Source organism: Alteromonas sp. LOR, from assembly GCF_000753865.1.
In the GTDB taxonomy this organism is placed as follows: Bacteria; Pseudomonadota; Gammaproteobacteria; order Enterobacterales; family Alteromonadaceae; genus Alteromonas.
In genome coordinates, this window is the sequence record NZ_JQFW01000010.1 from 1 (window position 1) to 115343 (window position 115343).

The window sequence follows — 115343 nt, forward strand, 5'->3', positions numbered from 1 at the left end:
TCAACGCCTCAAATGGACCAATAAAACATAAATCACTGCACACCGCGAATTTACTGGGCTATGCTCAACGCCTCAAATAGACCAATAAAACGTAAATCCCTGCACACCACGAATTTACTGGGCTAACCTCAACGCCTCAAATGGACCAATAAAACGTAAATCACTGCACACCGCGAATTTACTGGGCTATCCTTAACGCCTCAAACAAAAACGTGAGCTACTTTTTTGCTCACCATTATTCAAAATAGGTTATATTGTTAGGAGTCGCACAGCTTTCAGTAATGCATCAACGGAGTGAATATGCACAAAGCTTTTATATTTTTTGGATTGTTAGTGCTGTGTATGCCAGCTCTTTCCCAACAACCCAAAAATGTCATTTTCATTCTCGCGGACGATCTTGGATGGAACGACACATCAATTTATCAACCAAATAAATTTTATGAAACACCTAATATTGATGCTCTAGCTCAGAAGGGCATGACCTTCACGCATGCCTTTAGTAATAGTCCGTTATGCTCACCCACTAGAGCGTCAATACTCACTGGACAAACACCAGCACGCCATAATATTTTAAATCCCAATATAAACAATACAGCCGTTAGACTAACCGCATTAGAACAGTCCGCGGGGCCAAGTGAGCAACCTGCCACCACCCCGTTAACCGCCACGCGGTTAGATACATCACTGCCAACCCTCGCGAAGGTTTTAAAAACAAAAAACTACCAAACTGCACATTTCGGCAAATGGCACCTTGGTGCTTCTCCATACAGCGCGTTAGAACACGGCTTTGATATTGATATTCCTCATTTTAGCGGTCCAAGCCCTACTGGAGGATACCTTGCACCTTGGTCATTTGCTCCCAACCTTGAGCCAGATATACCGCTAGAACATATCGATATGCGCCTGGCCAAAGAAGCAAAGCAGTGGATTGCTGAGACTCATGCAAACGGTCCGTTCTTCGTTAACTTCTGGCCATTTTCCGTTCACGCTCCATTTAGTGCCAAAGCTGATTACGTCACGTATTTTAGAGAGAAGCGCTCACCATTTAATAGTCAGCGCAGTGCGACCTACGCAGCGATGATCAAACATTTTGATGACGCTATTGGTATTTTATATAGCGCATTGGTAAATGCTGGTATAGAGAAAGACACCATAATCGTTTTCACCTCTGATAATGGTGGAAATATGTATGATGTATTAGGTGAAATACACCCAACGAGTAACTTTCCATTAAGGGGAGGTAAGGCAACGCAGTATTCAGGCGGAAATCGGGTTCCTACCTTTATAATTTGGCCGGGGTTGACGCAAAAAAATACAATAAGCGAAACGCCAATTCAGACAGTAGATTTTTATCCAACGCTACTTAGAGGACTGAATATTGACTTACCTAATGAGCACTTAATAGATGGTACTGATATAAGACCTATTTTGACCGGCGACACCATAGATATGCGGCCCATTATTACGTATTACCCGACAATGCCGCGTATACCTGATTGGCTCCCCCCGTCAGCAACAATAATGTATGACGGCTGGAAACTTATAAAGACTTTTTTTTATGGCGAAGGTGAGCCTCACCGACACGCCCTATACAACATGGTTGATGACATCGACGAAACGGTAAACTTGGCCAATGCAGCAACCGATAAACGCAACGAACTTGACAGTCTGTTGACAAGTTACCTTATGCTATCGGATGCAGCGCTTCCTTTACAAAATCCAGACTATCAACAAGGGGCTTTTGATTTCGATAGTATTGGTAACTCGGCAAGCAAATATAGATTGCCCGAGGACCGCGTGTCTTCAAAATTAACGCTTAATATCAACGCGTCGCGGCGTAAGGCTAGTGCTGGCGACAAAATCACCTTGTCATGGGAGCTATTAAACACCGAGGGAAAGAGCCAAGTAGACTATCAACAATTTATGGGCCCAGATATCAATGTTGATGCAACAAGAGATAGACTTTCATTCATAGCTCCAGTGGTTAGTACTTCTCAATTCATCAGTTTCGCATTTATTGCGCAGGACAGCGTTAAAACAATTCGCAAGCAAATCGCTGTGCAAATACTACCCGTAAATAGCCCTCCCACTATTCGCATACCTTACAAAAGTCTTTCAGCCACTGCTGGTAGCTCGGTGTTCATTGAATACAAACTCAGTGATACCAATAAAGATCTACTTTCCCTGCAAGTAGTAAGCGCCTCACTTTCTCTGAATGAGGCTGTGGATGTAACGCAGAGTACTTACGGAGTTAGCATACCTAAGTCATTTTCCGGGAAAGAAGCCTCACTAAAGCTAACTGTGTCTGATGGCGATACAACGGACAGCGAAACATTAACTATTTCAGTCTCACAGCCTAAGGCAGAAAATAATACTCCAGATAATAGCTCAATTCCTGACACTTCTAATGGAGGAAGCATATTTTGGTCAATACCAGTCCTTTGGATATTTTTACGTGCGAGAAGTTATTTTGGTAGCAAGGCTTAAAACAGTTTTATTACCAATATTTACTCGGTGCATTTTCATCTCGTCATAACACATCATAGAGTTCGGGAAGTCCTTCAAATTATATCGCTGCTCTCGAGATCAACAAAAAAATAACATAAAAGTTCTGTTAGTAACGTTACTTAAGTTTCCTATATCTTCTCTCAGTTAAATCCAACCGAACACCAAGTGACTATTTATGATTGTTAATGATATTTAAAAAACCTCAACCTTGTTGACATTACAATTATCAGAATTCTTTGTACCACTCTGAAATACTTAGATAAAATCATTTAATAATTTGCTCCTTGAAGATAAGTGAAGAAAACGCAGAAGCGATATCACTCAAAAATATTCAGTATTAGACTAATGAATAGTCTAAATTTCATTACAAATGATGATAAATGACTTGTTTTGACTGTTTCATGTGGTTAATATGGGTTCACAAAGATTTAACAATACATTTAAGAAACACACTTAAATCACACAACGAAGAGAATGGGTCGATGCAAAATACAAGATCAAATATAAATAGAAAGCTGTTGGGCAACACAGCAGCACTTTTATTAACCATTAGTTCTCCTACATTACTTGCGCAAGAAGTTAACACGGCAGTTAATAGCGCACAGCAGAACACTGATAAAAAACAGGACGAGAGCGTAGAAGTTATTGAAGTCTCCGGTGTAAGAGCCTCGCTTGAAGATGCGCTTAATACCAAACGTAACGCCGCATCTATCGTTGATGCTATATCAGCTACTGATATCGATGCTTTGCCTGCATTAGATTTTGGTGAGGCACTTCAAGCTATTCCTGGCGTTCAGTTGAACACTGATGAAGAAGGCAGACAAAGTACTATCAGTCTTCGTGGTTTAGGTAGTGGGTTCGTAAAAACAACGGCAATGGGCCAATCGTTTGCGACGCCCTCGGGCGCAAGCAACATTAATGCTGTGGGCGAACCAAATCCATTTGCAGCATTTGAAGCTAGTATTTTCGACGGTGTAACCGTTGTTAAAAGTCCGACAGCAGACCTTCAGGCTGGAGGTATTGCCGGTATCGTCGATCAGAAGCTTCAGCAAGCCTTGTCAAAGAAAGACGGTTCAGCATCAATAAGTGTAGGCGGACGCTATGAGGATCTAACGGGTAATGTAGACCCAAACTTTAGAATCTCTGGCGTTAAACACCTTATGGACAAGAAATTAGGTGTAGCTTTCAAGCTGGCGGGTTCAGGACAAACATTTAGACGAGATACTTTTGATATTGTCGACTATACATCTGTAGATACTGTGGACGGCGATGTTCGTGCCACCAATATTGCCGAGTATCGCGAGAAATGGGGCTTAGCTGAAGATGCACAACTCACAGCACCAGCACGCGCTCGAAACGTAAGTGAGTACAGTGATGGCGATAGAATCTCGTTCTCTGGTAATATCGAGTACCGCGTAAGTGAAAACTTTAAGCTTGGCGCGCATTTACTCTTCTCAGAACGTGACTTAGCTGACGGAACGAAAGAAGCTTCAACCATCAGCCCAGGCTTTAATACTCGTCGTCGTGACAGAGATAATTTCGATGCTCGCGTAACACTAGATATGGACACTGCACCGTTTGCTTACGATAGAACTGCTGACGAAGAAGGCGCTCCTTTGGTGTATGCAGTATCTAACTATGACTTCACAGATGGCTCTCTTCAAACAGAAAATCGTAAGACCACTTTTAGAGAAAAAACAGAAGGTATTATTCTTTACGCTGACTACTTCACAGATGATTGGGCTTTCGACGGCACGCTTACACACTCTAAAGCAAGCAATGAATTCCAAAATGTCGGCATAACTTTTTTATCTGACCAAGACTGGCGCGACTCCTTCAATTTTACAGACGCAGATGGTCGTCGAAATGACCTAGACAGCGTTGCTACTGGCTTTAACGGCTCTATAAACTCAGGCAATGGAAACTTAGATAACATTTTTGTTCAAGGCCAGTTCGATCAACCTTATGTTTACAATAACTTAGTATGGCAAGAGCCAAACCTAAGCTCGTCAAGTGTTAACTCAGTGTCTGACGCTAACCAAGGTCGACGCCTAGCATTCAGAATTACAGGCCGCGTTCGGGATTTATCTAGAGAAGTAAGTAGTGCTGAATTTAATGCAGAACGCTTTGTTGATTTTGGTTTGGGTAACTCACTTAACTTTGAAACTGTAAAATTTGGTGGACGATTCTCAAGAGAGTCTCTTGAAAGTATCGATCAGAGACAAGGTTTGGCCGGCGTCGATACAAGTAATATTTCTGATGCTTTCCTAACTGACAACATTTTGTCTTCCGAGCAAGGTGATTACTTCGGCGGTAATATCCCAGGCACATTTGACAACACATCAGGATGGTTGACCATCGACAATGATTTAGCATTGGATATGTTACAGCAAGGCATCGAGACCGATGTCAATAATATCCCCACTGCGACCTCTTTTAGTACTCCATTTGCAGGGTTAGAGCGAAACAGAACGGGATTTTGGGATCAGCAAGATAGGAATAGTGGTTTACCTATCAATCTTGGTTTCAATTTTGGCGCAGACCAAGATATCTTAGCGATGTATGTGATGACTGACTTTGGCGGAGAGCTAGGATCATTTCCTTATCGCGGCAACATTGGCGTTCGCCATATTCAAACCGACAACACCTTTGATGGATTTGAAACCCAAGTGGATGACCAAGGAAGAAACGGAGTAGCGTCAGCAGTTACTTTTGAGGACGATTATCAACACACGCTTCCCATGGCGAACATTACTTTCGAAGTTCATGATGATGTGTTGCTCAGAGGTGCTTATTATGAAGGTATCGTTCGTCCTAACCTGCTTGCACAGCGTCCAACTGCCGCTTTGCGTGGCGGCAACCAAACGGTTCGTTTAGACCTTCCGACAGCAACAGTACGTCCTTATGAAGCGAAGAATTACGACATTTCACTAGAGTGGTATAACCGCGAAGGTAGTGCAATCTCAGTAGGTTACTTTAAGAAAGAGATCACAAACTTATTTGATTCTGAACAAGGCTTTTGTCCTGAGCCAGGTACAAACCCCATTGTTGACCGCTTGCTGGGCGACATAGAGCGCACACCTGGAACTAATGGCCGAGAGTTTGGTTGTATCCAAACGACACCTATCATTGACGATGACGGTAACGAAAACTTGAGAGAAGTAAATATCACTGCTCCTATCAATATTTCAGATAAAATTACCGTTACAGGCTATGAGGTCGCAATCCAGCAGAAGCTTGATTTTCTTCCCTACCCTTGGAACGGCTTTGGTGGTGTATTTAACTATACAAGCTTAGATCAAGAAGGCAGTGAAATTGAGTTAACGCGTGTATCACCGGAATCGTTCAACGTAATTACCTATTGGGAAAATGACGGAATAAGCTTACGCTTGTCGTACAACTGGCGTGACGATCAAACGCTTAGAGGCGCTAATTCGTTCTTAGGTACTAATGCCCGTACAAGAAAGGCAATAGGCCGGTTGGATTTTGTAGGTCAATATGCGCTTAATGACAAAACTAAATTGTTCTTACGTGCTTTCAACTTAACTGATGAAGTTGGCGAGGAATTCTTAGGCACAGACGAACGTGCTGTAAGCCGTTTAACGTATACAGGACGTATCTATCAATTAGCTGTTAACTACAGATTCTAATTGTAACAAGTAAGGTTGGCTGGGGCGCAAGCCCTCGCCATCTTTGTAGTTTTCACAAGAACCTTCAAAATTTTACGCAAATTTTACGCGTTTTCACTTCCCTTCCTTGATACATTTAACACAGTATTTTCACAAAGAACAATTGAGTTAAATGTATGCGCGATATCGCAGTTACATGCTCCATTATGATATTTGCAGTTCTGGTAAGTTGGCTGCTAAGCAGTTCATTTTTACCGTTAGGTGGTACGCTACTCATCTTGCAGCTTGGTTCTGTTACCTCTGCAATTATATTTTCTCGCTTTAACGGTATTTTAGCGGCTCTGTTTGGCGCCGTGAGCTTCAACTTTTTCTTCACCGAACCTTTGTATTCAGTTCGAATGAGCAATGCCGACGATGTCGTTAATATGGCAACTTTCATTGTCGTCGCCATTCTGACAAGTGAATTAACTGCGTTTTATAAGAAACAACAAACAGCCCTTCGAAAGGCCCAATTACAGGCGAATGTACTTCGCTCAGTTTCACACGACTTACGTACACCACTCTCCTCAATTATAGGCTCTATGGAAACATTAGATTCTTACTATCACTCATTATCTGAAGAAGATAAGCGAGAATTAATAAAAGGCAGTATCTCTGAGAGCAAGCGTTTACACACCTATGTCGAGAATATTCTTCAAGCCACAAAAATTCAAAGTGACTTACTCATTGCAGGAAGAGAGAAAGTCACTATCCGCTCTATCATTGATAACCTCTTAGCTAGGTTTAGCACCAACCGGATTTCCGTTACCTATAAAAACAGCAATGAGCACGTTACTGCTAGCGGACCGCTTTTGGAGCAAGCGTTATTTAATATTATCGACAATGCACTTAAATTTAGCAGCCAAGCAGTGAAAGTGATTGTTAGCAATGACGCGAAAAACACATACTTTTCTATCGAGGATTCAGGCATTGGCCTTAAAAATGGCGATACTGAATCACCTTTCCTCCTGTTCTCTTCTTCACGCGATGGTGATGTTGGAAGGGGCGGTATTGGTCTTGGACTAAATGTGGCCAAAGGAATAGCGGAAGCTCATAAAGGAACGCTGATACTTCAAAATTTGGATCAAGGTTGTCGTGCAATTCTTTCTATCCCTAATTTAAGCGAGCAGTTTTCATGAATACCGTTCTCATTGTTGAAGATGAAACTCACATTCGCCGAATGATAAGTATCGCTTTGAAAGCTGAAGGGTTTAAAACCAAAGAATCAGGTAACGTGCAAGACGGACTAGTACTTGCCCTAAAAGAAAAGCCTGAATTAATAATATTGGATCTTGGACTTCCTGATGGGGATGGCAAAGAAATCTTAAGGCGAGTGAGACAGACTAGCAGTGTACCCATTTTGGTTTTATCAGCGCGACATTCAGAGGATGACAAAGTCGAGCTTTTAATGTCAGGAGCAAATGATTACGTGAGTAAACCGTTCAGTATAAAGGAACTGATTGCTCGCATAAGGGTTCTCCTACGCGATATTACGCCAGTTATTCCTGAAGCTGAACGCATAAGAAATTTTCATGACCTCAACCTCGACTTAAATAGTGGGTTGTTAACCTTTGGAAAGACGCATGTTTCGCTCACACCCAAAGAGCTTTTGTTAATGGATGTTTTAACGAGGGATGTTGGGATTTTCATCAACCAGACAGTGCTTATGCGCACAATTTGGGGGAACTACAATAGCGAAGATACCCATTACATTAGAATTTTGGTTAGCCACTTAAGAAAAAAACTTTCATCACTGAGCACAAATCAATTTTCAATAGAGACTTCCGCGGGCCACGGCTACCGGTTTGTATTTAATCATTCGGAGTAAACTTATGGCACATTTTACGGTAATAGGGTTAGGCCGATTTGGATTAACAGCTAGCACTGAACTTATACATATGGGGCATACTGTTACAGGGATCGATAAAGACGAGAAGCTCGCTGAACAATACGCAGGACAATTAACTCAAACGCTTATATGCGATGTCACTGATGAAAGGGCGCTAAAAGAATTAAACCTTTGTCAAAGTGAAGCGGTTCTTGTTGCAATAGGTGAAGATATGCAAGCCAGCTTGCTGTGTACACTGCATATTAAAAACTTAGGCGTTAAAGACATCTGGGTGAAAGCGAACACAGCAGCACACCATACAATACTCTCCAAATTAGGTGTGACGCGAATTGTACACCCCGAGGAAGAAATGGGTGCGCGTGTTGCACAGGCATTAAATTATCCCATGGTGAGTGATTATCTTAGCGTTGGCCATGGCAATTATATAGTCGACATACACCTTCCATTGTCTTTTCAGCCTACTAGCATAGACCAATTAATTAAAGGTTTTGAAAATTCGATACATTGTTTACTGTTAAAACGTGAGCAAGAAGTAACACAATCCCCGTCCACTTCTCATATTGTCCGCAAATGCGATACGCTAATTTTATACGGCCCTAAAGAGGCCTTAGTCAGAATTGCTCCAAGGTTGAAGTAATGACGCGCTGGAACTTGCAACAACGTCCAATATCCAGAAAAGCAAAAAGCGCTTACAAAATACAGGCAGCACCGCCTCTCATTTTATCGCTGAGCTTTTTAGCAGTAATAGCGATCGGTACCTTGCTACTACTGCTTCCCGGCATGACCACTCAACCTATTTCATTTTCACAGAGCCTATTCACTGCAACGTCGGCAGTAACTGTCACTGGATTGGTCGTTGTTGATACAGGAACGGTATTTACTCAAGTAGGGCTCACTATCATTGCTCTATTGATTCAAATTGGCGGCCTTGGATTGATGACCTTCGCAGTAGTAACCTTAATTGCACTAGGCAGTAAAATATCGTTTTTACAGCAATCTGCTATTAAAGAGGCATTTAATCAAACGGACCTATCTACCCTCGTTTCTACCGCTAAATCAGTGCTCTTGTTTGCGTTAATAATCGAATTGCTAGGCTTTATTATTTTATCGACTTTTTGGTTACAGACTAAGCCTATCGGAGAAGCGCTGTTTCACGCATTTTTCTATACGGTTTCTGCTTTCAACAACGCAGGTTTCGCCCTTAGCGCCAATAGCCTATCCTCGTATGTCGGAAATCCAGTGATCAATCTCACGATAACTGCCTTATTTATCATTGGTGGTTTAGGCTTCTCCGTATGGATAGATCTAAACAAAAAGCGAGCATGGCGGCCTCTTTCTGTTTATAGCAAGCTAATGATTAGTAGCACTTTTATCATCAACGGCATCGCGCTAGTTTTGATTTACTTTATCGAAAAAGATAATCCCAATACCCTTGGTGGTTTAGACTCATCGTCTAGATTTTGGGCAGCATGGTTTCAAGCCGTAACGCCTCGAACCGCTGGATTTAACACTATCGATATAAGTGCGCTAGAAAATGCTACAACGTGGCTAACGCTTCTGCTTATGTTTATAGGGGGAGGGTCTATGAGTACAGCGAGCGGAATTAAGCTTGTTACTTTTGTCGTGCTAATCATGTCAGCATATAGCTATTTGCGCCGTGACCCCTCGCCATCAATATTCGGAAGGTCGCTATCTACCGAGACCAGAGGAAAAGCACTAGCACTGACTCTTCTTTCAACTGCGGTATCGTGGCTGGCAATATTCATTCTATCAATAACCGAAAAAGCTGATTTCCTAGATGTAGTTTTTGAAGCTATTTCCGCTCTCGGCACGGTGGGGTTATCTAGGGGGTTAACGGGTGATTTGTCTGATGCTGGTGCAGTCGTAATTATCTTTTTGATGTTTATAGGCCGCTTGGGACCGTTAACTATTGCGTACTTCCTAGCTAGCCCTCGTCAGGTAACAATTAGATACCCAAACAGCACTATTCCTGTGGGATAAAAGATACATCGAAAGGCGTCAGATGACGCCTTTCTCTTATTAAATCAAAAGTTACGAGACTAAAGACTTAACATATGACGTTATTGATTCATCTTTGCCATTTTCAAAAAGGCATTTCTGAAAACGTTCTCCAGATAAAGCAACTTTCACAAGCTCTTGGTCAATTTTCTTCAACGTATCGACGTAATCATCGCTCGATAACGCCGCTTTTAGATCTGCTAAGATGGCGGCATTGCGAACCTGAGGCTCTTTTCTCTCAACAGGATATCCAGCGCCTCGCTCACCAGTTAATGCTTTCTCAAAGATATAACGTGCATTAAGCTCTGCACCCCAGCCAAAACCTTTCGCAAAAGGAAGTGCCAATGCATTACCGTTGTTAACTTGGTTAAACAAAAATGCATCTGAAGGGTCGATACAATAACCACAGAACACACCGGGTTGAGCATTCAACGACATCAGAGCACCTTGCCCAGTACCACAACCAGCAATAACGAAATCTACTGCACCAGAATTTATCAATGTCCCGGCCATGATCCCCAAATGCACGTAGGTAAGATGATGATCGGTTTCACTGTTCATCCCTACATTGTGGACACTATGACCTAGTGAATCGGCTACAGATTCTAGCTCTTTAAGAATTACAGGATTTTTTGACGCCTGGCTATTTTCCATCATTAATGCAATTTTCATGACTACTCCTGAATAAATTTGAAAGACATGGCTATCATAACATCTTTAACGATCATTAATAAGCACGCCAGATAAAATCATGCACTTAAGAGCGTTAATTTACAAAGAATTTCACAATGCCAGTGCCATTACTCGTTGATAAGGTTAATCAATTGTTAGCATCATCACTCTTACCATGATATTTTATGATTGGATATAATCGTTTTTGGCACCAAAAATTCATGCTTCGACAACTCTTATTACTTATTCTCACAGGTATTGTACTTAACGCGTTCGGTAGTGAGGCTGAACAGTGTGGTTCGTGTCATCAAGAGCAATTATCTGACTGGCTAAAATCGGATCATAGTAAAGCTATGGATGTAGCCACAGAAGCAACGGTAAAAGGTAATTTCGACAACCTTGTATTTGAGCACTTCAATCAAAAAGCGACATTTTTTAAGCGCGACGGCAAGTACTTTATAAAGTTTGAAGAAAATGAACACACTACAGACTATGAAGTGAGTTACGTATTTGGTCACTTTCCTCTTCAAGAATACCTTATCAAAACTGACAGCGGAAAAATGCAGGTGTTCCCTTTTGCATGGGATACAAGAGAAAAATCAATTGGCGGCCAAAGGTGGTATCCCATTTATCCTGACGAAGAAATTAGCCAGGAAGATAGATTACATTGGTTGCAACCGTTACAGAATTGGAATGGGATGTGTGCAGACTGTCACTCATCAGGTTTACAAAGAAACTACGACAGTGAAAGAGATTCCTTTAAAACAGTTTGGAACGAAGTGAACGTTTCTTGCCAATCATGTCACGGTAAGCTTTCTAACAGTCACTACAAAAAAAGCAAAACGTCCCATTCTGCTCTTACTAAAAACGAACAGAAAAATATTGGCAACTGGTTGCTAGGCGAAAATGACGATATCGCTTCTTGGACAGGTCCCGAAAGAGACAACCGTTTTATGGATACCTGTTTTGCTTGCCATTCGCTTCGTACGCCGCTCACTGATGGGATCGCCCCATCTGAACCGTTTTTATCGCAATTCAAGCCTGCCTTGTTGTCAACGCCTCAGTATCATGTAGACGGGCAAATTCGAGATGAGGTGTACGTATATGGGTCCTTTTTACAAAGTAAAATGTTCGAGGCTGGTGTGAATTGCAATGACTGTCACAATCCTCACACAGCCAAAGTAAAAGTAGAAGGAAACGGGCTTTGTTTACAATGTCATAAATCATCGACATTTGATGATGTGAAGCACCATCGTCACGAACCTGATACCGCAGGTTCACAGTGTGTGAACTGTCATATGCCGACGAATACATATATGGGTATCGATGAACGACGAGACCACAGCTTTCATATTCCGACACCAAGTTTAAGTGAAAAATTCGATACGCCAAACGCATGTAATGGTTGCCATGAAGATAAAAGCGCAAAGTGGGCTAAAGATAGCTTAATTGACTGGCATGGCGCTTCAACTTCTCCACATCCTACAGAAATGCAATATATGCGATTACTAAGTGGTGAACGTTTAACAGCAAATCGCCACATTGCGTTGGCAAAAAATAGCTCACTTCCAGACATTAAGCGAGCCACCGTCATATCTTTATTGCCTAACACTCTCCAAACCCTACCCTACAGTTACGCCAAGGTATTAGCATCTGACAGCAGCCCGTTGGTGCGACTTGCCTTTGCAGACATCTCATTTCTAGTTGATAGAAACAAAAGGTCCCAACTTTTAAAACCTCTGCTTCAAGACCAATTCAGAGCCATCAGAATTGCCTCGGCAGAGCAACTGATCGCTTCAGGTGAGGTGTCGCTCGTTTCATCTACTGTTTTGAGTGAAATGACAGAGTCATCACAACAGACACTATGGCGAGGTGAGGGCAATTTAAACGCTAGCTTGGTTCAAGCGAACTTAGGGAACTTTGTCCAAGCAGAAGAATTCTTAAAAGCAGGCATATCAAGAGACCCTTTCTTTGAGCCTAATCACATTAATTTGGCCAATCTGTATCGCTCATTGGGCAAGGATCACTTAGAAGGCTCAACACTTAAAGACGGTCTGGAAGCTAACCCTCAATCTTCGTTAATGCATTACGCTGAGGGTATGCGTTTGATAAGAGCCCAAGATATAGATACTGCTATTATCCACCTGACAAAGGCCAACAATATCGAGCCTAGCAATAGTAACTATTTGTACATTTTGATGTTGGCTTTAGACAAAGCGGGCGACACCAAAGGTGCGATAGAAATTTTGAAAGACAAGGTTTCTGCGGTGAATAATCAATTTGAATTGCTTCAACTTGGTCTAAATTTTTCTCAAAAATTAGGGCTTCGAATTGAATACATGCACTTTAAGAAAGAATTGGAAAAAGCGCAACGCCAATAATTTACGCAGCTAGTGATATAGATAAATTTAACATAATTGTAGGGAGAAACTGAATGTCTGAAAAGTTAGGTGTAGTCGAAGATATGGGAGGCGGCATTAAGCGCCAAATACTTGCTTATAACAATGATGCTATGGCCGTCAAAGTATGGTTTGAGAAGGGCGCAGAGGGCTACGCTCATAGCCACCGTCATACCCAAATAGTGTATTGCGAAGAGGGAGAGTTTAACTTCATCATCGGCGGTGAATTAAAGGTATTAAAGGCAGGTGATAGCTGTGCTATCGATCCACATGTTGAGCATGGTACAACAACAGAAACGGGCGGTATCCTTATAGATATGTTTAGCCCGATGCGAGAAGATTTTTTGTAAGACTCTAGCCAGGAGTAATACTGTCTTCGCCTCATAAAAAAAGCTGCAAATTTGCAGCTTTTTTGACTATCGTAAACCTCTATTTGTAAATGATCTGATTCACAATATTCTCTAAACCTTCTTGCTTTCCTGAAATAGGCTTAGGATCTAAGGATTTCAATTTAGTATGCTCGGCTAAGGATTCCAACGACATATTTCCATCAAGAATTTCTCGTCCGAACACCGAGTTCCATTCTGCATAGCGACTCTTTACATTACTGCCTAGCACGTCGTTTGAAATAAGCTCGTAAGCTTTCTTTAAGCCTAACGCACACGTGTCCATACCGCCTATATGACCTAAAAACAGATCTTCGGCGTCTAAGCTTTGGCGCCTTAGCTTCGTATCGAAGTTAAACCCACCTGATGTATAACCACCGTTCTTTAAAATTTCATAACAAATGAGCGTCATTTCTTCCACTGAATTAGGAAACTGATCGGTGTCCCAACCCAGCTGAGCATCCCCGCGATTCGCATCGATAGAACCAAAAATATCAAGTGCAAAGGCAGTCGCCACTTCGTGATGAAATGAATGCCCTGACAAAGTTGCATGGTTCCCTTCAATATTGACTGCGAACTCTTTCTCCAAACCGAACTCTTTTAAGAAACCATACACAGTGGCCGTATCATAGTCATACTGATGCTTAGTAGGCTCTTGCGGCTTCGGCTCAATAAGCAGTAAGCCATCAAAACCAATTTTGTGTTTATGCTCGACAACCATGTTCATAAATCGCCCTAATTGCTGACGCTCTCGTTTTAAATCTGTGTTCAAAAGAGTTTCATAGCCTTCACGACCACCCCATAACACATAGTTAGCGCCACCGAGAGCTTTAGTGGCATTCATGGCATGGTAGACTTGTGTCGCTGCGCGAGTAAAAATCTCAGGATTAGGGTTGGTAGCAGCGCCAGACATGTAACGAGGGTGGCTAAATACGTTTGCAGTTCCCCACAAAAGCTTCATCCCGGTTTCTTCTTGTTTGCGAGCTAAAACATCGGTCATCTCAGCGAAGTTTCGAATATAGTCTTGTATTGAATCGCCTTCAGGGGCAACGTCGATATCGTGAAAGCAGTAAAACGGCGTGCCCAGCTTTTCAAAAAAAGAAAACGCCACATCTGCTTTCTGCTTAGCTCCCTCCATTGGGTCGCCGGCAGCAAGCCACGGTCTATTAAATGTGCCACCACCAAAAACGTCAGCACCGTCCCAACAGAAATTGTGCCAGTAACACGTTGCAAAGCGAAGGTGCTCTTCCATTGTTTTTTCACCAATAACCTCTTTAGGATTATAGTGTTTAAACGCCAAAGGGTTAGTTGACTCCGGTCCTTCATATTTAATTGAAGGTATGCTTTCAAAATAGTTACTCATCATTTTTCCTTTTTTGTACGCGCTGAATGGCCACGTAGCTGTCGTTTCTAAATTTTTACTCTCAACTTGATTTCAAGAGAAGAATGGCTCAACGGCGTAGTACAGTTCTCTAAATTTTTGTCGTTTACTGAGGTAGTCAACATGGACCTCGCTGTTCGGCACATAAGTTTCCTCTAGCGTAGGCTTGAAGCACACATCTGAGATATCTAAACTTGGGTTAGCCGCTAATTGCGCTAAACGCGCCGCTCCTAAAGCCGGTCCAACATCCCCTCCTTCACGATATTCCAACTCGTAGCCACTAATATCACTAAGTAACTGACGCCAAAATGTGCTTCGCGCACCACCGCCAATAAGACTTATAGAGGTGGCAGCAATACCACTTTGATGCACTGCATCTATGCCATCGGCAAGAGCCATAGAGACCCCTTCTATAACCGCTCGCGCCATGTGTACACGCTCAGTTGATGCAGATATGCCAAAAAAAGCAGCTTTTGCCGAAGGGTTGTTGTGGGGAGTTCTTTCACCGGTCAGATAAGGAAGGAATACTGGGGTTTGTGTATCTAGATGGCTGGTGTGTGATTGCACGTCATCAATCATGTGACCGACATCGATATAACCGCTCTGCTTAGCGTACCAATCTAAGCAACTTGAGGCACTCAGCATCACTGACATCAGATGCCATCGATTGGGGATAGCATGGCAAAAGCTATGAACAGCTTGGGCGGTGTTTACAGTAAACCGATCGGTAACCGCAAAATAAACGCCTGATGTGCCGAGCGACAGCATGGCGTGACCAGATTCATAAATGCCGCATCCAATAGCACCGGCAGCATTATCCCCTGCTCCACCAGCGAGTACTACATTGTGCATTCCCCATCGACGCTGAAGAGACTCTTTCAAATTTCCTGTAACACTGCTGCCTTCGTAAAGTATCGGCATGTTATCGGCACTAAGGCCACAAGCTGACAATAGCTCTTCGTCCCAGCAACGAGATTCAGTATTCAACCATACAGTCCCTGCAGCATCAGACATATCGGTGCCAAACTCTCCCGATAGTTGATATCTCAAAAAATCTTTGGGAAGCAAAACCTTATTTATTTTAGAGAATATTTCAGGTTCATTCTTTTTAACCCACAGAATTTTGGGGGCTGTAAAGCCGGCCATTATGAGGTTACCGGTGCGAATAGACGAATCTGGAACTAGCTTACCTAAGTCTTCGCATTCCTCCGAACTGCGACCGTCATTCCACAATATTGCAGGTCTTAATACATTCCCTTCATTATCAAGCAGGGTAGCGCCATGCATTTGGCCGCTTAGGCCAATTGATTTAACTTCGGTCAAATCAACCTCTCGGCTCAGTTCATCTAAACTGTCGCAAGTAGCTTCCCACCAGTCGTTTGGATCCTGCTCTGACCAAAGCGGATAAGGCATAGATACGCTCAAGGGTCGAGTTACCGAGGTAACAACCTTACCACCTTCGTTTATTAACACCGTTTTCACACCGGAGGTGCCTAGATCTATTCCTATATACATCGGCTTGTCTCATACAAATAAGAACTTATGTACTGATGTTGGTTATTAAAAGCGTTTATATCAATTACGAAATTTTGTAATCGTTTTGTTAATTACCACATCCTGGTTTAGTATGCGGTTAACCAATAAACATAATAACTATTACGTAATTTGTTTATACGTAGGAACCTGACATGTTCGAGAAAGCGCATAGTATTACGCTGCTCCTTAATGCAAGTAAGATATTTGATAGGCAAATAATTGAAGGCATTGGGCGCTACCTTCAAACATCTAATGCTGACTGGGATTTATATTTAGAAGAAGATTTCTTAACTCGACTAGAGCATTTTGATGAATGGCACGGTGATGGTGTTATTGCAGATTTCGACAACCCCGCCATTGAGCAAACATTGTTGAACACTAAGGTTCCTGTAGTGGGCGTTGGAGGCTCCTATCAGAATAAAGAGAACTACCCAGGCATACCTTATGTTGCAACAGATAACTATGCGCTAGTTGAAGCAGCGTTCGAACATTTGCGGCAAAAAGGTATTGAGAGGTTCGCGTTTTATGGAAGCCCGATTAGCCAAGGGCAAAGGTGGGCTCAAGAGCGTGAACAAGCCATGCTTGCTATAACTAAGCGCCACGGATATGAATGTTACGTCTATCGTGGACACGCCGTTAGAGCCGAAACTTGGCAATATTCTCAAAAACGCCTTACAGATTGGCTCAAGAGTTTACCCACACCTACCGGAATAGTTGCAGTCACAGATTCACGAGCTAGGCATCTACTTCAGGCATGTGATCATTTAGGACTATTAATTCCGGAACGGTTTGCAGTAATTGGAATTGATGATGATGAACTTACACGCTTTTTAAGCCGCGTTAGCCTGTCATCTGTCAGGCAGGGTTGCCTCGAAATGGGCTTTCAAGCTGCAAAGCTGCTGCACCGGCAGTTACTCGGCAGCCCTCCAAAAGTCACGCAACTCTTAGTCCCACCTATATCGGTAGCAGAAAGGCAATCTACCGACTTCAAAGCCATCAAAGATCCTCTTGTGATGCAGGCATCTCATTTCATAAGAATGAATGCTTGCAAAGGGATAAAAGTCGATCAGGTACTAGACCAAATAGGTATTTCACGTTCGAATTTAGAAACTCGTTTTAAAGAAGAGCGTGGGCATAGTATTCATACTGAAATACACAATGAAAAGCTGGATCGTGCTTGCAGAATGTTAAGAGAAACCGAGGTACACAGCAGCGAAATTGCTAAACACTGTGGATATCCGTCTGTTCAGTATATGTATGCACTATTTCGAAAGCATTTCGACCAGACGCCGGTTGAATACCGCCAGGCATCAAAGCTCAATAAATTTGAGAGCGAATCAAAAAGTTTGATGACAACAACTCCTAGACAAGAACGTGACCAATAGAGAAAAATAATATGGATAAAGCGACAACAATTGACCTTTCAAACGAGTCCTCTAACAATGGATTCATTCTGTTTATTACTATTGTGGCCACAATAGGTGGTTTCCTCTTCGGATTCGACAGCGGTGTGATAAATGGTACGGTTGATGGTCTTCAAGCCGCGTTCAACTCACAAAGTGTAGGAACGGGATTCAACGTATCTAGTATGCTTTTAGGATGTGCTGTGGGTGCATTCTTTGCAGGACGACTCGCAGACAAGTATGGCCGGAAGTTTCTACTACTAATAGCAGCAACATTCTTTTTGATAAGTGCCTGTGGCTCAGGAATTGCGACAAGTGGTTTCGAGTTTGTGATTTATCGAATTATTGGGGGACTTGCCGTTGGCGCAGCTTCTGTTATGGCACCTGCTTATATTGCAGAAGTATCTCCTGCAAAATATAGAGGCATGCTCGCTTCGATTCAGCAAATAGCCATTATCGCTGGACTTTTCACCGCTTTCCTTAGCAATTATTTCCTTGCCGATTATGCCTCAGGCTCAACGCAAATGCTTTGGCTAGATTTTGAAGCGTGGCGTTGGATGTTCTGGATGGAGATTGCTCCTGCATCACTATTCTTCTTTATGCTGCTATTCATTCCAGAAAGCCCTCGATTCCTCGTGGTGAAACAGAAGACCGATGAAGCAAGCTTTGTACTAAATAAATTGTATGGTACTCAAGGTGCGAATAAACTTGCAGAAATAAAGGCTTCTTTGTCAAAAGACCATAAACCACAATTGAGAGACTTAGTTGATAAAACAACAGGTAAATTAAAATCCATAGTGTGGGTAGGCATTGGCTTAGCTGCACTTCAGCAGCTTGTTGGTATCAATGTAGTGTTCTACTACGGGGCTGTTTTATGGCAAGCCGTAGGTTTTTCTGAATCGGATGCACTGTTAATCAATGTTATCAGCGGTGCGATAAGCATTGCTGCTTGTCTAGTCGCTTTAGCAATAATTGATAAGGTTGGGCGTAAACCATTACTAAAGTGGGGCTCAATTGGAATGTCAGTCACACTTGTGATCCTCACAATTGCATTTTTAAATGCCGAGCAAAATAGCGATGGCAGACTTGCCCTTAACGAATGGGGTCCTGTTGCTTTGATTGCAGCTAATCTTTACGTATTTTGCTTTAATTTTTCCTGGGGCCCAGTGATGTGGGTAATGCTGGGGGAGATGTTTCCGAACCAACTTCGTGGTTCAGGTCTGGCAGTAAGTGGATTAGTTCAATGGTCAACGAATTTTCTTATAACATGGTCGTTCCCAATGTTGCTCGCAGGAATTGGTCTTGCCGGTGCTTATGGGCTTTACGCATTGTTTTCTCTGCTATCAATTATATTTGTCGTGCGCTTTGTCTATGAAACGAAAGGCTTAGAACTTGAAGATATGAAAGGCTAGTTATCGCACAACATAAAGTCCAGCTTAAATTGGAGGCTTCAGTAAAGGCTTGAGGCAACTTTTTTAAGCTGAACTGATATCAATCAATATACCGACCAAGCCTCGATAACTTCTCTTTTATGTGGTTCGATATTATGTGTTTGTCTGGGCTAGAGGAAGCTTCGAGAACTGGTGTAAAATACTTGCCTACATCTAAACACAACTGGGTAATTAGCTTTTTTGACGCGCTTTCAGCTAACCCAAGATTGGTCGCAAGAGTGAGGAAACATTCGAATGTATAGTGCCCCGCGATCTCATATGACGGACTAAAAACAGCATCTAGCTCGGTTTCAAGAACGCAAAGAGTTAAGTCTTCGTTATAATACTCCCTGTAAGGAGCTACAGACAATACATCATAAATCGGAGTAAAGTCTCGCATTCTTATCGTCATATCATCGGGATTTCGATACATGGAGAAGTTTTTACAGTGAAGATCATTATTCCCTATAAGATAAGAAAATAAGACTTGCCTAACTCCATTATAAATAACAGCCATGTTACGGCCACTGGCTTCATATAGGGCTCTTAGAATGCCTTCATACGAGAGATTATCGCTGCCCTTGTTAGAAGAATGCACGTTGCAAATACTTGCAGCATCTTCAACAAACAATCTTCGTCCATCCTTCATTAAATCGAACCTTCGAGTTACATAACAAAACTCGCCGTTTTCGAAGGGAACCAGTGCGTTATCAGCAACATTGAACTTACAAAAACGAGCCAGTTGCATCATTGCATGTTCATTTTCCGGTAAATGCGCGAGATTCTCTGGCGCTGGCTTTACGATAAATCGTCCGTGCCCTTTTACTGGCACAAGGTAGTCGCCCTCTAAGTCCATAAAAAGCTTTTTTTGAACGCCCGATATGGACTGCCCATCTAAATACTCGGGGGCAACTCGATTAAAGAATTCTTGATCACCTTTAACCAACAATCCAGTATCAGGTAGATGGCTTAATCCGAACATCTTCTTCAAGAATGAAGGAGAATAGGGTGTACTATTTGCTTTTAAAGAAATTTGCCTTAATTGAGGCCTCATAATACGATAAAGTCCTTTTCCATATTTGTGACAGATATTGCACCAATCAAGACTTTTCCATTATGTAATAACAAACCGAATTCATCTTTTTTATCTAACTGCGTTTTAGAGGTTTGATACATCTTTATCCACCCTTCGCTTAATAGATTTTCAAAAAACGTCGGAAAAGAATCAAATACAAATGCTTCTTTTTGCAACGGAAAGCAGAAGCCTATGGGAGCTCCGCTTTCCAGATAATTAGGCCGGTATTGAAATCTGTAAGATACTTTACCTTCGTTGTGAAACTCAGTGAGATAACCGGCCAAAGCCTCATTGGCATAAATCGCCCCTTGGCGATTAATTTTACTCACTCTTAGTTCCTTTTCTTGCGATAACAAGCTCCAGTCCCATTACATCAAGAACAGCACCAATCGTTTCCAACCTCGAACTCTCGACGGTTTTTTTAAGACGAGTCATCGTATTTTTAGAAACACCCGATAACATAGCTACAGTACCTAAATCTAACTGATGTTGTTTGGTGTACTCATCTAAAATCCTATTAAAGCTGGCAACGCCGCCTACTACATCGCCTGAATTGAGCGCCGCTTTCAAGTGCTTTTCTAGCGTGCTAGTAGCCTCAGTTAACCTAACCTGGTATGCAGCTAAAGCTTTGTGAATAACTTCAGTACCATCCTTTGTAGTCATAAAGACCCCTCAATGGTGAATGTTAAATATGAATACCATCATTATCCTTTCATAATAGACTCATATGAATATAATCACAATATAAGGTGATACCATCAATAAATAGAGTAAAAATCATTATATAGCCACTAAAAAAAGAAGGAAAAACCTTTAAGAGTGATAACTGTGATGGAATTACACCATAATCACCATTAAATGTGAATATTAATGAAAAAATAAGGGGGACTACTTAAGGAAGCATCGTATCGTCATGCTCCATAATGCTGCGAATCGTTATTATTAGAACGATGTGTAGATAATCTATATAAAAAGCAAAAACTCTGACTTGGATTATTATCACCTTAATTGGTCGCGTTACTACCTTCGCTGATGCCGATTACCATTAATAAAGTATAGTAAGGTTTAAATTTTCGCGGTCTAAACTTGAGCGTATTGAAAGAATTTTTGTTAATAATAAAAAATGCCCCCTACAATAAAGCAAGGGGCAAATTTAAATGAAGACTGTTAATAGGGTATTTAAAGGCTGGCAGTTATCCCTAAGACTATACGCCTATCGGTAAGACCCTGAGCGCATAACAATGCCCCTTCGTTTACACACCACTCCGTTCTATCCTCACGTAGCAGATTGATACCATCTAGACCCACTGTGAATGTGTCATTGATATCATAACTTACACTCATGTTCAGCTGGGCTCTGTCATCCACTATACGAGGCATATCAAAGCTTATCAACTCTCCCGTTCTGAAGGCTGAACGCCACGTATATCGAGCACGAACACTCAAGTCATACTTATCGTAAAACAAAGTAATGTTGTACGCATTTTGAGATAAATCCTCCAGTTCAATGCGTTCTTCTACAATATCATCGGCGAGCGTTGCAGTAGACTGATCGGTATCGGTTCTTCCCAAAAGCTTATTCAATGCGTTAGCGTCACCCGTTGCAGGACGGAAAGTTTCTATACCTGCTCCCGATTCTTGGTAGGTATAATTAGCTATTACCCCAAAACCTGATGCCCATCCTAGCTCTTTTTCATAAGCTGATAAATCGTGTTGAAACGCAAATTCAACACCTGTTTGAGTTTCTTCATTCGGCAAGTTAATTGTGGTTTGAAGCGGTACGCATATTCCCGTGCCAGGAACTGACGACCACACATTTCGGTCGGTAACCGTTGGATTATAAATACCGCCACCTTCACAGGGCGCCGTAATGTCCCGCTCAATTTGACCATTATCACCAATTGGCTCTTCCGGATTATCCCGAACCGCGGCAAAGATGTCTGTTCGCTCTTTATGGAATAGGCCAACGCTAACAAAGCTAGACTCTGAAAAGTAATATTCTGCAGATAAATCATAGGATATTACTTCTTCTGGGGTTAAAGCAGGGTTACCGACTCTAACAGCTGCACCGGCTCCACCTGGGAAGTTAACCGACGTAGAAAGGTTATCAAAGTTCGGTCTACGTATATCTTTCGCAACACCTGCACGTATGACGACATCATCAATAACTTCAGACACTATATTGAATCGTGGAAGGAAATACTCGTATGAAGAAGTTTCCTCACGCAGACCGGTGACTTCTCCATTTTCTATGTTGTTGCCCACAGAGGTCACTTCTGTATCGACGTATCTTAAGCCCACATTTCCACGAAAGGTAATATCGTTAATGTAAAAGAAATAGTCGCCTTGTAAATACAATGCACTTGTTTCTTCTTCAATATCAAAAAAGGAGTCTAGCTGCAGCTCAGGCTGAGACAGCAGCGGATAGCCCTCCGTTATATTACCATTGGCAATTTGAAGCGCGTTATTCTCCTCGATTGATTGATTGAGAGCGTTGATAACCGCATCTGGATCTGAAAAAGACAAATCGCTGTTAATGGTCAAATAATTCTCAATGTACAACCTTCTACCGTCAGCATCGTTAAAGTTAGAAGGACCTGCGCTGACAATGCTAGAGAATAAATCAGCAGTTGGTCGGTAGAACGACGTGTTTGGATTTGAAAAATTTGATGCGGTATTGATGTCACTGCTTAACGCTGTGTTCTTATTCCAGCGATAACCCGCTTTTATTCCTGAAAAATAGGGATTAAGGTCGGAAATATCATAGTCCGCATCAATTCTAAATGCAGTTTCAGCGTTTTCTTGTGTATTTCTACCAACACCAACTCCTCTTAGCGCATAGTTCGCTGGATTGAGAAGATCTTGGTCTGAAGGCCCGAATTCTGCTCCTTGGGCAATACCGAATTGTAACGTGCGATCAGATGCATCAAACTCAACCGGTACACCGTTGTCTATGCTAAGCCCTTCACTAGGTTGCGGTCCATTGGGATTAATGAAGTCCAATGTTGTGTTTAAACGGGGGAAAAATGAATCTGAACTCGAGTACGATACTTCAGAGGAAAGCTTTAACCTATCCCGGAGCCATGTGAACCCAGTAGCGAAGACGTCGCTATCGGTGAAACGTGAACCAGTATTAACACTCGTTCTCAGGTTTGGGTCAATATTGTTATTATTGCCATCTACGCCCACACCTAATGTTCCTGTAAGCACCGCCTGTACTTCACCTAAATTTAAAGGTCCATTAGGTCCGTCAATTGTCCCTAAGTTGACTGTTTCAAATGAAGTATTGTTTGTGTTATCGACAACAGCTGCTCCGCCGGTGCCAGAGATAAATGCGCGAGAGCTTTTTTGGGCGCGTTCTTGTCTATTTAGCGTAGCATCGAAATAGAACTTAAGATCGTCTACAGGCTCAAATTCTATAGAGCCAGTAAAATTCTTTGTTTCATATTCATACCGAGATATAACTTGGTCTAAAAACTGTGCTCGTAAAAACGGGAATGCTTCTGCACTACCACTTCCAGAGTCCGGTAAGACCTCTCTATCCCTATCAAAACGGGGATCAAAAGAGGCCACTTGCTGCTCAGCGTAGCTTCCAGTTAGTACAATTCCAACTCGACCATAATCAGTATCATAGCTATCACCAAACGTAGCCGAGACTCTTGGCGATGTCGCATCTGCTAAATCGCTGTTTTCTGCCTGCGCTCGCACAGATATTAACTGCTCTTTGAGACTTAAACCACGAAGTGTTCTCAAGTTTATTGTTCCACCTACAGAGCCTTCTATAGTTTCCGCGGAGGGAACTTTTATGACTTCTAACGACGAAATAAGTGCTGCGGGCAAGTCATCAAAACTAATACCTGAACGGCCGTTGCCGCTTCCAACAGTCGAAACGCCATTTATTTCTACTCGGTTTGCACTTGTACCGCGAATTTGAACACCAGTGCCAACACCAGCAGTACGATCAATCTGAACACCCGTAATATTTTCTAATACTTCTGCCAAGTTTTGATCAGGAAGCTTACCTATATCCTCAGCTTGAATAACTTCCTTAATACTATCTGCAGAACGCTTTTCCGCAAGTGCACTGGCCAACGCACTCCTTATACCTCTTACTTCGATAACCTCAGTTTCTTTCCGATTATCGGCGGCTGAATCAATGTCTTGTGCGTAAGCATTACTCGATAAGCATCCAATAGCAGATGACACTGCAACGGCTACTTGCAATTTTTTAGCAGTAAATTTCAACATCCATACTCTCCCTTAAACAATCATTGCCAATCAAAACGCAATCACAATAGATCACAAGTTAATCACTATCAACCAAATTGTTAATGACAGGTTAATATTAGGAAATATGAATTAATCGACAACTATTGCGCTAATAACCTATTTTCAGTTACTTACATTGAAATCAGTATTTTAAGGGGTTTTTTCTGCAACCTATAATGTTGCATTAATGGTCACTTTGGTGCAATATCCACCACAAACAATCAAGGCGCTAATTTATTGGCTTTTAAGGTTAATCTAGCGCTTCATTAGAGACTCGGTTTGTCATACTACTTAGACCGAGTTCTTCAGGAGATGTTAATGTTTAATCATAAGCAAACGTGTGTTGCACTTTCAATGCTGATGGGGCTAGCGACAATTGGCTGCTCATCTGAGACTTCAGTGGCTAAGGTTAATGAAAGTAATGTCGAACAAACGAAGGTAAAGTCATACGCAAAGTTTGTCCCACAAAGGCGTGATGACTTTGCATGGGAAAATGATAAAGTCGCATTCAGAGTGTACGGACCAGCAGCCCCACTAGCCGGGCATGCAAGCGGCGTCGACGCTTGGCTCAAAAAAGTCGATTATTCGATTATAGACAAGTGGTACGCCATGCATTTTGCAGGTAAGTCTTATCATGAAGACCGTGGTGAAGGCTACGACCCATACCACACGGGCATAAGTCGGGGCGTTGGCGGTTCTGCGGTTTGGATTAATGAAACGCCTTACTATGCCCACAGCTTTACGCGATATGAAATACTTGAAAATAACGCGGAAGAGGTACGGTTCATCCTCTATTACGAGTTTGAAACACCCATTGGACTGGTAAACGAAAAGAAGAGCGTTTCGCTAACGCTTGGCTCTAGGATGTATCAAGTCGACTCTACGTTTTCACTTAACGATAAGCCTGCCTCAATTCCTATTGCAATAGGAGTAGCAACGCACGATGAAAACGCAACAGTTTATCAAAGTGAGAAAGATGGCTGGGTTGCTGCGTGGGAAATAATAGACGGTCAAGGTTTAGGCACTGGCGCACTTATAGATCCCGCTAAAGTAAGAAAAATCATTCATACCCCATCTAAAATAAAAGACAACAGTCATATTTGGCTAGTAACGCAATCGTCGTCTGATGGGTCATTAAATTATCACGCAGGTTATGGCTGGGAAGGTGCAGGTGAAATAACAACCACAGCGCAATGGCAGACTTACCTTAGCAATTTTGGTAGATAAAATATGGAAAAGATTGCATTCGTAATGACGCTGAAACCTGGCTTCCAAAAAGAATATGAAAAACGCCACGATGAGATATGGCCAGAGCTCGCTGTGCAGCTGAAAGAAGCCGGAGTCTCAGACTACAGCATTTTTTATGAGGAGCGCTCAAACAAGCTTTTTGCGGTTTTGAAACGGGACGACAATCATTCAATGGATGATTTACCCGTTAAGCCTATTGTAAAAAAATGGTGGAACTATATGGCAGATATAATGGATACCCATGAGGACAATTCTCCTGTGACGACGGATCTCAAACGCGTATTTCACTTAGACTAAAACCCCTTTAGTAAAGAAAGTAGCTTCGGTGTCAATCCAACAATAATATCGACACCGGCAGCATACTCTTGTTCGACGCTCCAGTAGGGTTTCATTTAAACGCATCAGTAAACGACAGAAAAGTATACTGAATGAGATTTCTCATTCTCCTCAATGTTTTAGGAAAGGAGATATAGTTGAAAATCCTAATTTTAAACGAAGCTCAGCAATCGTCATCGCACGAGCACATTGAACGGCGATGCGCCGCTACCCCTGCTACCGTTTTGAAACTCGTTCGAAAAGGTATTGCCGTCTACCTAGAAAGTAACGCTGGCTTACTATCGCATTATACAGACAGCGATTTTGAGGAAGCAGGTGCCAATGTCGTTGCCACATCCAACGACATTGCTGGCGAAGTTGACGTATTAGCATGTGTAAATAGCCCTAGTGAACAGGTAGTTTCGACACTAAAAGCCAACACACTCGTTATCGGCCATATAGACCCGTTTTTTCAACAACCGCTTGTTAGCAAACTGGCGGCGTCCAATTTGACGACTCTTTCGGTAGAAATGATCCCCCGCAGCTCTCGAGCACAGAAAATGGATGCGCTTAGTTCACAAGCAAGTCTCGCAGGTTACGTTATGGTGATGAAGGCAGCGAACTACCTTCCTTCAATATTACCAATGATGATGACTCCATCAGGCACTATTAAGCCTGCAAAGGTTTTTGTAATCGGTGCCGGCGTTGCTGGGTTGCAAGCAATTGCAACCGCAAAAAGATTAGGAGCGAACGTGCTCGCTTACGACACTCGTCCCGTGGTTGCAGAGCAAGTGGAATCATTGGGCGGTAAATTCTTAAAAGTCGATATTGGAGAGACCGGACAAACAAAAGACGGCTATGCAAAAGAACTGACTGATGACCAAAAACGTGTTTTAGCAGACGCTCAAAAAGACGCTATAACCACGTCGGATATTGTCATAACAACAGCCCAATTGTTTGGACGCAAGCCTCCGGTGCTGATTAATAAAGAAACACTTTCATTGATGAAGCCGGGAAGCGTTGTGGTCGATATGGCTGCACTCTCAGGGGGCAATGTCGAAGGTTCAGAGCCAGGTAAAATTTCAGTTATCAATCAAGTCACAGTTATTGGTTCTGGAAACTGGAGTGAAGAAGTATCACGAGCTGCAACCGACATGTATGCCAATAATGTGTTTAATCTTCTAGACGAATTCACAAAAAATGACCCTTTACGCTTTGATGTGTCATTTGATGATGAAATTCTCGCCTCATCTGTCATAACCCATGACGGAAAGATTACAAACGAAACACTAATAAACGCATACAAAGGCGCTTAATCATGGAAATCATTTATTTACTCTTTATAGTTTTGCTCGCTGCTTTTCTCGGCTTTGAATTAATTCGTAAAGTGCCGGCTACACTGCACACCCCCTTAATGTCAGGCTCTAACGCTATTTCAGGAATTACTCTAGTCGGGGCGCTAATTGCTTCGGGCGCAGATAATAGCGTGTTAACAACCGTTTTAGGTACAGTCGCGGTTACGTTGGCCAGCATCAATGTCATCGGTGGCTATCTTGTGACTGATCGCATGCTCGGCATGTTTAAGAAAAAAGACAATAGCTAAGAGAATGGCAAATATGACTTTAGAAATACTTATAAATCTTGCCTATGTAGTCTCTGCTGGGCTTTTCATTTTTGGATTGAAATTACTTAGTCACCCGTCGACTGCACGCAAAGGCAACCTCGTCTCAGCAGTAGGTATGTTTATTGCCGTGATAATCACTTTGCTAGACCAACAGATCATTAGCTACCACTTTATAGCGTTGGGAGTAATTGTTGGCGGACTATATGGCGCATGGAAAGCTAAACGTGTACAGATGACCCAGATGCCTGAAATGGTCTCCTTGTTCAACGGTTTTGGTGGCGCGGCGTCGCTATTACTTGGATGGGCTACAGTAAGCGGCATGTCACAGCAAATGCTTGTTACTGCAAGCGGCTTTGTTTTCATTACGGTACTGTTAACACTTCTTATCGGCGGTGTAACTTTCTCCGGCTCTGTAATAGCCTGGGGCAAGCTTTCTGGCAAATTATCATCAAAAGCACTCATTTTTACAGGGCTAAGAGAACTCAGTATCTTGCATCTAGTGGCAATGGTCCTCGTCGGCTATATGTTTGTTACCGATCCCGCTAATACCTTATGGTTATACATAATCATTGCTATAGGATTAAGCTTCGGACTTTGGGCCACTATATCAATAGGTGGTGCTGACATGCCGGTTGTTATTGCATTACTCAATAGCTATTCAGGTATTGCAGCAACCGCAGCCGGTCTAGCGGTAGGTAACACCATTTTGATAGTAACAGGCCTGTTAGTTGGCGCATCTGGTCTAATATTAACTAATATCATGTGCAAAGCCATGAACCGCTCGCTGATGAATGTTCTACTATCCGGCTTTTCAAAACCCATTGAACAAGGTGAAGTGATCACGGGCGAAATTAAGGTTTTATCGCCCCAAGATGCATTCTATGTGCTAGAAGCAGCTCAGGCGGTACTGGTAGTGCCTGGCTATGGAATGGCGGTTGCCCAAGCTCAGCATGCAGTGCGAGAGTTGCATACGTTATTAGAGGAAAATGGATGTTCCGTAGACTATGCCATTCACGCCGTCGCAGGGCGCATGCCAGGCCACATGAACGTACTCCTTGCAGAAGCAGACGTGCCATACGATCAGCTCTACGAAATGGATGATGTAAATCCCCGCATGGAAAATTATGATGTCGTTATCGTCATCGGCGCTAATGACGTAGTCAACCCTGCAGCAAAAGAAATGAAAGGTAGTCCAATATACGGTATGCCTGTTATTGAAGCATACCGAGCCAAAACAGTATTCGTGCTAAAACGTTCGGCAAATGCAGGCTTTGCCGGAGTGGACAACCCGCTATTTTTCAAAGATAACACCCGCATGATTTTGGGTGACGCCAAGGAAACAATCAACAGCTTAATCCGAGAATTTGGCGATTAAGTCACACAGCTTCTGGGCTCGTGCGTATTTTTTGAGCCCAGTTTTATTCTTCCTAAGAGTACATCATTATCATGTCTTATGAATTGCTCGGTCAGATATTTGGCGTACTTGCCTTTTTAGTGGCTACTTATTCCTTTACCCACAAAAGCGACATCAAATTAAAGCTAAGCTTGATAGTGATGTTTTCATTTCAAACCGCACACTTTTTCTTTTTAGGCTCGGTAACTGGGACCATAGCGAATTTTTTAAATTTTTTTCGTACTATCATCTCGATAAAAGCCAATCACAGATATATTGGCGCTTTATTTATCGTAATAAATATTGTGTGGGGTGCATTCAACGTCCACCAGCCTGTAGACCTCTGCCCTATTTTCGGTGCTTGCTTTGGGACCTATGCAATTTTCTATGCTGACGGCATCCTAATGAGAAAACTATTTATTTGTGGTGCATTCTTTTGGCTTACAAACAATGTCTATTTGGGCTCTGTTGGCGGGGTTTTACTTGAAGTGAGTGTAATAATCGCGAACAGCATCACGATTTATCGGCTACAAAAAGATCTTAAATAAGAGAATTAGAATGGCCTGTAAGTAAGCACCTACAAGCCACAGAATTACCTATTGGATGACATTGCGCTTTTCCAATGAATACCAACCCTTAATTTCATTCATTAACATTTTCACTTTGTCTGGATACTGCTTAGCTAGATTAACTTGCTCGAACTCATCGTCAGCGAGATTATAAAGTCTTGGCCCAACTAAGAATTTATCGTGATACTTTTGATAACTGACATTCTTACCGTCGTAACTCACGATCAGCTTCCAATCCCCATTGATTGCCCAGCGATAGAGCAGTGTTGACTCTATATCGTCTAAATCATCCATATCGTGCGCAAAGCCCTCGCCAAAGATGGTCTCTCTTTCTATCTCCTCTCCAGAAGTCAAATTATCGTAGAGATTAAGACCTGGCAGTTTCTCAGGTACAGAAATCCCTGCTGCGCCTAAGATGGTGGGCACAATGTCTATACTACTGACTCTTTCCTGTCTGAATTTTGATTTGAATGAGTTGGGTAATGAGTAAATAATTGGTGTGCGTACACCACTTTCATTGGGACTTTGTTTCGACTGCGGCAAGAATCTGTCCGTCTGCTTTGGATTAGTTACCCAGCCATTATCCGAAACGTAAACAATCAAGGTATTGTCAGTTAGTCCACGCTTCTCAAGATGGTCAAATAACTGGCCGTTCGTTTCGTCAAACCATTCGATCATCGCATAGTATTTAGCAATGGACTCCGGTAAGTCGTATTTTGCGTATTTCGATAGTATTCGCTTTGGAGGAGTATGTGGGGAATGCGGCATAAACGGAGCGTACCAAACAAAAAACGGCTTATCGGCCTCGTTTGTTCGGTCGATGAAATCAGTGATGGTATCTACACCTTGGCGGCCAATTTTCAAACCCTCATCACCGTGGCGCCCTCCTGGGCTAGGAAAGCCTCGGGTCATACCTTCATCAAATCCACCGCGCTGAAAACTTCCTTCCCACCACTTCCCTGTCTGTAAAGAGGCATATCCTTTCTCTCTTAACAGGTCTGGGAGTGTTTGTACGTCGTCGATTTTAGCAATAATGTCTGAACGCTGCTGAAGGTACTCATTCCCCTCTTTCCCACCAGAAATTTCTCGCGACGGGTCGTTACCTGTAATACCGTGCTGACTCGCGTAAAGACCTGTGGCTATTGTCGCTAATGATGGCCGACAAAGTGAGGTAGGTACATAACCTTTAGTAAACGTTACGCCATCTTGTGCTAACTTATCCAAGTTTGGCGTCTGAACAATTTCGTGCCCCATAAAGCTATAATCGTTCCACGCATGATCATCAGATAGTATTAACAGAATATTGGGTGGAGTACTTTCTAAAGGCTCTGCTTTCAACACTGTCTCTTCGGGTTTGCTCACACATCCTGCAAGTGATAAAAGTACAGCTACGTAGCCCACAACCACACTTAACTGGCTCTTCGTTTTCTCATTCCGTTTTAGCATTTTCGAATCCTGTTGTTGTTAACCATAAAGTCTAAATAACACTACTTAACCACTAGTGAATAGTTGCCTGGTTTATAGATTTTTGGAGCATCGCCTGGAAGGTACACCGTTGCCTTTGTATTTTTAGGGACGACGAAATTCCAGATAACGCTTTTATCCCGTCGCTGCCACTTACTCTTAATTTCGCCATAGCCGGTGGTATAGCTAGTATCAACGGATTCCAAATTTGATGGAAAAACAGGCTTAAGCATAAAGTGTTGAAACCCCACACTGTCACTCAATGGTCGAATACCACCCAAGCCTTCGAAAAACCACCCATCGTATCCCGCATGGAAAGGATGATTTAGAGAACGTCCGGGCGCATCATCTAGTGTAAGTACTTCTTTATTAACAAAACCGCCCTTTCTTTCCCACAACGTAGTGGCGTGCAATTCATTAATTAAATAGGAGTAGCCAGGGTAGCCCTCTGCTTTAAATATATTGAAGGCCGTATCAACGTATCCATGGTCGCTCAACGCTCGGTAAAGGTATGTTTGACCTAAAGCGCCGACAGAGGCGTGACCAGACCACTTATTTACTACATCATCATTTAATTTATCCGCGACCGATTGACGTAATTCATTGGGTACCAATTTAAATTCCAGGGCCATCGCATCCGCAGTTTGGCTCCCATAGTGTCCTGATGTGTCGTTAAACATTTCGGAATGAAACTGTTCTTTTAAACGTTCGAATAGTTCACCATAGCGTTTGGTATTTTCATCCATTGAAAGAGCTTCAGATATTTTAGACATGAGATCTGCGGAATGGGCGAACAATGCAGAACTAGTGATAATATGACTAGTGTGCTGTGGATTACAGCGACCGCCAACGCGAGACATTCCTAGCTTAACGACTGGATCGCACCAGTCTCCGTAGCCAGATCTAATCATGTTGTTATCCAGCTCTTTAATGCCGGCAGTCATATACTCTTCTAAACTTTCATATTGTTTCAAAAGAAGAGACCTGTCTCCATGGTGGCGATAGTGTTCCCACGCGATGATGACTTCTGCAACAGCCCAGTCAAACTTGCCTCCGTGGGCTCGCCTACCAGGAACAACCGTAGGGGCAATGAAAGGCGAAGTTCTAAAGTCACCAAGATACTTATCCCAAAAATTGTCCATATTAAAGTTGTAGTTTCCGGTAATGAGTGCGGCGTGAGCATCACCTGTCCAGCCAGCTCGCTCTCTTATAGGGCAGTCGAATGGCACACTAATCAGATTACTTTGATAGCCCCACAGTGCCATTTTATGCACTTTATTAATTAATTCGTCTGAACTTGAAAACTGCCCGCTAACTGGGATATCACTTCGTACTAAGTAAGCGCTCATTGACTCTAAAGATGGCGGTTTATCAAGACCTGTTATTTCTACATATCTAAATCCATGCCACGTGAATGTTGGGCGCCACAAATGAGGGTTTTTCTTTGCTGCAATATAACCATCAGCCTGCTTTAACTTAGGTGCAGCACCTCCGCTTTTTTGGCTGATATTTCCTTCCGAATCAATCCACTCAGCGTATCGCAAGTAAACCCCCTGGCCGGGATTAAGATTTAACTCTTCAATATTAAGCTCGGGTACGCCTGTCAAATTCTGTCCGAAATCGAACACCCAAACATTCGGTTTTGGGGACAGTATACGAACCGGCTGCAGTTTATCTTTAAGCCTGACCGGCGGTATTAATTGAGGCTCAAGATTTTTTGTTGGCCAAACGGATAACACTTCAACGTCCTGCCAGTCAGAGGATAGAACGGCATCGCTTGCTGTTTGCCATTTGTTAACATGTCTTCGTTGGTCATGCAGCTCCCCTGAAAATAGGCCTTCTTTTAAGACGGGCGATGGATGATATTTCCATTTTTCATTCGTTGAGATGAACTGAGATGAGCCGTCGTCAAATTTGATTTCCAATTGAGCGATAAATTTTGGCTCGCCGTAAGTGAGGTTTTTTGTTGGAGATGAAAAGGCTATTTCTTCGTTGTACCATCCGCTCCCGAGATGCGCTGAAATAACATTATTTCCTTGCTTCAATAGGCTCTCAACGGCATCTGTATTATATAAAATACGCTCTTCGTAGTCAGTCTGACCTGGATCCATGATTCGGGAGTCAACACTCTCGCCATTAATATACATTTCGTAGTAGCCAGCCGCTGTGCTATGAAGGCGAGCACTCACAACCTTTTTTCTAATGCCAAACTCATGGCGATATAAACCTGCGGTTGGCTGCTTTTTTAATTGTTCTACAATATAGTCTGAACGCTTTTTCTCTTTATTTTGCGCGCTAGCTGCATATTGTACCCATTGTTCAACCTGTGGAGTCACTTCTGCAGTCGCACGTTGACTCGCTTTTATCCACTTTGCAGACCAATCAGCATTGTCGGTAAGACCCATCTCCCATGAAGCAATCTTGCTCCACGCAGAAACGTCAACACCTTGCGTAGACCATACTCTTACTCTCCAGAATACCTTTTGCCTACTGTTAAGCTTTTCTCCATCGTACATTATGTTAAGTGAACGTGAAGTTGGAACTTTTCCACTATCCCATAAATCAGGTGCCATGTTTTGCAATAGGGAGACAGAACTTGCCACTGCTATCTGATAATGTGTTTGCTCATCAACATTTGAATGCCAAGAGAGCGACGGAGAAGCAGCGTGTATATTTAGTGGCTCATTCAACCCCTCTACTGATAAATTAGTGGGATGAGAGACAGCTGCATGGGGAATAGCTGATTGAGAAGTGACGTCGCAACCAGCAAGCATCAAAACAACGAAGGTAAGACCGTATAGAAAAAAACGCATGACAAATTCCTTGTAGTAAAGAAATGCTGCAAAAAAAGCCCCTAGCTAAAAAGGCCTAGACTAGAGGCAGCAGTAAAATCGTTTTACTTATTCCAAATTAGCATTTCAGAGGCCGCCAATAGCACCGCACCTGTTCCGTACAGCTGCGAATCAGATTCTTTTACGGGGTCGGGGCTCTTTCCTACATGTTGAACCCAATTCACCCGCCCATCGTCAGTCACCGCTTTTGTAATGGCACTCCAGCCTTTTTCAACAACATCTTTTGAACGCTGGTCGGTAAGAATCCCATTGTTTACACCCCACGCTAAGCCGAAGGTAATAAAACCGGTACCACTTACTTCAGGTGTTCTCACTTTATCAGGGTCCATCAGTGACGCAGGCCAATAACCGTCTTCTTTTTGAAGTGCCATCAGCCCTTCAGCGTGCTTTTTATAAAGCTCGATGTAGCGGTCTTTAGAAGGATGCCCCTCAGGTAGTTCTTCTATGATCATAGGGATAGCAGCGAAAACCCAACCGTTTCCACGCCCCCAAAAAACTGGCTCACCGTTATCACTTTTTGCATCGAAGTACCGACTATCTCTGAAGAACAAGCCATACTCATCAGAGAATAGATAATCAGCAGCAGCCCAGAATTCTTTGTTTCCATATTCAAGGTATTTGGGGTCACTAGTAACCTTGGTCATTTGTGCCCAGGCGCGAGGAGCCATAAATAGAGCATCAGCCCAACACCATCGGAGTTGGCAGTTCCCTTCTAAGTGATATTTGCCAGAGCTCGATTCAGAATCTCCCATGTTCAAACCAACCTGAGGAGGTTTACTTAAGATCATATCGAATACTTCTTTAGTAGGCATGTAGGCCTCTTGAACACCAGCACGTTCCGCTAACCAAAGATAAGTCTGAGCAATAGCATGGTCATCTGCATGATATGGTCGCTCAAGAATTAGTTCATAGTTTTCTTTTTCTGCAACTTGTTTGACGAAGCTCTCTAACTGTTTGTCGTCTGTCGCGTCAATCCACCGTGTTAAACCAATATAGAATGAAGCTTGGATCCAAAACTTCGCATTTTCTGACTTTGCACGATGAGACTCAGGAATATAATCCAAGTTACCAAATTGCGCTATTTGCCAATTCGCAGCACTTTCACCAATTCGCTTTGCCGTAGATTCAATGCTTTGCATCGGCATACTCTTGTCTACATCTACCGCTTTCATTTGCTCAGATTCAGCGCTCTGCACTTGTTTTTCAGGTGACTCACCAGAGCATGCACTTAGACCTAACGCCAATGTCAACGCTACAGCAGATAATTTCAGTTTTGTGTGATTCATATATTCGTTCTCAACTAATTATTGCGGCTAGGTGCATATTTCCTGATAAAGAGATATGAATAATGATTTACATAGCCGAATTTTTTAATGATTAAAGATTGCTCAGCGCTCTTGGTACCGGGCCATCTTCACCCACCAAATAAATTTTTATATTTTCATCACTCTCTTTTTCAGCCACCAGCATCTGTGCTTCAGGATGAGCATTCTCAATAAGCGCCGAAATAGCGAAAGTTGCATTGTTTTTTCTAAGTACAGTGGAGCCCTCTGAAAATGCATTCCCATCTTCGTCGCTATCCCACCAAGACAAAACGGCATCACCCTCTTTTTCATAGGTGACTAAATAGCGAATATCGCTGGGATCTGTCACCCTAAAGTCGCCACGAGACACGCCTTGATACCCTTCGATAATGTTATTACCCCCCAACCACTTCTTACCATCCCACCACACATGCCTTGTTTGCTTGGGACCACCTGTTTTCGCCCCCCTATCGACACCAGCGTTAATTGCTATATGTGGATGACCTTCATTATCAAGGTGTGAGGTGCCGTTAAACGTCCAAAGTGCGCCGGTCTTCATTGCTAACGTTTTATCATCAGCAACTTCTTTAGTAACCGGTAAGGCTAGGGACTCACCTTCTACATTGCTCCACTGATTAGTTTTGGTATTGAAGTTCATGAAGTAGACGTCGTGGCGCTCTGTTGTATGTCCGCGTCCATTGATCCCGGCACCACCGTCCCAGCATACGTGGTAGTCATATGACACAATAAGATTATCGCCCTCACCTTTTCCGACCCACGCGTACCAACTATCAACCGCTTCTATGTCAGTCCTTCTTTTATGCTTAAGAAATGAGACTGGAGAGGAAAAAGTACGACCGTTATCCACGGATTTTTGATAAACCCAATCGCTGCGGTGAGCGCCATGGCGGAAAAATAGATAAATGTCACCATTATCCATTTTAACGACTTGGTTATAGGTCCCAAACGGTGTGATGTTATCTAAGTCTTCCCATTGAGTAATGTCGTAAGGTTTTTTAGAAACCGCGTGTTTGTTCGCGCCAAAGTGTGTATTCCCAAGAGGATTTTTGCCATTGGATGAGTGGCCACCATGGCCCCCGTAAAATATATGCACATAGCCTTCGTCATCAATAAGCATGGTTGGTTTACCGTGGTTATCGAACTTTTTGCCCCCATCACGACGGCCTAACTCGCTAGTCCCGGCTTTAAAAGGGCCTGACCATTCTTTGGTACTGTGATTGTAGGTAGCAACAAATGGATCTTCTTTTGGGCCTTGATATGATACGTAAGTTATTCCATTTTTATGTATAGCCGCCGGGTGCTGCACAATCGCTAGGGGGTTACCCACTGCGTTATCAGCAAAATACTCAACATATGAGACCTGTGTGTCTTTAGGGCCATTAGATTCCGTATTACTCTTTTGAGTAACACAACCCGTTAACAATACACTGCCCATCAATGCTGCACTGAGTGCTATCTGCGTTTTTTTAAGTACAAATTGACCTTTTAACATCGTGTCATTCCTAATCATCGCTTTACACTAATCTTTGTTTTCTTCAAACAGCGCTAAAAATTCACTAGCGACACCTGGATTTTTCTTCGAAAGATTACGTAACTCAGCAGGATCGTCTTCAATGTTAAATAGTTCCAATGGTGCATCGAAACCATAGCGAACCGCTTTCCATTCCCCTTTGCGTGCTGCTTGATAAGTATCACCGATAATGCCAGAGTTAGGATCGCCTACCTGCTTCGAAAACTCCCAATACAGAATGCGTTCTTCCATCTCATTAGGTTCGGTTTTCAACAATCCCACAATAGACTTACCGTTAGTTTTGACTCTAGGCACCATGTTCAAATTTACTTCTGCTAGCTCCGCAACCGTAGGCATTACATCGGCAAACAGCCAAGGCGTGTCATCAGTGCGGCCAGCTTTAATACGCTCTGGCCAATGGACAATCATGGGGACGTGTATTCCACCATCATACAAATCTCGCTTCATTCCACGATAGGGTTCTGATGCTTTTAAGTATTGAGGATCAGCGCCACCTTCATCATGCGGGCCATTGTCAGACGTAAAGAAGATTAGCGTATTATCTAGCTCACCCATTTCGTCTAACTGTTCAACGATTTGACCAATGTAGTGGTCAAGTGCTGATACCATGCCCGCTAATGTCGCATTAGGCTTGTCAACAGGCTCTGGGTAGTAAGCCGCGTATTTGTCAGCTGGATTACCACCTTTCATGCCTGTATATGGCGTTTCTGTAAATGTGTACTGCTCGCTAAACTTTTCTGGGACACCTAACTCTGCATGCGGTGAAGAATAGGCAAGCATCATAAAGAAAGGGTTTTCTCGCGGCTGCTTAATGTAGTCAATAGCTTGATTAGTAAATAACTCCTGAGCATAAGCACCCTTTTTACCGCCTTCATTTTCACGAATGCGGATCTTTTGCCCGTCTTTCCACAATATTTGAGGATATTGACGATGCCCTTCCAAAATTGAGTACATGCCGTACCAAGTATCAAAACCCATCGCTAAGGGGTCGGTCACCCCCATCTGTGAACCAATAGAATACTTGCCAAAAAGCGCTGTATCGTAACCGCCATGTTTTAAAACATGCGCAAGGGTTATATCCATTTCTGTTAATTGCACAGTATTGGAGTTGTTTGTCATTATGCGACCATCTCTTCCAGTGAAAAGAGACACCCGAGAAGGTGAACACACGGTATTCCCTGCGTAAGCTTGATCGAAGCGAATGCCATTTGACGCTAGCTCATCGAGATTAGGCGTTTTAATTGGGGTATTGCCATAGGCTCCGACCTGATTAAAGCCTAAATCATCAGTAAGAATGAAGATTATGTTTGGCTTGTCTTGTGCTACTACACTAGAAGAAAGCGATGTGAATAAAGCACCAATTACGCTTATGAGACTAAACCGAAATTTGTTCATGGTATTTCCTAATAAAATTTTAAAATTAAACCGATTACGTTGATGTCTGCGAATTACTTTAGGCAATGTGCGGTTAATGTTGTTGGCTGGGGGATGAAAGCTCTACCTTTATCACGATTAGGCGGCAGCGCCTCCCATGCAAGGTAGAATCGTTTTCCAGCGCTTGGGAAATCTTCATTATCGTTCATTTGTTTCATTGCCCGCGTGTATAAGGGCATATTATTAGCGGTATCGAATGCGAGTAGTTCTTTTGGAATCTGTTGTCCGGTAGATTCTAACTTTACCTTTAGTGACTCTGCTTCAAGGGTATAAGCATAGGAGGTGCCATTTAAATCGGCGTACACTTCAACGTCTCCATTTTCAAGAAGTACAGCTGGTTTTTTAACTGTTAAAGTGGTTGGAAGCGCACCCGTTAAATTAAGTTCTTGGCGAGAGTCTTCCCAGTCAGACACCTGATAACTCTTCCATTTTCCTTTGTTATTTCGCGCAACGAAGAGTTGGCTGTTACCATTTTCATCATAAGCTTGATATGAAATTAAAGGGCGAGATTTACTATCGAAGCCGATGGGCGTGTGACCATTGAGAATGCCAGAAAACTGCGGTAATGGCACCGCGACTTCGCTATTGTTAAGTTTCATGGGGAGTGACACTGGAGTCCCATCAGAATTCAGCCAACTCACGAGATCTTTGCTTTTCGCGTAGGAGATATCGTGATTAGAGGCTGCTACGGGTGTCTCTCTCCAAACCCATGAAAGATGAAAATATCCATCTGGTCCAAGCACTGGCCCCCAAAAATAGCCATTTCGCTCTCCTTCCCCATCTACTAAAGGAGTGTCATGTAGCCTTTGCCATGTTTCAGACTGGGCATTAAAGGCGTTATAGATTTCATTGCCACTTCCGCTTCTTCCATTTCTATACTTAAAGTATAACTTTCCTTCAGCGTCATTAAAGAATTCCGGATAAGTCATACGACTTTCCGTTTTTTCATCCGCCATGAAGTCGACGCGCTTTAAGCTTCTGACATCGTATGGCTTTTCGCTTTTGAAATAGACAATCGGATTAACGTGCAAATTACCAACGATGTGGATATATCCCTCTTCGTCGAGACCTATCACTACACTATTATGGCTATCCCACCCCAGGTAGCTGTCTAACTTTTGATAAATCCAATTTCCGGTTGGATAGGGTTTGTAAGCGACACTCATCTGCCTACTAGCATCATAATAGGCCACTATTTGCTGATCGCCTTTACCAACATAATCAAACGCAACTCGATGCCCTGACCAAACTCGATCAATCGCCTCAACCTCGAAACAGCCCGTTTTATCGAAAGTTTGCGCAGCCACTCCCCCTGAGGACATAGCGAGCCCGCCGAGAATGGCTCGTAGTAGCAATGACTTCAATCGCATCACTGAACAACTCCAAAACGTTAATATGTCGTTAATATTTTCAATAACTCTAAACAAATTAACGGTCATTTACAATCTTTTTCACTCACAAAATAAAAGATGTGACCGGCAAAACTAAAATATTCCCCTACCATCTTTAAAGTCATTGAAAAGCAATAAGATAGAATAAAAAACATATCATAAACAGGGCTTCAAACGCGTTTAACAGCATCAATTTCATTTAATAAATAATGTGTGTAATCGCTATTTGTAAACCAAGAATATTCCTAACGGGCACAATAAAGATTGGATTTGACTTATTGTTTACATTTATGATTAAAACAATGTTAACATCGGAACGCTGAAAATAAGATGTCGCAAGTGTTTTTCAGTAATACTTACGCAGGCTTTGCTCGAGCAAAATTAGTAAAAAGGTGGAACGACAATGCACAACATGAAGTTGAAACTGACCAAGGTCGTTGCGATTGTGTTGCTTATAGTAAGCCATTCAGTTACGGCAAATACTGAGCAGCCTAATATCTTGTGGCTTGTTATTGAAGATATGAGTCCCCTACTGCCTATGTACGGTGACAATACCATTAGTACACCGAACATCTCACAACTAGCCAGTGAGGGTGTTGTCTATAATAATGCCTTTTCTACATCTGGCGTATGTGCACCGAGCAGAGCAGCACTAGCAACTGGGCTTTACCCCAACAGCTTTGGTGCAAATAACATGAGAACGTCTTCTAATACCGCTGAAACCGGACTTCCTAAGTACGAGGCTGTGCCCCCTGTAAATACGAAGATGTTAAGTCAGTTGATGCGGGAAGCGGGATATTACACAACTAATAATTATAAAACAGACTACCAATTTAAAGCACCAAGAACGGCTTGGGACGAAAATGGGATTTTCGCTCATTGGCGCAACAAACCGAGTAATAAACCTTTTTTTTCCATTTTCAATTTCACTACCACACATGAGTCTGGCCTATTTGAACCATACGGCATTAGAAAGTTAGAACAGCGCCACTACTTTTCCAGCGACGAAAAAAAAATTGCACTTCTGCCTAATGATCACAGAATCAAAACGAATAAAGAAAATACCCCTATCCACATAGATAAGGCAACGAGATTCCCCGTACCGCCGTATCTACCCGATACACCAACAGTACAAAATGACCTTTGGAAGGTTTACAACAACCTAGCTGAAACTGACAAGCAGATAGGCGCGATAGTAAGCGCATTAAAAAACGATGGCTTATTGGAAAACACCATTATTGTTTTCTACTCCGACCATGGCGGCCCTATGCCTCGGCAAAAACGACTCATCTATGATAGCGGCTTGAAAGTCCCACTCATAATTCGCTTTCCCAAGGGGTATAAAGCAGGGACCATCGATGAACGACTCGTGTCATTTGTCGACTTCGCACCAACAACGTTAGCTATGGCGGGTATTTCCATACCCGAATATATGCACGGCCAGTCCTTCCTAGATACATCAAATGAGCGACAGTACATTTATGCCGCCGCAGACCGATTTGACGGTTTCACCGACACTATCAGAGCTATAAGAGATAATTGTTATAAGTACATTCGAAACTATCGACCTAATGAGCCTTACTATCTCCCTGTCGCCTACAGAGAGAAGATACCAAGCATGCGTGAACTTCTTCGTTTACAGAAAGATGATGCACTCAATAAAGCACAGAGCCAATGGTTTCGAAAAGAAAAGGATGCTCATGAACTTTTTAATGTGTGTAACGATCCTCACGAACTATCTAACCTTGCGTATATTGAAAACTACAAAACTAAGCGAGAAGAAATGGGGGATGCTTTAGAACTATGGTTAGCTGACATCGGAGATAAACCATCGATGAAAGAACGTCAGCTTATCGACAAATTATGGAACGGTAAAACGTCTCAGCCAACTACCGAAGCGCCGAAAATAGCAGTACAAAATGGAAAAGTTACAATAACAAGCGAAACCAACGGCGCTTTTATCTCTTATCGTATGAAAAACGATGAGACATCACCACACTGGCAAATCTATCAAAAAGAACTTCCGATCAAACAAGGTATCCTAGAAGCCATCGCGCATAGGCCTGGGTATATCGAAAGCGCCCCAACATCCTTAGCTATCGATGCAGACTAATAAAATAAAGGAATTAGAAAAATGTGTGTTGTTAGAACATTCTGGTTTGCCGTACTCACGGTTATCTTTGCAGTCTCCTGCTCTTCTCACTCTGTTATTGAAAACGATAAACCCACCTCACTGAAAGTAGGTGAAGGGTTCGTTAACCCTCTTGGGTATTACGAAGCCTCCCCCCGTTTTTCGTGGAAGCCCTCTATCAGTAACAGCAAATCGACCCAACAATCTGCCTATCAGATACAGGTATCCTCAACACCTGAAGGATTATTAACAAATCCAGATAAATGGGACAGTGAAAAAATAAAATCATCGGCAATGTCTTGGGTGCAGTATAAAGGCAAAAAAATCACCTCTAGAGAGAAAGTATTCTGGCGCGTGAGGTTTTGGGATGAGAACAATATAGCATCACAATGGAGCGACGTGGCTCACATTGAAATGGGTTTACTCGAGAACCTTGACTGGAAAGCCTCGTGGATAGGCGCAAAAGATACAGAATCTTCACTTTCCCCTTCTCAAAGTACATTGGCGACACCGCAATATTTGAGAACGCAATTCTCTGTAGAAAAAGAAGTGCTTGAAGCAAGGTTATATGTAACCGCTAAAGGCGTTTTTAAGGTTTACCTAAACGGTAAAGATATAACCGCAAACGATGCATTGCCCCCAGGATGGACGCCTTACGAAAAACGCATCGAGACACTCACCTACGACGTAACCACGCTGATTACAAAGAGAGACAATGCGCTTGGAGCAATTATCGCAGGTGGTTGGTACTCAGGCAGAATTGCAGATCTGAAGGAAACCGACCATTCGAAGCCGCCGCGATTTTTAGCCCAACTTGAAATCACCTATTCAGACAATACTACGCGGCTCGTTACGACGAATGACTCATGGAAAGCAACACAATCTGGCCCAATCCGATTTGCCAGTAATTACGATGGCGAGCGTTACGACGAAACTTATGAAATGCAAGGCTGGTCGATGCCAGATTATGATGACAGTGAATGGGGGACAGTCATTACCGATGCATCAACACCAGGCACACTTTTGCGTCCTAAGCGTCATTTGCCGGTTCGCAATGTGGACAAATTAACACCGCTATCATTTAAACAAGTCAGTAAGGACACGGTCATCTTTGACTTTGGCCAAAACATGGTCGGCGTGCCATCTATCAAGTTACCGGTAAAACAGGGTAAACAAGTGACGCTACGATTTGCCGAAGCGTTACACAAAGGTGACTTCTATACAGATAACTATCGCTCTGCACATTCCACAGACTATTTCCTTCCTGCTAAAGATGGCATTGCTGAATACACTCCTACTTTTACTTTTCACGGGTTTCGCTTTGTTGAAATTTCGGGTTTTGACGAAACTAAAGCGCCTGTAAAAAATTGGATTGTCGCTAACGTTCAACATTCTGATATTGATTTATACAATAACTTTTTAAGCGCCAACCCTAAGCTAAATAAACTGTTTGAAAATATTAACTGGGGGCTAAAAGGGAACTTCTTTGATATTCCTTTAGACTGCCCACAGCGCGACGAAAGACTGGGTTGGACAGGTGACGCCAACGCGTTTATTGCGCCGTCTATGTATATGGCTGATGTCTACGGATTCTGGTCTGCTTACTTAAATAGTTTGCGTGAAGAGCAAACCGAAGATGGGTTTGTTCCACTTTATGTGCCCTTTGTAAAGTGGATAAACTGGACGTCGTCGGGATGGGGGGATGCTGCCACAATCCTGCCTTGGGAGCTCTACATGATGACTGGCGATCAAAAGATTTTAGAAGATAGCTACCCATCCATGAAGTCTTGGATTAACTATCATGACAGCCAAGCTAAAAACAATATCTCAAGCATGATGACCTTTGGCGATTGGTTACAACCCTACCCCGAAGCAGAAGGGAAAGGCGCCAACCGGGGAGATACTGACTTCTCACTTATTTCCACAGCATTCTTTGCTCGCTCTGTAGCGCTCACGAGAAAAACAGCACTAGAGCTCGGATTCAATGAAGATGCAAAGCGCTATGAAGTTAAGCAAAAGACACTAGCAAAAGCATTTAGAGCGGAATTTTTTGATGAAGATCTAAACGTAATAAAAGGCAAAGAAACACAAACGGCCTACCTGCTTGCGCTGGCATTTGACCTACTTCCTCAAAGCGAAGTGAACATTGCACAAACTAAACTAATTTCTTTACTTCAGAGCGCCGACACACACTTAAGAACAGGGTTTCTCGGTACGCCATTACTTGCAGATGTTCTGCAAGAGGCTGGACGTACCGACTTAGTCTATGAGTTGTTGTTTAAAGAAACCTACCCGTCATGGTTTTACTCAATTAATAATGGCGCTACCACCACTTGGGAACGATGGAATTCATACTCGTTAGAAGAGGGATTTAACCCACAGGGTATGAATTCGTTAAATCATTACGCTTACGGCACTATTTCAAGATGGTTTTATGAGGGTATTCTTGGGGTAAAGCCACAGTTGCCAGGCTTTAAAAAAGCAATAATTTCACCTCAGCTCACATCGAAACTCGGCTTTGCTGAAGGCTCTATACCTACGCCTAGCGGAGATATCGATGTAAGTTGGACAATGACGAGTGACGGTTTTGATGTATCGGTGACCGTTCCGTTTAATATTAGCGCTGAGTTCGTTCCACCCGCGCATTATTCAGTTGTCGCGGCTACAAACGCAAAAAATGAGCCTATTAAAAAGTGGAAGGGCCTAAAGGCTGGCCAGTATCAATTCCAACTGATTATTGATGAAAAACACGGTGGCGCACAGTGATAACATCCCAATTGATAAGAAAGTGGCACATTTCAGCTTGCTCATGTTTCTTGCTCTTTATTACACCGAATAGCCTAGCAAGCGTGAACGACTCCATTATTGTCACAGAAAACAAAATGGCCGTAATAGAAGCAGAGCATTACTCTTCTCAACACAACGCAAGTACAAGACGCTGGATTGTGTTTAATCGAAAAAGCGATAGCACCCATGGCTTTGCAGATAGTGACAAAATCCATGTGGAGGGTGCTAGTAACAATGCATATATTGAACTATTGCCTGATACGAGAACAAACCATAACGAGCCTTTAGTGCATGGCACCAACTTTTCCGGCGAACCCGGTAAGATGGCTGTTTTAACTTATCCTGTCTATTTTGACACTCCGGGTAAGTACTTCGTTTGGGCGAGGGCCTTCAGCTCGGGAAGCGAAGATAATGGATTACATGTAGGGCTGAATAACACATGGCCCTCGAGCAGCCAAAGACTTCAGCTATGCGAAGGCAAACATCAATGGACATGGTCTTCTAATCAAAGAGCAAAAGACAATCACTGCGGACAACCAAACACGATTTGGCTAGATATACCTGAAAGTGGAATACACAACGTCACAATATCTATGCGCGAAGATGGGTTCGAGTTAGACAAAATTATTCTGACTCAACACGCGGATTATAAGCCAAAAGGCGTTGGGCCAAATGAGACTAGGCGATATGCCTCAGCCCAGTCCTTGAAAGAAACCTTTGTTGGCATAGAAGAATATAGTCTCATCTTAAACGCTCACCAAACCTTTAAGTCAGTTGGCGACGTCCCTTTCTATCACGACAAAAAAAATAGTGCACTAGGTATTGATGCTAGAGAAACACAGTACAGGAATGTGTGGGCTACTGCCAAACTTGAAGTGCCAAAAAAAATGTGGGAAAAGAAGGACAAAACCAGTCGTACCTTTAAAAAAGTGACATTGGTAACCGTCGGTGAAATTGACGGGGAATCGTCTTACAGAGTGCTATTGAATGACAACGAAATCGGTAATTTCACTAACCAAGAAACTACGATTGATTATCAGGAAAACTACTTTGACCTAGGTCCACTCACGTTGAAACCGGGCGACATCATCACGGTTCAAGCGAAAGCAGTGACCAATGGAAAGATACCAGAGAATGACGGCACAGCTTACGCAAGAGGCAGGTGGCGCGGGCTGGTGTTTCATGAATAGTTTATTTACGCACTTACTAGAGAGTTCATAATGAAATACCCCAAATTACTCAGTGTATTTACCGCGCTTTTAATGTTGAGCGCATGCTCGTCAACTCAGCCTTTGTTAGATGAGTCACTATCTAACTTCAACAACGTATACGATGACGGTGAAGCAAGGTTTGTTGATGGTGAGTTACATCTGATATCCGAAAAAAACTGGTTCTTTTCAACCCAAAAGGTTTACGAAGACTTTATCCTTGAAGCAGAAGTTAAAATGCCTGACACCTCTGAATACAGTAATTCGGGCATTATTTTTCGAGGACAAATTATTGAAACCGACAAAGGTAAACAAATTGTCGGCTATCAAGTAGATATCGACCCCAGTGAAAGAAAGTGGACAGGAGGATTCTTCGATCAGGGTCGCAGAAAATGGTTGTACCCAGTCCACCCTACCCGTTCTTATCCTGACGAAGACTTTGTTACTAACTTCTTAGGTGAGTGGAGCAAAGAACAAGGTGAAGCTTATAGTCACTTGGCATGGAATAAGGTCAAAATCGTGTGCAAGGGCTCCGACATAAAAATTTTTATTAATGGCATACTAACCACCCATGTTAAAGATGTAAAAGACAGCAAGGGTGTCATTGCATTTCAGCACCACGGTAGTAAAGCTTATAAAGAAAGCAGAGATGAAAGTAATATTGTGCGCTTTAGGAACATTACGATTACTACTTTGTAAATAATTGAAATACGTAAGTAGTTGCGCTGCTACTTTTATTTAGTATCTCTGCGACTATAAGTTGAAGGCACCGGCAGGCGGTTTTTACAGTATTTATGGAGAAAAGTAATGAGTAATGCGAACACGTTTAAGGCTTTGCTTGTTGAAGAGCACAGCGATAATACTTTTAGCAAAAAAATCGTAGAACGAGAAATTAGCCAACTTCCACAAAATGAATTGCTGATAGATGTACATTATTCGTCTTTAAACTACAAAGACGCTATGTCAGCCAGTGGCAACAGGCGTATTAGCCAAAACTTTCCACACACGCCCGGTATCGATGCGGCAGGTGTGGTAGTAAATGATACGTCGGGTACGTTCAGTGTGGGTGATAAGGTTCTTGTATTTGGTTACGACTTGGGAATGAATACACCTGGAGGCCTTGGCCAAAAAATAGCTATCCCAGCTAAATGGGCCGTCGCCTGCCCAGATTCGTTAACGCTAAAAGAAGCCATGATTTATGGCACAGGTGGATTAACAGCGGCACTGTGTATTCAAAAGTTAGAAAAGATGGGGGCTAAGCCAAGTGATGGCCACGTGGGTGTAACAGGCGCGACGGGAGGTGTTGGCAGCATTAGTATTGCCCTTCTCTCTCACCTTGGCTATGACGTTGTTGCCTTTTCAGGTAAACCTGAACAATCTGAGAAACTGAAGTCATTAGGTGCCAGTGAAGTTCTTCATAGAGATGTTGTACTGGAAGTGAAAGACGAGGTTGCTGGAAAGCCCAAATGGGCTCACGCAATTGATACTCTTGGAGGGGATTACTTAACCGGTCTACTCAAGCAGGTTAAACCTAGTGGTGGAGTAGCGTCTGTCGGCCTTGCTGCATCGCCTGAAATAGCGATGAGTGTGATCCCATTTATCACGAGAGGAGTTTCTTTATTAGGCGTAGATTCGGTTTATATTCCACTTGAAGACAAGCAACATATCTGGAAGCGCGTAGCGACCGACATGAAACTGCCTAACTTAGAAAGCTATTATCAAGAAATATCGTTACACGATACGCCAGAGTACCTCGACCGTTTTTTTAACGGACAAGTAGTTGGGCGCTATGTTGTGAATTTAAAAGACGCGTGAACTCAACAAAGAAAGCTGATTGCTGCACAATCGCTTTAACGGGTAGCGCCGAAACTATGGTTGACGATTTATCAATGAAAAGAATTGCCTGAAGTGCGTTTACCATCGAGGTATTTCGGTGAATCCGATCGGTGGTTTCCTCGCTACATCAGAATTATTATTGCTTCATTTTTAATGAAATGATCACAACTACAGCGACTTTACGATCATTACTGCCACTTCTGAGTCTTAGCAGCGTATCTTAATTTGCGAAGTTCAGCTTCAGACAATACCGAAGACGTTAAGAGCTTATTGCAAATTTATTGGCAGCTGTGAGCAAATTGGAATCTTTTAGTAAGCAGATAACAAACGTCAGCTTATCCGACAAAGCGGACATAATAATTTGTTTAGTGTTTGTCTTTTTTGTGCCATAAGCGAATCACAATTTCTCTGTAGTTCTAGGTCTGCTTCGTACGTACTCCGGTCGTTCAGGAATGTTTGGTGCAATCAGCGCTTAACGGGTCAATAGGTCCAAATTTTCACAACATCGCCTACCTGACTAAAAGTTAAACTTGCTAATACTATATGTTGCATTGTTTAATATGATTATGCATACGGAGGCGTGTATAAATGGCAAAAGGAAAGCTAATTTGGCATATTGCCTGTGACGAATCTGGTATAGATGGGCAGGTATACTACGGTTTTGGTTCCTTGTGGATGAAGTACCAACGTCGCGGCGATTTTGTTCGTATCATCAGAAATCTTAGGGAAAAGTATCGATATACAAACGAAATTAAATGGCAACGTGCTCATCAGAAAAATAACATTGATTTTTACAAAGAGCTTGCCGATGTATTTTTCAAACACGCGTGGCTGGCTTTTCATTGCATAGTTATTAGAAAAGGATTGGTAGATAAATCATTTCATGACGGTGACTACGACCTTGCAATGCGAAAACACTTCACAACTCTTATTTCTTCAAAAATAAAAGCAGTTAAAAAAGCACATCCTAATCAGTTATCAGAATTTCGAGTCGAAGTCGACCCATTACCGTCGCGATACAATAAGGCTGACGAAGCGTTTCATACAATCGCTAACAATATCCTAAAACAAGAATTAGGCGGTGATGCTCTGATTCAAACAGTTGTGACTAAAGACTCAAAAGATTCTCAGCAAATACAGCTGGCTGACTTTCTGTTGGGAGCAGTTATGAGCGCGTTTCAAGGAAAAGTAACCTCTGATAGAAAGCGAGATATGGCGAATCATATTGCATCATATTTAGGCTGGGACTCGCTCAAACACGACACTTGGGACTATGAGCGAAAATTTAATATTTGGTATTTTCATGATATCAGGCGAGATCAACGTGAAATTCATACGAAGAATGTAGAGCTGAGATATCCGCTCCCTGCAAAATCACTTAAGTGAAGTAGAAAAAAAGAATGAAAAAAAGTAACCACCAAGGAAAGGTGTTAAAAGATCATAAAAAAGTGGGCAAAAAGTTCATCCCCCCTTTAATGCAAATCGACAAGATGAGAGAAACATCGTTTGTAAACGACCGGCTTCCGTGCTTAATTTGGATGTCGTCATTATATCTTCGTCTTGGCGATAGGAATGCAACTAAAGTCATTGTTGATTTTATTGATACTGCGTATAACTGCTTTGAGGGTGAAAAAATTGCGCCGCTTCAATACATGGGTAGCTATACAACTCTGTCAGATTCAAAAAAGAATGAATTGTATGAGACATTAAGAACGAAACCATATTTCAACGACGTTTTAAGTAATCTCGAACATCAGTATCACTTATTAAAGAGCTATCCATTAGCGTTTCTTTTTTCTGAGCACCAGTATGGTGTTGACCGTGAAGATGCCATTGAAATGCTGAAAGAGGATGTAGAGGCGCTTTTGGATAGACTGTCATCAAAAGCGACCAAAGTTCAGGTTACTGCGGTTTACGCAGAGATAATATCTGGGCGAATGAAAATTTCTGCTCATATCGACTTGCCTGACTTCAATGCAATATTCAAAGCGCCAGAGTCTGATGATGCAAAGCGTGTTGCAAGTTTTGCTCGCGCTCATATCAACGGATTTGCAGCAGCTTCTTTTTTGAAAGAAATAGGGGTTCCTGAAAACAATTGGCCAGAGACTTTTTGGAATGAGGCTTTTGATTTAGATGGATGCGACAATGGATATTGAAGAATTAGTAAGTGGCTACGTCGATTATCTAGTGGACAGTTTCGATGAAGTTTGGACTAAAGTTAAAATTCCCGCGGATAAACTGGAGGCATTATCTGCCATTGGTGGTCTTTTATCTCGACAAATTACTCTCTCCATCGAGTTGGCTCAAGCTCCCTCAACATGGAACGGACATTCTGCACCATTATTCTTACGCTCTATGACCGATTTATATATCACGCTTGCGTGGATGATGGATGATTTGGAAGAGCGACCCCATAAATACATTATGCATGGTCTGGGTGAAGCAAAGTTACTTATCGAACACTACAAGCTCCTGTTAGAAAAGGAGGAATATCAAGAAGACAAAGAAGATCTTCAACAAATGATAGAGTTTAGAGAGCATTGGATTAATTCACAACGCAATGAATTTTTTGTCGAAGTGGATGTTGGAACGTGGTCGAATTTAAATTGTAGGAAAATGGCGCAAGAGGCAGATTGCGAAGACCTTTATAATTTTGCTTACACGCCCTTTAGCCAAGTGGCGCATAGCATGTGGCCCCATGTTTCAGTTTACAATATGACTCGTTGCAAAAATCCACTACATAAGCACCACTTGATTCCTGCTCTACTAGACGTGCCGCTCGACCCCGACTACTTGTATAGATCCTGCAAATACGTTGACAAGACTTATCGGTTGTTTGAAAAGCACTTTGAAGTATCAATAAAACTAATGCCGCTCGATTGGTGGAACAACTATTGGGAATCTATTCCAATAGAAGAAGATGTAAAGTAGCGCCTTTGAAGAAGTCCGCTAAACTGGATTAGTGTGATTACCAAGGGATTATGTCGGTCTAATTACCGAGCGACTTTGTCGCATTTAAGGTAACAGTTAGTATTATCCACTTCAATAAATATGCAAATATTTCCTTTGAAGCATGAGTTAATTAGACGTTTTGTATATTATTGAATTAACCAGAATATTAAAGGTAGCCAATGTATACAATCAGTAAACTCGCCAAAGAGGCAAATGTTGGTGTAGAGACCGTTCGTTTCTATGAACGCAAAGGCTTACTTGAACAACCCATCAAACCGATACAGGGATACAGGCAATATACAGAACAAGCACTTTCAAGACTATTGTTCATAAAGCGTGCACAGTATTTAGGTTTTACATTGGCGGAAATATCATCATTATTAATATTAAGTGCTAGTAATTGTGAAGATGTTCAGCAACTCGCTGAGCAAAAGCTTGCAGTAATTGAAGATAAGTTAAGAGATTTGCTTAACCTTAAAGACAGCCTTGTCTCGCTCATTTCAGACTGTAAAACTAATCCAAGTGATAAAGATTGCCCAATCATTCAGTCACTTCAACCGTAAAATGACTCATCACTTGACTCCGTACCCATATACGGAGTTTATGCTGTGCTTAAAAGAACAGTGTAATAAACGTAAATATGGCAAAAAGTAGTCAACTATCAATCTTAGGCGGGCTTGCCGCAGCAATCGGTGCAAGTGCCTGCTGTGCCGGGCCTCTTGTTTTACTTTTATTGGGTATAAGTGGTTCATGGATTAGTCATTTAACACTCTTAGACCCTTATCGTCCTATTTTTATATTCGTGGTTGTAGTTTTATTTGGCTTTGCTGGGTGGAAGATACATCAGCCTGTTGAAAACTGTGCGGATGACGAGGCTTGTGCAGTCCCAAAGGTAAGAACACGACGAAAAGCAGTATTTTGGTTTACCACACTGTTGGCGTTTGTTTTTGTTACCAGCAACTACTGGATCATATGGGTCGTGTAGGTGCTACCACTTAACTCTAATTGGAGAGAAAAATGAAGAAGTTATTGATTACAACTTTATTGTTGATAAGCAGCACGGCGACGTTTGCAAAAGATGTAACTGTTACGTTAGAAGTTCCGTCTATGGATTGTGTAACGTGCCCGATAACAGTAGAAAAAGCACTTGAGCGCGTTAAAGGCGTTAAACAAGTGGAAGTGACATTTGAAAATAAACTTGCTGTTGTAACATTTGACGATGAGATAACAAATCCTGATGCACTAACAAAGGCTACAAAGAATGCTGGTTATCCTTCATTAGTGAAGTCGTAAGGCCGTCGCTAGTTGAACGATATTGAAACCCTCAGAGGAACACAAAACTATGGCGAAAATAGAACTCTCATCGACGATTACTTGCCCACATTGCGATTACAGCCAGCAAGAAGAAATGCCAACCACTGCATGCCAATTTTTTTATGAATGCACTAAATGTAAAACACTGCTAAAGCCTTTGAGCGGCGACTGCTGCGTTTATTGCTCATATGGAACAGTGAAGTGCCCTCCAATTCAAGAGGGCAACAGTTGTTGTAATTGAAAAGTAGTCAGTTAAACAACTGGCTATTTATTATGCTGATTCATGCAAAGCTAGTGATCTCTCAATTCTCAGTGCGGTTGTATTCATATCATTTCTCAACCACATACTGCGCACGCCATTTGGGCTAACATCAATGCCTAATGCTTCTGTTAGCTTATGTGCCACCTTCTGCTGACCAAGGTGAGGATGTTCAAGAGAGAACTCGATTACCGCTTTCTCGATTTCCATATCTACACAGTTTTTATGCCGTATGTTAGGCGTTTCTTTCCGTTTTAGCGCATCAGGGCCACCTCGCTTAACCATTCTTAAGTGCCGATGAATAGTGTCTCGTGAGACGCCACTTTGGCGTGATGCAGCACTGACGCTTCCGAGCTTTTCGATTAACGCTAATACTTCAAGTTTCTTCTGTACTGCCAAGTCTTCTGATGCCAGTTTGCTTGGCTCATTAACTTCCGAGATCTTCAGTTTGCGACCAGCGAAGTGAGCGGTAAACCCTTTTTTACTCGTGTTCCTTATCTCGATTTTCTGATTGGCAATGGAGTGCTTGAGCGGTGAATCAATGAGGTAGAATTTGTTGCCATAACTGAAGGTATGGTCGTTACGTATTTTACGATGGTCTTTAATGACGCAGATATCATCAAGGTTGATGTGTTTTGACAGAGGCGTAAATTCAGGTGCTTGCTTTGATTTCACTTGGACTTTCGACTGCCAGAACTGCGGAATGAAGACATGCTTAAGGTAAGCATTGGCAGCGGCGATATCGTTGATATTGTTCAACCTAAGTTCGGGCACCAACCTGTCTTGGAAGGTTTCGAACGCTCGTTCAACGCGCCCTTTACCTTGTGGGGAATTGGCAAAGATAATTTCAATGCCCAGCTCCTCACAAGCGCGTTGCATTTGTGAGAAGTTACAACGCTTAGGCCCACCATAGATTCCGGCTCTGTCCACATAAAGTGTTTTAAACACACCTTTCTTTTCAAGGCAGTCACGCATGACTTTCAAACATCCAACGGTGGTCTCTGATGGGAAGAATTCAGCATAAACTTCACTGGTGGCATCATCTATCATCGCAATGAGACAATGCTTTTTGTTACCAAACCAACGGTGCGGACTACCATCCATTTGCATCATTAAGCCCGGTGCGGCCATACGTTCTCTGCGTTTACGAACATGGCTACGACGACGCTTAGCTCGCTTTACATGATGAATATCGTGCGCCCAACCACGTAAGGTCTCACGCTTAACAACAATGTGTTCATTCTCAGCCAACTGCTCGGCTAAGTGCAGTAAATTCAAATCAAAATACTTATCCTTAATTAACGCTTGAACGGCTTTTTTTATCGAAATAGGCGTTTTATTCGGGGGTGATTTACCGCAATTACCATGCACCACAAACTGAATACCGACTTCTTGATAGCGTTTTATATAGCGTTCAATTGAACGTCGGGATTTATTGAGTAACTTGGTAGCATTGGCAATCGATATTTTACCTTCAACCACTTTAGCTATTATATCAACGGTGAGTTGAGCTTTAGAATCCATCACAATCATCCTCAACATGCCTTCTAGTATTCAAAAAACAAAACACTAACAGGCACATAAAAAAATGACCGACAGAATCGCTTGGTAATTAAGATACGACAAAGTCGCTTGGTGTTAACACGCTAAACTGGATTAGTCGTCACTTAACCTGACACTTTCAGAGATAGAGCTAGACCAAAATTGACAGTCTCTTGTGCACGTGAAGCAGACCTTGGCTCATTAAGATTTTAATGACACGAATGAGGTAATCAACGGTCATGCTACTAATAAAAATTGAATGGCTGCTTTAGCCGAATACCTATGACAAAGCTCCAACATAAAACTGATAATTCGAGACTAATTCTCCGTACTAGAAGAACACACTTCTGCAATGCTATCTAATTGATGCAATACCCCGCACTCTTTAACCTTCTTATCATGATCGCAAGCAGAACGAATTGAAATCAGTGTTTCTTGTAGTACTTTTAATTCAGCTATCCGATGTTCGATATCGTCAACATGCTTATCTATTGTAGTATTAACGTTTTCGCAGCTATTCTCTGGGTTTGCTCGGGTTTCCAGTACTAATTTAATTTCCTCGATTGTCATATCTAATGCGCGACATTGCTTTATAAACAATAACTGCTTCAGTGCATCTTCAGAGTAGCTTCGATAATTCGATGCCGTTCGCTCAGGTGCAGCCAATAGTGATTTACGCTCATAAAAACGAATTGTCTGAATACTTAACCCTGTCTTAGCTGCCAGAAGCCCAATTTTCATTTTAACTTGCCTAAAGCTTGACTCTATACCAAGTATAGAGTTTACACTCGCGTTATAGGTGAGTAAAGCGAGTGTTTTTATGAGTGGTTGTGGGTGCGAAATTGAGATAAAAGACCAAGAACAAAAGGCAGTTCTCTACTGGCTATTGGGCATCAATGCTGTGATGTTTATCATTGAAATGAGTGTAGGGTTACTCGCTGACTCAACAGCACTTATTGCAGACTCCCTTGATATGTTGGCTGACGCAGTCGTTTACGGTGTTGGTATATATGCAGTAGGGAAAACAATTGTTCACAAAGCCAATGCTGCAAAGGTAAGTGGATATTTTCAATTGGCATTAGGCCTATTAATTTTGTTTGACATAGCTCGTCGCGCAACCTTTGGAAGTGGGCCTGAATCTATGCTTATGATGGGCATGGGCGGTGTTGCACTTATCGCTAACGTTATATGTTTGGCGATAATCAGAAAACAAAAAAATGGCGAGGTGCATATGCGAGCAAGTTGGATATTCTCGGCAAACGACGTCATTGCAAACATAGGAGTGATATTGGCGGGTGTGATGGTTTATCTATTCGATACTCGTTGGCCTGATTTGGTCATAGGTTTTATTGTGTCTATCGTTGTGTTACGAGGCGCAGTCTTAATTCTAAAAGACGCCAGACAGGAATTCCGTGAAAACAGCTCGACGAATGGAGAGATCGTATGAATTTCACTCAAGCAGCAAAACCTTACATACTTCAAAAACTGAGCGCCGCGCATCAATCCCTTTCGAACAATGACAATAAAGCAGGATTTAAGGCCTTAGAGGATGCTCATGTCATCGGTCAGCACTCAACATACCACCACACACGAGTGCATTATGAAATGCTTAAATTTGGAATAGAACGCCGCGACCTTAAAGAGATATTTGGACAAATTTTTAGAATGCTAGGTGCGCTGACTAAAACTCCAATTGGCTTATTGCCTGAGGGCAATACTGGTGGGGCAAACGTGAGTCCATTCAAGTCAATGTCTATTTCACCCGAAAACAAAGCCATATTGGAAAAAATTAGAAATGCACAGTCATAACCATTCACACTCGCAAGAGAATTCAACCGACGCGTCTAAACGTATTGGATGGGCGTTTTTCTTAAATGTGGTGTTCACTGTTATTGAATTCATTGGTGGATGGCTTACCAACAGCACCGCTATTATGGCTGACGCAGTGCACGATTTGGGTGATAGTCTTTCCATTGGTACAGCGTGGGGATTAAACAAGCTTAGCGATAAAGATTCTAATCAAACATTCTCATACGGCTACAAAAGATTTTCCTTACTCGGTGCATTGATTAACGGTATTGTGCTGACGGTAGGCTCCATTTGGATATTGCTTGAAGCGATACCTCGTTTGGCTGAGCCTGAAATGCCCCAAGTTGAAGGGATGGTTTTATTGTCTATCTTTGGGATGGCAGTAAACGGCTTTGCGGCTTATAAACTGAGTGAGGGAGACTCATTAAATGAGCGAGTCCTCAACTGGCATTTGCTGGAAGATGTGCTTGGTTGGGTAGCAGTATTTATCGTGTCCATCGTCTTAATGTTTAAGCCTTGGCCTATTTTAGATCCAATCTTATCCATTGGCTTTACTTTGTTCATCCTTTTCAATGTGTTCCGCAATCTCAAAGAAACCCTAATGCTGTTTTTGCAAGCAACGCCCGATGAAGAACAGCTTTCAAAGATTCGAAGCGATTTACTGGCAAACGATAAGGTAAGTGATCTTCATCATTTTCATATTTGGTCTCTAGACGGTGAGCGTAACGTAATGACGGTCCATCTTGTTCTTGATGAAGATGTCAGTCTTGAGCACCTCCAATCACTCAAAGAAAACATACACAGTTCGTTAGAAAAGTATAAATTTGAACATACGACAGTTGAGCTGGAGTTTGCTAATGAACAATGTCGTGACGAAGTGAATTAGGTTTGGTAACCTTTCATACATGAAAAATCTAAAACGCATAAGTTACATCGTGATCTCGCTGATACTCTTTCAGTCGTTTTCTGCTGTGGCGAATTCGTTAGATTTTCATGCAATAGACATTCAGCACTTGCAACACGAGCATAAGCATTCTGAGCACGAGCAAGTGCAGTCTGAGCTGTCTGCCAATGAAACCAGTGATAAAGTAAGTACAGAGCACCACAATCCTGCTGATTGTCACCATTGCGGCCACTGCCATGGCACACATGCACAATGGGTCAGTCAGAGTCATATCAACAGTCTGAAAACAGTGGTTTCAGTCCACAATTTCAACTATTTAGATGCGGTAATTGACGCACCTATTAACCGCTTACTTCGCCCCCCCAAAATTACTTCCTAGTACGTTTTTTCGATAGCACCGCGCTGATAACACTCGCGATGCTAAATATTGATAAATTATTAGGATATTCCAATGAAAATGTTTCCTATTTTCGGGCATGCATCTGCCATTGTGTGCAGTTGCATACTGGGCTTATTACTCAGTCCACCGACCGCTCATGCGGCGAAAACCAACAGATTTGTAGACAAAAGTGTCCAAGCGCCCATACGAGAAACGCTGACTCTTGAGGACGCTATTAGACTAACACTTGCCAATAATCCAAGTCTGTATGAGTTTAAATTTAAACAACGTGTTATAGACGGAGAGTCAAAAACGGCGGCGCTTAAACCCGCATTGAATGCAGGGGTTGAATTAGAGAACTTTTTGGGAACTGGCGAGGTATCAGGTCTCAAAGAGCTTGAAGTTACCTTGACATTATCATCAGTGTTACAGCTCAATGATAAGCCAGCAGCAAGGTTGAATGTACTCTCTGAACGAAGAATACAGCAAGATGTTGAAAAGCGAATACTCACCTTAGATATCCTCGGTGAGCTTAATCGTCGTTACATCAAAGTACTCGTATTGCAGGCGAACTTAGACGTCATAAAAGATGCAGAGGCACTTGCACTTTATACATTGAATGCCGTAACGAAACGCGTTGAAGCAGGCGCGTCCCCCTTGTTAGAACAAAAACGTGCCCAAGCTGCGCTGGCCCAAGCAAAGCTCGATGTTAATCTAGCTCAACAGGACCTAACGTTTGCCTTGCGCAGTTTATCCATCATGTGGGGGGAGCAGGTACCGAGCTTTAAGCGTGTGGAAGGCGATCTTTTTGCTTTTAATAAGATTGAGTCGTTTGATGCGCTGGCAGTCGCAATCCAAAATAGCCCTCACATTGACCTATACGCTAAACAAAGCCGTGTGCAAGCGGCGCAGCTTCGTTTAGTGCAAGCGAATAACCGCGCTGATATTGAGTGGTCAGCGGGGCTTCGCAGAATGCAAGGTATTGATGAAACAGCACTGGTTGCCGGAGTAAGCGTTCCATTGTTTCAAAAAGAACGAAACCTTGGTGAATATGAAGCAAACAGGGCACGTCTTGACGCAATAGAGCAGCAAAGACAAAGCAACGTTCGAAGCCTATTACATTCAGTTAATCAAGCGTTAGGCGAACATACACGAGCATTGCTAGAGATTGACACACTTCAGCGCAAGGTGATTCCTCCGTTAAAGGGCGCGTTAGATTTAGTCGAGAACGCCTATTTGGAGGGCCGTTTCAGCTACTTGGAATGGGTAACTACTCGACAAGAATTTCTGACAACCCGGCTGACATTAATAGAGGCAGCGTCTCAAGTTCACTTAAGCAAAACAGAAATTGAAACACTCACAGGTCTCGCGCTGACGAATGAGCACAATGATGACTCATTTCACCCAAGTCACAAAAGCAATTGGCAGCAGTCATCTAACATTTCGATAAGAAGTCATGATTATGAATAAATTCACAATACAAAAAGTACTTATTTCTATCTTCACCCTTAGCCTTTATAGCCTAACCGCAATCGCAGGAGGTAAACACAGTGATGTAAGTTCCAGCGATCAAGACAATCACGCAGGTGAAGTCGTAAGAATGAGCAATGAAACAGCAATTCAGAATGGTATTTCTGCAACTCCCGTGCTCGCACGCGATATTGCGTTAACGAGTACGCTTTATGGGCGAATTAGTGCAGACCCCGCCTCATTAAGTCATATAAGAGCACGGTTTGACGGTGTTATTAAAGATGTAAAAGTCAACATTGGCGATTCCGTTAAGAAAGGTGATATTTTAGCGGTTGTTGAGTCCAATGAGAGTTTAAAAAGTTATTCCATCACGTCACCTTTTGATGGCAATGTGATTGCGCGACATGCGAATAATGGTGAGTTATCAAACGGGCAAGTACTTTTTTCGTTAGCTAACTATAAAAACGTATGGGCACAGCTGACCGTTTTTTCACAAATGCTTAGCAGCATCAAGGTTGGACAGTCAGTTGAACTAAGCCACGCAGGTTTCAACCAAACCTCCAAGATTGCATATATTACGCCTTCAGCTGATGGCAATCCACACTCTCTTGCCAATGTAGCTGTCGATAATAGTACTGGATATTGGCCACTCGGTACGCTGGTCAAAGCACAAGTTACGACGTCAACTAAGTCAGTAAGTCATTCGGTTCCTCTATCTTCTGTGCAAGAGTATGAAGCCAAACAAGTTGTTTTTGTGGTTGAGGGTGATGAGTATGCGCCCAGAGCGGTAGAGCTTGGTGTCTCAGATGGTCACTATATCGAGGTTATCAGTGGCCTTGAAGCAGGCGAACGCGTCGTGGCTTCCAATAGCTACATAATTAAAGCAGATTTGGAAAAATCGGAGGCAGGCCATGATCATTAATGCCTCACTACAACTGATATTTCCCTGTCAAATGGCGTGTAGTTCTAAGGGAGGTTTAAGATGCTAGTTTCCATTATTCGTACCGCAATCGAAAAGCGCGGTATTTTTCTGATGCTTTCCTTTTTGGTGATTGGATTAGGCCTATTCAGTTATCAAAAGCTGCCTATTGATGCCGTACCCGATATCACCAACGTTCAGGTACAAATCAACACACAAGCAGAAGGTTATTCACCGCTTGAAACTGAACAACGTATCACCTTTTTGGTAGAAAACGCTTTGGCAGGATTACCAAACTTGGACTACACACGTTCACTATCGCGCTATGGCTTATCACAAGTGACGGCCGTTTTTGAAGAAGGCACGGATCTCTATTTTGCCAGAAACCTCATAAACGAACGGCTAGGCATTATCAAAAGCCAATTGCCCGATGGTATTGAGCCTAAGATGGGGCCGATTGCCACAGGTTTGGGTGAAATTTACATGTACACGCTTAGCGCGAAGCCCGGCACAGTAACTGTCGATGGCAGAAAATTTGATGCAATGGCGCTTCGAGAGTTACACGATTGGGTGGTGAAACCTCAACTGGCCTTGGTGAAAGGGGTAACAGAGGTTAATGCTATTGGGGGGTTTACCAAACAGTATCATGTGAAGCCTAATCCTCAACTTATGCTTAATTACGGCGTTAGTACTGACGATTTATTGCGGGCATTAAATCGAAATAACGCTAATCAGGGCGCTGGGTACATTGAACGCAACGGCCAGCAAATACTAGTACGTTCACAAGCGAGACTTTCGAGCGTTGAGGACATCGGTAACGTGGTGGTAACGCTTACAAACCGATCTCCCGTCACGGTAAGTGACATTGCAGAGGTCGCCATCGGTAAGGAGCTTAGAACGGGCGCTGCAACACGAGAAGGTCAAGAGACGGTGTTGGGCACAGCTATGATGCTAATAGGCGAAAATAGCCGAGCTGTTGCGCTAGACGTGGCTGATAAAGTGGATGAAATCCAAGCAAGCCTGCCAGAGGGCGTAATTATCCAAAGTGTATACGATCGCACTACGCTCGTGGATAAAGCCATCAATACAGTACAAAAAAACCTTGTTGAAGGCGCACTACTCGTTATTGTTGTCTTATTTTTATTGCTGGGCAATATACGGGCAGCAATTATCACCGCCGCTGTCATCCCACTTGCCATGCTTGCCACAATAATAGGCATGGTACAAACGGGCGTTAGCGCGAACCTAATGAGCTTAGGTGCGTTAGACTTTGGACTGATTGTTGACGGAGCGGTTATTATCGTCGAGAACTGTATTAGGCGATTAAGTGAATCGCAGCGGCGAACGGGTGCAATACTGCCTCTTAAAGAACGGCTGGAAGTCGTATTTGAGGCAACGAATGAGGTGATACGCCCAAGTCTATTTGGCGTGATGATAATCACGATTGTGTACATTCCTATCTTTAGCTTAACAGGTGTCGAAGGGAAGATGTTTCACCCAATGGCGGCTACCGTAATATTGGCATTGCTAGCGGCAATGGTATTTTCAATCACCATTGTGCCCGCAGCTGTTGCTATGTTTATGTCAGGCAAAGTCAGTGAAAAAGCGAGTCCAATAATCACTGGGGCTAAATCAGTTTACCGCCCTGTACTGGAGTGGGCATTAAAATTACGATGGTTGGTAGTAGGTGCAGCAACATTACTCGTAGTTATCAGTGTTTGGTTTGGGATGCGCCTAGGTTCTGAATTTGTGCCGCAACTAGATGAGGGTGACATAGCCCTTCATGCAATGAGAGTGCCCGGCACAGGAATTGAACAAGCTGTCGATATGCAAAAACGGCTTGAACAGGTCATTATGCAATACCCACAGGTAAACACCGTATTTGCTAAAACGGGTACTGCTGAGGTGGCTACTGATGCTATGCCACCCAACGTCACTGACACTTTTGTAATGCTAAAACCAATTGATGAATGGCCAAACCCTGCATTATCGAAAACGGAATTTGTCGAGCAATTGGAGAGGGATCTTCAAAATGTACCCGGCAATAACTATGAGTTTACGCAACCTATACAGATGCGCTTTAACGAATTAATTAGTGGCGTTAGGGCAGATTTAGGGATCAAGATATATGGTGATGATCTGGATAAGCTGCGGGATTCAGCTGGTGATGTTTTATCCGTATTACAAGATATTCCGGGCGCTGCTGATGCACGAGTAGAACAAGTAGATGAGATCCCCATCTTCACGGTGAACCCGAAGCCTTATGCGCTGGCGCGTTACAACTTAGACGTAACTGACTTGCAAACGTGGTTAAGTGCATCAGTTGGCGGCAAAGAAGCTGGTTTGGTATTTGAAGGCGACAGACGCTTTGAGATTGTTGTTCGTTATCCTGAAGAGATTCGCAATGATTTAGAAGCGCTGGGAAATATACCCATCATGACCAATGATGGTGAGTATGTGCCAATCGCCGAGGTGGCTGAGCTTGAATATACCAATATACCCAGTCAAATAAGTCGAGAAAACGCAAAACGCCGTATCGTCGTCACAGCAAATGTGAGAGATCGTGATTTAGGCTCTTTTGTCAATGATGCTAAAGAGCAAATCGCAGCCAATGTGGCACTGCCGAGTGGTTATTGGATAAGTTATGGTGGAACGTTTGAGCAATTGGAAAGTGCAAGTCAACGACTGAGCTTGGTTGTGCCCGCAACGCTTTTCCTGATCCTTGCATTACTTGTGATTGCATTTGGCTCAGTCAAAGACGCCTTGATAATTTTCACAGGCGTCCCTTTGGCATTAACTGGCGGCATCTTTGCTCTTTGGATCAGAGATATGCCTCTTTCAATATCGGCAGGGATTGGTTTTATCGCGCTCTCTGGTATTGCTGTATTGAATGGTCTGGTAATGCTGTCTTTTATCAGGCAGAGGATGGAAGAGACTGGCGAGTTGGTAAACTCGATTATTGATGGTGCAATGACTCGCTTGCGGCCAGTGCTGATGACAGCGTTAGTGGCGAGTCTTGGTTTCGTGCCCATGGCGCTTAACGTAGGTACTGGCGCAGAGGTGCAGCGACCTCTGGCAACGGTGGTCATTGGTGGGATCATATCCTCTACCTTGTTAACTCTGGTTGTACTACCTGTACTCTATAGACTCGTTCACTATAAGGTGAATTAGCAGCACTGGGGCATTTGGGTTTATAAATCAATGCCCCGGATTTACTTACCCCCATGACGATCATTCGACTTCTTTTGACAAAATGGGGAGGTGGCTCGTAAATCGCTTTGTAATAAAAATTTGGAGTTGTAGGGTTGGTTATCAATTGTAATATTCAACATTCGGCTTTTGGAGGCGCATCCTGTGGACTATTGTGGTCTGAATAACTGCTTTATGCCACTGAAGAGTCAGTCAGAATAAAGCATATTAACTTCCGCTTATGGTAAATATCGGAATCAAGAGCAGAGAGCCCTGAACGTCTGCTGTTTGTCTTCAGCAGACCACCGCCAGCGCGGTGGTGACGATCTGGTAGTCGCTCATAAAAGTCTGACAACTTACATTTGCTAATGTCGGCTTTAGGTCGTTTTTTGCCATTTATCTAAACATCAATCCAGTGCCTGCAATTGGCACAGACCGGAAGCTAAAATACAAACACCTTAACGTCCTTGTCTAAAGCGAACCACGTCAATCGAATTGCTAACTTCTTATACACCTATACCGTGTAATGTGATTCGCACATGAATTAGCTCTCGACAGAACTAAACCTATACTTGATAACTTCACTCTACAAAGCTCAGAACGTGGGCTAAAGCCTGAGGTTAGTGATCGTTTCTTTGATGCAGTTATGAAAAATCTCATTAACCATACGCACTTCTCCGGCTTTGCTAGAGTGCTGTTCTGCATTTTTAACAACATCCATCAAATGACTAGCATTTTGCTCGATAGCTTTCGCCATCTTTCTCAACTGAACCGCAGCCAAAGAAGTGGGGACGCGTAATTCCTCAGCAAACGCCATAACGTTTGCTTCAGACAACTCTCCCAAAAATTGTGCTTTCCCCATGGGCTGGGACAATTCATGGTCCATATGTTTATGCGGCAGTTCATATATAGCCGTCGACAGTAGATCATAGTGAGGAGTGATAACAACATCAGAGTCTTTGATGAAGAATGAGAGATTTTTCAGATGAGCGTCGCCATTGCCAACGAATGCATTAAACAAAGCCCAGCGAAAGATATCCAGCGTTGTTTTGGCCTTCATTCTGGAGAGCTGCACCAATTTGTTTAGACTCTCTGCTGTACTATTTGGATATTTCATATTTGGTGCAAGATTCAGTAACTGACAGCCATCTAGCACATGGCAACGGTGTTGGTTAGGGTATAAACCTACTCGGTCAAATCGCTCTATAAGGTATACCGGTTCTGGCAAATAACGAATATCTACCGAAGGGACGTCTAAACCACAAAGTTTTGCCAGATTCATGACAAACCATTCATTCCTAACTGTATGGTAATAAACATCTGGTGAAGAATGTTCAGGTTTAAGGATATGAGTCGACGGAAAAAATCCAGAAGGCTCCAGAATTTCACCGTCGCGATATATAACGAGCATCTTGTGCTGCGCCCCAGCCACGGACATTCTTTTACGCTCAGCCCGGTTCAAAGGGGCTTTTGGCAGATTTTTTATTCGCTGATTCACTTCTTCGAGAGTAAGTGAATGTACCTCACCTCGTGTCAGCTGCTCACCTTCTGGCAACAAGGTTATGGCACCCGCTGATTCAGCTCCGGCAACTTGAAGTAATCCAAAAGCATCGTCTATTGGCACTCTCACGTTTTTTGCCAGCAAATCACGCGCTTTCTCTTCAGGTAACAGGTTGTCAAAAAACCACTGCACCGGTCGATAGGTACCACCGTCGATTTGCTTCCCGTCTCGCAAAGGAATATGAGGAGATAGCGGGTGGCGAGTCTTGCTTGCCAACCAAATTGGAGCGTATTCAAATCCCCAAATGTTATTCTCGTCAGTCAACTGGCCAACGAGCGAATCATCCACATATACATCAAGAGCTCGGTTCATAAATCAATGCCGTCAATGATTTGTGATAACCGTTGTCGTTGAGCATCTGAAAGTGAATCTTTTTCAATTGGAACATCGATGGTGACCGTTATCCCCAATGAATCCAAAACTCGCAAAACTCGGCCTAACTCAACCGTCGGCTTGCCATTCTCAAAATCACTCAGGAACGTTGTGCCATTAGACGACAATGAGGCAGCAGATATCTGGTCTAGACCTTGCGTCTTTCTAACCAACTGCGCGGCTCTACCCAGTTGTTTGGCATCTTTAACTAAAAATATCACACCACACCTCTTATATATGCGTTCGCGGTTATTTTATAAGAGATTAAACAAATAGCAAGTGTTTGTATGCGTTCGCGGTTAAATTAAACTTTACTACTCATGAAAGCGAGCAATAACCGCGAACGCGGTTGTGATATTACTCCTTCTGGTTTACGCCATTTATTAGTGAAAGGCAATTCAGGTTCAATAATTTCTCTAAATAAAAAAGGCCGTAACATTACGCTACAGCCTTAACTTATTGCTAGAGATTAGGTTAAAACACCATCTGGTTTCTACCCTTCGGGCCATCATAGTCGTATTTAAACCAATCGACATCAATGTAACCGTCGTCTTTTTTCTCGTTCCAAGAAAAGAACCCGAGTCTATCCCCCGTCCATTTACCAAAGCTTATAGTGAAAGTCGGGCCGAAAGCGCGATAGCTTTTGCCATCTAAGCTGTATTCGTAAGTGGCTTTGTTTCTCGCGTTTGAGGTTCTTACGTATAGCGTGTTGCTCTCAATTATGGGACCTATTTCTTTTTGGCTCATACCATCCATATAGAACAAACGAGCAGTGCCGTCTTCAAGACCTTCCACGCCTAATAAGTTAAACGTTCCGCCGTATCTGACAAAACCTGCTAGTTGATTTGCCGCAATGCCGCTAATATCGAATTTCGCTACAGCAGTGCCTGTTGTAATGCCCATTATACGCTGGCTAAGGGTGTTATTGGCGCGCCAAAAATCACCATCGGAACCGTCGTTATTAGTCCACTCGTTAATTTTAGGTCCGTACTCAGCACCTTGCGGCAAAACTTTACTGGCTTTAAGCCTCAGCCAGCCATCTCGCTCTGTGAGCGACCAGTGGCTATCTCTTGGATTATGATTCCACTCCCATTGAGGGCCTAATTCACCGCTAGCAAAATCATCATCAGATCGAGGTGCAGCGATGGGAAAACCTTTTATAGGTTTTTCGAATCGCTTAACTGGCTCGCCTATTCCGTCATTATCTTCATCTACGCCGATAATTGGCCAGTCATCTACCCATGTAACTGGTTCTAAAGACTGTGGACGACCTTGAAAAGGAATGTCATCATTTTGTATAAGCTGATGCATATACCACCAGCTACCGTCAGGGGCTTTCATCAAACCACCTTGGCTCGCGCTGCGATTGCCAAATTCTGTGCCTTTTTCAAGTACGGTTTTTACCTCATAGGGCCCATAAATACTTTCTTTAGATCTTAAAACCAGCTGCTTTCTATCATTTTTAGGGTTTTTAACACCAGGTTTAGTAGATTTATCACCCATGGTCCACTGTGCCATGAAGATATACCAATACCCGTCTTTCTTATAAATTTTAGCAGCTTCAGCACCCATGCCGGTATATACCAATTTGCCCTCATCGAGAATTTTAGTACCGTCCCAACTCATGCGGTAAATTCGATTTTCATTACCTTCAATGGTGTTGTCTGCACTTTTCTGTTTAGTGCCCGAGTTCACAATAATGTAGGCTTCGTGTGTTTCCTCGTCCCAAAATACTGCAGGGTCATCCAACACATCGGCTTTAGGCATCATCATAATTGGCTCGCTCCACGGCCCTTCGATGTTATCCGCCGTTGTAACCATTAATCCGTGCTGATAATCTATCTGATACACATACCATTTGCCCTCGTGATAGGCTAAATCGCCTGCCCACACACCAAACGAATAACCGTTCATGCGGTCCCAGTTGTACTCAGGTGCCCACGATAAGCTTGAGAATGCATGCCCTACATTTTCCCAATTCACCATATCTTTTGACTTTAGAATAGGCATTCCAGGGGACATGTGCTGTTTGGAGGTGATCATGTAATACGTGTCGCCCACTTGCTCGATGTCTGAGTCTGGGTAATCAGCGTTTAATACAGGGTTGATGTAAGTACCATCACCTTGATCACCGAAGCTTCCAGAAGTACCTTTTCCCATTGGCTCATCTTGCGCAGAGAGCTTGCTGGAAGCATCAACCTGACAGCCAGAAAGCACCGTTAGTAAAACGGATGCAATAGCTAATTTTTTAACGTTCATTTGCTTGAGTTTGTCCATAAAATTCAATCGCTCTTTTCATAAGTGACTTAGGCGTTATCATTTAACAATATTTACATAATGACACATTTTGATTACTATTGACAAACATCAATCATTTACAGTCACAAAGTTTTTTTACCTGCATCATTGCGGTAGTTCTTGTGAAGAAATATGTCAGGGGTCCCCGTGAAATCTTTTATAAATATTATAGTGGCAGGCTTTGTACTGACTGCATGTAATCCAGCATCTACAACGAGTAAACAAATAGAACCTGAACCTCTTCAGCATATTAATTTACCAGATGGCACACTTGCCGTAGTAATAGATGGTAATTCACCTGATCCTGATGACATCGGCGCTACACCAGTCTTATTAGCACTTCTCAATAAGGCCAACGCTGCCGATAGACTGGTGCATATTTCTCATTCTTGCGATTTAGACCCATTTAGAAATAAGGCACGGTATCAAATAGACCCAGAAAATGAGAGCAGACGTCAGGGTGTGCTCGACAACTCAATCAACCGCGCACTCAATGTATTTGGTCCTTTTCAAAATATTCAAAAACTGTTCAATTGTAGAGCGGAGCAAGAAGCCGCCATTGCAGATTTAACGTTAGCGATTAACAGCGCGTCCTCTGAAACACCTTTATGGATTATTGAAGCCGGTGAACCTGATGTTATTGGTTACGCTCTACAAAAAGCAGAAGAAAGCAGACGAAAGCATGTGAAAGTCGTATCTCACCACCCCGCGAACGACAACAGCGGAGACTATTTTACATGGCAACAAATTCTAGATTTTGGTATTGAAGAACACCAAATAGGCGACCAAAACGTTGGCTTGCAAACGCCTATCAATGCTTGGAGTTGGGCTAAAGATAGCAAAGACGACGGCATCTCGCTTATTTACGAAATGCTCGAATATGCTGAACAGGACGGTATTGTTCCCTTTCAAGCGGGCAAATTTGATAGCTCCGATGCCGGTATGATTTATTGGTGGATAACGGGTGCCGATAATGGTGGCAATAAGCACGCAACGCCGGACGACATTAAGCTGACCCTCAAACAATAGCTCATAAGATGCGACAAGCACGCGTCAGCCTAGTTGGCGCGTGCTATTTCTCATTCTCCCGCCACCGCTTTTTCTGTCAGCGCTTTGAAGTACTCATTACTTCTAAATTGAGACACTGGCGACCACCTAGCATTCTCTTTTGGTAGCCTAGCTTTAAGTTCACTTTTTACTTCAAAGTAAAAAGGATTATTAGCTAGGTTATTCCATTCATTTGGATCTGTTGAGTGGTCGTATAGCTCCTCACTACCATCTTCGTAACGAATGTATCGAAATCGCTCATTTTTTACAGCGTGGTTGTTAGGACCGAATGTAGTTAATGCAACATGCTCCCAATCGGCATTGGGATTTTTGATAAGGGGAGTGATATCGTGCCCCTGATTAAGCGGATTTTCTGGCAAACCAGCCATTTTCAACAGCGTAGGATACAAGTCCACTAAACTTACTGGGCGGTTACTTACAAGTTTCGATGACGAACTCGGAGACTTGATAATAAGTGTAGTTTTGGTGGACGTTTCCCAAAGCGCCATTTTAGCGAAACGGTTCTTTTCTCCCACATCGTAACCATGATCGCCCCATAGCACGATTATTGTATTATCAGCATATTCACTAGCCTCAAGAGCATCCAGTACCTGCCCAACGTAATAGTCTACAAAAGAAACACTCGCCAAATAGGCCTGCACAATGTTTTTCCATTCTCCTGACTCTATAGCCCAGTCGGTGGTTGGCATCATGTCATAGGTCGAAATGCGCTTTGCAATCTCTGGGACGTCATCAAAATCATTAGGTAGATAAGGAGGGAGCTCAATATCTTCGATAGGATGCATATCAAACCATTTTTGAGGTACGGTCCAGGGCACGTGTGGTCTAAGGAATCCACCAGCAATAAAAAACGGTTTATCGTGTTTACGCTGTAACTGTTCAGCAAGCCATTTTGCCGAATTATAGTCTGGCATCATTGCGTCTTTTTCAGGATAGGCCCCCCAGTCAGTGCTGGTCCCCTTTCTATTCCACTTAATTGGCTCGGGAGAATATGGTCCAAACTGAGCCTGTCTTCCACCGAAAACATCGAAGCTTCCATCAGCAACCCCATAGTGAAATACCTTACCAACAGCCGCTGTGTAATAACCGTGCTTTTTAAAATATTCACTTAAGAATGTCGATTGTGCTGCCTTCATATTAGCAGAGCGAATATCGTTGTCTTGAACGTGGCCATATATTCCAGTTGTCGATGGAAGAAGCCCTGTCATGATACTTGCTCTTGAAGGTCCACACAGAGGCGCTGGCGCGTGAGCATTGGTAAACGTGGTGGCTTGTAGGGCCAATCTATCTATATTTGGCGTTTTAGTACTAGGGTGACCATTCATCGCCCCTACCCAACTGTTTAAATCGTCGATCGCCAACATAAGAACATTTGGATGGCTATTAGAAGCCTGTGGCATGCTCGCTCCCAATGAATTAGCTGCGGCGAGAGCTAATAAGCTCCCGAGTAAAAAAACTCTTCTACTTATCATTTCCTAATTCCTTTCACTTAATTTTTAATTTCACGCCGCGTGAACGCTCAAACTCAAGTTTTCTGATATTGGCCTCAACAAAATAAAAGTCTCCATAAATTATGGGAGTATCAATTTCGCCAGCGTTCCCCATGTCTCCAGTCGCCTCATTAAGCACAAAGCCAAGTTCGAAGCTCTTATCCCGCCCATTTTTATTCCTGTCTGTTCTATAGTTATTAGTCAGCTCCGCCATTATTTTGTCAGCAAGCAAGCCATACTTTTGTTTTCGGTTTTCATCTTCCGTGATGGTGGCGTAGCGATACAGAGCCGATGCATAGATAGCGGCAGCTGACGTATCTCTAGGAATTTTAGTATGCGTGGCAGGGTAAGGCTCGCGCCCACAAGGAACAAGATTATCTCCTTGCAAAATGTCAGACCCGTACCAGTTTTTCTGGTTTTTGAGCTCGTTCAGCGACTCACTTGTTAGTATCGAAGCATCTAATATTTGAGGGCGATAACCTTTATAGGGCAGTATATGGGAGTCTATTCTGTTCGCACATAGCTCAAGAATTCCCGAATAGACGGACGTTTTTTGAGACGTGTTTTCAGCATACTCAAACGCGTTACTTCTATTTGCCCAGAAATCCCAAAAAGGAACGAGGTCTTCTTCTAATAAATGCCCAATACTATTTAGAACATTGTTTAAATGTGTTTCAAACGTTGCTCGTTCAGTATCACTCAAGCTTAAATCAGACATATAGTCTACAATTGTTACATAACCATATAACGACCAGCCCTGCCCTCTCGCCCAAGCTGAAACGTTGCCTAACCCCTGCCAATTGCCCGGTTTCTGTTTATCATAATCAAAAACATGGTACGCAATTGGATAACGTTTTTCTAAATCACTATCCTCATAAAAATAATGATTTTTGAGCGTTGTTTTGGCATGTGTTATTGCAATATCTTTGTAGTGAAAGGAGTCACTATCTAGCAGATATTCGAGGTTCATCATGTTGTCGATGATGACTGGGTAAGTCCATGGTTGGGCTATTTTATGCAGCTCAACAACGTCCTTACCGTTTCTTGATACAGATACCTTCATATGAGGGACGAAGTCCCAAGATTTTATAACTCCCTTTTCTTCGTTAAAACGGCGAGAGAGCGTTTCTCTACCTTTCGCCAAAATTGAAACGTACTTAGATCTAAGTTCATCGCTCAAGTCCTCGTAATTAAGGGCTTCGCCATATGAATCATAGAGCATGAAACCTAAATCATGGGTTGTTTTAAGCGTAGCATCACTGTCTAGAGCTCTTTGATAGTGTGTGGCAATGCTTAATAGTTGTCTTTCTTCATTTCCACTCCATTTCACGTATTCTTTGTTAGAGAGTATTTTCCATATTAGTCCTGGAAAAAAGCCATTGGTCCACTTCTCATATTTATCCAAAAAGATGCCTCCGTGCTCGTATGAGCGCGGAACACATATCATCGTGGTATCTTTAACGCATGCAGGACGGTAATAAAGGTACCGTTCAGCTTCAATATGATTGGCCATCTTGAGATATTGATTTTTTGTGAAAGTTAAATTGCCGCCTGCGTCTTCGGCAGTGAATATTTCGATGTTTGATTGAAGCACTTCTTTTTGCAGTACTTCATGTTTTCCAGAGTGCTCTTGACTACAGGCTGCTAGGGCAATAAATGTGAGCAGCTGTGTCCCTATCAAAATTACATTCTTAAGCATTTTTTACTACCACAGGTAAATTAAGTAAGCCAATTCTTCAATTAGCCTCGAACGCGCACCAAATTATTTTAAAGTTTACCACTTTACGCCCTCATGACTACTTATGATTAATAATGATCATATTGTAATGCATTTGTTAATTCAATGTAATAGGATATGCGCGAAACTGAATGCTTTTGAAATATTGCAGTATTAGCATTTTGTGGAACTACATCATATTGATTAATAACTAACCTGAGCTAATAAACTTATGAAATGTCTAAAAACATTGTTAGTTTCAACTACTTTATTGACTGCATTTTCGCTTAATGCAGAAGTTACACTCGAGCAACAAGTAAAAATTACGGAAGAAGGGCTCCATTTCGACGGTAGAAATCTCGACTTTTCTAATGTAGGGACGCCAGACACGGGAGAAAAGTACGACTATTTCTTCGGCCCGAATATCTCCGCCCACGGTGATGCAGTAAAAACATACAGGCATTATGTTTTTATGACGTGGTATAAGGGCGGGAAGAACGAAAGAAACGTAATGCTTTCTCGATACAATACGCTTAATGGCGAACTATCTACAATCGAGTTCCCCCATAAGCACACTGGTTTCAGAGGCGATCCCCTTGTCGGAGAGTCTCACAATACTATCGGCTTATCGGTGAGTCCTATTAATGGCACCATTCACATGGTGTTCGATATGCACGCATACGACAACAATAATCATGGCGGTAAGTTTAAGGATGACTTTTTCAGATATTCATTTAGCGTAGCTGGCGCTGCTGAGCTCCCCCATTCAGAATTTACCTTAGATAAATTTGTTAAGGATACTAGTGAGGTTAGCCAAGGAGACGATGATTACAAGCACCTTACTATGACAGGCGATCTAGATGATAAAGGTAACTTTGCTCGCCTCACCTACCCTAAATTTTTTACTACAGTAGACGGGACATTGCTGCTTTATATGCGCCTAGGCGGCAATAATAACGGCGCTTATGTTTTTAATCGCTATGACGCTGAGACTGAAAGCTGGTCGACGTTCACAAAGTTCAATGAAAACAATCAAAAGCTTAAGGGAAACCAGTATAACTGGGGCCTTTACGGAAACATGAAGTATGTAAACGGAAAGCTTCGTGTTGGCTTTCAACAGCGAAGCAACGATAATTCAGATAAATATAAATACCAAAACGGCGTCTATTACGCGTATTCAGACCATCCGGATGGCTTCGGTGATTGGAAGAATCACAAAGGCGAACCAATGACATGGCCGCTTATTAATTCCGATGAGATAAAAGTATTTGAGCCAGGTGACTATATAAGCCATACCGAAGCCAACTCAGTTTACATTGTGGGAAGCTTCGACTGGACTGTTACTGAAAAAGGTGACATTCATATTATCAGCAAAGTTCGTTCAACCGACCGCGGCAGAGCAGACTACGAAGAAGTTTATATTCATTCATATAAACCCGCAGGCGCTGAAGAATTCATAATTAGTACTGATTTCCCGGGTGCAAGTGAGATTTATACATCAGGTGACAATGTTTATATTGTAGGTTTAGAGGGCGGCCGCCCCTATGTTGAAAAAGCTCAAGGCGGCACCAACAACTTTATTAGAGTGTATGAAGCGAGCGATGGACCAGTATTCGATCATGGCACACTCTATATCAAGGACGGTAAAGTTTACTATTACCTCATGGAGCGTACATCAGGCACCGCAATGCCCCTTTACCTTCAAATTATCGATTTGGATTTAGAGAGCGACGCGAATGCTCCTATCGTATCTTTTCCTTCTCCTTCAGTGACTGTAAACCAAGGTTATGAGAAATTGAGCCTGAACATTTCTGCTGAAAGTCCAGTGGAAGGAAGAAGCATTCAGTCTGTTTCACTTTATATTGACGATGAGCTAGTGCGTACAGACGATTCTCTACCGTTTCTGTTTGGTCATGGCTCTAAGCCTCATGAGACTGGCGCATTGGGCTGGCTTGATAGGCACGAGCCAAACCCCTCCCCTCTTTCAGCAGGACGCCACGTTTTTAAAGCAGTAGCTGTAGATAGCGAAGGCGACAGCTCTACTGCAACAATGATACTGAATGTGAACTCAAATGCCCCCATCGTTTCATTTCCCCAAGAAAGTTTGGAAGTAGATGAGGGATTCGAAAGGCTGAGTCTCAACATTAGCGCAGAAAGTGCTGTTGAAGGACGCACTATTGAGTCGGTTTCTCTTTATATTGATGGCGGACTGGTCAGGACAGATACCTCCCTTCCCTATTTATTTGGTCATGCTTCAAAACCTCATGAAACAGGTGCGATGGGCTGGCTTGATACTCACTCACCTAATCCGTCTCCGTTGGCTGCGGGCAGTTACGAATTTACAGCGGTTGCGACAGATAATGAAGGTGAAGAAACAACAGCCTCTATGCTGCTTGTCGTTAAAGGAGAGCCAGAGCCGCCAATCGTTACTTGGCCAAACTCAACTGTGACTGTTTATGAAGGCTATGAGAAATTAGCAATCACTATCGATGCAGAAACACCGGTGGAGGGGCGAGACATTCAGTCTGTCACCCTTTTCAGAAACGGTGAGCTAGTAAGGGTGGACACGCGCCCAGTGTGGAACTTCGGACATTCTTTTGCACCTTACGAGTTTGGTGCTATGGGTTGGCTAGACCGTCATGAGCCGAACCCTTCACCTTTAGGCGTTGGCACACATACCTTTACCGCCGTAGCACGAGACAGCGCAGGACTTGAAAGTGAAACTGATATGGCGCTCATTGTCCTGAGCTTACCTGGGCCCTCAGTCATGATAAATGAGGGTGATATCTCACTACTGACTGAATATCAAAACCTTGCTATCACAGCAGAGGCCTCTGCAGCAGATGACGATATTTCTCTTGTCAGCCTAGCACTTTACATTGATGAACAATTGATAAGAGAAATCTATGAACCTCCGTTTATATGGGGATCTGATGCTTATTCGACTGAATTACTATCGTTGACGGAAGGTACGCATTTAGTGCGCGTAGTCGCCACTGACTCCAACAATAAGCAGTCTGAATCTAGCATTTTTATCAATATTGATTTATTGGGCGACCTAAATAAGGACTCAATAGTAGACAAAGCCGATACAAGGCTTTTTACATCAAAATTACGAGCGGGTGAAATTATGGATATCCGCTATGACTTTAATGGTGATGGCGTTGTAAATAACAGAGATACACGAGGTCTTGTTCGTCGTTGTACTTATTCACGCTGTAGTTCTAATTAAAAGGAATAACGAAAATGAAAATTGCGAACTTAATACTTATTATTGGTTTAATGATGTCCTTTTCATCAAAGGCATCGCTCATTACCTTTTCAAGTGATTCATCGTCATACTCAACTGGCGATTTAATAGAGCTAGAGGTGTTTATTAATGAAGCTAATCCAGCAATAGATTTTCTTGAGATTGTATGGGAATTTGATTCCAGTCTATTTGAGTTTGACATGCTTACTATTACTGATGGTGTTTTTGATAACTCTTATTTTGACGATGCTTTTGCCTCAGGGGATGAATTGTTACTTCAATTAGGATTTTCTGCTGATTGGGATAGCTTCCTAGGTACATCGTTTACATTAGGAACATTCAGCTTTATTGCGTTAGAAGACAACGTGACATCGCCTGAACTTATGTTAATTGACATGTTTGCGCAAAATTTTGACGGGGATGATATAAGCGCAACATCGGTGCCCGCGCCACCAACGCTTTTAATGCTTTGTATCGTTGGCATAGCATTTCTTAGAAAGCGGATGCGTTGATTGTTATGGCCCAAGGTTTTATTCCTTGGGCCATTCTACCCCTACTTATTTAACCTTTGCTGTTTCTGATATTCGTAAAGAGAAGGTATAGCCATTTTCGAATTAATGTCAGCGATATAAGGTGAAGGATTATGTTCTACTTCGAATTTTCTATTTCCATACATGCCAATAACTCTTGCATCAGGTCCTTCTGTCTGCCCCAAAATTCTGACTGTTTCATCACCATCGGCGCCACTTTCAACAAGTATTTTAGAGTTCCATGTCGTGTTATATCGCCCGTGACCGGGTTGCCAGTACCCTGCCCCACCTCCAAACCATAAATCGTAGTAAGGGCCATCTTCACTAGGCTTTGCTTCTATGTGGAAAGTCATGTTGTCGTATAGGTTTTGATGGTTGGCTCCTGCATGCTGATCTAACGTGGGTTGCGTAAAACCTACACCTCGCAAAAATACACTTTTCGTTGACTTGGTGTTCATACTAAATGTATGTACTGTGGGATTTAGAATTTTAGCATCTTCTACCAAGAAGTTATGTACGCTCCCAAGATGGATACCATAGTGTCCAAAACGACTTCCATCGCTGCGTATATTTGAGATTGTAACATTTCCACTATTCTCAGTTAATAGAGCGCTGTCTGCATTGCTAAAGCTTACGTCCCTAATCCAGCCGTTGAATACGCTAGTTAAGTAGATACCGTTAAAGCCCTGCTCAATATGATGGCCATAGGTATCGCCCGTTGGAAAGTGAATAGATAGTCCTTCTATCCCAACCTCTTTTAAATGCTCCCATGATGAGAAGTGTGCAGGTATATTACTATTTATATCGTGTAAGAGAGGGTCACTTATTTCTATTTTATTGCCTTTTACTGACTTAACTTGAGTTGGTTGCATGACGAGCGGACGATTTGGGAAGTCAAAATGGTGTGAACCAATAACTTGGTCAGTATTGCCATAAATAGCTTTTACAATGCCGCCTTGTTTACCCTCTTTATTATGCCAGTCTATTCTGAGTATATCCCCTTCTGAAATACCTCCTGCGTCGGTAACGTCTAGGGTTGAATCACCTCTTTTTCCTTTAGAGATTACAGCTATTTTTTGGGGTTGCTTATCCAACTCTTTTAAATAAGGAACGGGGCGAGTGTTCTCCTTTTGGATCCATATCACGCCGCCTGACCAAGAGTATTCAGAAAAATAGTCATCTATATAGATTTCAGGGTCTTTTTGTTTTTTGTTATGTAACCTTAAGTAATCTCGAAGTTCATTCAATGTAGGTGTTTTGTCAATAATTGACAGCGGCATCGGAAAATAAAGTTGAGTACCACTGGAGCCCATTCCTTTTCCACTAATTGTTATATCACTTCGATTAATCTTGAGAATATCTTTGATAATGAAGCGCCCTTTCGGAAAAGCTACTGTCACATGCCCTTCTACCGTGTGTGCAAAGTCTAAGGCTTTTAGGATAGCTTTTGTGTCATCCTTATGGTCATTCGGGAGTGCACCATAATTCACTACATCGATATTTGTGGTATCAACGTTAGCAACAATCTTCTTTTCTCCATTGTGATAACCAGCATATGAGTAATCTGGGAGAAATATATTTTCTTTATTCCTTAGAGCCTCAATGCCCTCGCTACCGTTGGCTGACAATGAAGCGCTGATTAATAGCGCCATTATTGAAAAACTAATGTGCATCGATAATCTGACGAGAAGCTTGAATTTCCGAGCTAATAGTTTTCTATGAAAGGTATACATTGTTGAAACAACCTATTTTTTAAGTGATGCCTTTACAATATATTCACAATTAATCAATAACAATAACTTTCAATCACAATGAGGATATAAAGTTCTGCGCCTCTTACAACAGAACAACCTTGTGAGTTTGATAACTCAACAGTCTTTTTTCTTTTTTCTTGTTTTTGATAAAAAATATTAAGTATTGCGCAGCCATATAAATATCCTTTATCTAACCTCTATGTATATTCTAATGTCTGCATCAAAGCGTCGAATTGCACTTGATTGTCTTTTACTAGTGTTGAATGGTCTTTATTACGCATCAATGGAACTCTATCTACGCATGAATGGAGTTTGGTTTGTCGCAAAAATGCAGCTGAGTCTACAGATCTACGTATTACAATATCGAATACAAGGTTTTACTGATCTATATACTGCTAGTTCGGTTTATAAGGGTAAGAAAACAACTCATTTTTGATGTGAGTGTAATAGTTGGTAATAAATAGTAGTAGATGTGTCTGCTGTAGCGCGTTGTTGACTACACTTTTCCTAGGCTCTTCAAACGTTGAAGGTGTTGAGCTGCTTCTCTTGGGGATTTTTGAATTCGAGGTTCGTTGTGTTTCACTGGCACACTATCGAGCGACGGAGCCTTAGATACCAAAACCGATAGCTTCGTGACAAGGCCGTGAAATGGTTTGGCTATCACTTTAAATGTATTTATAGATAAAAACTTTAGAACGCCGTTAGCGAACTCGAAAGCGATAATTTCTAGATTCTGTAGCGTATTTAAAACGCGTCTTACTGTATTTTGCGACCAGTTGAGAAAGTGAGACAGGAACGGCACCGTTCTACAGACCTTTTGCCTACTTTTTTCTATATTCCACTTGTGCTGATTTAATAGATAGCCATGTAAAATTAGTGCTTTGTGAGTATGTTTAGATCTATTCCCAGATAACACAGCGCTGTTGCGCTTGAGCTGGCCTACCTGAACTTTAAAGAAGGTTATTGCACGTCCTTGGTCTTTTATTTTTTTACTCCTTGCCGCTACAAGTGTTTTTTCTAATTCGCTTGCGAATAGTAATGCGTAAGCGTTATCGCCTATTTTTAAATGATGCGCGATATTATCGTAGTAAGGGTGATAAGAACCGTGCTCTCTTTCGACAGGCTCACCTTTTTTCAAAAAGCCTTTCGATACTAAAGATGAGATTGCTGAACGGACTGCATTTGGTGAGTAGCCGACTTTATTGCAAATAGCTTGAGTTGTCTGCTTGAAGAGACGTCTATATGGTTTCAATTGACAAGCGAAAAAGGCAATATGTGAAAACACAAACGACTCTGTGTCTGTTAATTGCTCAAACTGCCCTGACGACATAAAAAGTACGTCATCAAATTTACTATTAGGGTTCATCTTTTTACCAACAATATACGTGATTTGCTGATAAAAAACGCTTTAGAGGTTGACCTGATCGGGTAAACCGCTAAAATTAGATGTGTAACTGGTTCGAAAAGTTACATCTAAAGACCCGTGCAGTGCGCCAACACTTCACGGGTTTTGTTTTTTGCGCTTCTTATCTTTCCATATTTCCAAAATGCTCTTCACTGAGCGTTTAAAGATTGTATTGTTTTTTGTTGTTTTCTTTAATGTATGTAATCTTTATATGAAAGGTGTGAGAGATCAAGTTGGATCGTGATCTATTGTTGATCTTTCTAAAGATTCGATCCAAGGCTTAATAACTGATTTAGTTAGATTAAAGGTTCGATCCGGCTTAACAGGTACGCAATCGTTTAACGACGATCATCAAGTTTTCCTAAAATGTGGAGGGCTGACATGTCACGTCTAAATGCGATCACTGATGCGCCTTGTTCTGGCGAATAACCTATATTGATCAGATATCCTTGAACAGTAGCCCTACCATACTCAACTACTAGCTCACCTTTACGTTGTTCTGACAGAAAACTTGTTCCTACCTGTTTGACTATCTTTTCAGCCACTGCTTCGTGGATCTTTGCTTTGTAAGATGGGTCAGAGTTTGCCATAACCATATTGGAAAACTTGCGCTTAAATTCATTGAGGCTTGAGGAGGGAGCGACGGATTCTCGCAGTTCATTCCACGCATATAGTTGCTGTGCTTGCCTACCGGTTATGAGATGTTCACGTGCCCAAAGCCCAAACAGAATCTCAATTTCGTTTTTTGTAGCAAATACATCACTGTCGATGAGCAACATATCATCCAGCGTTCTTTTCGCTTTTATGGCAGCAATAATATTTTTTACAGTTGACCTGGGGAACTGTATGACGGCCGCCTTTTTTTCTACATTCTTAGAGTCTTCATAAGTTACGATCGCTTCTAAGCGAAATAATTTATAGTACATTTCTATGTCAATAATGAAATCTTTTCTATTATCATAAAAATCTCTCATATCAAATGTCGTTGCAGATATTCTCTGCATGGATTGAATAGCATTGCTGATGTAACCACCCGCGGAAGCATCTGATACTGGTATATCTTTCGCCATTGAAATAAGGGGCTCTAAGGGCAACGTAAAGGTTTCTCCGATGGTTTCTGACTCTTCAATTCGTTCTGAAATATGATTGATTAACCAAGTAATCGCGCTTGCGTAGTAACTCATGTCAGGAAGATAAATTAATCTCCCCTCCTCTGCCCTCGCTGTTATCAGAATGGGTTTTGTTCTCCCCTCCTCTCGAAGTTTAATACTAAGAGAGCTTGTTTTATCTTTGCGGTTCGTTCGCATTGCTTTCACCAAATAGCGAACAATTTGAAGCTCGATAAAACGTGTCTTATCGTCGTAACGCTCTATGTTGATTGTTTCAACAGTACTGGATGAAACCAATTGAAAGTTGTCAATCTCTTGGTCTTTATTATTAGATTCTGCCGAGGCAATCGAATGCCCCTTTGGCATGACTAGTTTGTAGAGTCTTCCCCGCCGCTTTTTTATAGGATCAGTCGTGATAAATTCGCTAACGATTAAACCTTCCTTTTCTAACTGTACGAGGTGATGTCTTACGTTAGACAACTTACGGTTAATTCTTTTGGCTACGAATTCTAAGCTAGCGGTAAGTTCTTCTATCTCTTGGAGTGTAATAAATATGTCTGACGCAACAGTACTCGATGTAGCTGAAATATCTAGTGAGCTGCAAAGTCTCATGAAAACCTTAAAGTCAAAGTCACTAGATACTGAAACTAAGGGGGCCTTAAATCCATATTTTTCAGACAACTCGAATAGTTCACGCACGCTGATTCTCTTCCTATAGATTTTATTTATCGAGTAGATTCGATCCAGAGATTATAATAGAAGTATTTCTATGTCCATGCTTTGCGTTATTTGGTTTATGTGGAGTCAAGAACTGAGTTCCTTTCACCCATCGTCGCTTACTTGATTTGTAGAAGGTGACTGCATAGTTCATCAATGTTTCCGCGGAAACAATGTAGTATGACAACGCCAGGCGTCAACAAGGATGGGCCTTCCAGCGATATTGTATTTACTTTTTAATTAAATAGAAAAGATGTTTTATCTATGAATGATATTACCTCACGCCATTGTACATAAGGCAAAATTTTCAATAGCGTTTCCGCGGAAACAGTTTCAATCTGTTAGCACGTAGCCCTTTAAATATATCGGCTTCAGCGAAAATTCATTTATATTTTAATTTAAGTTAAGAGCTACTTTATTTGTGTGAATACACCTTATCAGCAATAATCCTGTTGCGTAGACCTTCTTGTCTAAACGACTAAATACTCCTTGTTCTTCAATGAGAACTACACATTTCAAAGTTATATTTCCTGTGAGTCATTCTTGTTAATCGCTCAGCGCTCTAGTAAAGCTAAGTTTTTCAGCTAGGCTATTGTTCTAAAGATTCGATCCGAGACATTAACTATTTAGCATGCCAATATATACTGGTGTCCTTAGATAAGGTTTGAATAATGAAGAAGATAGAGCTGTATAATGGAATGCGCGTGCTATCCAGCTACCATAGGAAAGGTGGGGTTGGTAAAACATTTTTGGCGTCAACAATTGCATACCTTCTGGCGACTGGAGGTCCTAACGGAAAAGGAAAGAAGCGGCGCGTTTTAGTATTAGACTACGATTCTCAGCAAGACTCATCAAAGGCGTTTTTAAAGATGGACGCTATTCCTGGCGATGATGAATATGCCGCACCTCTGCATCCAGAGTTTGAGGATATTGACGATCCGGAATGGAGCGGTAGAAACACAAGCACTGATATCTTATTTAATTCTCCGGTATATGAATATCCAACGGCTTTTGAAAATATTAAAGTTTTGCCTTCAGAGGGTAATGTAGACAGAGTATTGGCGCTTACTCCTGAAGCAGATAGATTGGTGTCCAAAATTACTGCTCATATGCGAGATTGGTTCTCTGTAGAAGACCTAGCTGATGATTACGACATCGTAATTGTCGATAATCCACCAAGTAAATCTCCAGTTTCAGCAGGAATGCTCGGTGCTGCAACCCACGTTATCATTCCTACGGAGCCCGAGTACGATTCAATCGATGGCGTGCCTATGCTTCTCAACAGGATAGATCGTATTAACGAAGACCGTGCATCTAATCCATTGGAAATTGTTGGGGTTGTGCCTAACAAAGTACCAAGCAAATCACGATTAACTCAGAAAGATGAAGTCGCTCTAGCGAAGCTTTACGACAAAGATGGTCCTACAGGTAGATATATGAGTCCATTTTGGTTGCAGCAGCGAAATTGCTACCGAGTAATGGAGCGTCCATCGGTGGATGAAACTCATTTTAACTATGTTTACAATCATCACGCAAAAAGCGAAATGCAAAAACTTTATACGTTGATTGAAAATAGCTTATGGGGAGATATGAGATGACAGCAAGAAAGCCAAGAAGTCGAAGAGTTGCCAAGCCAACATCTCAAGAAGACCTAATAAGTAAATATCAATCTGGCGAAGGGGTCTCAAAGAAGTCTCAACAGATGCTTGATGATTTGAAGCAACGAGATAAATCAAAAAAAAGCAGTGTTCACGATGACCCATTGTTTAAGACGTCATCTGAGGTAGACAGGGTATTGGTCGATTATATTCAACCTCAGTCTGATAACCCTCGTTATTTACCCGTTAAGTTTGCTAAGCGTGATGATGCTGGTTCCATTGCTTCTTTAACAGATTGCGTAGTGTGTGAAAAAGATGTCATTGAAAACCGATTAGATAAAAGTAATCCCAGATATGACGCAGTCAATGCGGAAATTGAAGAAATTAAGGGGTTAGCAGAAACTCTTAAACATAGCGAACTAATTCATCCCATAGCGGTTTGGCGTAAAAATATGTCTGATTACGCTATAGTGGCCGGTCATAGACGGTATTATGCTATCCGATATCTTTATGGTGGTTTAATTAAAGTCAAAGTTAAGATTTATGCAGAGAGGCCAAAAAACATAAGTGTTTTGCGGCACATCGAAAACTTCTCACGTAATGATTTAACATTACCTGATGCACTGAGTAGCTATTCAAATGCTGTTACAGAATTAGAACAGATTGAAAGTGATAAGCTAGCATCGAGCAGGGCCTCTATTGTTACATCATATTTGGGGATTGGTCGAACTACTTTCTATCGTTATGACAAGCTCCATGACTATAGAACACTAGTCATGCCACTATTAGAATATCGAATTGTGGAGTCTTTAAGAGGACTTTACGAAGAAATTATTAAAGCCGAAGAGCAGGGCAGGGAAGAGGTTGAAAAATATCTTAGTGCTTTGTACGACGAAAAGAAATTTACAAAATACCTTCAAGCCCCTGTTGTAAAAAAAGCAGGGAGAGCAAAGCAATATATTTCACTGCCAAAAGTAAAAGTTAATCAAACCTCAGCATTAAAGCGTCTATTAAAGGAAGATGTTACTCAGTTAGAGTTAGGTATCGATTGGGATAAAGTAGATTTTGAAGACCCTGTAATGCTAGAAAATGTACTTAAAGAGCTAATTAAATCATTAACCAAATAAGCTGAGTGTTTCCGCGGAAACACAATGGCTTATATCTGCCACAGCCCTTACTTTTTAAGGGGTGTGGCGTTTTTTTTATACTTGTTTAATTCATAAAGAACTAAAGTTTGCATTGAAAATCGACATTCGATCCAATCATGCGGTCAATTTGCTAACTTAATCTTTTCTTCTATTTCTAGTTCAAACACTACCACAAAATTTCTATTTAAAATAAAGACGCACTTACAATATTAGTCTTATCTTATGTTTTATGTGTGCTGACTCATTAATATCACTATACATCCTGATAACAATTTTGTTGATTGAAACTAACACTTAAGTCATAATCGCTCAAAAGTAATCATCTTTACTTCCTTTTTAAGCGGCTTGCACTAAATAAAGCCTAAAACGAGAATAATGGAGGAAATGTGTCGAGTTCAGATGAGTTTGAATCACAACCGATAAGCCCTAATAAATTACAACCAGCGCGTGCGTTTGCAGGTAGTTACGCTGGTGAACATGTCGCCGGTACGGAGTTCGTCATAGGAGCACTGTTCGTGTCTTGGGGCGTAGGTGCAGGAGATATTCTAGTTGGGCTTTTGCTAGGAAACTTGTTAGCTGTACTAACATGGGGCCTTTTAACTGCGCCAATTGCAACTGACACACGCCTGACATTATATGCTTACTTAGAAAAGATAGCTGGGAAGGGCACCATCAAGCTCTACAGCGTAGTCAATGGAATACTCTTTAGTGTGCTTGCCGGCGCAATGATTACGGTCTCAGCGTCAGCGGTAAGAATTTTGTTAGACATCCCACCGCAAGTAGGTTGGTTTCCTTCGGACTTTAGGTTTGTATTGGTCGCTTTATTTGTTGGCGCTGTCGTAGTTTTTATGGCCGTAAAAGGCTTTGAAAAACTGGCGGCGTTTGCTGAGGTATGCGCTCCTTGGATGATCTTGATGTTTATTGTGGGTGCCTTGTTTCTTCTTCCTGCTCTGATAGAGGCTACTCCCGGAATTAGCTCAATATCGTCGTTCTTAGACTTTTACACTATCGCCAATGAATCGATATGGATAAAGACGAGTGAAGAAGTCGGTTTCTGGCATGTTGCTGCGTTCGCGTGGGTTGCTAATCTAGCAATGCATGGAGGAATGGGCGATATGACACTACTCCGATTTGCGCGTTATTCTAAATATGGATTCTTTTCAGCGTTGGGTATGTTTATAGGCCACTATATGGCATGGATATGCGCAGGGATAATGGGGGCCGGAGCAGCAATAATTCTTAGCACAGCGATCACCAGTCTAGATCCCGGCGCTGTAGCTTATCAAGCACTAGGCACATGCGGAATTATTGCTGTAATCATTGCTGGGTGGACGACTTCAAACCCTACAATTTACCGCGCCGGTTTGGCATTTAGCTCATTAAACCCTAAATGGGGCAGAGAGAAATCTACAATAGTAGTTGGTGTGGTAACCACGATTATTGCGTGTTTTCCTTTTGTATTTTCTCAGCTACTGGGATTTGTTGGGATAATGGGACTGATGATGGCTCCAGTAGGCGCAATTATAGTGGCAGAGCACTGGTTATTTCCAAGAATAGGGTTAACTCGTTACTGGTCGCTCTATAAAGGAAATACGACAAACTTTGCCGCGATTATTACTTGGCTCACGGCGCTGGCGCTTAGTTATGTTCTAGAGCGTTCTGGCGTATTCCATCTCTTTTTCCTGCTTGTTCCTATTTGGCTTTATTCAACCGTGACTTACTGTCTATTAGCTATAGCAATGGGGGCTAAAACAGCTTATCCCGAATCAGTAATTGCTGAGGAAATTGAAGCTAATCGAAAAGTTGATGAAAAAAGTTATTTGAAAAATTTAAGGCCAGATAGCGTTGCGGGTCTACAAACCAAAACACCGCTTATTGTATCGGTAGCTTCCCTTATTGCTATTGCCTCCCTTATAGCTTGCTTAGTTATTGGTGTTATGGCATTTCAAGATGGTGAAAACAGTCAACTCCACACTCCATTATTAGTTGCAACAATCACCTACTTTATAACCGCGACATACGCTTATCTTGCTAATTCAAATAAAGCTGTCGTCGAGAATAAACCAGTCACTAGTGTCAATGTGTCTGGAAGCTAGTTTCCAAAGTAGGGCTTCCCCTCTAGTCTCCGTGGGCTAGAGGGGTTTTTTATTTCATAACTGGGAAAATACAGATGAAAACGCTGCTTTCACTTATTCTTATTATTTTATGCCTTGGTGTTGCAAGTGTTAATGCAAAAGAAAGCATGAACGAAGAGCGTTCTCGGCCAAACATTTTATTTATACTAGCCGATGACCATAGGTGGGATCTATTGGGTTCCAAATCACACATTGTGAAGACGCCAAACCTTGACAAGATTGCAAGTGAAGGCGTTATGTTTGATAACGCGTTTGTCACTACCCCTATATGTGCATCCAGTCGCATCAGCATATTAACCGGCTTAACGGAAAGAACGCATGATTTCACATTTGGCCGTCCTGCTACTGGCAAAGAGGAATCGTCTAATATGTACCCCGCTTTACTCAAAAAAGCAGGTTACAGCACTGGATTCGTGGGAAAATATGAAATAAAAATTTCAAACCCTGATAGTCAGCGTTTCGATTATTTTAAGCCTCTATTACAATCGAAAACGAATGAGTGGAAAGGAAAGCAAATACCTCAAACATACTACATTCAAAATTTAGCGAGCGAGTTTATTGAACAGGCTTCACAGAAAAATAAGCCGTGGGCTTTAGCAGTCAACTTCTGGAATCCCCACGCTCATGACATTGATAAAGAAGATCAATTTCACTACCCGAGCGAATTTGAAGACATGTACTCTGACACGACTATCCCTCCAGCAGCTAATTCTGAGGATAAAATCTATGCAGAATTACCTGACTTTATTAAGTCATCAATGGGGCGAATAAGGTGGGAGTACAGGTTTGCAACCCCCGAATTGTATCAACGAATTATTAAGCGCCATTATCGAGCAATTAGTAGCGTTGATAAGGCGGTGGGCTCTTTGAACGAATTACTTGAGTCACTAGGTGTAGATGACAATACAATAATCATTTATACCGGCGACAACGGCTATGCACTCAATGAAAGGCAATTAGCTGGCAAGTGGTTTGGGTGGGAAGAGGACCTTCGTGTTCCATTGATAATCAAAGATCCACGTATTAAAAAGCAAAAAGCGTCGCGGGAAATCGCGTTGAATATTGATATTGCGCCAACAATCCTAGATTTTGCAGGTGTCGATATACCCGATTCCTATCAAGGAAAAAGTTTAATACCACTTGTAGAGTCTAATGAAGTTGAGAGTTGGCGAAAAGAGTTCTTCTTTGAGCATATGTATCAGCCTAAGCGCGCTCCTATCCCACCAATGTATGGTCTTAGAACCACACACTGGAAATTAGTCAATTTTTATAAAAATGACCATATCCAGCTCTATGATTTAGAAAACGATCCAGGAGAGACTCACAATTTAGCTTACGACGACAAATTCAAGTATCTGGCAAAGGCGCTTCTCCAACGCGCTAATGAATATGTTGAAAAGTACGAATCTGAGCGAAGCGATGAAGTTAAAAAACGAGATGATTTTGTAAATAAGCTGCCATCAAATTAACTATATCAGTTTACTCACGTTGGTGTTCACCAAAGCGCTAACGTGAGTAGTATCGCTTTTTCTTGTAAACATCTAGTTTGATATACCACATTTTCATCTTTCCTAAAAATGTCCTTCACTGCCTATCTTCTCATTTTATGATTGCTTTTGAGTATTGATGATTGTTATATGTTCATATACAATCATTTTACAATTGTTTAATGATTTTTATTGCGTGAAGATGCTCTTAAATGTAATTCACGCAACATTGAGGTTGGAGTGCAGTCGGGTGAAGTTAGCAATTATTGGCGAATGTATGATTGAGTTATCGAACAGTGAAGATGAGCTTTACCAACTCAATTATGGTGGTGATACTCTTAACACCGCTATATATCTCTCTCGTTGCGGCGGCGAGGTAGAGTATGTTACCGCCTTGAGCGATGATGTGTTTAGCAACAAAATGCTTGAGAACTGGAAAAGTGAAGGTGTCGGTGTAAAACACGTAAAGATACTGACCAATAACGTTCCAGGCCTATATCTCATCGAAAATGAAGCTAATGGTGAAAGACACTTCCATTATTGGCGCTCCCAGTCACCTGCTAAATTATTAGTAGAACAATGCCCAGAAATTTTCAAAGAGCTTGAAGATTACGACGCCATATTTCTCAGTGGCATTACCTTGTCTATCTATTCTGAACCCTCAAGAGCCAAGCTGTTTGATTTTTTGAATACATATCGTGCTAAGGGTGGAAAAGTTATTTTCGATAATAACTATCGTCCGAAAAGTTGGCCCTCGATTAATGAAGCTTCCAACGCGTTTAATCAAATAATGAATCTAACGGATATAGCGCTCTTGAGTATGGAAGATGAAATAAGCTTACATGGCGAGCATTCAATTGAATATTGTATAGAGCGATGGTTGAAAAATGGTGCTTCAGAAGTCGTAGTGAAAAATGGTCCAGACGGTGTTTTTGCAGCGAATATCAACGGAAAGTACGAGTTTGATGTTCCAAATGTTGTTGAACCTGTAGATACAACTGCTGCCGGCGACTCTTTCAATGGCGCATTTCTGGCGAAAAAAGCTAAAGGTGAAGACTTAGAAAATTGCATTCGAGCTGGCCAATTCTGTGCGGCTCAAGTAATCCTACATAAGGGCGCAATTGTTCCTCGTGAACTAAAGTTGCTTGAGGAAGAACAATGAGATGCTACCGATTGTTTTGTCTTATTTTACTACTACCGCTATCAATGTTGAGTGGATGTAGCAAAGAAGAAAAAAGTGACGCTTACATAATTCGATTGGGCCATCAGCTTGATATAAACCACCCTGTCCACAAAGGCCTCGTTTTCTTGAAAGAAGAACTAGAGCGAAACTCTAATGGCGAGATGTCTATTGTCATCTACCCCTCTTCTCAAGTTGGTGATGAAAGAGAAGTTCTTGAGTTGATCCAAATCGGTAGCATGGGGATGACGAAGGTATCAGCAAGCGCACTTGAAACCTTTGTTCCGGAAATGAAAGTATTTAGTCTACCTTATCTCTTTAATGACCAAACGCATTATTGGAAAACATTAAAAGGAGAGGTTGGAACAAAGCTACTTGAAGCTGGTGAACCATATCGCTTCAAAGGGTTGGGGTATTTTGATGCCGGTTCAAGAAGCTTCTATACCACCAAAAAACCAGTTCAGACGCCTGGTGATTTGAAGGGCCAGAAAATCAGAGTCATGAACAGCCAAACGGCTGTATCTATGGTGAACACTATGGGGGGATCTGCGACACCCGTAAGTTGGGGCGAGCTTTATACTTCTCTACAGCAAGGTGTGGTAGACGGCGCGGAAAACAACCTCCCGAGTTTCTATTTCTCGAAGCACTATGAAGTTAGCCAATTTCTCATCTTAGATGAACACACCTCTATTCCCGACGTCATTATTGTGGGAACTCATGTCTGGGACCAACTTAGCGCTACTCAAAAAACATGGTTAGAAGATGCTATGCAAGCGGCTACGGACTATCAAAGGGAAATGTGGGCAGAGTCTACAGAAGAGTCATTGGCGATTGTAAAAGAAGCTGGAGTTCAGGTTATCGCAGCAGACAAGCGACAATTTCAAGAGAGTGTAGCCCCTATTTATGAAGAACTTCGCGGTTCGGAACTTGAGAAGTTGGTTCAACAGATAAAAGGCCTAGGAGAAAATAAATGAAATCACTACTAGTTTCGATTGCTGTGTTAAATAAATATCTCCGCGTTTTTTTGGCCCTAATGCTGGCGTTATTAGTGTTGAACGTAACATGGCAAGTTATCACTCGCTTTATTTTGCCTCACCCCAGTTCGTTCACTGAGGAGATGGCCCGATTTTTACTCATATGGATAAGTTTGCTCGGCAGCGCTTACGCATTTCATACCCATAGTCATTTAGGCTTTGACTACCTTACAAAAAAATTGAAGCAAAAAGGGGCATTACTCGCAGCTAAATTAGGCTACGCGTTGATTATCTTGTTTGCATTAGGTGTGCTTGTAGTGGGTGGGGCAAATCTTACCTACATAACGTTCTTGCTGGAGCAAGCATCTCCTGTCTTAGGCATCCCTATGGGGTTCGTTTATATCGTTGTACCGGTAAGTGGAATGCTGTTTGTTGTCTACGGTGTATTGGGACTGCTTGAAATGAACAATACCAATAAGCTTAGGGAGCAAGCACTATGACTTCACTAGTACTCTTTGGGATATTTTTAATACTACTGCTAATAAATATTCCTATAGCGATAAGTATCATCGTTGCCACTTTAGCAACAATGTTACTGACAATTGATACGCTTCCGGCGCTAACAACGCTTGCGCAACGCTTGGCGGTAGGAGTGGACAGCTTCGCACTGTTGGCCATTCCGTTCTTTGTTTTATCGGGGTATTTGATGGGGCAGGGGGGCATTGCAGTAAGACTTATTGAGTTTGCAAAAGTATTGGTAGGAAAACTTCCTGGTGGACTTGCGTTCGTAAACATTATTTCCTGTGCGCTTTTCGGTTCAATTTCGGGTTCAGCAGTCGCTGCAACCTCTGCGGTAGGTGGTTTTATGGTACCTGCTATGGAAAAAGAGGGATATAGCAGACCTTTCAGCACCGCGGTAACAGTTACCGCTGCAACAACCGGTATGTTAATTCCCCCTAGCAATATACTCATTATATATTCATTGGCCAGTGGTGGTGTATCCATTGCTGCGCTGTTTATTGCTGGATATTTACCCGGACTTTTGGTCACTGCGTTGCTCATGTTAGGGGCGGGCTACTACGTCAAAAAAACGGGAATTAAAACAGACAAAACTATAGTGGTTGGGAAATTCTGGCCAAGCCTTTTTGGTGCTGTGCCGTGTTTATTTCTGATTGTATTGATAATCGGTGGAATAATAGGAGGTCTGTTTACTCCGACTGAAGCTGGCGCTATCGCAGTTCTCTACTCACTAGTTCTCGCACTAGGGTTTTATAAGGAACTTAGCACTAAAGATCTTTATCCCATTTTACTGAAAACTATCAATACTACCGCAATCGTCATGTTTCTTATTGGCGCCTCAGCATCAATGTCTTGGTTAATGTCGTACGAAGAAATACCTCAAGCAATAAGCAACTCATTACTTTCGGTGTCTGAAAACGCCATCATAATCTTGCTGATAATGAACCTCATTCTGTTGGCAGTTGGCACATTTATGGATGTCACGCCAGCCGTACTGATATTTACTCCCATTTTCTTACCCATAGCTGAGATGCTCAATATATCGCCTTTGCATTTTGGGATAATGATGATTCTGAATCTATCAATTGGTCTTTGTACTCCTCCTGTGGGTAGCGTGCTATTCGTAGGGTGTAGCATTGGTAAGGTATCTATAAGCAGCATAATGAAGCCTATTTTGCCTCTCTATGCAGCAATGCTTGTTGCACTGGCCCTTACCATTATTTTCCCCGGAATTAGCGAATTTTTGCCCAAGGTTTTGGGTCTCATTTAATTTTAAGTAAAACTTAGGAGACGTTACGTGTCTGATTATTTAAGTAGACAATTTGGATTACACGGTAAAGTAGCTGTTGTTACAGGTGCTAGTAGAGGGCTAGGGCAAGGTATTGCTCTTGCCCTAGGTGAAGCGGGGGCAACAGTAATTGCTATTGGCTCATCAACTAAAAGTGTAGAGGCTACACTTAAGTTGTTGGCAGAAAAGGATATCAAATGTGCAGGTTATGGCTGTGACCAGTCCGAAACAAAGCAAATTATTGATACGGTGAGTGACATTATCAAAGACCATGGTCATATAGATATTTTAGTAAATAATGCTGGCACGATTAAGCGCTCTCCAGCACACGAGTTTTCAGATGAAGATTGGAACGAAGTTATCAATGTGAATTTAAACGGTGTGTTTACTTTTTGTCGTGAAGCGGGCAAGCAAATGCTTAAACAGGGGAGCGGCAAAATTATTAACATTGCTTCTCTATTGAGTTTCTCTGGTGGTATCACAGTTCCAGCTTACGCAGCGAGTAAAGGCGGTGTGGCTCAGTTAACGAAGGCACTGGCAAATGAGTGGGCAAATAAAAATATTCAAGTTAACGCAATAGCTCCTGGATATTTCGAAACAGACAATACTTACAATATTCGCCAAGACCAAGCGCGTTTTGAAAGTATAACCAGTCGGATCCCAACTGAAAAATGGGGCCAGCCAGATGATCTCGGTGGCGCCGCTATTTTCCTTTCTTCACGAGCATCTTCATACGTGAACGGGCATGTACTACTTGTTGATGGCGGCTGGATGGCACGCTAGAACGAGCCATCCTATCTTTCGAACAACACATCAAATAGGCATATTATGAATTTTTTGTTTTCTACTAATAAACGCAGTTATCCAAGTATGACCAACGAGGAGTTAAGAGAAGCTTTCTTAACAGAGGGGCTTTTTACACCTGGTCATTTATCGCTTACTTACACAGATGTCGATAGGGCAGTTATCGGCGGCGCTATGCCGACGCAGTCACCCATCGAACTACCTACTCATAAAGAACTTGCGGCTGACTATTTTTGTGAGCGCCGAGAGCTGGGAATTATTAATATCGGTGGTGACGGTTCAGTTACAGTAGACGGTGAAAATTTTGACATGGCTAAAAAAGACAGCCTATATGTTACTAGAGGTAGTAAAGAGGTTATCTTATCGTCAGAGGATGCGAGTAATCCTGCAAAATATTACATGATTTCATATCCTGCGCACCGCGTAACTAAAACCGTCCATGTACCGAAAACGATGGCAAAACAAATTGACCTCGGTTCTCAGGAGACATCAAACGAGAGAACAATATTTCAATCTATAAGACCAGGAATTGTTGATAGCTGTCAGTTAGTGATGGGGATTACTGAATTAAAAACGGGAAGTGTTTGGAACACCAAACCTCCACACACGCATTTTCGTAGAACTGAGATTTACATGTACTTCGATATTGACCAAAGTGAACGCGTTTTTCATATGCTTGGTGAGCCAAAAGAAGTGAAAACGCTACCGCTGGCCCCTGAAGTTGCAATTGCGTCTCCGAGTTGGTCTATCCATAGTGGTGTAGGAACGACAAACTATAGCTTTATTTGGGCCATGGGTGGTGAAAACCAAGAATTTGATGATATGGACCACATTGAGATTTCATCTTTAAGCTAAGTTTTAGCCTGTAAATAGCCATCAAGTAGGTCAGTTTTATCAAAATCAATCATGTGATGAGTTTTTTGATTGATTTTGGTTGCTTTGGTGATTATATTAAACGCTATAACGCCAAATAGGACAGAAAAGTAATGCTTGAAAAGCAGCGACAACAGTTAATTCTAGAAGTTTTAGAAGAGTCCACCTTCGCGAGTGTTCCAGAATTGTGTAGTCAATTAGGCGCATCTGAGGCAACGATTAGACGTGATTTAAAAAAATTATCGTCTCAAAAGAAGATTAAAAAGATTAGGGGCGGTGCACAAGTTATCGATAGTGGTTCTACCTCAAATTTCTATCTTTCTGGCAATGCATTTCTGATTGATAAAGAAAAGAATGCAGATATTAAACGCGCCATTGCTAAAACTGCATGTGAACTTTGTAATGACGGTGAATCGATCATTATCAATGGTGGCAGTTCTACATACATGATGGCGGAGTTCTTGAGAGACAAAAGATTGAATGTACTCACGAATTCATTCGTATTGGCCCAGGATTTAGTTGAAAATAGCCAGAATCAAGTGACCTTGCCAGGTGGTGAGGTATATAGAAAGCAGAGCATCATTTTAAGTTCTTTCGAGAATGATACTACACAGAACTATCGCGGCACTATGATGTTTATGGGAACGCCAGGTATCAGTAAATACGGTGTCATGGAATCTGATCCATTGCTTATCTTGGCAGAAAAAAAGCTACGCAAGCAGGCGGATAAACTGGTTGTATTGGCTGATAGCACAAAAATTGGATTGCAAAGTAACCTTGTTTTCTGTGATTTAGAGTCTGTGGACATTGTAATCACTGACAATCGTGCTGATAAAGCGCAGTTAGACGAAATCAGAAGCTACGGTATCGAAGTTATTGTTGTTGACGTTGAGACATTAGAAGCTGCCTAATAATTAGCGTTTTCTCCAAAGAGGTTTCTCAGAACGTAGAAACCTCTTTATATTAAATACCCTCCTAAAACTCATGCTGCTTCCAGCATTTACTACTTAACATTAAGTAGTCGTATCAGTGATTACTTTCAATCAAAAGCTTTCATTTGCAATCATTGTTTGTTATACATTGACTTAATAATCTAGAAGTATCTTCGAGAGCAGTCATAAGCAGCATTGCTGATAAGCGTTTGAGCTCACGCTATAGCTACAACTAACTTGACGCTCCTTTGATATTACATTCACAAGAAAATTCGGAGTTAATGCTAGAGTGAAAGCTGTTTTAGATATTGGTAAAACTCATATAAAACTATTGTTTGTTTCAGGCAGTGAACAAGTTGCTAGTTTCAGCTGCAAAAATGCTCCAATTGCAGGTCAGTACCCTCAGGCGGACGTAGACAGTATCTGGGATTGGATAGTAGAAACCTTGAAGTCGTGCACATATACAAAAGAGGTTGAGGGATTTGTGGTAACTACACACGGTGCCACAGCGGCACTGATTGATAGCAATGCGACAGATAGATCTAAAGCACTTGCACTTCCAATACTAGACTATGAATATCAGGGTATTGATGAATGTTCGCAACGTTACAAGGTTGAACGTCCGGACTTTAGTGAAACCTTGTCCCCACTATTGCCTGCAGGTTTGAATCTTGGGAAGCAGCTCTATTGGTTACAGGAAAAGTACCCGAAAGAATTTGCAAAGGCTAATGCTATTCTTTTGTATCCGCAGTATTGGGCATGGAGGTTGGGGGCAGAATTAAGCGCAGAGGTGACCTCTTTAGGATGCCACACAGATTTATGGCATCCCGCTGCGCAACAATTTTCTTCTTTCACAGTTAAAAAGAAATTGGCGGAGCTATTCCCACCTATGAAGAATGCATGGGAATGCATAGGACAAATAAGCGAAGAAGTATCTAAGCAGACTTCACTGTCTACGTTATGCAATATTTATTGCGGCATACATGATAGCAATGCGAGCTTCTTGAGATATCTAAATATCAATTCTCAATCGAGCGAGCAATTTACTGTCATGTCTACGGGTACGTGGACTATATTAATGCAGTCTGGAGGAGACGTGAGTACTCTTCATGACAAAGTAGACACCCTAGCTAACGTAGATATCAACGGTAACCCAGTTTCTTGTGCGAGATTTATGGGAGGTCGTGAGTACGAGCGTATTTGTACTACGCTCGGTGGCAATATAAAAATGAACCCAACAGAATCAGAAATTCAAGACGCTATAAGTCATTATTGGCGGGTTACGCCTGACTTTAGTGAGGGCAATGGCCCTTTCCCCAACTTGACGCCTCAATTGCTTTGCCCTGAAAGACCAACCGCGCCACAAGCCATAGCAACCCTATATTGCGCTCTTATGATTAATCAGCGGTTAAATGACCTCGAAGCTGTTGGAACAATTTATATTGAGGGCGCGTTCCTTAAAAACCCACTGCTCTGTCGCTTAGTTGCGCAATTGCGCTGTCATCAGCCGGTTTTCGCCTCGACTGACAATACTGGCACCGTACTAGGTGCAGCAGCGCTCATAGGCTATGAAAAACACAACCAGCATTCACTAGATTTGGAAAAGGTAGAGCCCTCCAATTTTTCTGGGCTAGACTCCTATGCTGATGAATGGATTGAATTAGTCAAAATCGCTCAAAAACAGACTCATATCAGCTTGTAAGCTGTTTAATACTCATGATGCAGTCAAAATGAAACCAATTATGATTGAAAATGATTGACACGGATTGGAAGTGGCGTGTATTGTTACCGTAATAATCAATGTTTACATTTATGAAACATATCTAACTGATAATTTTAGGACACTGTAATGGCTTTTAAACCCGATGATTACAAGCATGTTAAGTACCTTTGGAAAGATGAAGAAGCAGATAAGCTCTCACCTGTAGAGAATTTAGTATACCGCTCAAATAAGCTAGGTGAAGACCAACGAATCACCAATACTGGCGGTGGAAACACATCTGCTAAACTACTCGAAGAAGATCCCTTAACAGGCGAACAAGTAGAAGTGCTATGGGTTAAGGGCTCAGGCGGTGATTTAAGAACATCAAAAAAAGAGAACTTTTCTTCCCTTTATGCTGACAAACTCCGTGCGTTAGATAACGTTTACCAGCAATATCCGGATAAAGGGTACAAAAGCGCTGGTGAAGACAAAATGGTAGGCATGTTTAAGCATTGTAATTTCTGCTTAAACCCTCGCGCCTCATCAATAGATACGCCTCTGCACTCAATGATTGAAGAGAAGCACGTTGATCATCTACATCCAAATGCCGTAATTTCTGTAGCATCATGTAAAGACCAAGAAGCACTCACTGCCAAAATATGGGATGGGAAATTAGCCTATGTTCCTTGGATGCGCCCTGGTTGGGAAGCAGCAAAAGTATGTGAAGATGCATATGAAGCGAATCCGGATATATGGGGTATTCTTTTAGGTCAGCACGGTCACACTAATTGGTCTTCAGAAAGCAAAAGTTGCTACGAAACCTCATTATGGGTCATTGAAACTGCGGCGCGTTATATTGAAGAGCATGATAAAGGCGATAAAACGTTCGGTGGACAAAAAGTAGAATCTCTTGCCCAAGATAAAGCGAGAAGCCTACTCACTGACTTTATGCCTATCGCAAGAGGAAAGCTATCTTCTAATGTTAAATACATTGGCACGCTTCAAAATGATGAGGCCACACTAAGGTTCGTCAATAGTGTTGATGCTCCTCGTCTTGCTGAGCTTGGTACTTCCTGCCCAGACCATTTCCTAAGAACGAAAATTAAACCACTTTATATCGACTTTGATCCTAAATCAGATGCACTTGAAGAGCTTGTTGCGAAATTTGATGCGGCGTTAGAGAAATATAGACTGGACTACACGGCATATTACGAAGCATGCAAACGTGACGACTCACCAGCAATGCGCGATCCAAGCCCAACAGTAGTGCTAATTCCTGGCGTTGGAATGATTGCTTGGGGTAAGAACAAAAGTGAATCCCGTGTTACCGCTGAGTTCTACAACTGTGCTATTGAGGTAATGAGAGGCGCAGAAGCAATTTCTGAATATACTGCTCTTCCTGCCCAAGAAGCATTTGATATCGAATACTGGGCTTTAGAAGAAGCCAAACTGCAAAGAATGCCAAAAGAGGCTCCTCTTGCTAGAGACGTTGTCGTTGTTATAGGTGCTGGAGACGGTATTGGTAAAGCAACAGCACATCGTGTTGCACGGGAAGGCGCGCACGTTGTCTGTGCCGATCTTCGCCTTGAAAACGCTAAAGCAACTGCAGAAGAATTAGAAGCTATTTACGGCAAGGGTATTGGGGTAGCTGGCACGGGTATTTCGTCATGTGGCCCGGCTATTGCACTTGGTGTTGATATAACCAAAAGAGAAACCGTAGAGGAATTATTTACCAATGTAACCTTAGCTTATGGCGGCATTGATAAAGTTATTGTTACTGCGGGTGTATTTATCGCAGAGGGCGCAGATTTAGCGAAAAACGATGAAGTCTTTGAGCTGAGCTTCAACGTGAACGTAAAAGGCGGCTATGTTGTGGCTTCTGAAGCGCAGAAAATCTGGGAAAAGCAGCAAATGAAAGGAAATATGGTACTCACCACAAGCGTTAACGGTGCAGTGTCTAAGAAAGGTTCACTAGCTTACGACACGAGCAAATCTGCTGCTAACCACTTAGTTCGTGAACTTGCTGTAACGTTGTCACCGCTCGTTAATGTCAACGCTCTTGCTCCTGCCACCGTAGTTCAAGGTAGCAGTATGTTCCCGCGCGACCGCGTTATATCTTCGCTGACGAAGTACGACATTCCGTTTCAAGAATCAGACTCGACTGAAAAGCTTCGTACAAACTTGGCTGAGTTTTACGCGCAAAGAACATTAACAAAGTCACCAATTACACCTGAAGATCAAGCTGAAGCAGCCTACCTACTTGTATCTGGTCAGCTTAACAAAACCACAGGTCAAATTATTAGTGTAGACGGCGGTTTGCACGAAGCCTTCCTACGCTAGGAGTATATTATGTTACGTAGAATAGAATCATCTTTAATTAAAGAACGAAACGAAGAACTTTATAAAGATTTAAAATCTGATTATGACGCCTTAGGTGAAAAGCTAGGTCGTGACGGTATTGATATTGAGACGTTCACAAAAGCCGCAGAGCAGTTTCAAATAGCAGTACCATCGTGGGGAACAGGTACGGGTGGAACTCGATTTGCTCGTTTTCCTCTTCAAGGCGAACCTCGCAATATTTATGAAAAGCTTGAAGACTGCTCTGTGATCAATGAGTTGTCAGGGTGCACAGACAGTGTGTCACCTCACTTCCCATGGGACAAAGTTGACGATTTCAAAGAGCTAAAGCAGACGTCTGATGAATATGGTCTGAGTTGGGTTTCAGTCAACTCAAATACGTTCCAAGATCAGCCGGGTCAAGAAGTATCATACAAATACGGTAGCTTAAGTAATACGCAAGAGGCATCTCGAGAGCTTGCTATTCAGCATAATCTAGATTGTATTGAATATGGGCAAGCTTTGGGAGCTAAAAGCTTAACAGTGTGGGTTGGTGATGGTTCTAATCATCCTGGACAGCAGCATTTTCAACGCGCTTTTGAACGGTATCTATCAAGCATGGAGAAGATCTATGCTGGCTTACCAAGTGATTGGGAAATGCACATCGAACATAAAATGTTTGAGCCAGCGTTTTACTCAACAGTTATTCAAGACTGGGGTTCAAACCTACTCGCTGCAATGCACTTAGGTCCTAAGTGTAAGTCTCTTGTTGACCTAGGGCATCATGCGCCAAATACAAATATTGAGATGATAGTGTCTCGTTTAATTCAATTCAAAAAGTTGGGTGGCTTCCACTTCAATGATAGTAAATATGGCGATGATGATTTAGATAGCGGTTCACTGCATCCCTATCAGCAGTTTCTTATTTTCAATGAATTGGTTGATGCGAAGCACCGTCAGCAAGAAGGTTTTGACCCTGCGTATATGCTAGACCAGTCGCACAATGTAACAGATCCTATCGAAAGTTTAGTGATATCCGCTATTGAAGTTCAACGCTCTTACGTGAAAGCTTTATTAGTCGACAGAGATGCCCTCTACGGACACCAGCAAGATAACGATGCAATGATGGCCTCGATGGAGCTCAAAAAAGCGTTCAATATAGATGTAACACCGATTCTTGCAATGGCTCGCTACCGTAAGTCTGCAGCAATTAACCCTATTGGAACTTATCGTTCGCTTGACTATAGAGAGTCGATGGATAAGGCGCGTCCGCGGGATCCAAACGCTACGGGCTCTGGCATTGTTTAAACCTGAAATAAGATAGCCGCTTTCTATCTGTACTCTACAAAAAAGCGATTGAAGAAGAATAAAAAAGAACAAGAATAATAAAAATAGCTGTTGTTAAACTATTGGAATAAGAAAACGCATATGTTGTTGAGTAATTGTCATAACTATCATGATTTTAGAAAGTTAGCGCAGAAGCGGTTGCCCGGTCCTATATTTAATTATATCGATGGGGGAGCTGATGACGAAGTGACGATGCGTCGCAATTCTGAAGCTTTTCAGAATTGCGATCTTATCCCAAACGTTCTAACAGGCGTAAAGGACATTGATTTAAGTGTAGAAGTGATGGGGCAGAAGCTTGCCCTTCCAGTCTATTTATCTCCAACTGCACTGCAGCGATTGTTCCATCATCAAGGTGAGCGAGCCACTGCTGGTGCAGCAGAGAAATTCGGCACTATGTTTGGTGTCTCTTCACTGGGTACAGTGAGCATGGAGGAGATAGCTAAAAAGTACGATACCCCTCAAGTGTACCAATTTTATTTCCATAAAGATCGTGGTTTGAATATGGCCATGATGGAGCGAGCCAAAGAGTCTAATATTGAAGTGATGATGTTAACCGTTGACTCTATTACCGGTGGTAATAGAGAGCGGGATTTGCGAACTGGCTTTGCAATTCCGTTTAGGCTAAATCTTCAGGGCTTATGGCAGTTCGCAACAAGACCAATGTGGGGTATTAATTATCTTACCCACGAGAAGTTCTCTCTTCCTCAGCTAGATGCACATATCGATATGGGAGGGGGCGCCAGTTCGATAGGTGATTACTTTACCAATATGCTCGACCCCTCTATGAACTGGAAAGACGTTGAGGAAATGGTTAAGTTCTGGGACGGTCAGTTCTGTTTAAAGGGTATCATGAGTGTAGATGATGCCAAACGTGCTGTTGATATTGGATGTACGGGTATAGTTATATCGAATCATGGTGGCAGACAATTAGACGGCTCGAGAAGCTCTTTTGATCATCTAGCTGAAATTGTAGACGCAGTAGGCGATAAAATAGATGTTATTTTTGATAGTGGCGCCCAGAGGGGCACCCACGTCTTAAAAGCATTAGCCCTTGGAGCAAAAGCTGTCGGGTTAGGTCGTTATTATCTATTTGCACTTGCTGCAGCTGGCCAAACGGGCGTCGAAAGGGCAATGCAGTTGATGGTAGCCGAAATAGAACGCGACATGCGTTTGATGGGTTGTTCAAAAATAAGTGATTTGAATCGTGACCATATAAGATTTAGGTAGATTCAAATCCCACGCATTATTTTCGTCCCCGTATTGATAAATATTTAGTCTTCATAGTTGTAGTTTTTAATCAACTGCAAAATTAACTTACCCTAAATGGATAAACTATGAAGACTATCGCTGCACTAATTATAGCTAGCTTATCTTTTCCATCTTTAGCTAGTACTTCAGAAGTACAGGACTTTAGGCCTCTTTTTAAATTAAGAAGCGACTTACGGTGCTGGCCAACTGAGCCCGCTCAAGGGCTAAATTCTGGTATCTGTAATAACAAATCCTCATTTCAGGTGACGCCTCCTTCTGTTTACGCGGAAAGCTATTCCGAATCAATAGGCGGAAATAGTCATTCACTTATCACTTATTGGGCTTACTACGGTAATCAAAACGGCTGCACCACGTTTGATAGCGGTCATTCGGATGATTGGGAGCCAGTAACGGTGCACACTGTAAATGGCTCGATAAAGCATGTCACTTACTGGCAGCACAATGGTAGATATACAAAACCTGTTTCAGAGATTGAGACGGATGGCAGTCATCCGGTGGTTTATGTCGGAAAGTACTCTCACGGCAATTATCACGACCAGCGTAGTAGGGCATCCTTTGACAGCTGGGCATTTGGAACGGGGAACTACTGCTACTATTGGAAAGATCCCAGAGGGCCAGGTCAAACATGGGCTCCTGGAGTTCAAGCACTTTCTAGTATTGGACAAAACAGTGTTTTTCCTGGTTCTACAAACCCAATAAACAGAGATCTTAGGCCGCATGAAAGAATGGTGTGCAGATCTGACGGAGGAAGGATTTTAGCTGGAATAATTGACGGAACAGAAAATACTTGTGATAGAAACCCTTCTTATTTAAAAGATGAAAACATGTTGCTTAAAGATTTGTTTTATCTTGATATCTATTAATTTTCAGTGAGGTGAATTTTTTCACCTCATTTCATTTAGTATTTGAGGCGAAGTGTTAGATTTTAAAGGGTGTTATTGAGCTCCTGAAATCATAGTGTCACACATGAGATATATGATAAAAATACAGAACTTTAGTAAATTAACTAACAATGAAACCAGCGGAAGATTTACATTGGGATGAGTTAGATAATAACGACGTTAAAGATTTATTTACGTCGCTTAAGGCATTCATCCGAAGTTTAACAGTCGATAGAAGCCAAGCTGACGATATCTTCCAAGAGACAGTGTTAAGGACGAAGAAAAGCAAGCAACTATCGGAATTAGACTCTCCACTCGCCTATATGATTACGGTGTCGAAAACCGTTTTATACGATCTTCAGAAAAAAAATGTTCCGCACTACGTCGATATTGAAGAAGTAAGTATTCAGTCTGATGACTATTCGCCAAGTAATACTTATTTTAATCAACAGAAACTGGCGCTGGTAGACAATATACTCTTAAACATGTCACCCATCAGAAGAGAAATTTTTCTGCTTCGAAGAGTAGATGGCTTGGCGCGAGATGACATCGCTGAAAGGTTAGATGTTAGTGTTGAGGTAGTCAAAAAACACCTAACAAGAGCGATGGTAGAAATCACGATGAAACTTGAAGAGGCTGGGTGGCTTGAGGACAATTAAAGATGAAATTCTATCTCTTAATTTTATTATACAGATTTAGCGGCGTGAAAAGATGACATTGATAGTGTTAGAGGAAGCAGCAGATTGGGTTGATCGTATTGATGAACTGAATGAACAGGAGCAGCATGATTTCGCGCTTTGGCTTGCTGTAGAGAAAAACAAGGTTGCTTTTCAAAAGATAGCAACCGCCATGGGACAGCCTGAACTCGCTGCACGTGCTATAGCCATGTCAGCAAGAAAAGCGCCGCGATCGAAAAATAGTCCAGTGAAGAATCAGAATGCAGAGAATAAGATAGAGAAAAGTCGTATTGCTACTTACTGGTCAATTGCTTCAGCAGCGTGTATTGCATGTATAGTGGTGTATTTTACTGCGGGTAATGTTGATTCAACGGCGAACTCTGGTAAAGGGCTATCTACTCTTGCTGAATATGAAATCAGTACTTTTAACGTTATTTCAACGTCTGTAACAGAAGAAAAGTCTAACGTGTTAGATGATGGCTCAATTGTTTATCAAGGTGGTGATAGTCAAATAAGCGTAGCGTTTAGTGCGGAAAAAAGAGAGGTTAAACTCACTAAAGGCCAGGCATATTTTGACGTTACGCATGCGCCTGAAAGACCGTTTATCGTGGATTTAGATGAAGCAACAATCACAGTCGTAGGGACTGCTTTTGACATTGATCGGCTAGAAAATCAGACTATTTTAAAAGTCTATGACGGTACGGTAAGAGTTAATGCCGACCGCGAAATTCTTTTAAATAGAGGTCAAGAAGTTACGCTTTTAAATGGTGCTATTACAGAAAGCTCGGTATTTACGCCACAGCAGCTTCCAAGTTGGAGGATGGGGTGGTTAAGTATTAAAGACACACCCATAAACGAGGTGATAGCAAAATTGAACCGTTATTCGTCACGACACCTCAACTACATAGGTGACCCAGATGTAGTTATCTCAGGGCGATTTAGCTTGCGCAATATTAGTGAGTCTCTAGACCTATTATCTACAATGCAAGAGTTCTCGGTTGAGCAAACGAGCTCAGATTACATAGTGAGACAAGTAAAGTAGTCGTTCATTATGCTTAAAAGCGTCTCGTGTAGATGTAGGGTGATATTGCTTTGGTCGTTAATTGTAAGTGACACAAGCCCTTTTGCTTATGCCTCTACCGTTGACCATGAGAGACTAGAAAGTATAACGCTTTCTTCTACATCACTGAGTCAAAGCTTAGAGCTAGTTGTAGAAAAATTTGGTGTCGGTTATGTCACATCCCCTTCTCTAATTAAGGGGGTAATGTCGCCCGCTATCTCTGGCAGGTTTACGCTCGAAACGGCGATGAAACATGTACTAGATGGAACAGGATTAACCTTTAGCATTACACGTAGTGGGGTAGTCATACGAAAATCTGAAAGCGTAATCGACGAAACTGTTATAGAAGAAATAAACGTTAACGGAATTCGTGGCTCTCTAAACCTCTCTAGACAAGAAAAGCGCAACGAGAAACAGGTCTCAGACGTTATAGTCGCTCAAGACATTTCAAGATACCCAGACAGAAATCTAGCAGAATCGATGCAACGAATTCCTGGAATGAGCATTACGAGAGAAGCGGGTGAGGGACGTCAGGTGGTGCTGCGAGGCTTAGACCCCGATCTTACTTTGGTTACGATAAATGGAATGCCTGTACTGTCAAATAATGACTCCCCTATGGATAGCAGGACACAGAGGGATAGAGATCGCTCCTTTGATCTCAACTTGTTTACGTCAGAACTTTTCAGCAAAATTAAAGTTTTTAAAAGCTACTCTGTAGAGCAACCAAGCGGCGGCGTGGCTGGTATTGCTGCACTAACCACAGCAAAACCTTTCGATTCACCAGGACTCCAATGGAACGTTTCTCATCAAGTCGACACAAATCAATATGCTGAAGGTCTTTCAAACCGTTCTTCATTTACTTTGTCTTCGACGAACAAATATTGGGGCATGTTGATTTCAGCAGCCTACGGACGAAGGTCGTATCAAGAGCAAGGTGCAAATACCTTTAGATGGAGACGACTTGCTCCCGAGGGAGCAAATGTCTCTGCCTTAGATTATGAACTTGTTGAAGCTTGGCAGAATCAGGAAATTAGGGTTCCAAGAGGAAATCGCTATTCTGTGTGGCGAGGAGATATGGACCGCCTAGGTATTGGAGCGACTCTTGAGTATCAAACTGACATCAGTCATTTCACAATCGACTGGATCTACGGCCGACTTGATAGCCAACGACAAGAGAACCACCTCTATCCACGGGGCTTTCAATCGACGCCAACTATCGAGGGCGAAACCCTTATTACGGAGGCAGAGGTTAACTCAAAGCATGAACTCGTTTATGCGGACTACCAAAATGCTCGTGTTGGCACAGAAAGCCGTCATCAGGAAGTATCAACGCAGTTTAAACAAGCCGTGCTGAACTTCGAGCACAGAATGTCGAGTGATCTTTTATTTGATGGTGTGCTAGGTGTGCAAAGTGCTACTTATAAAATGCCTCACAGTATTCGAGCTTACATGAGAGGAGAAAGTGATGTTTCTATCGACTACAGAGACGATTATTACTTCCCTAGCATAAAATATAGCGCTGAATTGACTCGTCCCGATATGTGGCAAATGAACGAGCTCGACTCTGAGCAGTTTATCTCTACGTCTGATTTTACTTACCTGAAAGGTCAATTACAGGTAAATACAAGCCTGCGAAGTGCCTGGGAGCTGGGTTTTGAAATCGTGCAGTTTGAAAATACGTCCAAATACACGGATATCCAAAACATCCTAAAAGAACGCTGGTTATCTACACGAGAGGCAGTACCTCAAAGCACAGCATATGTTTTTGATAGTCATCAGCATTTAAATTGGTTAGCTCTTAGACCAGAACAGGTATATTCTTTTTACAACAAACCTTCTTCGGTAGATTCACTATCACTGTCTTATGCTCCAGACCGCGTTATTGACAACGTGATAAAAGAAAGCCGAACGTCTTTCTTTACTCAATATTCTGTCGAAGATAGTGATTGGACATTCAATGCAGGGCTTCGAGCTGAGCGGGATAATTCTTTTATTTCGGTGTTTCAGTCTAGTCTTAGTAATCGCTATAACCTAAGCAATATTGCGCTTCTTCCCTCAATGCAATTTAACTACCGAAGAGATGAGCAAGTAGTTAAAGTCGGAATTAGCAGAACATTGGGCCACCAAGAATTGGATACCTTGACACGAAATATTCAGCTCATCGATGATGAAAATATTGTTATTCTTCCCAATGATAGGCTTAAGCCTATAAGTGCTTACAATCTCGATCTAAGCTTCGAATCATATCCGGGAGAAATCGATAGATACTCGGCCAATGTATTTGGAAAATGGATAAAAAACAGTATAGCTCCCATGAGTCAACGCTTGCCCTTGAGTGACGTAGCGAGAGATTATCCTGAATTATTTTCTAGTGATTTTGAAAGTGTTTACATAGATGTCGTAACGCCAACGAACCAAGGCACTTATTTTTTATATGGCGTAGAAGGAAGTGTGCAGTTGGAATGGCCCTTGGGCGAATATATGTCGCGCTTTAACGTACTTCACGTTGGGATAGTGGCAAATGCCAGTTATACGTTTGGAAATGTTCAGTACTACAACACTAGTACCGGTGACCGCCTAGATAAAAAGGCTGCGCCTTATCTTTCTCCGCTATTGGCTAATCTTACCGCCTATCTTGAGGGATACGCTTTGAGCCTACGACTCTCAGCCACCTATCGCGATGAGTATATTGCAAGGGTAGATGGAGGAACCTTAGTTGATGAAAATGAGACAGGATTTTTATCAACACTATATATGGATGCAGTAATAGCTTATCAAATCACTGATAATGTAGAGCTAAGGATCGAAGCAACTAATCTCACTGATGAGCGAGAAATTCAGTACTCCGATTCTTCTTATCGTCCATACAATACCACAGTGAACGGTCGTAATTACTCTCTTGCCATTTCTTATCGCTATTAAAAACTCGAAGGGCTTATTTTTGTAGCCCTTCGAGTACATTCATTTACATCGAGTAAGTAAGACCTAAGTAAAAGGTTCTTCCACTAACCGTCGTGTTGTACAAACGGTCATCCGAATCGCTGTATTGCTCTTCGCGTTCATCAGAAAGGTTAATACCTTCTAGTGTTACCTTGAGATTATCGTTTACATTATAAAATGCTGAGAAATCCCAGTAAGTGGTGCCATGAAAGCCTGCCTCATCTTGGTCGCTGCTCGACGTTTCAACCTGCGTTAAGTAATCATCACGATAGGCTGCCGAAACGCGCATTCCCCAATTGTCTGTCTCGTAATACATCGTTGCATTGTAGATATTCTCAGATAATCCATAAAAGGGGCGGTAAACTTCTACACTTTCACCATCAACTAAAATATTGTGTAAAGATTCGCCATCAGAATACGTATAGTTCACAATAGCACCAAGATTATCGAATGGTGCTGGCAGAAAATCGAAATCACGCTGGAACGCTATTTCCCAGCCTGAAAAGTCGCTTTCTGCTAAATTTTGAGGTTGAGAGAATGTATACAGTGTATCAGGCGTTTGCGTATTTCCATTTTCGTCTACCATGCCTTCGATTAAGGATAGCGGATATCCTGTATCACCATAGGCTATTGGAGAAACATTAGTAGCAATAAAGTTATCAATTTCTTTTTGGAAGTAAGTGACAGAGGCATAACCGACTTCATCAAAGTAATACTCAACACCCGCCTCCATATTGATTGTTTCAAAAGGCTGAAGACTAGGATTACCGGCATTGATACTCAAACCACTTGAACCAAATAATGGGTCAGTATTTACCGTACCTGATACAGATAAACTACCCAGTGTAGGTCGAGTGACGTTTTTCCCTGCGCTCGCTCTCAGAACAAGGCTCTCTGTGTAATACCATGCAACATTCAGTGTGGGTAACAGTCCATCATAGTCCCTTGCTACAGTGACGTATTCACTACCATTCACTATGCCACTAGATTGAATATCGGTATCAAAATAGCGCAAACCAAAACTAGTTCTCAGCTCAGAGTCAGGCAATAGCAGGTCATATTCATAAGTCGCGTATAGCGCCGCGGTCTCTTCTACGACTTCATTAGGCGCATCGCTATACATAATGTCGCGTTCAACATCGAACGCGTTTAGCACAGCGCCAACGTCAGTACTTAGCCAATCTTGTTTTTTGTGAATTGAGTTTACATAAACAAATTCAGGGTTAATCACATCGCTTACTTCGCCACTTTGCCATGCACTTCTTAATGCATTGCCAACTTGTTCTCTGTTGTTGCTGTGTTCGAACTTTTTAAAGGAACCACCAAATTTCAAAGAAGCGTTATCAGACAGCAAGTAATCCGCATCGAGCTTAGCGATATCAAAGCTATTTTCTACCTCGTCTTCCTGAAGGTCTATCTCATGGTAACGAAACTCATTGATATCTGTTGGATCAAATCCATTGATGTAGGTATTGGTGCCATAAAATCGGTCCTCCCTGTAATCTATGGTCATATCAGCGAAAGATTCTAAGTAGACTTTTGCACTATTACTTTCATATTCACTTTGCATATGGCCGAGTAGGCCTGAAACCGTAAATGCATCGGTCACACGCCACTGTGCGTTTAGCACCAACTGTGAAATGTCTGTTGTTGCTTGTTGATCGCGACTTTCTGAGTGCAGAGCGGTATTTTCCCACGAAGAATATATAACTTCGTTGTTTTGGTTATATTCTATGTCAGTCAAGCCAGAGCAAAAATTGCGTGCCCCGTCATAGTCTGCACCTGTGCAGCCAAGTGCGGTAGAACTTGAACCTCTGCTTTGTAAGTGAAACTCTCCTCTATCGTTATCAAGTGTGCCGTATAATGCATCGAGTTCAAGCGAGAATGCATCAGACGGTCTGTATTGAAGTGCCACTGTAGCGCCAACCCTAGTTTGTTCACTATTAAATTGTGAGTATCTACTGCCTCGTGAGAAACGTAGATTGCCGCTATTTACGGCTTCTTGATCTGCTTGTGATAGTGTAGATATGTCGGAGCCTTGGGCGTTGCGAGGCCGCCAACGATAGGTGTTATAACCTTGTTCAGCCGTATCACGCTTGCTGAGTGCCAGTGAGACAAGAGCGCCAAAATCACCCCACGTGTTTGAAACTAAGGCTGCGACCCTCGGGCTTACGTCGTCTGTTAGTGAATTATCGCCCGCTTGCGCACTGATTACACTTTTGAATCCATCGTAATTAAATGGTTTCGCGGTATAGAGTTTTACAGTGCCGCCTATGCCGCCTTCATCCATTTCTGCAGAATAGCTCTTCTGAACGTCAATTTGGTTAAATAGTTCGGACGCAAAAATGTTAAAATCAAAAGAACGAGATAGGTTAGTTGTTCCTCTACTGTCCATTGCAGATGAGGATGTACCTAGAGCTTCCATGCCGTTTAATTGCACTTGGGTAAAATCTGCGTTAAGGCCTCGTAGAGATATTTGTCTACCTTCACCAGCTTCACGGGTTATGGTTACGCCTGGTATTCTTTGAATAGATTCCGCTAAATTGAGGCTCGGGAAGTCAGCGATATCTTCAGCAAGAATTGAATCTTGTGAACCTAGGGCGTCCTTTTTTAAGTCTTTAGCTTTTATAAGTGAGCCTCGAAAACCACTCACTACAATCTGTTCTATCATTTCATCTTCTGTCTGTTGTGCTTGAGCAGAAAATTGCGTCATGCAGGTGGCAGATAAGACAGCTGTAGCTAAGAGTGTTTTTTTGAAGTTAGTATGCATGGGTTTACCTTTTAATTGATTAAATTTTGATGTTTAACAGCGTTAAATCTTTTCAAGCAGTCATTCTCGAAAGAAACTGAATAACCACGACGTATGGATTGGGGAGACTGGTTATAGAAATCGCTAGAAATGAACTGAGCCCCACTGGCAAATGCTGCATCTCTTTGCGCTCGCAAGCTTTGTGTAGTTGCCGATAAATCAGCATCAGCACGAGTTCTCACTAGAAAACCATCTTTGACGAGCGCTTGAATTTCTTGCTGACTTTTAACTGGATCATTTCGAATGAATATTGCGGCAGCGTCGGAGTGTTCTGGGACAGAGAGAAACATGCTTTTATTTTGAAGCGTTGAATTCTGTTGAAGATATATCTCTTTTTGAGCTTTATTAGCATCGAATAAAAACAAGAATTTACCTCGAAGTGCCTCAACACTTGGCCAGCCAGTCTCTGTTATTGCTGCCCTTAACGTATGATGGCGACCCCTAACGCGATCTGGCGTAACTAACTTGCTCCCGAATAAGTGCGCAATTTCGTTGTCTAAGTGTTGATAGTCTGAAACGGAAAAAGCGACAGGGGCCGCCTTACTAAGAAACGTTGGCTGCGACTCTTTCGCATTCACAAGAACAGTAATGGGGAAGTGATTAGGGTTAGCTTCTGACCACCTTAAAAGTTGTTTTGCGCAAAGCTGTAAGGTTAAACAATGCGTCATCACATCTACGTGTGGAATATGAAGAACCTTAAACCCAGGTTCTGCCAAAATTTGGCGTTCACTCTTTGAAAACCAATTACTATTGGCAAGTGTTTCTATTTCTGGCGTGTTGTATTGATGCCCATTTGGATCGTTAACCACATCAATTTCAATTTGACGAATTCCTAAATTCAACTGTTCTTGAAGCGAAGGATGAATATAAGAAATCTTCTTTAAAAGTTCCGGTGATACATCTTTTAAAAACTGCCTAGCCTCTGGTGGTAGCGCTTTTTTGTAGCTATTGTGAGAACCAATAATTTGATAATGATCCAGTGATTTCGCGTAAGAAAAGGCGCCAAAAACCAGAGTTAAAGAAAGTAAAAGATAACGCATGGGTATACATTCAAAGACTATTTTGAAGGGTAGAGCGGAGTTGTTTGAAAAAGGGGACAGGAAATTTTTGCTAAGGGATAAACTTCATAAAAGTGTCATACAGCAAAACCTTTTTTACTAAATTTTTTGTGAACCACTGTCCCCACTTAGTGCTAAGTGCTGTTATTAGTATTAGTGACTTACTGAACGGGGCTGCGTTTTGAGTAAAAATGGAAGAAGAACTAAAGAGATACGAGTATTTAACGTTAGCAAATTGAATGTACTGTCATGCGGGTTGCTAGTTATATGTTACTTCTTTGCAGTTATTTCTATTAATGTCGCTGCCAAAAACGAATCTCAGCAGGTAAAAATCGCCTTCATAGCTGATATCCATCTTCATTCACCTGAAGGCGCAGCGGCAACGCTTCCTAAAAGTGCCTTGCCAAAAGATCCTTCAAGCCACGCCCCAATATTACTGAGAAGTATGCGCTCTCAATTGAGTTCTACTCGTTTGTTCAATGAAAATATTATGGTGTTTAAAGAAGCGCTTGATGATGTAGTAGCAAGGAATATCAAGTTAGTAGCGTTACCAGGTGATTTCACTGACGACGGTCAGCCAGTAAATATTCTTGCATTAAAGGAAATACTAGACGAGTACCAGCAAAAGTATGGACTACGGTTCTTCGCTATCAACGGCAATCACGATCCGGTCAGGCCTTTTACACGTCCTGGCGGCAAACGCGACTTTCTGAGCCGAGAAGGTGCAGAAATCAGTGTTATGAGCCCAGCACATCAAGATTGCGTGTCTGGAAAAAGTGATTTTTGCTCAGAACTACTTAAAGAGTGGGGGTATAAAGAGATTGCTCAGTCACTATCTGAACATGGTTTTTCACCTTCGCCTGCAGACAAGTTATTCGAAACACCATTTAATACGGTAGACTTAGCTAAGCGATATTGGACATGGTGTGATGGCGACGAATTTTGCGTAGATATGCCTGACATGAGCTATTTAGTAGAGCCTGTAGATGGTCTTTGGCTGTTGGCGATAGATGCAAACGTGTATAAGCCAACAGGTAGTTTGAGCAATAAACAATTTGATGGGTCGAGTAACGCAGGTTATGACGCACTAATTGAATATAAACCTCAGCTCGTAAAATGGATCCAACGAGTTGTCGAGCGTGCAAAAGAAAATAATAAAAAGTTGGTTAGCTTTAGTCATTTCCCCATGGCTGATTTCTCAGACAAACAAACGGATAAAATTACCAGTTTTCTAGGCGAAACTGCCATGCAGCTGACTCGCCAACCCTCTAATAATACAACCAGAGTGTTAGAAGCGACTGGCTTAAAGTTACATCTTGGAGGTCACATGCACCTCTTCGATATTAGTCAGTCACCAGACGCTGAATTTACGAATGTGCAAGTGCCTTCCTTAGCAGCTTATCAACCTGGATACACCATAGTAAAAATTGATAAGGATGGTGAAACTCTAATAGAGACCGTCATCGTTAGTGACGTTAAAAATTTCGCAAAATGGTTCCCTGTTTATGAAAACGAGTGGGAATACCTTCAGCGGAGTGGACAAGGGTTATGGGGAAAAGAAAACTTAGAAGCTAGTAGTTTTTTGGATTTTACTGATAATCATTTAAAACAAATTGTGACTAATAGATATCTAAAAGAGTGGCCACCAGAGTTAGTAGAGCTATTTTCATCTAATACAATTGGAAGCCTTGTCGAGATGACTCCATGCTTTTTCAACTATAAAGGAAAGCAAGAGTTTGAAGGGTTCAACGCTATGACTTTGATTTTTGATTTCTACAGGTCGAGAAATGCAGGGGGTTTAGCCGAATTAGATGTGAAGTATGATTTCTACAACGAGTTGGCTCATGCATTTGATGAAAATCGCTGCGAAGGAGGTTTGCCAGAGGATAAGTGGATTAGAGAACTTAAGCAGGCTTTATCCATGATTACTGGTAGCATTCTTGCGTCCCAGCAAGATCAAGCTGGCATTGAGTTGTCACTATGATTCAAACGCTAATATTTGAAATTCCTCTGTAAAGGAGAAGTTCTCCTCTTAGTGCACTTGGCATATGTCGAGTACGGGCTAGTCGCATATTGGTTGCTTCTTCATTACGCCATGATAACTGCTAAAGTCTATAACGAGACGTGCTGACTTCTTTGTCGAGAGAACATTTGAACGCTCGTCAGAATTAAAAACTACAATCGAGATGTAGAAAAATCTCTACATCGTCAATCTATTACGAAGCATGATTGCTTTATATAATGCCGTTTTTTAGAAGTTTAGATGCATAGTCTGCCGCTCGTGTGGTTATTGCCATATACGTTAACGATGGATTTTGTGTAGCGCTAGACGCCATACAGGCTCCGTCGGTAACAAATAGGTTAGGTATATCGTGAGCCTGCCCCCAGCCATTGAGGACCGATGATTCTGGGTTGTTTCCCATGCACGCGCCGCCCATTTCGTGAACCTGTTTACCCATTGGAATATGTTTGTTTTCTGGTGTCGCTTTTACCTTAATGTTGGTGCAGCCGCCGGCTTCTAGTATTTCATGAATGTCTTTAGCCGCTTGTTTTATCATTTTTCTTTCGTTGGCTTTTATCTCGGCATCGATATGGAGTAACGGCATGCCCCAATCGTCTTTTTTGACAGGGTGTAACGTGGCAACGTTTTCATAGTAGGGTAATACCTCTCCATACATAAAGGCTCTAAAACGCCATGGACCAAGTTGACCAACACTCTGCTTAGCAATAATACCAATACCTTTTTCCTTCGCACTCGGCCGAGAAAACGTGCGATTTTGAGCAGTTGTTTGAAAACCAAACCCCCGGTCAAAGTTCGCACCTGCTTGTTTTTCATGTCGATAATTCGGAATGTAAGTAGCAATAGGGCGCCGCCCGAATGCAAATTTATCTTCGCTTACGGGCACATCAGCATCTGCGACTACGCCAGTGACGTGGCCAAGTATGTAGTGACCCAGCATTCCGCTGCTATTTGCAATACCATTTGGAAACGTTTTTGATTTAGAGTTCAACATTATTTGAACCGTGCCTAATGCCGATGCACACATGAAAACAACGCGGCTTTTGTACTGTCGCCTCTCTTTCGTATTGGCATCAATGACGGTAACGCCAGATACTTTCTTACTCTCGTCGTCGTAGTTAATGCGCTCTACAATTGAATCTGTAATGACGGTTAAATTTCCCGTGTTATTAGCTGCAGGCAGTGTGGCAGACTGAGAGCTAAAGTAAGCACCAAAACTGCATCCTCTTCTACAGTATGAGCGAGCCAAGCACTTGCCCCTACCCAATGCAATTTGATCTTGAGAGGGTGAGGTGAGATTAGCGGCTCTTCCTATAATGAGATGTCTGTCGGTATACTTTTTGGCAATATTATTGGAAATGTATTTTTCAGCATAGCTCATTTCCCATGGCGTCTGAAACTCGCCGTCAGGTAGGGTCTTCAAATCATCTTTATTCGCTGAAACCCCTATAAATTTTTCAACATAGCTATACCACGGTGCTAAATCTTCATACCCGATCGGCCATTCAATACCATGGCCGTCTTTCGCATTGGCCTGAAAGTCCATGGGACTCCATCGTAGTACCTGGCGTCCCCATGTAAGTGAACGTCCTCCTAATTGATATCCACGGGTCCACATGAAAGGTTTATCTTCAGGAAAACTGTACGGGTGCTTCTTATCGTCAACAAAAAAATGCAGCGCGTCGGTTTTATATAAGTGCCCTTTTTTTCTAAGCGTAGCGTAGTGACCATCTTCAGCTAGCGATTCATTTGGCATTCCTCGGTTTTGCAAATCCCAAGGTGCTTGAAAATCTTTGTACTCAGGCCCTCGGTGATCTACATTTCTTCCGCGCTCTACAACCAAAGTTTTAAACCCTCGTTCACAGAATTCTTTAGCCGCCCAGCCGCCTGTAATTCCTGAACCGACAACAATAACGTCATAGTCGTTGTTCATAAGTATTTTCTCTCGTAGATAACGTTCAACTCATCTTGAGTAAGGCTGCCCCGATAACCACCAGGGACAAGAAAGAAGTTAGGGTTAGCTGTTTCAGATGAGTAGTGAATATGGAAAATGAGCGCTTTGAGTCGTTTATATGCAATAGCAAAGTCGCTTTTATCCTTGTCAAAAGCCCGCTCGTCGATAAGTTCTAGAAAGCTCTGCCTTTTTTCCCTACCGAGTAAAAAGTAGCTTGTATTAAATGTCGATTTTGCGCGTACCAAAAATTCGGATAAGAATTGATTGAATTGTTGCTGTGTTGAGGGTGCTGCCCAAGATATCATTAATTCATCAAGTACCTGTATGGCGTGAGTGTCCATACTGCCGGGGGTGTCGGTACGAGGTATCATTATATCCGCAATATCGTAAAGTAACGTGAACTGATCCGCTTCGAAAAAAGCCGCGTCCGATTTGAAGACAGTCAGGTTAAGTGACTTTTTTAGCTCTGATGGTAGAACGGATGCTGAAACAACGTACAACATAGAACCTAAGAATATTCGTCTATTAATTTCCACGTAATCCTCTTCATGATATCGGCTAGTGAAATTTGATGTCGTTGATAGTACCTAGAAAAACCAGCCAAAATCAATCATTATCAGTCAGATGAGTTAACATTATTTTGACATCCTTGTTTCAGACAGATATATGAAAGTCGTAGGATAGTTAAAAAGCCGTTAAAACAACGTCGTAAGAGTTTGGTGATAATCATATAAGTTTCTAGCTACAGGCTTTGCAAAGTGTCAGTGGGCATGTGCAGCACTTGAGTGGCTGTTAGCTGAGCTTATTTCTGTGGCTCGTTATGACCGGCGCGCTCAGGTAAGCCGGTGGTGTTGTTTAGCGTTAGTGTTTTATTAGGAGAAAGCTCGATATAGCTTTTTAGAGGCAGCGCTTCTGCTGATGGCTGGTTGCCGAAATAGTTAAGGCCCATAACAACATTTTTGTAGTGAAGATTTATTACAAAGGGGGGAAGGGAAAAATCATAAAATGCTACCTCGTCTATGGTTCCCGCATAGGCCTCAGCAGCATGTCCCTGAGCATTGGGAGAATTCCCAATATTGGCTAATCCTGCGCCGCCACTCAATACTTTGGATCCAGGTGGATATTGAAAGCGTGCGCCTATTTTTCCATCGATATAGATGGCTTTGAGCCCGCTTTTAACGTCATAAGTAGCTACTACATGGTGAAAATTACCATCTTTTAACTGTCGAAGTGTAGGCCGTCCGTTTTTGCCATCTAAAGGGAGTTTTAGCTCATGGTAACCTTGACCTAAAATGTACAAACCAAAGCTAATAGATTCTGCATAGTTGCCAGCTGGCACTACTATTGATTTGTTGCGGTCATTTTGGAAACTAAGTAGCATTCTGTGATCTTTATCACTCTGATCTTTTCGAAAAATTTCATCAATTTCTCCATATCGTCCTTTGGTAGGGCCTTTTCCGTTATAAAGTGGCCTAATCAATGCCTCAATAGTAACGCCATCAATTACGGAGAAAGAGCCTGTCGCAGGCACACTGCCACCTCCGCTGCCCACGTTGATTCTTGCATCCTTACCGTTATCAAAGTAAAAAGCGCCTTTCCCGATAAGCCCATCAATGCGTTTAGCCCCATCACCCGCAACACCGACAGCTGTTCCTGCGAAGTCCATCACTCTGTCACCTGCATCATCAAAGTTCCAAAAGTGTCTTGGTCGCCATGCTTTAGGTATTATTTTAGCGTCGGTATCAGTTGAGACTGTGGCTGTATCGTCCACTATCTTGACGGTCAAGTAACCCGAATCCATCTCAATATCAAAGACATCAGTTGAAATGGTGATATTCTTATTTGAATTGGAGGTAACGCTAATCTCTCCGCCCTTTAGCTTAACATCGGTAATATTGAACAGTTTGAAATGTGAATGTGAAGCAAATACTAAGCTATCACCTGAGCGTAACCTAAGTTCAACAGGGCCCTCGCTTTTATACATACCGGGATAAACATAGTCGTTATAGACATTGCCATTGCCGTCGACCAATAGCCTTCCACTGACTAATTCTGCTACAAAATGTTCATCAGCGAGTGGATCTCCCTGTGTGTTTATGTATATCAATAATAAAGATAAGAAGGTAAAAAACACTGCAAAATAAAGCATGTGTTTTGATTTATTCTTTTTCTTTGGTGAAACTGTATCGCAAGGCGGAGGTTCGTGAAGCTGTTTAGACACATATGTGGGACGAACGACAACTTCATCAATGACGGTCTTGCGTCTTACTATCTCTAAATCCGGAATAGTGCTTGATTTTAAATGGACATGAAATTCGATGTAATCAAGGTAAAATTGTCGAGCTTGCTCGTCATTAGCTAACAGGATTTCGAGTTTTTTGAGCTGCATTTGAGTCACTGTGCCAGCACAGATTTCATCTGCAATGGTACGAACTTCACTAAACTCTTCAGAGCGATTCAATTGTCGTACTCCGCTTTCTCTTTATCAACGCAGTCGAAGAGCGTGCGGCGAAGCAAGTGGATAGATTTGCGAATACCAAAAATCGAACGACCGGTCTTGTCTGCAAGTGCCTGGGCGCTCAAATTTTCTATATAAAACCCGAAATAAAGTTGATATGCAGAATCAGAGAGATGGGAAAC

The 115343-nt window shown here is 42.2% G+C and carries 87 protein-coding genes (1 of these 87 running past the window's edge); 58 read left to right on the forward strand and 29 right to left on the reverse strand.

The features are described from left to right. Positions 1-300: 300 nt before the first annotated feature. The 6 genes from JV36_RS0103980 (at position 301) to JV36_RS0104005 (ending at position 10026) form a co-directional block, all read left to right on the forward strand. A complete protein-coding gene (locus JV36_RS0103980; protein WP_032096126.1) occupies positions 301-2487 on the forward strand; it encodes a sulfatase in 2187 nt (728 codons plus the stop codon). 503 nt (positions 2488-2990) lie between these two features. Then, positions 2991-6158 (forward strand): TonB-dependent receptor, encoded by a 3168-nt coding sequence (locus JV36_RS0103985; RefSeq protein ID WP_032096127.1) that lies wholly within the window; start codon positions 2991-2993, stop codon positions 6156-6158. 155 nt (positions 6159-6313) lie between these two features. Then, complete coding sequence (locus JV36_RS0103990; RefSeq protein ID WP_032096128.1) at positions 6314-7315, forward strand: sensor histidine kinase; 1002 nt, start codon at positions 6314-6316, stop codon at positions 7313-7315. Beyond that, the gene (locus JV36_RS0103995; protein ID WP_032096129.1) at positions 7312-8004 is read left to right on the forward strand and encodes a response regulator; all 693 of its coding nucleotides are present in this window, start codon (positions 7312-7314) and stop codon (positions 8002-8004) included. The genes JV36_RS0103990 and JV36_RS0103995 overlap by 4 nt, the downstream gene beginning before the upstream one ends. A gap of 4 nt (positions 8005-8008) precedes the next feature. After that, positions 8009-8662 (forward strand): potassium channel family protein, encoded by a 654-nt coding sequence (locus tag JV36_RS0104000; RefSeq protein ID WP_032096130.1) that lies wholly within the window; start codon positions 8009-8011, stop codon positions 8660-8662. Continuing rightward, entirely contained in the window at positions 8662-10026 is a 1365-nt protein-coding gene (locus tag JV36_RS0104005; RefSeq protein WP_032096131.1) for a TrkH family potassium uptake protein, read from the forward strand. The genes JV36_RS0104000 and JV36_RS0104005 overlap by 1 nt, the downstream gene beginning before the upstream one ends. A gap of 51 nt (positions 10027-10077) precedes the next feature. Here the strand turns inward: JV36_RS0104005 and JV36_RS0104010 are convergent, their stop codons facing one another. After that, the gene (locus JV36_RS0104010) at positions 10078-10716 is read right to left on the reverse strand and encodes an RpiB/LacA/LacB family sugar-phosphate isomerase (RefSeq protein WP_032096132.1); all 639 of its coding nucleotides are present in this window, start codon (positions 10714-10716) and stop codon (positions 10078-10080) included. Positions 10717-10937: 221 nt separating this feature from the next. Between JV36_RS0104010 and JV36_RS0104015 the strand changes: the two genes are divergently transcribed. Both JV36_RS0104015 and JV36_RS0104020 read left to right on the forward strand, forming a co-directional pair. Then, complete coding sequence (locus tag JV36_RS0104015; protein WP_032096208.1) at positions 10938-13097, forward strand: multiheme c-type cytochrome; 2160 nt, start codon at positions 10938-10940, stop codon at positions 13095-13097. A gap of 53 nt (positions 13098-13150) precedes the next feature. Continuing rightward, the gene (locus JV36_RS0104020) at positions 13151-13465 is read left to right on the forward strand and encodes a cupin domain-containing protein (RefSeq protein ID WP_032096133.1); all 315 of its coding nucleotides are present in this window, start codon (positions 13151-13153) and stop codon (positions 13463-13465) included. Positions 13466-13544: 79 nt separating this feature from the next. Here the strand turns inward: JV36_RS0104020 and xylA are convergent, their stop codons facing one another. Both xylA and xylB read right to left on the reverse strand, forming a co-directional pair. Continuing rightward, complete coding sequence (gene xylA, locus JV36_RS0104025) at positions 13545-14864, reverse strand: xylose isomerase (RefSeq protein ID WP_032096134.1); 1320 nt, start codon at positions 14862-14864, stop codon at positions 13545-13547. A 72-nt stretch (positions 14865-14936) separates the two neighbouring features. After that, entirely contained in the window at positions 14937-16397 is a 1461-nt protein-coding gene (gene xylB / locus JV36_RS0104030) for a xylulokinase (protein ID WP_032096135.1), read from the reverse strand. Positions 16398-16570: 173 nt separating this feature from the next. Here xylB and JV36_RS0104035 point away from each other — a divergent pair, with 173 nt between their 5' ends. Continuing rightward, complete coding sequence (locus JV36_RS0104035) at positions 16571-17803, forward strand: XylR family transcriptional regulator (RefSeq protein ID WP_052010177.1); 1233 nt, start codon at positions 16571-16573, stop codon at positions 17801-17803. An 11-nt stretch (positions 17804-17814) separates the two neighbouring features. Further along, the gene (locus JV36_RS0104040) at positions 17815-19233 is read left to right on the forward strand and encodes a sugar porter family MFS transporter (RefSeq protein WP_032096136.1); all 1419 of its coding nucleotides are present in this window, start codon (positions 17815-17817) and stop codon (positions 19231-19233) included. 79 nt (positions 19234-19312) lie between these two features. Here JV36_RS0104040 and JV36_RS0104045 read toward each other — a convergent pair whose 3' ends face one another. From JV36_RS0104045 to JV36_RS0104060, 4 genes are all read right to left on the reverse strand, one after another. Continuing rightward, positions 19313-20305 (reverse strand): HipA domain-containing protein, encoded by a 993-nt coding sequence (locus JV36_RS0104045; protein ID WP_032096137.1) that lies wholly within the window; start codon positions 20303-20305, stop codon positions 19313-19315. Beyond that, complete coding sequence (locus tag JV36_RS0104050; protein ID WP_032096138.1) at positions 20302-20655, reverse strand: HipA N-terminal domain-containing protein; 354 nt, start codon at positions 20653-20655, stop codon at positions 20302-20304. Before JV36_RS0104050 ends, JV36_RS0104045 begins: the two co-directional genes overlap by 4 nt. Further along, the gene (locus tag JV36_RS0104055) at positions 20648-20989 is read right to left on the reverse strand and encodes a hypothetical protein (RefSeq protein WP_032096139.1); all 342 of its coding nucleotides are present in this window, start codon (positions 20987-20989) and stop codon (positions 20648-20650) included. The genes JV36_RS0104050 and JV36_RS0104055 overlap by 8 nt, the downstream gene beginning before the upstream one ends. A gap of 516 nt (positions 20990-21505) precedes the next feature. Then, the gene (locus JV36_RS0104060; protein WP_032096140.1) at positions 21506-24574 is read right to left on the reverse strand and encodes a TonB-dependent receptor; all 3069 of its coding nucleotides are present in this window, start codon (positions 24572-24574) and stop codon (positions 21506-21508) included. A 339-nt stretch (positions 24575-24913) separates the two neighbouring features. Here JV36_RS0104060 and JV36_RS0104065 point away from each other — a divergent pair, with 339 nt between their 5' ends. The 6 genes from JV36_RS0104065 to JV36_RS0104090 all read left to right on the forward strand — a co-directional run bounded on the left by JV36_RS0104065 (position 24914) and on the right by JV36_RS0104090 (position 29723). Beyond that, positions 24914-25822, forward strand: a complete 909-nt coding sequence (locus tag JV36_RS0104065; RefSeq protein WP_032096141.1) for a DUF4861 family protein — start codon at positions 24914-24916, stop codon at positions 25820-25822. A 3-nt stretch (positions 25823-25825) separates the two neighbouring features. Continuing rightward, entirely contained in the window at positions 25826-26140 is a 315-nt protein-coding gene (rhaM, locus tag JV36_RS0104070) for an L-rhamnose mutarotase (RefSeq protein WP_032096142.1), read from the forward strand. Positions 26141-26316: 176 nt separating this feature from the next. Then, positions 26317-27474: an NAD(P) transhydrogenase subunit alpha gene (locus JV36_RS0104075; RefSeq protein ID WP_032096143.1), complete on the forward strand. Its 1158-nt coding sequence runs from the start codon at positions 26317-26319 to the stop codon at positions 27472-27474. A 2-nt stretch (positions 27475-27476) separates the two neighbouring features. Then, positions 27477-27761, forward strand: coding sequence for an NAD(P) transhydrogenase subunit alpha (locus JV36_RS0104080; RefSeq protein ID WP_032096144.1), 285 nt, complete (start codon positions 27477-27479; stop codon positions 27759-27761). 13 nt (positions 27762-27774) lie between these two features. Further along, entirely contained in the window at positions 27775-29157 is a 1383-nt protein-coding gene (locus JV36_RS0104085) for an NAD(P)(+) transhydrogenase (Re/Si-specific) subunit beta (RefSeq protein ID WP_032096145.1), read from the forward strand. Between the two features lie 71 nt (positions 29158-29228). Beyond that, positions 29229-29723 (forward strand): YgjV family protein, encoded by a 495-nt coding sequence (locus JV36_RS0104090; protein ID WP_032096146.1) that lies wholly within the window; start codon positions 29229-29231, stop codon positions 29721-29723. Positions 29724-29771: 48 nt separating this feature from the next. Here the strand turns inward: JV36_RS0104090 and JV36_RS0104095 are convergent, their stop codons facing one another. The 6 genes from JV36_RS0104095 to JV36_RS0104120 all read right to left on the reverse strand — a co-directional run bounded on the left by JV36_RS0104095 (position 29772) and on the right by JV36_RS0104120 (position 39789). Continuing rightward, on the reverse strand, positions 29772-31190 hold the full coding sequence (locus JV36_RS0104095) for a sulfatase family protein (RefSeq protein ID WP_032096147.1): 1419 nt from the start codon (positions 31188-31190) through the stop codon (positions 29772-29774). A gap of 41 nt (positions 31191-31231) precedes the next feature. Then, positions 31232-34021 (reverse strand): family 78 glycoside hydrolase catalytic domain, encoded by a 2790-nt coding sequence (locus JV36_RS0104100; protein WP_032096148.1) that lies wholly within the window; start codon positions 34019-34021, stop codon positions 31232-31234. Between the two features lie 83 nt (positions 34022-34104). Next, positions 34105-35346, reverse strand: coding sequence for a glycoside hydrolase family 88/105 protein (locus JV36_RS0104105; protein WP_032096149.1), 1242 nt, complete (start codon positions 35344-35346; stop codon positions 34105-34107). Between the two features lie 91 nt (positions 35347-35437). Then, positions 35438-36877 (reverse strand): BNR-4 repeat-containing protein, encoded by a 1440-nt coding sequence (locus JV36_RS0104110; RefSeq protein WP_032096150.1) that lies wholly within the window; start codon positions 36875-36877, stop codon positions 35438-35440. A gap of 27 nt (positions 36878-36904) precedes the next feature. Further along, on the reverse strand, positions 36905-38311 hold the full coding sequence (locus JV36_RS0104115) for a sulfatase-like hydrolase/transferase (protein ID WP_032096151.1): 1407 nt from the start codon (positions 38309-38311) through the stop codon (positions 36905-36907). A gap of 53 nt (positions 38312-38364) precedes the next feature. Continuing rightward, on the reverse strand, positions 38365-39789 hold the full coding sequence (locus JV36_RS0104120) for a BNR repeat-containing protein (protein WP_235207759.1): 1425 nt from the start codon (positions 39787-39789) through the stop codon (positions 38365-38367). 355 nt (positions 39790-40144) lie between these two features. On the opposite strand from JV36_RS0104120, the gene JV36_RS0104125 reads away from it, so the two are divergent. The 12 genes from JV36_RS0104125 to JV36_RS19840 all read left to right on the forward strand — a co-directional run bounded on the left by JV36_RS0104125 (position 40145) and on the right by JV36_RS19840 (position 52210). Further along, a complete protein-coding gene (locus JV36_RS0104125; protein ID WP_032096152.1) occupies positions 40145-41854 on the forward strand; it encodes a sulfatase family protein in 1710 nt (569 codons plus the stop codon). Between the two features lie 21 nt (positions 41855-41875). Further along, a complete protein-coding gene (locus JV36_RS0104130) occupies positions 41876-44638 on the forward strand; it encodes an alpha-L-rhamnosidase (protein ID WP_032096153.1) in 2763 nt (920 codons plus the stop codon). Positions 44639-44754: 116 nt separating this feature from the next. Next, a complete protein-coding gene (locus tag JV36_RS0104135) occupies positions 44755-45849 on the forward strand; it encodes a hypothetical protein (RefSeq protein ID WP_052010179.1) in 1095 nt (364 codons plus the stop codon). Between the two features lie 30 nt (positions 45850-45879). After that, positions 45880-46566: a 3-keto-disaccharide hydrolase gene (locus JV36_RS0104140; RefSeq protein ID WP_032096154.1), complete on the forward strand. Its 687-nt coding sequence runs from the start codon at positions 45880-45882 to the stop codon at positions 46564-46566. Between the two features lie 108 nt (positions 46567-46674). Next, complete coding sequence (locus JV36_RS0104145) at positions 46675-47682, forward strand: YhdH/YhfP family quinone oxidoreductase (RefSeq protein WP_032096155.1); 1008 nt, start codon at positions 46675-46677, stop codon at positions 47680-47682. Positions 47683-48291: 609 nt separating this feature from the next. Next, positions 48292-49089 (forward strand): DUF3800 domain-containing protein, encoded by a 798-nt coding sequence (locus JV36_RS0104150; RefSeq protein ID WP_014951205.1) that lies wholly within the window; start codon positions 48292-48294, stop codon positions 49087-49089. A gap of 14 nt (positions 49090-49103) precedes the next feature. Beyond that, positions 49104-49859 carry a hypothetical protein gene (locus JV36_RS0104155; RefSeq protein WP_032096156.1) on the forward strand — a complete coding sequence of 252 codons (756 nt, stop codon included), beginning with the start codon at positions 49104-49106 and terminating at the stop codon, positions 49857-49859. Beyond that, complete coding sequence (locus JV36_RS0104160; protein ID WP_032096157.1) at positions 49849-50634, forward strand: DUF5677 domain-containing protein; 786 nt, start codon at positions 49849-49851, stop codon at positions 50632-50634. Before JV36_RS0104155 ends, JV36_RS0104160 begins: the two co-directional genes overlap by 11 nt. Before the next feature lie 200 nt (positions 50635-50834). Then, on the forward strand, positions 50835-51218 hold the full coding sequence (locus JV36_RS0104165; protein WP_014951206.1) for a MerR family transcriptional regulator: 384 nt from the start codon (positions 50835-50837) through the stop codon (positions 51216-51218). A 77-nt stretch (positions 51219-51295) separates the two neighbouring features. Further along, a complete protein-coding gene (locus JV36_RS0104170) occupies positions 51296-51640 on the forward strand; it encodes a mercuric transporter MerT family protein (protein WP_014951207.1) in 345 nt (114 codons plus the stop codon). A 32-nt stretch (positions 51641-51672) separates the two neighbouring features. Beyond that, positions 51673-51948: a mercury resistance system periplasmic binding protein MerP gene (merP, locus tag JV36_RS0104175; protein ID WP_014951208.1), complete on the forward strand. Its 276-nt coding sequence runs from the start codon at positions 51673-51675 to the stop codon at positions 51946-51948. Between the two features lie 49 nt (positions 51949-51997). Further along, positions 51998-52210: a GDCCVxC domain-containing (seleno)protein gene (locus JV36_RS19840; RefSeq protein WP_080589192.1), complete on the forward strand. Its 213-nt coding sequence runs from the start codon at positions 51998-52000 to the stop codon at positions 52208-52210. Positions 52211-52240: 30 nt separating this feature from the next. On the opposite strand, the gene JV36_RS0104180 is transcribed toward JV36_RS19840, so the two are convergent. Next, entirely contained in the window at positions 52241-53761 is a 1521-nt protein-coding gene (locus JV36_RS0104180) for an ISNCY family transposase (protein WP_032096158.1), read from the reverse strand. A 327-nt stretch (positions 53762-54088) separates the two neighbouring features. Then, on the reverse strand, positions 54089-54511 hold the full coding sequence (gene cadR / locus JV36_RS0104185) for a Cd(II)/Pb(II)-responsive transcriptional regulator (protein WP_014951210.1): 423 nt from the start codon (positions 54509-54511) through the stop codon (positions 54089-54091). A gap of 79 nt (positions 54512-54590) precedes the next feature. On the opposite strand from cadR, the gene JV36_RS0104190 reads away from it, so the two are divergent. The 7 genes from JV36_RS0104190 to JV36_RS0104220 all read left to right on the forward strand — a co-directional run bounded on the left by JV36_RS0104190 (position 54591) and on the right by JV36_RS0104220 (position 62422). Further along, complete coding sequence (locus JV36_RS0104190; RefSeq protein WP_014951211.1) at positions 54591-55217, forward strand: cation transporter; 627 nt, start codon at positions 54591-54593, stop codon at positions 55215-55217. Beyond that, positions 55214-55579 carry a DUF3703 domain-containing protein gene (locus tag JV36_RS0104195; RefSeq protein WP_014951212.1) on the forward strand — a complete coding sequence of 122 codons (366 nt, stop codon included), beginning with the start codon at positions 55214-55216 and terminating at the stop codon, positions 55577-55579. Before JV36_RS0104190 ends, JV36_RS0104195 begins: the two co-directional genes overlap by 4 nt. Continuing rightward, entirely contained in the window at positions 55566-56465 is a 900-nt protein-coding gene (locus tag JV36_RS0104200; RefSeq protein WP_014951213.1) for a cation diffusion facilitator family transporter, read from the forward strand. Before JV36_RS0104195 ends, JV36_RS0104200 begins: the two co-directional genes overlap by 14 nt. 19 nt (positions 56466-56484) lie before the next feature. Continuing rightward, positions 56485-56862, forward strand: coding sequence for a hypothetical protein (locus tag JV36_RS0104205; RefSeq protein ID WP_014951214.1), 378 nt, complete (start codon positions 56485-56487; stop codon positions 56860-56862). Positions 56863-56934: 72 nt separating this feature from the next. Beyond that, positions 56935-58332 (forward strand): TolC family protein, encoded by a 1398-nt coding sequence (locus tag JV36_RS0104210; protein ID WP_014951215.1) that lies wholly within the window; start codon positions 56935-56937, stop codon positions 58330-58332. Then, the gene (locus tag JV36_RS0104215) at positions 58325-59254 is read left to right on the forward strand and encodes an efflux RND transporter periplasmic adaptor subunit (protein ID WP_014951216.1); all 930 of its coding nucleotides are present in this window, start codon (positions 58325-58327) and stop codon (positions 59252-59254) included. The genes JV36_RS0104210 and JV36_RS0104215 overlap by 8 nt, the downstream gene beginning before the upstream one ends. Positions 59255-59314: 60 nt before the next feature. Beyond that, positions 59315-62422, forward strand: a complete 3108-nt coding sequence (locus JV36_RS0104220; protein ID WP_032096159.1) for an efflux RND transporter permease subunit — start codon at positions 59315-59317, stop codon at positions 62420-62422. Positions 62423-63047: 625 nt separating this feature from the next. Here JV36_RS0104220 and JV36_RS0104225 read toward each other — a convergent pair. The 3 genes from JV36_RS0104225 to JV36_RS0104235 form a co-directional block, all read right to left on the reverse strand. Next, positions 63048-64313, reverse strand: a complete 1266-nt coding sequence (locus JV36_RS0104225) for a HipA domain-containing protein (protein ID WP_032096160.1) — start codon at positions 64311-64313, stop codon at positions 63048-63050. Further along, a complete protein-coding gene (locus JV36_RS0104230) occupies positions 64310-64594 on the reverse strand; it encodes a Cro/Cl family transcriptional regulator (protein ID WP_032096161.1) in 285 nt (94 codons plus the stop codon). Before JV36_RS0104230 ends, JV36_RS0104225 begins: the two co-directional genes overlap by 4 nt. 253 nt (positions 64595-64847) lie before the next feature. Then, on the reverse strand, positions 64848-66650 hold the full coding sequence (locus tag JV36_RS0104235) for a glycoside hydrolase family 43 protein (protein ID WP_032096162.1): 1803 nt from the start codon (positions 66648-66650) through the stop codon (positions 64848-64850). A gap of 168 nt (positions 66651-66818) precedes the next feature. On the opposite strand from JV36_RS0104235, the gene JV36_RS0104240 reads away from it, so the two are divergent. Further along, positions 66819-67700: a hypothetical protein gene (locus JV36_RS0104240; RefSeq protein ID WP_032096163.1), complete on the forward strand. Its 882-nt coding sequence runs from the start codon at positions 66819-66821 to the stop codon at positions 67698-67700. Positions 67701-67750: 50 nt separating this feature from the next. Here the strand turns inward: JV36_RS0104240 and JV36_RS0104245 are convergent, their stop codons facing one another. Together JV36_RS0104245 and JV36_RS0104250 are read right to left on the reverse strand one after the other, a co-directional pair. Then, complete coding sequence (locus tag JV36_RS0104245) at positions 67751-69139, reverse strand: sulfatase (RefSeq protein WP_235207760.1); 1389 nt, start codon at positions 69137-69139, stop codon at positions 67751-67753. 85 nt (positions 69140-69224) lie between these two features. Continuing rightward, positions 69225-70928 carry a glycoside hydrolase family 88 protein gene (locus tag JV36_RS0104250; protein ID WP_032096164.1) on the reverse strand — a complete coding sequence of 568 codons (1704 nt, stop codon included), beginning with the start codon at positions 70926-70928 and terminating at the stop codon, positions 69225-69227. Between the two features lie 250 nt (positions 70929-71178). On the opposite strand from JV36_RS0104250, the gene JV36_RS0104255 reads away from it, so the two are divergent. Together JV36_RS0104255 and JV36_RS0104260 are read left to right on the forward strand one after the other, a co-directional pair. Then, positions 71179-74178: a BNR-4 repeat-containing protein gene (locus JV36_RS0104255; RefSeq protein ID WP_032096165.1), complete on the forward strand. Its 3000-nt coding sequence runs from the start codon at positions 71179-71181 to the stop codon at positions 74176-74178. 14 nt (positions 74179-74192) lie between these two features. Next, positions 74193-74708: a hypothetical protein gene (locus JV36_RS0104260; RefSeq protein ID WP_032096166.1), complete on the forward strand. Its 516-nt coding sequence runs from the start codon at positions 74193-74195 to the stop codon at positions 74706-74708. A gap of 41 nt (positions 74709-74749) precedes the next feature. Here the strand turns inward: JV36_RS0104260 and JV36_RS0104265 are convergent, their stop codons facing one another. The 3 genes from JV36_RS0104265 to JV36_RS0104275 all read right to left on the reverse strand — a co-directional run bounded on the left by JV36_RS0104265 (position 74750) and on the right by JV36_RS0104275 (position 79693). Then, on the reverse strand, positions 74750-76378 hold the full coding sequence (locus tag JV36_RS0104265) for a glycosyl hydrolase family 28-related protein (protein WP_235207761.1): 1629 nt from the start codon (positions 76376-76378) through the stop codon (positions 74750-74752). A 598-nt stretch (positions 76379-76976) separates the two neighbouring features. Further along, a complete protein-coding gene (locus JV36_RS0104270) occupies positions 76977-77846 on the reverse strand; it encodes a hypothetical protein (RefSeq protein ID WP_032096168.1) in 870 nt (289 codons plus the stop codon). 377 nt (positions 77847-78223) lie between these two features. Then, on the reverse strand, positions 78224-79693 hold the full coding sequence (locus JV36_RS0104275; RefSeq protein ID WP_032096169.1) for a helix-turn-helix transcriptional regulator: 1470 nt from the start codon (positions 79691-79693) through the stop codon (positions 78224-78226). A gap of 689 nt (positions 79694-80382) precedes the next feature. Here JV36_RS0104275 and JV36_RS0104280 point away from each other — a divergent pair. The 19 genes from JV36_RS0104280 (at position 80383) to JV36_RS0104370 (ending at position 104844) form a co-directional block, all read left to right on the forward strand. Continuing rightward, positions 80383-81309, forward strand: a complete 927-nt coding sequence (locus tag JV36_RS0104280; protein WP_032096170.1) for a ParA family protein — start codon at positions 80383-80385, stop codon at positions 81307-81309. Continuing rightward, positions 81306-82436, forward strand: a complete 1131-nt coding sequence (locus JV36_RS0104285; RefSeq protein WP_032096171.1) for a ParB N-terminal domain-containing protein — start codon at positions 81306-81308, stop codon at positions 82434-82436. The genes JV36_RS0104280 and JV36_RS0104285 overlap by 4 nt, the downstream gene beginning before the upstream one ends. Positions 82437-82843: 407 nt before the next feature. Continuing rightward, a complete protein-coding gene (locus tag JV36_RS0104290) occupies positions 82844-84553 on the forward strand; it encodes a purine-cytosine permease family protein (protein ID WP_032096172.1) in 1710 nt (569 codons plus the stop codon). A gap of 74 nt (positions 84554-84627) precedes the next feature. Next, complete coding sequence (locus JV36_RS0104295; protein WP_032096173.1) at positions 84628-86061, forward strand: sulfatase family protein; 1434 nt, start codon at positions 84628-84630, stop codon at positions 86059-86061. A gap of 268 nt (positions 86062-86329) precedes the next feature. Continuing rightward, on the forward strand, positions 86330-87241 hold the full coding sequence (locus JV36_RS0104300) for a sugar kinase (protein WP_032096174.1): 912 nt from the start codon (positions 86330-86332) through the stop codon (positions 87239-87241). Continuing rightward, positions 87238-88233 carry a TRAP transporter substrate-binding protein gene (locus JV36_RS0104305; protein WP_032096175.1) on the forward strand — a complete coding sequence of 332 codons (996 nt, stop codon included), beginning with the start codon at positions 87238-87240 and terminating at the stop codon, positions 88231-88233. Before JV36_RS0104300 ends, JV36_RS0104305 begins: the two co-directional genes overlap by 4 nt. Further along, positions 88230-88733 (forward strand): TRAP transporter small permease, encoded by a 504-nt coding sequence (locus tag JV36_RS0104310; protein ID WP_052010181.1) that lies wholly within the window; start codon positions 88230-88232, stop codon positions 88731-88733. The genes JV36_RS0104305 and JV36_RS0104310 overlap by 4 nt, the downstream gene beginning before the upstream one ends. Further along, on the forward strand, positions 88730-90022 hold the full coding sequence (locus JV36_RS0104315; RefSeq protein ID WP_032096176.1) for a TRAP transporter large permease: 1293 nt from the start codon (positions 88730-88732) through the stop codon (positions 90020-90022). Before JV36_RS0104310 ends, JV36_RS0104315 begins: the two co-directional genes overlap by 4 nt. Before the next feature lie 27 nt (positions 90023-90049). Then, positions 90050-90823 (forward strand): SDR family oxidoreductase, encoded by a 774-nt coding sequence (locus tag JV36_RS0104320; protein ID WP_032096177.1) that lies wholly within the window; start codon positions 90050-90052, stop codon positions 90821-90823. Positions 90824-90868: 45 nt separating this feature from the next. After that, positions 90869-91699, forward strand: a complete 831-nt coding sequence (kduI, locus tag JV36_RS0104325; protein WP_032096178.1) for a 5-dehydro-4-deoxy-D-glucuronate isomerase — start codon at positions 90869-90871, stop codon at positions 91697-91699. 131 nt (positions 91700-91830) lie between these two features. Beyond that, positions 91831-92628, forward strand: a complete 798-nt coding sequence (locus JV36_RS0104330; protein ID WP_032096179.1) for a DeoR/GlpR family DNA-binding transcription regulator — start codon at positions 91831-91833, stop codon at positions 92626-92628. 310 nt (positions 92629-92938) lie between these two features. Further along, positions 92939-94351, forward strand: a complete 1413-nt coding sequence (locus JV36_RS0104335; RefSeq protein WP_032096180.1) for an FGGY-family carbohydrate kinase — start codon at positions 92939-92941, stop codon at positions 94349-94351. 147 nt (positions 94352-94498) lie between these two features. Continuing rightward, positions 94499-96691, forward strand: a complete 2193-nt coding sequence (locus tag JV36_RS0104340; protein WP_032096181.1) for a bifunctional rhamnulose-1-phosphate aldolase/short-chain dehydrogenase — start codon at positions 94499-94501, stop codon at positions 96689-96691. A gap of 9 nt (positions 96692-96700) precedes the next feature. Continuing rightward, positions 96701-97996, forward strand: a complete 1296-nt coding sequence (gene rhaI, locus JV36_RS0104345) for an L-rhamnose catabolism isomerase (RefSeq protein ID WP_032096182.1) — start codon at positions 96701-96703, stop codon at positions 97994-97996. A 120-nt stretch (positions 97997-98116) separates the two neighbouring features. Next, a complete protein-coding gene (locus JV36_RS0104350) occupies positions 98117-99262 on the forward strand; it encodes an alpha-hydroxy acid oxidase (protein WP_032096183.1) in 1146 nt (381 codons plus the stop codon). 284 nt (positions 99263-99546) lie between these two features. Beyond that, positions 99547-100167 (forward strand): hypothetical protein, encoded by a 621-nt coding sequence (locus JV36_RS0104355; protein WP_152561540.1) that lies wholly within the window; start codon positions 99547-99549, stop codon positions 100165-100167. 149 nt (positions 100168-100316) lie between these two features. Further along, positions 100317-100844, forward strand: a complete 528-nt coding sequence (locus JV36_RS0104360) for an RNA polymerase sigma factor (RefSeq protein WP_052010182.1) — start codon at positions 100317-100319, stop codon at positions 100842-100844. Positions 100845-100896: 52 nt separating this feature from the next. Continuing rightward, a complete protein-coding gene (locus tag JV36_RS0104365) occupies positions 100897-101904 on the forward strand; it encodes a FecR family protein (protein WP_032096185.1) in 1008 nt (335 codons plus the stop codon). Between the two features lie 45 nt (positions 101905-101949). Further along, entirely contained in the window at positions 101950-104844 is a 2895-nt protein-coding gene (locus JV36_RS0104370) for a TonB-dependent receptor (RefSeq protein WP_160173360.1), read from the forward strand. A gap of 43 nt (positions 104845-104887) precedes the next feature. Here JV36_RS0104370 and JV36_RS0104375 read toward each other — a convergent pair whose 3' ends face one another. Continuing rightward, the gene (locus JV36_RS0104375; RefSeq protein WP_032096187.1) at positions 104888-107632 is read right to left on the reverse strand and encodes a TonB-dependent receptor; all 2745 of its coding nucleotides are present in this window, start codon (positions 107630-107632) and stop codon (positions 104888-104890) included. Positions 107633-107643: 11 nt separating this feature from the next. Beyond that, positions 107644-108711, reverse strand: a complete 1068-nt coding sequence (locus JV36_RS0104380) for a Ca2+-dependent phosphoinositide-specific phospholipase C (RefSeq protein WP_032096188.1) — start codon at positions 108709-108711, stop codon at positions 107644-107646. Between the two features lie 199 nt (positions 108712-108910). Here JV36_RS0104380 and JV36_RS0104385 point away from each other — a divergent pair, with 199 nt between their 5' ends. After that, positions 108911-110713 (forward strand): metallophosphoesterase family protein, encoded by a 1803-nt coding sequence (locus JV36_RS0104385; protein WP_081926519.1) that lies wholly within the window; start codon positions 108911-108913, stop codon positions 110711-110713. Positions 110714-110963: 250 nt separating this feature from the next. Here JV36_RS0104385 and JV36_RS0104390 read toward each other — a convergent pair whose 3' ends face one another. The 4 genes from JV36_RS0104390 to JV36_RS0104405 form a co-directional block, all read right to left on the reverse strand. Further along, a complete protein-coding gene (locus tag JV36_RS0104390) occupies positions 110964-112682 on the reverse strand; it encodes a GMC oxidoreductase (RefSeq protein ID WP_032096189.1) in 1719 nt (572 codons plus the stop codon). Further along, positions 112679-113239: a gluconate 2-dehydrogenase subunit 3 family protein gene (locus tag JV36_RS0104395; RefSeq protein ID WP_032096190.1), complete on the reverse strand. Its 561-nt coding sequence runs from the start codon at positions 113237-113239 to the stop codon at positions 112679-112681. Before JV36_RS0104395 ends, JV36_RS0104390 begins: the two co-directional genes overlap by 4 nt. Positions 113240-113505: 266 nt before the next feature. Next, positions 113506-115164: a LamG-like jellyroll fold domain-containing protein gene (locus JV36_RS0104400; protein ID WP_032096191.1), complete on the reverse strand. Its 1659-nt coding sequence runs from the start codon at positions 115162-115164 to the stop codon at positions 113506-113508. Beyond that, a protein-coding gene (locus JV36_RS0104405) for a sigma-70 family RNA polymerase sigma factor (RefSeq protein WP_235207762.1) crosses the window boundary here: on the reverse strand, positions 115161-115343 show its end. The gene runs 378 nt beyond the window's last position; the window shows 183 of its 561 coding nt (coding positions 379-561); its start codon lies off the right edge, out of view — the gene reads right to left on this strand; it ends in the stop codon at positions 115161-115163. The genes JV36_RS0104400 and JV36_RS0104405 overlap by 4 nt, the downstream gene beginning before the upstream one ends.

Coding starts and splice junctions, on each gene's coding strand:
- JV36_RS0103980 (WP_032096126.1), top strand. CDS start 301: ATGCACAAAGCTTTTATATTTTTTGGATTGTTAGTGCTGTGTATGCCA.
- JV36_RS0103985 (WP_032096127.1), top strand. CDS start 2,991: ATGCAAAATACAAGATCAAATATAAATAGAAAGCTGTTGGGCAACACA.
- JV36_RS0103990 (WP_032096128.1), top strand. CDS start 6,314: ATGCGCGATATCGCAGTTACATGCTCCATTATGATATTTGCAGTTCTG.
- JV36_RS0103995 (WP_032096129.1), top strand. CDS start 7,312: ATGAATACCGTTCTCATTGTTGAAGATGAAACTCACATTCGCCGAATG.
- JV36_RS0104000 (WP_032096130.1), top strand. CDS start 8,009: ATGGCACATTTTACGGTAATAGGGTTAGGCCGATTTGGATTAACAGCT.
- JV36_RS0104005 (WP_032096131.1), top strand. CDS start 8,662: ATGACGCGCTGGAACTTGCAACAACGTCCAATATCCAGAAAAGCAAAA.
- JV36_RS0104010 (WP_032096132.1), bottom strand. CDS start 10,716: ATGAAAATTGCATTAATGATGGAAAATAGCCAGGCGTCAAAAAATCCT.
- JV36_RS0104015 (WP_032096208.1), top strand. CDS start 10,938: ATGCTTCGACAACTCTTATTACTTATTCTCACAGGTATTGTACTTAAC.
- JV36_RS0104020 (WP_032096133.1), top strand. CDS start 13,151: ATGTCTGAAAAGTTAGGTGTAGTCGAAGATATGGGAGGCGGCATTAAG.
- xylA (WP_032096134.1), bottom strand. CDS start 14,864: ATGAGTAACTATTTTGAAAGCATACCTTCAATTAAATATGAAGGACCG.
- xylB (WP_032096135.1), bottom strand. CDS start 16,397: ATGTATATAGGAATAGATCTAGGCACCTCCGGTGTGAAAACGGTGTTA.
- JV36_RS0104035 (WP_052010177.1), top strand. CDS start 16,571: ATGTTCGAGAAAGCGCATAGTATTACGCTGCTCCTTAATGCAAGTAAG.
- JV36_RS0104040 (WP_032096136.1), top strand. CDS start 17,815: ATGGATAAAGCGACAACAATTGACCTTTCAAACGAGTCCTCTAACAAT.
- JV36_RS0104045 (WP_032096137.1), bottom strand. CDS start 20,305: ATGAGGCCTCAATTAAGGCAAATTTCTTTAAAAGCAAATAGTACACCC.
- JV36_RS0104055 (WP_032096139.1), bottom strand. CDS start 20,989: ATGACTACAAAGGATGGTACTGAAGTTATTCACAAAGCTTTAGCTGCA.
- JV36_RS0104060 (WP_032096140.1), bottom strand. CDS start 24,574: ATGTTGAAATTTACTGCTAAAAAATTGCAAGTAGCCGTTGCAGTGTCA.
- JV36_RS0104065 (WP_032096141.1), top strand. CDS start 24,914: ATGTTTAATCATAAGCAAACGTGTGTTGCACTTTCAATGCTGATGGGG.
- rhaM (WP_032096142.1), top strand. CDS start 25,826: ATGGAAAAGATTGCATTCGTAATGACGCTGAAACCTGGCTTCCAAAAA.
- JV36_RS0104080 (WP_032096144.1), top strand. CDS start 27,477: ATGGAAATCATTTATTTACTCTTTATAGTTTTGCTCGCTGCTTTTCTC.
- JV36_RS0104085 (WP_032096145.1), top strand. CDS start 27,775: ATGACTTTAGAAATACTTATAAATCTTGCCTATGTAGTCTCTGCTGGG.
- JV36_RS0104090 (WP_032096146.1), top strand. CDS start 29,229: ATGTCTTATGAATTGCTCGGTCAGATATTTGGCGTACTTGCCTTTTTA.
- JV36_RS0104095 (WP_032096147.1), bottom strand. CDS start 31,190: ATGCTAAAACGGAATGAGAAAACGAAGAGCCAGTTAAGTGTGGTTGTG.
- JV36_RS0104100 (WP_032096148.1), bottom strand. CDS start 34,021: ATGCGTTTTTTTCTATACGGTCTTACCTTCGTTGTTTTGATGCTTGCT.
- JV36_RS0104105 (WP_032096149.1), bottom strand. CDS start 35,346: ATGAATCACACAAAACTGAAATTATCTGCTGTAGCGTTGACATTGGCG.
- JV36_RS0104110 (WP_032096150.1), bottom strand. CDS start 36,877: ATGTTAAAAGGTCAATTTGTACTTAAAAAAACGCAGATAGCACTCAGT.
- JV36_RS0104115 (WP_032096151.1), bottom strand. CDS start 38,311: ATGAACAAATTTCGGTTTAGTCTCATAAGCGTAATTGGTGCTTTATTC.
- JV36_RS0104120 (WP_235207759.1), bottom strand. CDS start 39,789: ATGACCGTTAATTTGTTTAGAGTTATTGAAAATATTAACGACATATTA.
- JV36_RS0104125 (WP_032096152.1), top strand. CDS start 40,145: ATGCACAACATGAAGTTGAAACTGACCAAGGTCGTTGCGATTGTGTTG.
- JV36_RS0104130 (WP_032096153.1), top strand. CDS start 41,876: ATGTGTGTTGTTAGAACATTCTGGTTTGCCGTACTCACGGTTATCTTT.
- JV36_RS0104135 (WP_052010179.1), top strand. CDS start 44,755: ATGGCCGTAATAGAAGCAGAGCATTACTCTTCTCAACACAACGCAAGT.
- JV36_RS0104140 (WP_032096154.1), top strand. CDS start 45,880: ATGAAATACCCCAAATTACTCAGTGTATTTACCGCGCTTTTAATGTTG.
- JV36_RS0104145 (WP_032096155.1), top strand. CDS start 46,675: ATGAGTAATGCGAACACGTTTAAGGCTTTGCTTGTTGAAGAGCACAGC.
- JV36_RS0104150 (WP_014951205.1), top strand. CDS start 48,292: ATGGCAAAAGGAAAGCTAATTTGGCATATTGCCTGTGACGAATCTGGT.
- JV36_RS0104155 (WP_032096156.1), top strand. CDS start 49,104: ATGAAAAAAAGTAACCACCAAGGAAAGGTGTTAAAAGATCATAAAAAA.
- JV36_RS0104160 (WP_032096157.1), top strand. CDS start 49,849: ATGGATATTGAAGAATTAGTAAGTGGCTACGTCGATTATCTAGTGGAC.
- JV36_RS0104165 (WP_014951206.1), top strand. CDS start 50,835: ATGTATACAATCAGTAAACTCGCCAAAGAGGCAAATGTTGGTGTAGAG.
- JV36_RS0104170 (WP_014951207.1), top strand. CDS start 51,296: ATGGCAAAAAGTAGTCAACTATCAATCTTAGGCGGGCTTGCCGCAGCA.
- merP (WP_014951208.1), top strand. CDS start 51,673: ATGAAGAAGTTATTGATTACAACTTTATTGTTGATAAGCAGCACGGCG.
- JV36_RS19840 (WP_080589192.1), top strand. CDS start 51,998: ATGGCGAAAATAGAACTCTCATCGACGATTACTTGCCCACATTGCGAT.
- JV36_RS0104180 (WP_032096158.1), bottom strand. CDS start 53,761: ATGATTGTGATGGATTCTAAAGCTCAACTCACCGTTGATATAATAGCT.
- cadR (WP_014951210.1), bottom strand. CDS start 54,511: ATGAAAATTGGGCTTCTGGCAGCTAAGACAGGGTTAAGTATTCAGACA.
- JV36_RS0104190 (WP_014951211.1), top strand. CDS start 54,591: ATGAGTGGTTGTGGGTGCGAAATTGAGATAAAAGACCAAGAACAAAAG.
- JV36_RS0104195 (WP_014951212.1), top strand. CDS start 55,214: ATGAATTTCACTCAAGCAGCAAAACCTTACATACTTCAAAAACTGAGC.
- JV36_RS0104200 (WP_014951213.1), top strand. CDS start 55,566: ATGCACAGTCATAACCATTCACACTCGCAAGAGAATTCAACCGACGCG.
- JV36_RS0104205 (WP_014951214.1), top strand. CDS start 56,485: ATGAAAAATCTAAAACGCATAAGTTACATCGTGATCTCGCTGATACTC.
- JV36_RS0104210 (WP_014951215.1), top strand. CDS start 56,935: ATGAAAATGTTTCCTATTTTCGGGCATGCATCTGCCATTGTGTGCAGT.
- JV36_RS0104215 (WP_014951216.1), top strand. CDS start 58,325: ATGAATAAATTCACAATACAAAAAGTACTTATTTCTATCTTCACCCTT.
- JV36_RS0104220 (WP_032096159.1), top strand. CDS start 59,315: ATGCTAGTTTCCATTATTCGTACCGCAATCGAAAAGCGCGGTATTTTT.
- JV36_RS0104225 (WP_032096160.1), bottom strand. CDS start 64,313: ATGAACCGAGCTCTTGATGTATATGTGGATGATTCGCTCGTTGGCCAG.
- JV36_RS0104235 (WP_032096162.1), bottom strand. CDS start 66,650: ATGGACAAACTCAAGCAAATGAACGTTAAAAAATTAGCTATTGCATCC.
- JV36_RS0104245 (WP_235207760.1), bottom strand. CDS start 69,139: ATGCCACAGGCTTCTAATAGCCATCCAAATGTTCTTATGTTGGCGATC.
- JV36_RS0104250 (WP_032096164.1), bottom strand. CDS start 70,928: ATGCTTAAGAATGTAATTTTGATAGGGACACAGCTGCTCACATTTATT.
- JV36_RS0104255 (WP_032096165.1), top strand. CDS start 71,179: ATGAAATGTCTAAAAACATTGTTAGTTTCAACTACTTTATTGACTGCA.
- JV36_RS0104260 (WP_032096166.1), top strand. CDS start 74,193: ATGAAAATTGCGAACTTAATACTTATTATTGGTTTAATGATGTCCTTT.
- JV36_RS0104265 (WP_235207761.1), bottom strand. CDS start 76,378: ATGGCGCTATTAATCAGCGCTTCATTGTCAGCCAACGGTAGCGAGGGC.
- JV36_RS0104270 (WP_032096168.1), bottom strand. CDS start 77,846: ATGAACCCTAATAGTAAATTTGATGACGTACTTTTTATGTCGTCAGGG.
- JV36_RS0104280 (WP_032096170.1), top strand. CDS start 80,383: ATGAAGAAGATAGAGCTGTATAATGGAATGCGCGTGCTATCCAGCTAC.
- JV36_RS0104285 (WP_032096171.1), top strand. CDS start 81,306: ATGACAGCAAGAAAGCCAAGAAGTCGAAGAGTTGCCAAGCCAACATCT.
- JV36_RS0104295 (WP_032096173.1), top strand. CDS start 84,628: ATGAAAACGCTGCTTTCACTTATTCTTATTATTTTATGCCTTGGTGTT.
- JV36_RS0104305 (WP_032096175.1), top strand. CDS start 87,238: ATGAGATGCTACCGATTGTTTTGTCTTATTTTACTACTACCGCTATCA.
- JV36_RS0104310 (WP_052010181.1), top strand. CDS start 88,230: ATGAAATCACTACTAGTTTCGATTGCTGTGTTAAATAAATATCTCCGC.
- JV36_RS0104315 (WP_032096176.1), top strand. CDS start 88,730: ATGACTTCACTAGTACTCTTTGGGATATTTTTAATACTACTGCTAATA.
- kduI (WP_032096178.1), top strand. CDS start 90,869: ATGAATTTTTTGTTTTCTACTAATAAACGCAGTTATCCAAGTATGACC.
- JV36_RS0104330 (WP_032096179.1), top strand. CDS start 91,831: ATGCTTGAAAAGCAGCGACAACAGTTAATTCTAGAAGTTTTAGAAGAG.
- JV36_RS0104340 (WP_032096181.1), top strand. CDS start 94,499: ATGGCTTTTAAACCCGATGATTACAAGCATGTTAAGTACCTTTGGAAA.
- rhaI (WP_032096182.1), top strand. CDS start 96,701: ATGTTACGTAGAATAGAATCATCTTTAATTAAAGAACGAAACGAAGAA.
- JV36_RS0104350 (WP_032096183.1), top strand. CDS start 98,117: ATGTTGTTGAGTAATTGTCATAACTATCATGATTTTAGAAAGTTAGCG.
- JV36_RS0104360 (WP_052010182.1), top strand. CDS start 100,317: ATGAAACCAGCGGAAGATTTACATTGGGATGAGTTAGATAATAACGAC.
- JV36_RS0104365 (WP_032096185.1), top strand. CDS start 100,897: ATGACATTGATAGTGTTAGAGGAAGCAGCAGATTGGGTTGATCGTATT.
- JV36_RS0104375 (WP_032096187.1), bottom strand. CDS start 107,632: ATGCATACTAACTTCAAAAAAACACTCTTAGCTACAGCTGTCTTATCT.
- JV36_RS0104380 (WP_032096188.1), bottom strand. CDS start 108,711: ATGCGTTATCTTTTACTTTCTTTAACTCTGGTTTTTGGCGCCTTTTCT.
- JV36_RS0104390 (WP_032096189.1), bottom strand. CDS start 112,682: ATGAACAACGACTATGACGTTATTGTTGTCGGTTCAGGAATTACAGGC.